The organism is Pseudoalteromonas sp. A757, assembly GCF_004103285.1.
GTDB lineage: Bacteria > Pseudomonadota > Gammaproteobacteria > Enterobacterales > Alteromonadaceae > Pseudoalteromonas > Pseudoalteromonas galatheae.
In genome coordinates, this window is the sequence record NZ_QNQN01000060.1 from 1 (window position 1) to 115,343 (window position 115,343).

Annotated in this window: 99 protein-coding genes and 1 pseudogene (1 of these 100 running past the window's edge); 47 read left to right on the forward strand and 53 right to left on the reverse strand. The window is 42.8% G+C overall.

The genetic code is table 11. From position 1 onward, the window contains the following. The 4 genes and pseudogenes from DRB05_RS05180 to DRB05_RS05195 all read right to left on the reverse strand — a co-directional run. A pseudogene (locus DRB05_RS05180) lies at positions 1–620 on the reverse strand (transposase); the annotation flags it as partial. 250 nt (positions 621–870) lie between these two features. Beyond that, positions 871–1,764 (reverse strand): ABC transporter ATP-binding protein, encoded by an 894-nt coding sequence (locus DRB05_RS05185; RefSeq protein ID WP_128725981.1) that lies wholly within the window; start codon positions 1,762–1,764, stop codon positions 871–873. Next, a complete protein-coding gene (locus DRB05_RS05190; RefSeq protein WP_128725982.1) occupies positions 1,761–2,567 on the reverse strand; it encodes an ABC transporter permease subunit in 807 nt (268 codons plus the stop codon). Before DRB05_RS05190 ends, DRB05_RS05185 begins: the two co-directional genes overlap by 4 nt. A gap of 174 nt (positions 2,568–2,741) precedes the next feature. After that, positions 2,742–4,562: a M2 family metallopeptidase gene (locus tag DRB05_RS05195; RefSeq protein WP_128725983.1), complete on the reverse strand. Its 1,821-nt coding sequence runs from the start codon at positions 4,560–4,562 to the stop codon at positions 2,742–2,744. A 350-nt stretch (positions 4,563–4,912) separates the two neighbouring features. Here DRB05_RS05195 and DRB05_RS05200 point away from each other — a divergent pair, with 350 nt between their 5' ends. After that, entirely contained in the window at positions 4,913–7,183 is a 2,271-nt protein-coding gene (locus DRB05_RS05200; protein ID WP_128725984.1) for an acyl-CoA dehydrogenase, read from the forward strand. Between the two features lie 75 nt (positions 7,184–7,258). On the opposite strand, the gene DRB05_RS05205 is transcribed toward DRB05_RS05200, so the two are convergent. After that, positions 7,259–7,708 carry a hypothetical protein gene (locus DRB05_RS05205; RefSeq protein ID WP_128725985.1) on the reverse strand — a complete coding sequence of 150 codons (450 nt, stop codon included), beginning with the start codon at positions 7,706–7,708 and terminating at the stop codon, positions 7,259–7,261. Between the two features lie 116 nt (positions 7,709–7,824). Between DRB05_RS05205 and DRB05_RS05210 the strand changes: the two genes are divergently transcribed. Next, a complete protein-coding gene (locus DRB05_RS05210) occupies positions 7,825–8,811 on the forward strand; it encodes a hypothetical protein (protein ID WP_128725986.1) in 987 nt (328 codons plus the stop codon). A 73-nt stretch (positions 8,812–8,884) separates the two neighbouring features. On the opposite strand, the gene astB is transcribed toward DRB05_RS05210, so the two are convergent. Next, a complete protein-coding gene (gene astB, locus DRB05_RS05215) occupies positions 8,885–10,225 on the reverse strand; it encodes an N-succinylarginine dihydrolase (protein WP_128725987.1) in 1,341 nt (446 codons plus the stop codon). A 357-nt stretch (positions 10,226–10,582) separates the two neighbouring features. Here astB and DRB05_RS05220 point away from each other — a divergent pair, with 357 nt between their 5' ends. Together DRB05_RS05220 and DRB05_RS05225 are read left to right on the forward strand one after the other, a co-directional pair. Further along, a complete protein-coding gene (locus tag DRB05_RS05220) occupies positions 10,583–12,478 on the forward strand; it encodes a DUF294 nucleotidyltransferase-like domain-containing protein (RefSeq protein WP_128725988.1) in 1,896 nt (631 codons plus the stop codon). Between the two features lie 9 nt (positions 12,479–12,487). After that, positions 12,488–13,189: a 3'-5' exonuclease gene (locus tag DRB05_RS05225; RefSeq protein ID WP_193554558.1), complete on the forward strand. Its 702-nt coding sequence runs from the start codon at positions 12,488–12,490 to the stop codon at positions 13,187–13,189. Between the two features lie 61 nt (positions 13,190–13,250). On the opposite strand, the gene DRB05_RS05230 is transcribed toward DRB05_RS05225, so the two are convergent. The 9 genes from DRB05_RS05230 to DRB05_RS05270 all read right to left on the reverse strand — a co-directional run bounded on the left by DRB05_RS05230 (position 13,251) and on the right by DRB05_RS05270 (position 23,809). Then, positions 13,251–14,825, reverse strand: coding sequence for a BCCT family transporter (locus DRB05_RS05230; RefSeq protein WP_128725990.1), 1,575 nt, complete (start codon positions 14,823–14,825; stop codon positions 13,251–13,253). Between the two features lie 721 nt (positions 14,826–15,546). Continuing rightward, a complete protein-coding gene (locus tag DRB05_RS05235; RefSeq protein WP_010378611.1) occupies positions 15,547–16,212 on the reverse strand; it encodes a CoA transferase subunit B in 666 nt (221 codons plus the stop codon). 9 nt (positions 16,213–16,221) lie between these two features. Further along, positions 16,222–16,920 carry a CoA transferase subunit A gene (locus DRB05_RS05240; protein ID WP_128725991.1) on the reverse strand — a complete coding sequence of 233 codons (699 nt, stop codon included), beginning with the start codon at positions 16,918–16,920 and terminating at the stop codon, positions 16,222–16,224. A 27-nt stretch (positions 16,921–16,947) separates the two neighbouring features. Continuing rightward, positions 16,948–17,856 (reverse strand): hydroxymethylglutaryl-CoA lyase, encoded by a 909-nt coding sequence (locus DRB05_RS05245; RefSeq protein ID WP_128725992.1) that lies wholly within the window; start codon positions 17,854–17,856, stop codon positions 16,948–16,950. After that, positions 17,856–19,799: an acetyl/propionyl/methylcrotonyl-CoA carboxylase subunit alpha gene (locus DRB05_RS05250; protein ID WP_128725993.1), complete on the reverse strand. Its 1,944-nt coding sequence runs from the start codon at positions 19,797–19,799 to the stop codon at positions 17,856–17,858. Before DRB05_RS05250 ends, DRB05_RS05245 begins: the two co-directional genes overlap by 1 nt. 8 nt (positions 19,800–19,807) lie before the next feature. Then, positions 19,808–20,590 (reverse strand): enoyl-CoA hydratase-related protein, encoded by a 783-nt coding sequence (locus DRB05_RS05255; RefSeq protein WP_128725994.1) that lies wholly within the window; start codon positions 20,588–20,590, stop codon positions 19,808–19,810. 9 nt (positions 20,591–20,599) lie between these two features. Further along, a complete protein-coding gene (locus tag DRB05_RS05260) occupies positions 20,600–22,207 on the reverse strand; it encodes a carboxyl transferase domain-containing protein (protein ID WP_128725995.1) in 1,608 nt (535 codons plus the stop codon). A 9-nt stretch (positions 22,208–22,216) separates the two neighbouring features. Further along, positions 22,217–23,392, reverse strand: a complete 1,176-nt coding sequence (locus tag DRB05_RS05265; protein ID WP_128725996.1) for an isovaleryl-CoA dehydrogenase — start codon at positions 23,390–23,392, stop codon at positions 22,217–22,219. Positions 23,393–23,416: 24 nt separating this feature from the next. Continuing rightward, on the reverse strand, positions 23,417–23,809 hold the full coding sequence (locus tag DRB05_RS05270; RefSeq protein WP_010378624.1) for a MerR family DNA-binding transcriptional regulator: 393 nt from the start codon (positions 23,807–23,809) through the stop codon (positions 23,417–23,419). Positions 23,810–24,123: 314 nt separating this feature from the next. Between DRB05_RS05270 and DRB05_RS05275 the strand changes: the two genes are divergently transcribed. The 14 genes from DRB05_RS05275 (at position 24,124) to DRB05_RS05340 (ending at position 37,644) form a co-directional block, all read left to right on the forward strand. Then, on the forward strand, positions 24,124–25,302 hold the full coding sequence (locus DRB05_RS05275; RefSeq protein WP_010378626.1) for an acetyl-CoA C-acyltransferase: 1,179 nt from the start codon (positions 24,124–24,126) through the stop codon (positions 25,300–25,302). A gap of 96 nt (positions 25,303–25,398) precedes the next feature. Continuing rightward, the gene (locus DRB05_RS05280) at positions 25,399–26,889 is read left to right on the forward strand and encodes a CoA-acylating methylmalonate-semialdehyde dehydrogenase (protein ID WP_128725997.1); all 1,491 of its coding nucleotides are present in this window, start codon (positions 25,399–25,401) and stop codon (positions 26,887–26,889) included. 107 nt (positions 26,890–26,996) lie between these two features. Then, positions 26,997–28,154: an acyl-CoA dehydrogenase family protein gene (locus DRB05_RS05285; RefSeq protein ID WP_128725998.1), complete on the forward strand. Its 1,158-nt coding sequence runs from the start codon at positions 26,997–26,999 to the stop codon at positions 28,152–28,154. Between the two features lie 10 nt (positions 28,155–28,164). Continuing rightward, a complete protein-coding gene (locus DRB05_RS05290; protein WP_128725999.1) occupies positions 28,165–28,941 on the forward strand; it encodes an enoyl-CoA hydratase in 777 nt (258 codons plus the stop codon). After that, positions 28,941–30,080, forward strand: coding sequence for an enoyl-CoA hydratase/isomerase family protein (locus DRB05_RS05295; RefSeq protein WP_128726000.1), 1,140 nt, complete (start codon positions 28,941–28,943; stop codon positions 30,078–30,080). The genes DRB05_RS05290 and DRB05_RS05295 overlap by 1 nt, the downstream gene beginning before the upstream one ends. A 12-nt stretch (positions 30,081–30,092) precedes the next feature. Beyond that, positions 30,093–30,980, forward strand: a complete 888-nt coding sequence (gene mmsB / locus DRB05_RS05300) for a 3-hydroxyisobutyrate dehydrogenase (RefSeq protein ID WP_128726001.1) — start codon at positions 30,093–30,095, stop codon at positions 30,978–30,980. Positions 30,981–30,986: 6 nt separating this feature from the next. Beyond that, positions 30,987–31,748, forward strand: a complete 762-nt coding sequence (locus DRB05_RS05305) for an SDR family oxidoreductase (protein ID WP_010604931.1) — start codon at positions 30,987–30,989, stop codon at positions 31,746–31,748. A gap of 118 nt (positions 31,749–31,866) precedes the next feature. Further along, a complete protein-coding gene (locus DRB05_RS05310; protein WP_039497668.1) occupies positions 31,867–32,256 on the forward strand; it encodes a VOC family protein in 390 nt (129 codons plus the stop codon). A gap of 29 nt (positions 32,257–32,285) precedes the next feature. Further along, complete coding sequence (locus tag DRB05_RS05315) at positions 32,286–32,582, forward strand: DUF1330 domain-containing protein (protein WP_128726002.1); 297 nt, start codon at positions 32,286–32,288, stop codon at positions 32,580–32,582. A 100-nt stretch (positions 32,583–32,682) separates the two neighbouring features. Next, complete coding sequence (locus DRB05_RS05320; RefSeq protein ID WP_128726003.1) at positions 32,683–34,089, forward strand: hypothetical protein; 1,407 nt, start codon at positions 32,683–32,685, stop codon at positions 34,087–34,089. 125 nt (positions 34,090–34,214) lie between these two features. Further along, positions 34,215–34,754, forward strand: a complete 540-nt coding sequence (locus DRB05_RS05325) for a heme NO-binding domain-containing protein (protein ID WP_128726004.1) — start codon at positions 34,215–34,217, stop codon at positions 34,752–34,754. Between the two features lie 3 nt (positions 34,755–34,757). Next, entirely contained in the window at positions 34,758–35,705 is a 948-nt protein-coding gene (locus DRB05_RS05330) for an ATP-binding protein (protein WP_128726005.1), read from the forward strand. 122 nt (positions 35,706–35,827) lie between these two features. Continuing rightward, positions 35,828–37,078: a biotin/lipoyl-containing protein gene (locus tag DRB05_RS05335; protein WP_128726006.1), complete on the forward strand. Its 1,251-nt coding sequence runs from the start codon at positions 35,828–35,830 to the stop codon at positions 37,076–37,078. Positions 37,079–37,128: 50 nt separating this feature from the next. After that, entirely contained in the window at positions 37,129–37,644 is a 516-nt protein-coding gene (locus tag DRB05_RS05340) for a hypothetical protein (RefSeq protein WP_128726007.1), read from the forward strand. A gap of 62 nt (positions 37,645–37,706) precedes the next feature. On the opposite strand, the gene DRB05_RS05345 is transcribed toward DRB05_RS05340, so the two are convergent. The 5 genes from DRB05_RS05345 to DRB05_RS05365 form a co-directional block, all read right to left on the reverse strand. Continuing rightward, positions 37,707–39,059 (reverse strand): ATP-binding protein, encoded by a 1,353-nt coding sequence (locus DRB05_RS05345; protein WP_128726008.1) that lies wholly within the window; start codon positions 39,057–39,059, stop codon positions 37,707–37,709. Beyond that, positions 39,056–39,721, reverse strand: a complete 666-nt coding sequence (locus DRB05_RS05350) for a response regulator transcription factor (RefSeq protein WP_045988096.1) — start codon at positions 39,719–39,721, stop codon at positions 39,056–39,058. The genes DRB05_RS05345 and DRB05_RS05350 overlap by 4 nt, the downstream gene beginning before the upstream one ends. Then, positions 39,718–42,783, reverse strand: coding sequence for an efflux RND transporter permease subunit (locus DRB05_RS05355; RefSeq protein WP_128726009.1), 3,066 nt, complete (start codon positions 42,781–42,783; stop codon positions 39,718–39,720). Before DRB05_RS05355 ends, DRB05_RS05350 begins: the two co-directional genes overlap by 4 nt. 104 nt (positions 42,784–42,887) lie before the next feature. Beyond that, positions 42,888–43,961 (reverse strand): efflux RND transporter periplasmic adaptor subunit, encoded by a 1,074-nt coding sequence (locus DRB05_RS05360; RefSeq protein ID WP_161568674.1) that lies wholly within the window; start codon positions 43,959–43,961, stop codon positions 42,888–42,890. Continuing rightward, on the reverse strand, positions 43,951–44,709 hold the full coding sequence (locus tag DRB05_RS05365; protein WP_128726011.1) for a MipA/OmpV family protein: 759 nt from the start codon (positions 44,707–44,709) through the stop codon (positions 43,951–43,953). The genes DRB05_RS05360 and DRB05_RS05365 overlap by 11 nt, the downstream gene beginning before the upstream one ends. A gap of 289 nt (positions 44,710–44,998) precedes the next feature. On the opposite strand from DRB05_RS05365, the gene DRB05_RS05370 reads away from it, so the two are divergent. After that, a complete protein-coding gene (locus tag DRB05_RS05370; protein WP_128726012.1) occupies positions 44,999–45,448 on the forward strand; it encodes a DUF4826 family protein in 450 nt (149 codons plus the stop codon). On the opposite strand, the gene DRB05_RS05375 is transcribed toward DRB05_RS05370, so the two are convergent. From DRB05_RS05375 to cspD, 8 genes are all read right to left on the reverse strand, one after another. Then, a complete protein-coding gene (locus tag DRB05_RS05375; RefSeq protein WP_128726013.1) occupies positions 45,432–45,890 on the reverse strand; it encodes a GNAT family N-acetyltransferase in 459 nt (152 codons plus the stop codon). The two genes, DRB05_RS05370 and DRB05_RS05375, sit on opposite strands and share 17 nt — an antisense overlap. A gap of 133 nt (positions 45,891–46,023) precedes the next feature. Next, the gene (locus DRB05_RS05380) at positions 46,024–47,211 is read right to left on the reverse strand and encodes a cupin domain-containing protein (RefSeq protein WP_128726014.1); all 1,188 of its coding nucleotides are present in this window, start codon (positions 47,209–47,211) and stop codon (positions 46,024–46,026) included. An 87-nt stretch (positions 47,212–47,298) separates the two neighbouring features. After that, positions 47,299–48,669: an adenylosuccinate lyase gene (gene purB, locus DRB05_RS05385; protein ID WP_128726015.1), complete on the reverse strand. Its 1,371-nt coding sequence runs from the start codon at positions 48,667–48,669 to the stop codon at positions 47,299–47,301. A gap of 273 nt (positions 48,670–48,942) precedes the next feature. Further along, on the reverse strand, positions 48,943–49,545 hold the full coding sequence (hflD, locus tag DRB05_RS05390) for a high frequency lysogenization protein HflD (protein WP_128726016.1): 603 nt from the start codon (positions 49,543–49,545) through the stop codon (positions 48,943–48,945). Then, the gene (gene mnmA / locus DRB05_RS05395) at positions 49,545–50,645 is read right to left on the reverse strand and encodes a tRNA 2-thiouridine(34) synthase MnmA (protein WP_128726017.1); all 1,101 of its coding nucleotides are present in this window, start codon (positions 50,643–50,645) and stop codon (positions 49,545–49,547) included. The genes hflD and mnmA overlap by 1 nt, the downstream gene beginning before the upstream one ends. Positions 50,646–50,759: 114 nt before the next feature. Then, complete coding sequence (locus tag DRB05_RS05400; RefSeq protein ID WP_128726018.1) at positions 50,760–51,428, reverse strand: pseudouridine synthase; 669 nt, start codon at positions 51,426–51,428, stop codon at positions 50,760–50,762. Positions 51,429–51,539: 111 nt separating this feature from the next. Continuing rightward, positions 51,540–53,759, reverse strand: a complete 2,220-nt coding sequence (locus DRB05_RS05405) for an NADP-dependent isocitrate dehydrogenase (RefSeq protein ID WP_128726019.1) — start codon at positions 53,757–53,759, stop codon at positions 51,540–51,542. A gap of 491 nt (positions 53,760–54,250) precedes the next feature. Further along, complete coding sequence (gene cspD, locus DRB05_RS05410) at positions 54,251–54,469, reverse strand: cold shock domain-containing protein CspD (RefSeq protein ID WP_010379294.1); 219 nt, start codon at positions 54,467–54,469, stop codon at positions 54,251–54,253. A 199-nt stretch (positions 54,470–54,668) separates the two neighbouring features. On the opposite strand from cspD, the gene clpS reads away from it, so the two are divergent. Both clpS and clpA read left to right on the forward strand, forming a co-directional pair. Further along, positions 54,669–54,986, forward strand: a complete 318-nt coding sequence (gene clpS / locus DRB05_RS05415; protein ID WP_010379297.1) for an ATP-dependent Clp protease adapter ClpS — start codon at positions 54,669–54,671, stop codon at positions 54,984–54,986. Positions 54,987–55,014: 28 nt separating this feature from the next. After that, a complete protein-coding gene (gene clpA / locus DRB05_RS05420; RefSeq protein WP_128726020.1) occupies positions 55,015–57,279 on the forward strand; it encodes an ATP-dependent Clp protease ATP-binding subunit ClpA in 2,265 nt (754 codons plus the stop codon). A 443-nt stretch (positions 57,280–57,722) separates the two neighbouring features. On the opposite strand, the gene infA is transcribed toward clpA, so the two are convergent. The 4 genes from infA to trxB all read right to left on the reverse strand — a co-directional run bounded on the left by infA (position 57,723) and on the right by trxB (position 60,731). Beyond that, on the reverse strand, positions 57,723–57,941 hold the full coding sequence (infA, locus tag DRB05_RS05425; protein ID WP_002962494.1) for a translation initiation factor IF-1: 219 nt from the start codon (positions 57,939–57,941) through the stop codon (positions 57,723–57,725). Between the two features lie 306 nt (positions 57,942–58,247). Then, complete coding sequence (locus DRB05_RS05430; RefSeq protein WP_128726021.1) at positions 58,248–58,979, reverse strand: arginyltransferase; 732 nt, start codon at positions 58,977–58,979, stop codon at positions 58,248–58,250. After that, positions 58,972–59,688 (reverse strand): leucyl/phenylalanyl-tRNA--protein transferase, encoded by a 717-nt coding sequence (aat, locus tag DRB05_RS05435; RefSeq protein WP_128726022.1) that lies wholly within the window; start codon positions 59,686–59,688, stop codon positions 58,972–58,974. Before aat ends, DRB05_RS05430 begins: the two co-directional genes overlap by 8 nt. Positions 59,689–59,777: 89 nt before the next feature. Next, positions 59,778–60,731, reverse strand: a complete 954-nt coding sequence (trxB, locus tag DRB05_RS05440) for a thioredoxin-disulfide reductase (protein WP_017217521.1) — start codon at positions 60,729–60,731, stop codon at positions 59,778–59,780. A 286-nt stretch (positions 60,732–61,017) separates the two neighbouring features. Between trxB and pssA the strand changes: the two genes are divergently transcribed. Continuing rightward, entirely contained in the window at positions 61,018–62,343 is a 1,326-nt protein-coding gene (gene pssA, locus DRB05_RS05445; protein ID WP_128726023.1) for a CDP-diacylglycerol--serine O-phosphatidyltransferase, read from the forward strand. Positions 62,344–62,394: 51 nt separating this feature from the next. Here the strand turns inward: pssA and asnB are convergent, their stop codons facing one another. The 8 genes from asnB to DRB05_RS05485 form a co-directional block, all read right to left on the reverse strand. Next, entirely contained in the window at positions 62,395–64,065 is a 1,671-nt protein-coding gene (gene asnB / locus DRB05_RS05450) for an asparagine synthase B (protein ID WP_128726024.1), read from the reverse strand. A 188-nt stretch (positions 64,066–64,253) separates the two neighbouring features. Then, positions 64,254–64,916, reverse strand: coding sequence for a pyroglutamyl-peptidase I (gene pcp, locus DRB05_RS05455; RefSeq protein WP_128726025.1), 663 nt, complete (start codon positions 64,914–64,916; stop codon positions 64,254–64,256). Further along, positions 64,916–65,926 (reverse strand): DUF979 domain-containing protein, encoded by a 1,011-nt coding sequence (locus DRB05_RS05460; protein WP_128726026.1) that lies wholly within the window; start codon positions 65,924–65,926, stop codon positions 64,916–64,918. The genes pcp and DRB05_RS05460 overlap by 1 nt, the downstream gene beginning before the upstream one ends. Then, entirely contained in the window at positions 65,923–66,681 is a 759-nt protein-coding gene (locus tag DRB05_RS05465) for a DUF969 domain-containing protein (protein ID WP_128726027.1), read from the reverse strand. The genes DRB05_RS05460 and DRB05_RS05465 overlap by 4 nt, the downstream gene beginning before the upstream one ends. Then, complete coding sequence (locus tag DRB05_RS05470; RefSeq protein ID WP_128726028.1) at positions 66,674–67,612, reverse strand: biotin-dependent carboxyltransferase family protein; 939 nt, start codon at positions 67,610–67,612, stop codon at positions 66,674–66,676. The genes DRB05_RS05465 and DRB05_RS05470 overlap by 8 nt, the downstream gene beginning before the upstream one ends. Continuing rightward, complete coding sequence (gene pxpB / locus DRB05_RS05475; protein WP_128726029.1) at positions 67,606–68,256, reverse strand: 5-oxoprolinase subunit PxpB; 651 nt, start codon at positions 68,254–68,256, stop codon at positions 67,606–67,608. Before pxpB ends, DRB05_RS05470 begins: the two co-directional genes overlap by 7 nt. Before the next feature lie 140 nt (positions 68,257–68,396). Further along, positions 68,397–69,911 (reverse strand): leucyl aminopeptidase, encoded by a 1,515-nt coding sequence (locus DRB05_RS05480; RefSeq protein WP_128726030.1) that lies wholly within the window; start codon positions 69,909–69,911, stop codon positions 68,397–68,399. A gap of 86 nt (positions 69,912–69,997) precedes the next feature. After that, positions 69,998–71,308 carry an MFS transporter gene (locus DRB05_RS05485; RefSeq protein ID WP_128726031.1) on the reverse strand — a complete coding sequence of 437 codons (1,311 nt, stop codon included), beginning with the start codon at positions 71,306–71,308 and terminating at the stop codon, positions 69,998–70,000. Between the two features lie 218 nt (positions 71,309–71,526). Here DRB05_RS05485 and msrA point away from each other — a divergent pair, with 218 nt between their 5' ends. Continuing rightward, a complete protein-coding gene (gene msrA, locus DRB05_RS05490) occupies positions 71,527–72,780 on the forward strand; it encodes a peptide-methionine (S)-S-oxide reductase MsrA (RefSeq protein ID WP_128726064.1) in 1,254 nt (417 codons plus the stop codon). A gap of 177 nt (positions 72,781–72,957) precedes the next feature. On the opposite strand, the gene DRB05_RS22915 is transcribed toward msrA, so the two are convergent. The 4 genes from DRB05_RS22915 to DRB05_RS05505 form a co-directional block, all read right to left on the reverse strand. Continuing rightward, positions 72,958–73,155, reverse strand: coding sequence for a transposase (locus tag DRB05_RS22915; RefSeq protein WP_345788999.1), 198 nt, complete (start codon positions 73,153–73,155; stop codon positions 72,958–72,960). Then, positions 73,122–73,391 (reverse strand): transposase, encoded by a 270-nt coding sequence (locus tag DRB05_RS22920; RefSeq protein ID WP_345789000.1) that lies wholly within the window; start codon positions 73,389–73,391, stop codon positions 73,122–73,124. Before DRB05_RS22920 ends, DRB05_RS22915 begins: the two co-directional genes overlap by 34 nt. A gap of 279 nt (positions 73,392–73,670) precedes the next feature. Then, positions 73,671–73,874 carry a helix-turn-helix transcriptional regulator gene (locus DRB05_RS05500; RefSeq protein ID WP_128726032.1) on the reverse strand — a complete coding sequence of 68 codons (204 nt, stop codon included), beginning with the start codon at positions 73,872–73,874 and terminating at the stop codon, positions 73,671–73,673. Between the two features lie 2 nt (positions 73,875–73,876). After that, positions 73,877–74,392 (reverse strand): hypothetical protein, encoded by a 516-nt coding sequence (locus DRB05_RS05505; RefSeq protein WP_128726033.1) that lies wholly within the window; start codon positions 74,390–74,392, stop codon positions 73,877–73,879. Positions 74,393–74,527: 135 nt separating this feature from the next. On the opposite strand from DRB05_RS05505, the gene DRB05_RS05510 reads away from it, so the two are divergent. From DRB05_RS05510 to DRB05_RS05520, 3 genes are all read left to right on the forward strand, one after another. Beyond that, entirely contained in the window at positions 74,528–76,588 is a 2,061-nt protein-coding gene (locus DRB05_RS05510; protein WP_128726034.1) for an alpha/beta fold hydrolase, read from the forward strand. Between the two features lie 334 nt (positions 76,589–76,922). Next, on the forward strand, positions 76,923–77,213 hold the full coding sequence (locus DRB05_RS05515; protein WP_128726035.1) for a hypothetical protein: 291 nt from the start codon (positions 76,923–76,925) through the stop codon (positions 77,211–77,213). A gap of 1,082 nt (positions 77,214–78,295) precedes the next feature. Beyond that, positions 78,296–80,536, forward strand: a complete 2,241-nt coding sequence (locus DRB05_RS05520; RefSeq protein ID WP_240036212.1) for a CocE/NonD family hydrolase — start codon at positions 78,296–78,298, stop codon at positions 80,534–80,536. Positions 80,537–80,582: 46 nt separating this feature from the next. On the opposite strand, the gene DRB05_RS05525 is transcribed toward DRB05_RS05520, so the two are convergent. After that, positions 80,583–81,194, reverse strand: coding sequence for a hypothetical protein (locus tag DRB05_RS05525; protein ID WP_128726036.1), 612 nt, complete (start codon positions 81,192–81,194; stop codon positions 80,583–80,585). 162 nt (positions 81,195–81,356) lie between these two features. Here DRB05_RS05525 and DRB05_RS05530 point away from each other — a divergent pair, with 162 nt between their 5' ends. Both DRB05_RS05530 and DRB05_RS05535 read left to right on the forward strand, forming a co-directional pair. Then, positions 81,357–82,661 carry a hemolysin family protein gene (locus DRB05_RS05530; protein ID WP_128726037.1) on the forward strand — a complete coding sequence of 435 codons (1,305 nt, stop codon included), beginning with the start codon at positions 81,357–81,359 and terminating at the stop codon, positions 82,659–82,661. A gap of 172 nt (positions 82,662–82,833) precedes the next feature. Continuing rightward, a complete protein-coding gene (locus DRB05_RS05535; protein WP_010604891.1) occupies positions 82,834–83,148 on the forward strand; it encodes a hypothetical protein in 315 nt (104 codons plus the stop codon). A gap of 35 nt (positions 83,149–83,183) precedes the next feature. Here DRB05_RS05535 and DRB05_RS22820 read toward each other — a convergent pair whose 3' ends face one another. After that, positions 83,184–83,336, reverse strand: coding sequence for a hypothetical protein (locus DRB05_RS22820; protein WP_205125720.1), 153 nt, complete (start codon positions 83,334–83,336; stop codon positions 83,184–83,186). 151 nt (positions 83,337–83,487) lie between these two features. Further along, the gene (locus tag DRB05_RS05540) at positions 83,488–84,405 is read right to left on the reverse strand and encodes a DMT family transporter (protein WP_128726038.1); all 918 of its coding nucleotides are present in this window, start codon (positions 84,403–84,405) and stop codon (positions 83,488–83,490) included. A 114-nt stretch (positions 84,406–84,519) separates the two neighbouring features. Between DRB05_RS05540 and DRB05_RS05545 the strand changes: the two genes are divergently transcribed. The 4 genes from DRB05_RS05545 to DRB05_RS05560 all read left to right on the forward strand — a co-directional run bounded on the left by DRB05_RS05545 (position 84,520) and on the right by DRB05_RS05560 (position 88,261). After that, positions 84,520–84,999, forward strand: a complete 480-nt coding sequence (locus DRB05_RS05545) for an Lrp/AsnC family transcriptional regulator (RefSeq protein WP_128726039.1) — start codon at positions 84,520–84,522, stop codon at positions 84,997–84,999. Positions 85,000–85,157: 158 nt separating this feature from the next. Then, the gene (locus DRB05_RS05550) at positions 85,158–86,357 is read left to right on the forward strand and encodes a lipoprotein-releasing ABC transporter permease subunit (protein ID WP_128726040.1); all 1,200 of its coding nucleotides are present in this window, start codon (positions 85,158–85,160) and stop codon (positions 86,355–86,357) included. After that, entirely contained in the window at positions 86,350–87,039 is a 690-nt protein-coding gene (gene lolD / locus DRB05_RS05555) for a lipoprotein-releasing ABC transporter ATP-binding protein LolD (protein ID WP_095728963.1), read from the forward strand. The genes DRB05_RS05550 and lolD overlap by 8 nt, the downstream gene beginning before the upstream one ends. Continuing rightward, positions 87,032–88,261, forward strand: a complete 1,230-nt coding sequence (locus DRB05_RS05560) for a lipoprotein-releasing ABC transporter permease subunit (RefSeq protein ID WP_128726041.1) — start codon at positions 87,032–87,034, stop codon at positions 88,259–88,261. Before lolD ends, DRB05_RS05560 begins: the two co-directional genes overlap by 8 nt. A 145-nt stretch (positions 88,262–88,406) precedes the next feature. On the opposite strand, the gene sbcB is transcribed toward DRB05_RS05560, so the two are convergent. Both sbcB and DRB05_RS05570 read right to left on the reverse strand, forming a co-directional pair. Then, positions 88,407–89,876: an exodeoxyribonuclease I gene (sbcB, locus tag DRB05_RS05565; RefSeq protein ID WP_128726042.1), complete on the reverse strand. Its 1,470-nt coding sequence runs from the start codon at positions 89,874–89,876 to the stop codon at positions 88,407–88,409. A gap of 316 nt (positions 89,877–90,192) precedes the next feature. Beyond that, positions 90,193–91,395, reverse strand: a complete 1,203-nt coding sequence (locus DRB05_RS05570) for an MFS transporter (protein ID WP_128726043.1) — start codon at positions 91,393–91,395, stop codon at positions 90,193–90,195. Positions 91,396–91,502: 107 nt separating this feature from the next. Between DRB05_RS05570 and DRB05_RS05575 the strand changes: the two genes are divergently transcribed. Further along, on the forward strand, positions 91,503–92,393 hold the full coding sequence (locus DRB05_RS05575) for a LysR family transcriptional regulator (protein WP_128726044.1): 891 nt from the start codon (positions 91,503–91,505) through the stop codon (positions 92,391–92,393). Between the two features lie 19 nt (positions 92,394–92,412). Here DRB05_RS05575 and DRB05_RS05580 read toward each other — a convergent pair whose 3' ends face one another. Then, positions 92,413–92,844 carry a MarR family transcriptional regulator gene (locus tag DRB05_RS05580; protein WP_128726045.1) on the reverse strand — a complete coding sequence of 144 codons (432 nt, stop codon included), beginning with the start codon at positions 92,842–92,844 and terminating at the stop codon, positions 92,413–92,415. A gap of 188 nt (positions 92,845–93,032) precedes the next feature. Between DRB05_RS05580 and DRB05_RS05585 the strand changes: the two genes are divergently transcribed. Beyond that, positions 93,033–93,461, forward strand: coding sequence for an organic hydroperoxide resistance protein (locus DRB05_RS05585; protein ID WP_010604667.1), 429 nt, complete (start codon positions 93,033–93,035; stop codon positions 93,459–93,461). 240 nt (positions 93,462–93,701) lie between these two features. Here DRB05_RS05585 and DRB05_RS05590 read toward each other — a convergent pair whose 3' ends face one another. The 3 genes from DRB05_RS05590 to DRB05_RS05600 form a co-directional block, all read right to left on the reverse strand. After that, on the reverse strand, positions 93,702–94,145 hold the full coding sequence (locus DRB05_RS05590; RefSeq protein WP_128726046.1) for a hypothetical protein: 444 nt from the start codon (positions 94,143–94,145) through the stop codon (positions 93,702–93,704). Between the two features lie 244 nt (positions 94,146–94,389). After that, a complete protein-coding gene (locus DRB05_RS05595; protein WP_128726047.1) occupies positions 94,390–96,540 on the reverse strand; it encodes an ATP-binding protein in 2,151 nt (716 codons plus the stop codon). After that, positions 96,515–97,702: an extracellular solute-binding protein gene (locus tag DRB05_RS05600; RefSeq protein WP_128726048.1), complete on the reverse strand. Its 1,188-nt coding sequence runs from the start codon at positions 97,700–97,702 to the stop codon at positions 96,515–96,517. The genes DRB05_RS05595 and DRB05_RS05600 overlap by 26 nt, the downstream gene beginning before the upstream one ends. A gap of 236 nt (positions 97,703–97,938) precedes the next feature. Between DRB05_RS05600 and tmk the strand changes: the two genes are divergently transcribed. The 13 genes from tmk to DRB05_RS05665 form a co-directional block, all read left to right on the forward strand. Continuing rightward, positions 97,939–98,592 carry a dTMP kinase gene (gene tmk, locus DRB05_RS05605; protein WP_128726049.1) on the forward strand — a complete coding sequence of 218 codons (654 nt, stop codon included), beginning with the start codon at positions 97,939–97,941 and terminating at the stop codon, positions 98,590–98,592. After that, the gene (holB, locus tag DRB05_RS05610; protein WP_128726050.1) at positions 98,585–99,493 is read left to right on the forward strand and encodes a DNA polymerase III subunit delta'; all 909 of its coding nucleotides are present in this window, start codon (positions 98,585–98,587) and stop codon (positions 99,491–99,493) included. The genes tmk and holB overlap by 8 nt, the downstream gene beginning before the upstream one ends. A gap of 11 nt (positions 99,494–99,504) precedes the next feature. Next, a complete protein-coding gene (locus DRB05_RS05615) occupies positions 99,505–99,828 on the forward strand; it encodes a PilZ domain-containing protein (RefSeq protein ID WP_128726051.1) in 324 nt (107 codons plus the stop codon). 7 nt (positions 99,829–99,835) lie between these two features. Next, entirely contained in the window at positions 99,836–100,630 is a 795-nt protein-coding gene (locus DRB05_RS05620) for a YchF/TatD family DNA exonuclease (RefSeq protein ID WP_010604674.1), read from the forward strand. Beyond that, positions 100,614–102,452, forward strand: coding sequence for an alkaline phosphatase D family protein (locus DRB05_RS05625; RefSeq protein WP_128726052.1), 1,839 nt, complete (start codon positions 100,614–100,616; stop codon positions 102,450–102,452). Before DRB05_RS05620 ends, DRB05_RS05625 begins: the two co-directional genes overlap by 17 nt. A 171-nt stretch (positions 102,453–102,623) precedes the next feature. Further along, entirely contained in the window at positions 102,624–106,316 is a 3,693-nt protein-coding gene (locus DRB05_RS05630; protein WP_240036209.1) for an ATP-binding protein, read from the forward strand. Positions 106,317–106,374: 58 nt separating this feature from the next. After that, on the forward strand, positions 106,375–106,884 hold the full coding sequence (locus DRB05_RS05635; RefSeq protein WP_128726053.1) for a YgjV family protein: 510 nt from the start codon (positions 106,375–106,377) through the stop codon (positions 106,882–106,884). Positions 106,885–107,212: 328 nt separating this feature from the next. After that, a complete protein-coding gene (locus DRB05_RS05640) occupies positions 107,213–110,197 on the forward strand; it encodes a TonB-dependent receptor (RefSeq protein WP_128726054.1) in 2,985 nt (994 codons plus the stop codon). Positions 110,198–110,292: 95 nt separating this feature from the next. Further along, positions 110,293–111,291: a proline racemase family protein gene (locus tag DRB05_RS05645; protein ID WP_128726067.1), complete on the forward strand. Its 999-nt coding sequence runs from the start codon at positions 110,293–110,295 to the stop codon at positions 111,289–111,291. Continuing rightward, positions 111,288–112,376: a Xaa-Pro peptidase family protein gene (locus DRB05_RS05650; protein WP_128726055.1), complete on the forward strand. Its 1,089-nt coding sequence runs from the start codon at positions 111,288–111,290 to the stop codon at positions 112,374–112,376. The genes DRB05_RS05645 and DRB05_RS05650 overlap by 4 nt, the downstream gene beginning before the upstream one ends. 9 nt (positions 112,377–112,385) lie before the next feature. After that, entirely contained in the window at positions 112,386–113,330 is a 945-nt protein-coding gene (locus DRB05_RS05655) for an ornithine cyclodeaminase family protein (RefSeq protein WP_128726068.1), read from the forward strand. Beyond that, entirely contained in the window at positions 113,311–113,568 is a 258-nt protein-coding gene (locus DRB05_RS05660) for a hypothetical protein (RefSeq protein WP_017217477.1), read from the forward strand. Before DRB05_RS05655 ends, DRB05_RS05660 begins: the two co-directional genes overlap by 20 nt. A gap of 737 nt (positions 113,569–114,305) precedes the next feature. Beyond that, positions 114,306–115,343: the 5' portion of a hypothetical protein gene (locus DRB05_RS05665; protein WP_128726056.1), read on the forward strand. The gene runs 165 nt beyond the window's last position; 1,038 of the gene's 1,203 nt are visible here — the first part of the coding sequence; it begins with the start codon at positions 114,306–114,308; its stop codon lies off the right edge, out of view.

The window sequence follows — 115,343 nt, forward strand, 5'->3', positions numbered from 1 at the left end:
TTTTTGATGCTGGTGTAGTCTGAGGTTTCAGGCGTTGCGGCAATGTTGGCTCTAATGGGGTTTAGGTCTACGTAAGCGAGGCAGGCAGCCAGTGCAGCTTCATCCAATAGTGCTTGGGATTTGAATCGCCCTTCCCAAAACCGGCCCGTACAATTATCTTCTTTATTTGCTCGGCGGGCGATGTCTTCGTTAAGTACCCGCATAAACCAACTAATATCAGCGAGTCTTTCTCTGTACTTATCAACCAGCTCATCTAGTATCAATTGCTCCGACTCACTCAGTGGCTCATCTTCAATAAACTTTTGGCTTATCCAATTGCCTTTAAATAACTTGTGCCATCGCATCACAATCGCTTTATCCGACAGGCGCTTAGCCTTTTTATCATCAACATATAAAACAATGTGGGTGTGATTACTCATCACGGCATAAGCACAGACATTAATACAAAACACGGAGCCCAGCATCAGGAGCTTTTCTTCAACCCAATCACGGCGGTGTTCGTATGATTTGCCAGTAAATTTATCTTCACCGCACAGAAAGGCCCGTCTTACGCAACGGGAGATACAGTGATAATATTTGGTGACGGTTAAACTGATTTGCTTTTTACGGGCAGTAGCCATAGTTTAGTTTCCTCAATCCTTTGAGTGTAGATTCAAAGCTTAGGCGGTATCTTAGGAAGGTGCAAATTAGTGGTGGGTGTCAGCGATTTGAGATGAGCGATTTGGCTCTAAACAATCCACCGATATCTATAATCAACGAAGGCTACACTCGGCCCAAAAATAAAAAACGCCCGATGAAATTCATCGAGCGCTTTAATCTCAAAAAGTGTCAACCCACATGCTAGGGCGGGTTAACTAAACTAACCGTGTGCTAGCCGAACAGTTCATCTTCTAGTGTTTTACCGTTAACTAACGACTTGTAACGCCAACCCTGTTCACGGCAAAGTCGGAGTACATCAATATCAACCTGTTGGCCGCTACGATACTCAATGAGTAGGGCGCCACTGGCATTTACTGTCACCTCTTCAACACCTTGTAAGGTTTTCAAAAGCGCTATATGACTACTGGTGCCAGACTCTTTAAGTTTTACAGTCAGCGTGGCAAGCTCTGCCTCTTGGATGCGGTCAACAGCGGTTAATTTACCATGCTGCAAATGTAATACCTGATCGCATAAATCATCGAGTTCTACTAAATCGTGTGAACTCAAAATAAAGGTCGTTTCAGATTGAAGCCTTTTTACGAGATTTCTGATCTCACGAGCATTCACGGGATCTAATCCAGCCGTGGCTTCGTCAAGCAGTACAATTTCAGGTTGTGAAAGTAGCGTTTGAGCAATACAGATACGTTTTCGCATGCCATGAGATAACTCATGAGGCTTGGCGTGATAGCAGTCTTTGAGGTCGACAAGCTCAAGCACTCTGTGTGTTTCACTTTCGGCCGCTTTCGCATCTAAACCTTGAAGCTGTCCATATAAACGTAGCTGATTACTGACAGAAAACCTTGGGTCGAGCTGAGCATCCTGTGGAAGTGCGGCAAGGCGACCAAAAAGTGCAGCGCTGCCAGGCTTGTGGCCTAAAATTTGAACACTGCCTACATCGGCATTTAGATACCCGCAAAGCGTGCTAAAAAGAGTGGTTTTACCCGCACCATTTGGGCCGACAAGCGCAATGGGTGAACCCGCGTTTAGGATAAAAGATACATTGTCTAGTGCGCGCTTTCGTCCATATTCTTTCACTAAATTATTAACTTCAATAATGCAACTCATAGCGCACGCCTTCTTAATAGTTCACAGCTAATTGCAATCAATACGAAGCTATGCAGCACCGGTGTGGCAAAGCGAGTGAGGTTGATATTCTGTGCGATGGTTTCTGAGCCTTGGAACCCAGGAAATAGATAAAAAAGGTACTCTGCGTAAGGGCTGTACTCAAGTGCAAAAGCGACCAAAGTGGCGAGCGTTAAGTAAGTCAAAATCGCGTAAATCATGCTCATTTTGCTTGAGTTAGCAAAGTGATTAGCTACAGACATCAGGGCAATAAAAGGTGCAGTAATAAGCGTTAGCTCTAAAACAATTAATGTCGCTCGGGTAAGTCCTGTGAGCCATAAGCTTGGGTCGCGCACCACCATCAATATCCAAGCGCCGAGAGCAGAAATGGCTATGAGCAACAATGTATTAAATACCTGCCCAACAAAGCGGCCAACAACAATTTCAGCCCGAGATGTGCGCAGGGTTAGAAATCTCAATGTACCGCGAGTTCTATCTTCTACGGTTTGATCTGCACTTGAAAAGATCACAAAAAGAGGAAACAAGAAGATTGACCAAACTAAGTACAGTGCAAGTTCCATTTCGGGCCACTGGGCAATACGATGCATACCAACGGCGCCGGAAAAACTCTGGATCATATTTTTGAAGTTGGGGTCGCTGACAATGGATACCGCTTCTGCAATGGCATAGCGCAAAATGGCATACCAAACCAAAACAAATGCGGCGATGGCTATCCATCCGCGCTTCGTTGCAAACAAGCGTTGCAATTCAAAGATGGCTATTAAGCCAATTCTTTTTATATTCATAAGGATCCTTGCAAGTGACAACACAGACTTTCACTACTAGAGCGGTAGGCTGACTTTGATTTGAGCGTATATGATTGGCGCTAAAAAAGGAAGTTACTGAACTGTAACAAAATTAAACCAATAAAAACGGGCACGATTAAGTGTGCCCGTTTCTTAGTCAGTATTTGCTAGCAATTACCAGCCGCAATTACGGCCTTTATTTTGCTCATCTAGGTATTTTTGCAATGGTGCAAAGTAGTCAAGTACTGCTGTTGCATCCATTTCATCTTTACCTGTTAGCGTTTTAAGTGCTTGTTGCCAAGGTTTGCTGCTACCCATTTCAAGCATCGCATTTAAACGCTCACCAGCCGCTTTCGAGTTGTAAACAGAACAGCGGTGAATGGCTTCTTTGCTGCCAGCAATTTCACAAAGTGATTTGTGGAACTGGAACTGTAAAATATGCGCTAAGAAGTAACGAGTGTAAGGTACATTACCTGGTACGTGGTATTTTGCACCTGGGTCAAAGTCACTTTCGGTACGTGAAACTGGTGCTTTAACACCTTGATACTTCTCTCTTAATTCCCACCACGCTTGGTTGTACTCTGCTGGGGAAATCTCGCCAGAGAATACTTTCCAGCGCCATTGGTCGACGAGTAGACCAAATGGAATGAATGCAACTTTATCGAGTGCCATCTTCATCAATAGCCCGATATCTTTTGACTCATCCGGTACGTTATCCAACAAGCCAATTTGCTTTAAGTAGCCAGGTGTTACAGATAGCGCGATAGTGTCGCCGATAGCTTCGTGGAAGCCATCGTTGGCGCTTTCTTGGTAATATACAGGCTGCTGATTGTAAGCGCGTTGATAGAAATTATGGCCTAGTTCGTGGTGAATAACAGAGAACTCTTCACCTGTACGTTGGATACACATTTTGATGCGTAGGTCGTCTTTGGCATCTAAGTTCCAAGCTGATGCATGACATTGTACGTCGCGGTCTTGTGGTTTAATAAATAAAGAACGTTCGTAGAAAGTCTCAGGTAATGGGGCAAAACCCATAGAGGTGAAGAACTTTTCTGCACCTTTTACCATTTTGATTTCGTCGTAATTGTGTTTAGCCAGTAGCGCCGTTACATCATAACCCGGATCTGCGTTTTCTGGCGCGACTAGGTCATAGATATTGCCCCAGCTTTGTGCCCACATATTGCCAAGCAAGTGTGCAGGAATTGGTTGGTCTTGAGGCACTTTATCTTCGCCGTATTTCTCGCCAAGCTTGGCTCTAACATGACAGTGCAGCGAATCATATAGCGGCTTTACTTGGTTCCAGGTACGGTCAAGTTCTTTTGCAAAGTCGTCCGCTGGCATGTCGTATTTACTGCGCCACATTGCGCCTGTGTCTGCGTAGCCAAGCTCATTCGCACCTTCGTTGGTAAGTACCACTTGCTTTTCATAGAGTGGACGCATCGGCTTCGACACTTCACGCCAACCTTGCCAGATGTCTAAAAGCTCTTCATAGTCGCGACTATTCGCCATCTTAGCAGTCATGTCGCCAAGGCTTAGGCAAGCGCCATCATCTTTACAGTATTTGCCTTTTCCGTACATACCATCAAGCTCTGCAGTGAGCTTTGCAAGTTCCGCTGTTTTGTCAGCATCTTTTGGTGCAGGTAGTGTTAGGTTTAGCTTCAATTTGTCAAGTTTGCGGCGGGTATCTTTGCTTAGCGCTAAGCCATCAAATTGTGCTGCTTGGTTTGCAAGTTCTACAAGCGCAGCGGTGTATTCCTCATTCACATCCGCAGCAAGTGAAGCGGTATCATGAGTAATAAAATTCGCGTAAATCCAAGCTGAGCGGCCCGAGCGGAAGTTAAGGTCAACCAGCTGTTCTGACGCCTTATCTAAAAATGCAACTGCATCGGCTTCTGATAACGCTTTATTTGTAGTTTCAGTGGATTTGCAGGCAGAGAGTGCAAAAGTACTGGCAACGATGAGTGCGCCAACACTTAACTTAAATCTTGGTTTCATAGGGTTCACTTGTTGTTTTAATTAATACACGAGCCGACTTAACACTAGACGGCATTTCAGTATCTATAGCCAGCTACACTAATTGGGTTAATTGTTAAAATTAATCCAATTAGTATTAGTCGTATGAACAACTAATTCGTAGTGGGCGCGGCTTTTACGCGCAGCAAAGCATCATTTTTTGCTGTGGTGGCAAGAATAATAGCAGGACGACTTAAAAACGACAATTTTGCGATGGACAAACAATGAGATGCGAGTACAGATAAAAGTTGAGTTAGTGTGATTATTAACCATAATTAAGGCAGTCAATTGTATCAAAAGGCCGCATTTGAAGCCTGCAAAAAGGAGTGCATATGACTTTAGTTTTATTGGTGATATTGGCCATAGTGGTAGTATTTTGTGTCCGTGATATCAGGGTTAAGTTGATCACTAAACCGCTCTTTAACTACTTCAAGACGTCATTACCTGAACTCTCCCAAACTGAGCGAGAAGCGATGGAAGCGGGGAGTATCTGGTGGGATGGTGCGTTGTTTTCGGGTAAGCCGAATTGGCGAAAGTGGTTGAGTAATGATAAGCCAAAGCTGAGCGATGAAGAACAGGCGTTTATAGATAACGAACTACATACGCTGTTAAAGATGCTTGATGAAGAAAAAATATCTGAGGCTCAAGACTTGCCTGCAGAAGTTTGGCAATTTTTGAAAGAAAAGGGCTTTTTTGCTTTTATTATTCCAAAGGCCTTTGGTGGCCGGGAGTTTAGTGCTCAGGCAAACTCCACCATTGTTGCAAAAATAGCCAGTCGTAGCTTGTCTACTGCAGTGACCGTGATGGTGCCGAATAGTTTAGGCCCTGCGGAATTACTGCTTCATTATGGCACCAATGAGCAGCAGAATACTTGGCTGCCAAAGCTGGCTTCGGGTGAGGCGCTACCTTGTTTTGCATTGACCTCTCCAGAGGCGGGATCGGATGCAGGCAGCATTCAAGACTTTGCTATTGTGTGTGAGCGTGAATTTGAGGGAGAAAAGCAAATTGGACTTGCGGTAACTTGGCAAAAACGATACATCACGCTGGCGCCTGTCGCTGATGTACTCGGACTTGCGTTTAAGGTTTACGACCCAGAACAATTGCTTTCAAACAAAGTAGAGCTTGGGATCACTTGTGCTCTTATTTCGACTGCACATGAAGGTGTAAAAACTGGAGACAGACATAACCCGTTGGGGCAAGCATTTATGAATGGCACAACCAGTGGCGAAGATGTTTTTATTCCAATGGCCTGGGTGATAGGCGAGGAGGCAGGTATTGGGAAAGGGTGGCGCATGCTGGTGTCGTGTTTAAGTGCTGGGCGGGGGATATCTTTGCCTGCGCTGAGCGCGGGAACTGCACAATTAAGTGCCAGAACGACTTCGGCTTACGCCGGTGTCCGTCGTCAATTTGGTGTACCTATCTCTGCCTTTGAGGGTGTGCAAAGCGCGTTAGCCAGAATTTACGGTTATAGCTATCTAATTGAAGCGGTGAGACAAACTACTGCATTGGCAATTGATTTAAAGCAAAGTCCTTCGGTAGTCACTGCAATTGCCAAGTATCACCTCACGGAACATGCAAGGGTGGCATTAAATGATGCGATGGATATTCATGGCGGTAAGGCTATTCAAATGGGGGAAATGAATTATCTTGCCCACAACTATATGGGAATGCCGATTTCTATTACCGTTGAGGGCGCCAATATTTTAACTCGAAGCTTGATGATTTTTGGTCAAGGTGCAACGCGTTGCCATCCTTTCATCATCAAAGAAATGAGTATCGTACAGCAAGACGATCAAGTAATCGCATTGAAAGAGTTTGATGAAGTGCTTTGCAAACACTTGCAGCATACCTCTGTGAATGGGCTTAAGGCATTTTTTAATGGCTTCACACTTGCACGTTTTGAACGTGCGCCAGTTAGTGGTGATGTGGCGCTTTATTACCGACGCCTAACGTGGTTGAGTCAAGCGCTCTCTGTGTATAGCGATATTGCCATGTTAAAGCTAGGTGGTTCACTAAAACGTAGAGAAATGCTCTCTGCAAAACTAGGGGATGTCTTGAGCTTTCTTTATATCGCCTCGTGTGTGTTAAAAAAATACGAAGATGATGGCCGTCAGCAAGGGGATTTACCGCTGGTAAAGTTTGCCTTAGATCACTGTCTTAACGAAGCTAGTAAGGCTATTTATGCATTTTGTGATAACTTTACTGTAGCGCCACTGGCATTTTTATTAAAACGTTTGGCGTTTCCTGTTGGTAAGTGGGTCAAAGCACCGAGCGATAAATTAGCGGTGCAGGTGTGTAGCAATGTTTCTGAACACAACTCGACCCGTGAGCGTATCTCACATCTATGTGCCGTGGTAAAACACTCGGCGGTAGATACGGTTGAACATGCTTATTTACTGGAAAAAGCGCATGCTCCATTAATGGCAAAATATCGTAAGTGGTGTAAGCAAAATAGTATGAAACTGGTGGGTAAGACATTGAATGAAAAGCTCAGTATCGCAATGGACGACAAGGTGATTGATGATAAGAGTTCTGAAACCATCTTTTGTATTGAAACGTTAGTTGCAAAAGCGATTGCTGTTGATGCAAAAATGCCCAGCTAGTTCGTTGTGGCAGAGGGATATCAGCTAATTTGTTAAAAAGCCCCGACAACGGGGCTTTTCTTTCTTATTCTTTAGTTAACGTGCAAAGGGATCGGCTAGTACCTTATCTACGTACCATTTGCCTTTTTTGCGCACCATACTGACACTGCGCATGTCATCTACTTGCTCACCGTGGAGTTGACCTGTAAAAATTAAATTAATTTTTGCGCTGTCGCCATACTGTTCGCGCAGACTTTGATTAGTCATGTCAACTTCTATAGTGACTTCATCGTACTGCATATTCACTAAATTTCTGGCGAATTGAGAGGCGGTACCGTAGGAGCGCATGATACGCGCGTGACGGGGCGTGGCGATTTTCATTGCAGCGTCTAAATCTTTTTGATTATAGAGTGCGTCAAAGTACATTGTTGCGGCATATCCGGGAGTGTCCTTGTCACCTCTGACATTATCCTCTGAGCCACATGCGGAAAGTAAAACCATCGCAGCTAAGACAACGAAAGTTTGCTTAAAAAGTGACTTCGTCATGCTAAAATACATCATATGCAGTTTAAAATTATTCACAATGAGTTAAGTTTGTCTGCTTACAGCCGATATGTAAAGCCAGTAAATGAAATAAATGTATTATGTGCTAAGGGTTTAAGATGTCTCGTTTAATATCACTAGCTTGGTTGGTTTTATTTTTGGTTGGGTGTGGATCGCAGCCTGAAATCAGTAAAGGGGTTACAAGCCAGCTAACACAAAACGGCATAATACTTGGGCATTTTTCTAAAGATGGAAAGTGGAGTGTAACATTAGACAGCAATGCTGAAATCCATATATATGACAATACCAATCAGTCAGTCATCTTCTCAGTACCTAAAGAAAAAATAAAAACGCCAGTCAAAGCAATTTTATTGTCTGATGATAAGGAGATGCTCATCGTGGCGGGTGAAAACCTTATCTCAATTTGGTCTGTTCCAAAGCAAAAGCTGATAACGAACGTACCCTTTGCTGGGGTGAGTCCACTAGCTTCGATTTCTGCTTTAGCACTTTCTCATAACAATCAGCGTTTGCTCGTTGCGATGGACGATGGCTCACTCAATATGGCGGACCTATTCACTAAGTTAAACAATCGCTTTATGCCTCATACCCGACCAATTGAGCATTTGGCGTTTGACGATAGTGGCGACTATTTTGTTACAGGCGCGCAAGATGGGCTGGTTGCCCTTTGGCAATTTGCATCACCAGAACCTTTGTATGAGCATCAATTTAGTCATCGAGTTACTAGTTTAACAGTAAGCCCTGATGGGCAGTATTTATTTGTCTCAGATGGGTTGAATGCGCAACATGTGCTGGATTTTGAGTCTGGAAAGCAGCTCAGTGAGCTAAAATATATGGCCCGCTTTAAGATGTTTAGAAAGGCCAAATTTATTTCTGGCTCGGGCTTACTTGCGACATCATCGTCAAAGTCTCACCTCTCCATCTGGCGCTATGAAAGCGGAGAAGAACTTGGTACTTGGTCTATTCATACAGCAAGAGAAGGGGCGACGGTAGTCGATATGTATGTCCCAAACCCAGACACTTTAGTAACGCTAAATAGCGATGGTATGCTTGAGACTTGGGCGGTTAATGTACTTGCTAAAAAGTAAGGGAGTGAAAGCACTCCCTTTGCTAGTTATCCAAATCTTGGATTAATTGCAGTTCGACAAGCAAAACTTGAAATTAGGCGCGTTGGAAGTCGTATACGCTACCAAGACTGAGCAATTGCGTGAGTTCATCCAGTGCAGCATAGGACTCTTGCAGTAGGCTCGGATCAGCTAAGTCTTGCTCTGTGACTTTATCGCGATAATGTTTATTGACCCACGCGCTTAGTTGAATAAATTTATCTTCACTCATCATCACTTCTGGATTTACCGCTTTTAGCTCTGCTTCATTGAGGGCTACACGTAATCGCAAACACGCAGGTCCACCACCATTTTGCATGCTTTGGCGTAAGTCAAAAAAGCGTACTTGCGAAATCGGATTTTTTGCACCGAGCATATATTCGATATACGCTGCAACGTTATCATTCTTCGCACATTCTTCCGGTGCTACCAACATCATCTCGCCTGATGGCAAGGTGACTAATTGAGAGTTAAATAAGTAACTTTTTACTGCGTCTTCAACACTCACAGCATGCGTCGGAACTTCGACAATATGCAAAGGCTTTTCACCGATATACGCTTGTCTAATTTTAGTTAGACTAGTGGTTTGATCAATAAAAGCTTGATCATGACAAAACAATACATTTTCATTGCCCACAGCAATGACATCATTATGGAACACGCCTTGATCAATCACATTTGGGTTTTGCTGGATAAAAATTGCTTGCTTATCATCCAATTGATGTAGCCTTGCAATCGCTTGACTTGCTTCTAATGTCTGCCGAGCAGGATATTTAGTAGGACCCTTTATATCGCTGTTAAAGCCACTTGAACCGTACACAAATAATTGTAGGCCTATACTGCCATGGCTATCGGCAAGGCGAGTGTGGTTCGCAGCACCTTCATCGCCAAAAAAAGGTTGCTCAGGCAAATGCTGGTGATGTGCAAAATATTGCGCATTGGCGAACATAGCACGGAGTAAGTTCGTGGTGGTTTCTGGTTCTATTGAACGGTGGAATTTGCAGTTTAAATTGGCACTTGTGAAATGAACTTTGCCATCGCTGGAATCAACTGAAGGCGATACCGTCGCCGCATTTGCCGTCCACATCGCAGAGGCTGAGTAACAAGCTCGAAGCAATATAGGATCGTATTTATAGGCTTTTTCCAGGACTTGTGCATCCGTGCCTGAAAAGCCAACGCGGCGCAGTGGGGCTAAACTCGGGCGAGCATGAGGTGCAAATACCCCTTGTTTTAGGCCGATATCATGCATTGCTTTCATCTTTTCAAGACCTTGCAATGCCGCTTCTTTTGGATTAGAAACACTGGTAGCGTTAGAAAGTGACGCGACATTACCATAAGATAATCCGGCATAATTATGTGTTGGCCCTACTAAGCCGTCGAAATTGACTTCATAAGTCATAAGTGCGGTTCCTGTTGCGAATAGTTATAGATAACTAGTATGAGGCGGTTTCGCTGGTTTTTAAAGTGGCATCAGTCAAATAAGACGTTTGTACTTATTTAGCATGCGGCCATCGTAAAATAAATTGATAGAAAATTTAAATTAGCCTATTTCAATGAAATTGCTCACTTTGTCTGAGACTCGACTACACGTGATAGAGTTGTCTGGGCGTGATGGTAGATAGTGGCAAAAGTAATGACGGCAGCCTTTATTTAGTTTTCGCCTTTATTCAGTGTTCTAGTTAAACCAGCTTTCATTGCAAATTTATCCCTTGTTGCCCACAATAGGGTTAAATTTCTTTTTATATCTAGGCAAACCATGGAAGTTGAACATCAGGAAATTGCCAATTTTTTAGTAGCTTACCCGCCATTTTCGGATTTGCCTCAAGAGGCACTATATAAACTCGCAAGCCAAGTTGAAGTAGGTTATTACCGAGCGGGCAGTGGCATTTTGGAATATGGGGAGCAGATCACTTACCTATATGTGATCCGCTCTGGTGCTGTTGAGCTCTATCGGCGCTCAGGTGAGTTATATAATCGTATTTCCACAGGGGGGATCTTTGGCCAGCGCGGTTTATTGATGAACCGTAAAGTTCGTTTTGGTGCTCAAAGCCTTGAAGATACGCTGGTGTATTGCATTCCTGTAGGCATCTTTGATGAGTATTGCGACGTTTATGAAGCGTTTGCTGATTATTTTGAAGCAGACGATAATGCCAGACTAAAAATCACAGTTTCTGAGCAAGCCGATAGCAATGATTTAACCACGGCCAAAGTGCGTAAACTATTGCTACGCGATGTGGTATATGTTGAACGTAATGCCACGGTACAGCAGGCAGCTCAAGTGATGGCAAAAGAGCATGTGTCATCACTACTTATTTATGATCCCGAGAAACCTGTTGTCGAAGATCCAGATGAAGATGATGGTCAGGTGGTTGGCCTTATCAGTGACAGAGATCTTCGCACAAAAGTAGTCGCAGAGGGGCTGAATTATCAAACGCCGGTCTCTGAGATTATGTCGACTGATCTTATTATTGTTGACTCCAATGCCTATGTCTTCGAAGCCATGATGCTGATGCTAAGAGACAACGTACATCACTTGCCTGTTGTACATAAGCGTAAGCCGATAGGGGTAGTCGCGCTATCCGACATTTTGCGCTATGAGTCTCAAAGCAGTCTATTGTTTGTTAGGGGGCTGATGGACCAGCAAAGTGTTGAAGACCTAAGTAGTTATGCCAAACAGCTTCCTGCAATTTTTACTCGTATGGTGAATGAAGACGCTAACTCACACATGATTGGGTCTGCGATGTCGATTATAGGTAAAACGTTTAAACATAAGTTACTCGAACTTGCGGAAGCAAAATTAGGCCCACCACCAATCCCTTATTGTTTTATTGCGCTCGGTTCAATGGCTCGGGACGAACAATTAATTGTGACCGATCAGGATAATGCACTGATCTTGGATGACAGTTATCAACCCGCAGAACATGGCACTTACTTCGAAAAGTTGGCTAAGTTTGTGTGTGATGGTCTAGCCAATTGCGGCTATAAATATTGTGATGGTGGGATCATGGCAAGCAACCCGACTTGGCGCTTAACTTACAGTCAGTGGTTAGCACAATTTGAAGACTGGATAGAAAATCCACGGCCTGAGGCATTGCTTAATAGCTCGATTTTCTTTGATTTAGAGGGCGTATGGGGTGAAACAAAATGGGCTGAGAAACTCACTGCTTTTATCAGTAAAAAGGCCAAAAACACCCCTAAATTTTTGGCCGCGATGGCGCATAATGCGCTAAGAAGAACACCGCCTTTGGGCTTTTTTAATGGATTTGTCCTTGAGCAAGATGGTGAACATAGGCGATCGATGAATATAAAGCGCCGTGGCACAGCGCCGCTTTCAGACTTGGTTCGAGTACATGCCCTTGGTGTTGGCTCTAAAAAACAAAACTCCTTTGAACGATTAGAAGATATTGATGAAGCAAATATACTGCCAAAGGGCAAGGTGCTAGATCTACAAGCTGCGCTTGAATACATCGCCATTATGCGTATTCGTCACCAAGCATGGCAAATTGAGCAGGGCGAAAAGCCTGATAACAGCTTGCCACCAGAAACACTCTCTGATTTTGAACAGCGTAACCTTAAAGAAGCTTTTGGCGTGTTAGACAAAGCACAGAGCTTTTTAAAGTTTCGCTATCAAAACAAATCCATGATGAAGTAGCGGTGTAACATGCAAGGCGAGATTATGTCATGGCCAAATCGCTTTCAGCATTTGGCAAAAGCGTCGCAAGACTCAAGAATTCAAGCATTTTATCAGCAAGGCGTGGTAGATCCTTACCAGCAATTGAGCCAGTGCGAGTTTGTTGCTCTTGATTTTGAAACGACAGGGCTCGACCCAAACATCGATGACATTGTGAGTGTTGGTGTGGTGCCATTTGATTTACGGCGGATCCGCTTGGCTCAAGCGAAGCATTGGCTTGTCAAGCCAACCAGTCCGCTGGCTGAGGAGTCTGTGGTACTGCACCGGATCACACACTCACAAGTCGAAAGCGCCCCAGATCTGCAAGATATTCTTGAGGAAGTGTTTGCTTCGCTGCATGGTAAAGTTATTGTGGTGCACTATCAGTTTGTTGAGAAGTCATTTTTTAATTCTGCGCTAAAAGCAAGATTGGGTGAGGGGATTGAGTTTCCAGTGATTGATACGATGGAAATTGAAAAGTCAGCGATAAACAACGCTAGAAGCTGGCTTGATAAGCTCAAACGAAAACCCATTCCTTCAGTACGCTTGGCTGATTGCAGAAAGCGTTATGGGCTTCCCTATTATCAGCCACATCACGCCTTGTCCGATGCGTTAGCAACGGCGGAGCTATTTCAAGCTCAAGCTCAATATTATTTAGACCCTTCAGACATGGTGAAACGCTGGTGGAGTTAAAGCCAAATAACAAAAAGGCGGAGCATACATCAAGCTCCGCCTGTAACGTGATTAACGACTGTTAGCTTTTAGGCTCTGTTCTCAGCCCAAGGATCAAACTTACACACATCAACAGTAATACAAAGGTAAACGGTAAACCTGTTGAAATGGCGCCCGCTTGCAGCGCTTCAATCGCTTCTTTCCCGCCGATCCACAGTAGCGCTGCCGCAATCGCACCCTCAATACTCGCCCAGAATATACGTTGTGGTACTGGGGCATCTATTTTACCACCAGCGGTAATACTATCGATAACCAAAGAACCAGAATCCGACGAAGTGATGAAGAAAACTAGTACAAGTAAAATCGCCGTGAACGAGAGCAAATCACTCATAGGTAGGTTTTCGAACATTTGGAACATTGCCAGTGGCACTTCAGTCAAGCCATCAGTTCCTAGAGCACCAATGCCATTTTTTACCTGATCGATAGCAAGGCCACCGTAGATTGACATCCAGATCACGGTTACCAATGTCGGGATTAATAATACTGCGGTGATAAATTCGCGTATGGTGCGACCCTCAGAGACGCGTGCGATAAACATACCGACAAACGGTGACCAAGAAATCCACCATGCCCAGTAAAATACGGTCCAACCTTGGAACCATGCTTCGTCGTCACGACCATGAGGATTACTCAGCGGAATAATGTTTTCAACGTAAGCCATTAAAGTTGTTGGAATATTACCCATGGCAATCGCAAAGCCTGCGATACCAACGAATAGTAATAATACAAATGCAATTAACATATTAACGTTACTGAGCAGCTTTACACCCCCATCAATACCGCGAACGACCGAAATAATCGCAAGAGCGGTAACTCCCGCTATTACGGCAATTTCTAGACCGAGGCCAGCTTCTATGCCAAACACATGTTGGATCCCAGCACCAGCTTGCTGTGCACCCAAACCAAGTGACGTCGCAAGACCAAACAAGGTAGCAAGAACGGCGAGAATATCGATGATATGGCCCGGCCAACCCCAAGCTCTGTCTCCCAAAATCGGATAAAAGATTGAGCGTATCGACAGTGGTAAGCCTTTATTGTACGCAAAGAAGGCTAGAGAAAGCGCAACAACGGCGTAAATAGCCCAAGGATGCAGCCCCCAATGATACATGGTGGCACCCATTGCAAGCTCTGCCGCTTCAGGCGTGTTTGCGGTAACATTCAATGGTGTTTCATACCAACCTGTGTAATATGCGACGGGCTCAGCTACGCCCCAAAACATCAGACCTATACCCATACCCGCTGCAAACAACATTGCCAGCCATGATGCCCGAGTGTAGCTTGGTTTGGCATTTTCACCACCTAGTCGAATTTTACCGTAAGGCGATAAAACGAGCACCAAACAAAATAGGACAAAGAAATTACCAGACCACATAAACAGAGCATCAAAGTTACCTATGATGTCCCACTTTATGCCGTCTAAGGTGGTCTTAGCTGTGTTTGCATCAACTAATAACACGGCGACTAAAAACGCCAGTATTAACCCCGCACTCACACCAAAAACCGGGTTATGTACGTCAAACCCCCACTTTTGAACATTGTCTTGTCCAACGGTGTAGTCTGTATTATCGATGCTGTACTTATCGTGGTGATTGCCCATGATATCCTCTTATTGTTCTCATCGTGATACGACACCAAGCTGATACACTGAATTTATCGCTAGGCAAGTGGTGATAACAATTCGACATAAACTAACTATGCAACAGTGAAAAATTTAATCTGGCTTTTAAAGCGAATCATTAGCTGTTTAGAATGGCTTCTTTATCAGCCATAAAATATGCTAGCAATTTGCTTTAAGTAGTTATCAGTAAGTCACAAAAACTACTTAGTCTAGTTTAGATTATTCAGCGTATTCATTCGACTTATGTGTTTTTATCACATCAGGAGAATGGCTACCTAAATATGATGATGGGTTTATGTTAGTTACAGCGACAGTATACTGCCTCAATACTTGTAATTAAGATAAACCAACCGAACCGTTATGCTACTCAGCTATGGTATCAATGTATTGTATCAACTTGATATTCAGTCGATGCTTCAAAGCAGCAACTTTTTATTTTAAGTCTTACTGACAAATGAAAATCCAATGCCAGCTAAACCTATCTGTAATAGTTTAGGGGGTGAGATTAAAAAGTAAATGGCTACTGAATTTTTTATTTAAAAATCATCACATTCATCAACTAGACATACAGAGTGATGTAAAGTAGAACGTTTTTCTTTGATGGCATGTGAAAAAAAACCCCTCTTGCGAGGGGTTTTGGGTAACTCAGCGCCTTTGGCACTGGGAATGAGGTCGGTACATTTGTAAGTTAGGGTGTGTCTTACGATGCCTCAAACTGCATTTCAGGGATCTCACCGTCGACGATAAGCTTGCCCGCAGTTTTGCTGATTATTTCATCAACACTAACACCCGGGGCGCGTTCTAGCAAATGGAATGCGCCGTCTTTTACTTCTAACACAGCTAAATCGGTTACGATTTTCTTTACACAATTTACGCCGGTTAGCGGCAATGTGCATGATTCAAGCAATTTAGAATCACCGTGTTTGCTAGCATGGGTCATGGTCACTATGATGTTGCGTGCACCAGCAACTAAGTCCATTGCACCACCCATGCCTTTGATTAATTTTTTCGGGATCATCCAAGACGCGATATTGCCTTGTTGATCAACTTCAAATGCACCTAGTACCGTCAAGTCTACATGACCACCACGGATCATGGCAAAGCTTTCCGCACTATTAAAAATTGCTGCACCTGTTGCTGCTGTCACGGTTTCTTTACCCGCGTTGATCATATCGGCGTCAACTTGGTCTTCGGTTGGGTAGGGACCCATACCTAACAAGCCGTTTTCCGATTGCAGCATCACTTCGATGCCTTTTGGCACGTAGTTAGCCACTAAGGTTGGAATACCTATGCCTAAATTAACGTAGTAACCGTCTTCAAGCTCTTGCGCCACGCGCATCGCAATTTGTTCACGATTTAAACCCATGATAGCCTCCTATTTGCGCGTTGTGACACGTTCAATACGTTTTTCAAAGTTACCCTTGATCACGCGATTGACATAAATACCTGGGGTGTGGATTTGACTCGGCTCAAGTTCACCCGGTTCTACGATTTCTTCAACTTCTGCTACGGTGATTTTTCCGGCAGTCGCTGCCATTGGGTTGAAGTTCATAGCTGTGTGGCGGAACACCAAGTTGCCATAGCGATCTGCTTTCCAAGCCTTAACAATGGCAAATTCACCAGTAATTGATTCTTCCAAAATATATGGTCGGCCATCAAATTCTTTTACTTCTTTACCTTCAGCAACGGGAGTACCGTACCCTGTTGCTGTGTAAAAAGCTGGGATCCCAGCACCACCAGCGCGCATCTTCTCTGCAAGCGTACCTTGTGGTGTTAATTCAACGTCAATAATGCCATCGAGAAGTTGTTGTTCAAACAGCGCATTTTCACCAACATAAGAGGCGATGATCTTCTTAACTTGACGATCTTTAAGCAAAATACCTAAACCAAAGTCGTCGACCCCACAGTTGTTTGAAACCACGGTAAGTTCTTTTGTTTGCAGGCGTTTAATTTCTGCAATTAAGCCTTCTGGAATACCACACAAACCAAAGCCACCTGCGATGATAGTATCGCCGTCTTTAAGACCCGCCATCGCTTTGCTGTAGCTCGATACGACTTTATCGAAACCGGCCATAAGCCCACTCCTAATAATGTTATTGTTTTAAGATTGACAAGTTTGTTTGAGTGCCAACGACACTTTACTACTTGGTGTCTTGCCTAGCGCATCACAAATTGCCCATCCTGCTTTTGCTAGCCTTTCTAAATCAATTCCACACTCAATGCCAAGCCCTTGCAGCAAGTAAACTACATCCTCAGTGGCAACATTTCCTGACGCGCCTTTGGCGTAAGGGCAACCACCGAGACCTGCAACGGCGCTATCAACAGTTGCGATCCCCATTTGTAGGGCTGTGTGAATATTCGTTAACGCTTGTCCGTAAGTATCATGGAAATGCACTGCAAGCTTGTCAGCAGGGATATGTTGCAGTAACAAGGTGAGCAGCTGCTGGACTTTTTTAGGTGTACCAACACCTATGGTGTCGCCTAGGCTGATTTCATAACAACCAAGTGACAACAATTGTTTACATACCGCTAAAACTTGTTCTGGTTGAACTTCACCTTGATATGGGCAGCCAACCACGCAGCTAACATAACCTCTTACTTTTATGTTGTTTTTTTGTGCAAGTTCAACAACGGGGCGAAAGCGTTCAATACTTTGTTCAATCGTGCAGTTGATGTTTTTTTGCGTAAATGCCTCACTGGCGGCAGTAAAAATGGCAAATTCGTCGACTTGATTTTCTAGTGCAAGATCGGCGCCTTTAAGGTTTGGCGTTAGGGCGCTTATTTCAACGCCTTCACTACGCTCAAAGCCTTGGATCACCGCTGCTGAGTCGGCCATTTGTGGCACCCATTTGGGTGACACAAATGCACCTGCTTCAATGTGCTTGAGGCCAGCATTTTTTAATGCATTAATCAGTGAGATTTTAGCTTCTGTGGCAACACTGACCTCATTTTGTAAGCCGTCCCGTGCGCCAACTTCTACAATTTTGACCTTAGCCGGATACTGAGACATTAGTCTTGCTCCTCAACAATCGCCAGCATATCGCCATGACTGACCAGCTCGCCTTCTGCAAAGCAGTATGAAGTGAGCGTGCCATCAAATGGTGCATTGAGCGTATATTCCATCTTCATGGCTTCGATTATCACAACGGCATCGCCTTTATTGACTTGGGTACCGACGGCTAACAAATGCTTAACCACGGTGCCGTTCAATGGCGCTGCCAGCGGTGCGGCTTCGTGCTCATGATCGCTAATGTAATGCTTTGACTTGAGTTCAACGGTATGTTGATACGGGCCATACATAATAGTGATCGCGGTTTCGGTCACAATGGCACTGGCCTGTAATCGTGCACCATCAATCACCACTGTTAACTGGTGTCCATTTAATTCACATTCAATTTGGTGGATTTGCTCGTTAAACGAAACCTTCCAAGCACCTTGAGATTGATAGGCACAGGCGACATGAACTGCAAATGGTAAATCCACTTTCGCGGTTTGGTTAAGCCTAAAGCCTAAGTTTCCCCATACCGTGTTTTTACATGGTTGTTGGTGGCTAAGATAGGCCGCACTTGCTAATAACACCATTTTATCCAGCGGCGTATTCGATTGAGTTAGTACCTCAGTTTGTGTGTCGATAAAGTGGGTATCAGGTGCACCTGCTGTAAAAGTAGGGTGGCCTGCTAAGTGATGCAAAAATGCAATATTGGATTTTAAACCACACAGGTGTACTTGCTCTAAACTCGATTTTAATTTGAGTAACGCTTGTTCACGATTTTTGCCATAAACAATAAGCTTTGCGATCATAGGGTCGTAAAATGGACTGATCTCATCGCCTTGCTGCACGCCAGTGTCAATTCTTACGCCATCTTTGGCTTCAGGAAAGCTAAGGTGTGAAAGTACACCAGAAAACGGCATAAAGTTCTCTTCAGGGTCTTCTGCGTAAATGCGCGCTTCAAAACTATGACCAGACAACGAAACCTGCTGTTGAGTAAGCGGTAGCGGTTCACCCGCTGCAACCATCAGTTGCCACTCGACTAAATCGAGGCCAGTCACCATTTCTGTCACTGGGTGCTCTACTTGCAGGCGAGTATTCATCTCCATAAAGAAGAACTCGTCGCCACATAATAAGAACTCCACGGTACCTGCGCCGCGATAATTAATCGCCTGCGCACAGCGTACTGCTGCTTCACCCATGGCTTTGCGCATAGCATCACTCAAACCAGGCGCGGGCGCTTCTTCAATCACTTTTTGGTGACGACGCTGTAGTGAACAGTCTCTATCGCCGAGGTAAACACAGTTACCGTGACTATCGGCAAAAACTTGTACTTCAACGTGACGAGGCTTATCAACAAAACGCTCAAGCAGTACTAAATCATTGCCAAAACTCGCTGCAGCTTCACGTTTAGCGCCATGTAGTGCCGATAAAAACTCGCTGCTTTCTCGTACTACCCGCATGCCTTTACCACCACCGCCGTAAGCGGCTTTGATAAGTACTGGAAAGCCGATTTTTTCCGCTTCGGCTTGCAAGAAGTCATCTTCTTGTTTGTCACCATAATACCCAGGAACTAGAGGCACATTAGCGTCATGCATGATTTCCTTGGCTCGGGTCTTAGAACCCATCGCTTCAATAGAGCTTGCCAGCGGACCAATAAACGCAATGTTTGACGCTTCACACGCTTTTGCGAATACTTCATTTTCAGATAAAAAACCATAACCTGGGTGGATGCAATCGACGCCCGCCGCTTTGGCGACTTCAAGAATTCTGTCCGCAACCAAATAAGACTCTTTACTTGGTGCCGGACCTATATGATAGGCTTCGTCAGCTGTTTTCACATGCATCGCATTGGCATCTGCATCAGAATAAACTGCCACTGTGGTTAGGCCCAATTTCTTTGCGGTGCGCATCACGCGGCAGGCAATTTCACCACGGTTCGCGACTAGAATTTTAGTTAGCATGTTGACTCCTATTCGCTTGCGGCGGTTTGCCAGCGTGGTGCTCGTTTATCGAAAAAGGCGCTAAGCCCTTCTTGGCCTTCGTCACTTACTCTAATTTCAGCGATACGCTTTGCGGTATGGGCGATCAACGCTTCATTTATCTCTTTACCTGCAACTTCGTTGATCAGTGCTTTGGCGCTTTTCACAGCAGCAGGACCATTGTTAAGCAAGGTATTGAGAAAATCCGCTTCGCTTTTTGCTAAATCATCGCTCAATTCGTGAATTAAACCCATTTCTAGCGCCTTTTCACCATTGAATACTTCGGCTGTTAAAAAATAGCGTCGCGCTTGGCGCTCCCCAATGGCTTTAATGACATAAGGACTAATCACAGCCGGAATAAGACCAAGCTTGACTTCACTTAAACAAAATTTAGAGTTGTGCTCTGCAATGGCGATATCACAACAGGCGATTAACCCAAGTGCACCACCAAAAGCGGCACCTTGCACCAAACACAGCGTAGGGTGAGGGCAAGTAGCCAGTACTTGCATTAATTTAGCAAGTTCTAAAGAATCAGCGACGTTTTCGTCATAGTCGTTGTCTGCCATGGATTTCATCCACGCCAGATCAGCCCCTGCTGAAAAGTGTTTACCTTCGGTTTTTAATACCAGCGCTCTGACATCAAGGCTGCTGGCATATTCGATATTCTTAATGAGTTCGGCAATCACCTCCGCATTGAAGGCATTATGTTTTTCTGGGCGACTTAGCTCTAAAATCGCCACTTTGCTTTTTGTGATATTTAAAGTGACAGGCATAAGTGCTCCTTACATTCTGAAGACGCCAAATTTAGACTCTTTTTGCGGCGCATTGCTCGCAGCCTCTAAGGCAAGACCAAGTACTGTGCGCGTATCCGCAGGGTCGATAACGCCATCGTCCCAAAGCCTTGCGCTGGCATAGTATGGATGTCCTTGCTTTTCGTACTGCTCGATAATTGGCTTTTTAAATTCGCTCACTTCGGCATCGCTCATGCTAAGGCCTTTACGCGCTAAACCATCTTGTTTAACCTGCGTTAATACGCCCGCAGCTTGCTCACCACCCATTACCGAGATCCGTGCATTTGGCCACATCCACATCATGGTTGGCTCGTAGGCTCTACCACACATGCCATAGTTACCAGCACCATATGAGCCGCCAATCAATACTGTAAACTTAGGCACATCAGCACAGGAAACGGCTGTTACCATTTTTGCACCGTGCTTAGCGATACCTTCCGCTTCGTATTTTTGGCCAACCATAAATCCAGTAATATTCTGCAAAAACAGCAGCGGAATATTACGCTGTGCACAGAGTTGAATAAAGTGTGCGCCTTTTTGCGCGGATTCAGAAAAGAGAATACCGTTGTTTGCTACGATCCCTACAGGGTGACCATAAATTTCAGCAAAACCAGTCACGAGTGTTTCGCCGAAGTAGCGTTTAAATTCATCAAACTGAGAATCGTCCACGATACGGGCAATGACTTCGCGCACATCAAATGGCTTTTTCAGATCCGTACCGACAATGCCATACACCTCACTGATGTCATACCGTGGTGGTTTGGCATCTTGAAGGAGTGGGCGAGTAGGGCGCTGATGGTTAAGGCGTGACACGCACTGTCTTGCGATAGAAAGCGCATGCTCGTCATTTTCTGCATAGTGATCGGCTACACCTGAGACTTTACAGTGAACATCTGCGCCGCCTAAGTCTTCTGCACTCACTTCTTCACCCGTGGCCGCTTTAACAAGCGGTGGCCCTGCCAAGAAAATGGTGCCTTGTTCTTTGACGATAATACTTTCATCAGCCATCGCTGGTACATATGCGCCACCGGCGGTGCATAATCCCATGACCACAGCTATTTGTGGGATCCCCTTTGCAGACATACGAGCTTGATTGTAGAAAATCCGACCAAAATGCAATTTATCTGGGAACACTTCATCTTGCTCTGGCAAGTTTGCACCGCCAGAATCCACCAAATAGATGCAAGGAAGATGGCAGCGCTCAGCGATTTCTTGCGCTCTTAGGTGTTTTTTTACAGTAATAGGGAAATAGGTTCCCCCTTTTACCGTCGCATCATTTGCCACAATCATGCATTCAACGCCTTTAACGCGTCCGATCCCGGCGACTACACCAGCACAAGGAATATCTTGCTCGTAAACCCCAAACGCGGCGAATTGGCCAATTTCTAAAAACGGCGAGCCCTCGTCAAGCAAGCTTTCAATTCGGTCACGTACAAATAATTTACCGCGACTTTGGTGACGAGCGATGAGCGCTTCACCACCACCTTGGCTTAGTGTGGCGACTTTATCTTTAAGATCAGCAACCAGCGATGCCATCGCATCGCTGTTTGCCTTAAACTGGGGATCATGCGGATTAACCGCAGAATTTAGTACCGTCATGTAGCACTCCTAGCGACTTTCGTTGAATAGCTCACGTCCGATAAGCATACGGCGGATCTCCGACGTACCAGCGCCAATTTCATACAGCTTGGCATCGCGAAGTAGTCGACCTGTAGGATATTCATTGATATAACCGTTTCCGCCTAGTAGCTGAATGGCATCAAGTGCAAGTTTGGTTGCAAGTTCTGCGGCATATAAAATCGCTCCAGCAGCATCTTTACGTGTGGTTTCGCCACGGTCACAGGCTTTCGCCACGGTATAAACGTATGAGCGTGCGGCGTTCATTTGCGTGTACATGTCAGCAACTTTGCCCTGCACCAGCTGGAATTCACCGATAGATTGGTTAAATTGTTTACGCTCGTGAATATAAGGTACTACCACATCCATACAAGCCTGCATAATACCAAGCGGACCGCCTGCCAATACCACACGCTCGTAGTCTAGGCCACTCATGAGTACCTTAACGCCTTCATTGTATTCGCCAAGAATGTTTTCTGCAGGTACTTCGCAGTTTTCGAATACCAGCTCACAGGTGTTTGAACCACGCATTCCAAGTTTGTCTAGCTTTTGTGCCGTTGAAAAACCAGGGAAACTTTTTTCGACGATAAAGGCGGTGATCCCGCGAGGGCCTGCATTGATATCGGTTTTTGCGTAAATCACAAAAACGTCGGCATCTGGACCGTTGGTGATCCACATTTTATTACCGTTTAGGATGAACTTGTCACCTTGCTTTTCAGCACGCAGTTTCATTGAAACCACGTCAGAGCCAGCATTGGGCTCACTCATCGCTAGCGCACCGATGTGTTCACCGCTGATAAGTTTTGGTAGATACTTTTCTTTTTGGGCTTGGTTGCCGTTACGGTTAATTTGGTTCACACATAGGTTTGAATGCGCGCCGTAGCTTAAGCCAATTGATGCACTCGCACGGCTTATCTCTTCCATTGCAATAACGTGTTCAAGATAACCCATGTTTGAGCCGCCAAATTCTTCAGCAACGGTGATCCCAAGTAGGCCCATTTCGCCAAACTTTGGCCACATTTCGTTTGGAAATGCATTTTCTTGATCTGTTTTTTCAGCCAGTGGGGCAATTTCACTGGTCGCAAAGCTATTCACATGATCACGGATCATGTCTGCTGTTTCGCCTAGTCCAAAGTTTAATTCTTTATATAAAGATACTGTGCTCATCGGTATTCATCCTGTTGTGAGAGTTTATTTTTCGAGCTCGTGTAGGGTGTCGCGACAACGGCGCTCAGCCGTCACTAGTTCCATTAAGACAACTTTAATGTCGTCCATTTGTTGGCTTAAATCGGCTTTTTTCTCTTCAATGAGTTGCAACATGGTTTTAAGTTGCTTTTCGCTTGATTTGTCGGCGTCGTAAAGCTCAAATAGTCGGCCAGTTTCAGCAAGTGTAAAACCAAGACGTTTTCCGCGAAGGATCAGTTTTAATCGAACTTTGTCACGTTTTGAGTAAATACGCGTTTGTCCTTGACGCCTAGGAGAAAGGAGTCCTTGGTCTTCGTAAAAACGAATACTGCGAGTAGTAATATCAAATTCTTTAGCTAACTCGCTGATTGAATAGGTAGGTTCATTAATTTCTTGCATTTTTATTTACACTTACAACGTCACTGATTAGACCAATATAAGTGAAGTTTACGTAAAGGTAAAGTAAGAATAGCAGATCCTTCTTTAGTCTTATAAAAGGAATATTCTGTCCGTTCGAATTGTCATCAAATCTTCATTACAGCTAGAGAAAATAAGCCTTGGAAACAAATTTGTGCAAGTTAGCTTTACACTTTCACTGATCTCGTTTGGCTTGATTTTAGATTTACGTTGGCGTAAACGTAAATATTATGTATGCTCGAATACAGAGTTAATTTTTAACAAGCCAAGATTGGCTTGTAAACAGGAGTTTTGCAATGAGTAACGAAGCTGTTGTCATCGTCGCTGCTAAGCGTACACCAATGGGTGGCTTTATGGGAAGCCTATCTGACGCAACCGCGACAGACTTAGGTGCGACTGCAATTAAAGCAGTAATGAATGAAACAGGTCTTAGTGACGCGAGTATAGATGAAGTTATCATGGGCTGTGTCTTACCTGCAGGCCTTGGTCAAGCGCCAGCGCGTCAAGCGATGCTACACGCGGGGCTTGCACGCTCGACGGGAGCGACGACAATTAACAAGGTGTGCGGCTCGGGTCTAAAAGCAGCGATGTTCGCGCATGATCTCATCCGCTCAGGTAGCATTAACTCTGCTATCGCTGGCGGCATGGAAAGCATGACTAACTCACCTTACTTTATTCCAAAAGCCCGTGGCGGAATGCGCATGGGTCATGGCGAAATCAAAGACCATATGATGGCTGATGGTTTAGAAGATGCTTATGACAACAAAGCGATGGGTTGCTTCGCACAGGCTACTGCCGATGAATATGGCATTACTCGCGAGCACATGGATGAATTTGCACTTGGCTCACTAAGTAAAGCAAACGCCGCAATCGAAAATGGCAGCTTTGGCAATGAAATTGCCCCTCATGTAATGAGTACGCGTAAGGGGGATGTTGAGGTTAATACTGACGAGCAACCTGGTAACGCGCGTCCAGACAAAATTCCATCACTTCGTCCAGCATTTAAAAAAGACGGTACTATCACAGCCGCCAACTCCTCGTCTATTTCTGACGGTGCAGCAGCGCTGATTTTAATGAGTGAATCAGAAGCGAAAAAGCATGGTTTGACACCACTTTGTAAGATTGTTGCCCATGCAACTCACTCACAAGCGCCTGCTGAGTTTACTGTGGCACCAGTCGGTGCGATGAATAAGCTGCTTGAAAAAGCAGGTTGGTCGACAGCAGATGTTGATCTTTGGGAAATCAACGAAGCGTTTGCGATGGTGACTATGTTGGCTATCAACGAAATGCAGTTAGATAGCAACAAAGTCAACGTCAACGGTGGTGCTTGTGCACTAGGTCACCCAATCGGTGCAAGCGGTGCTCGCATCCTAGTTACACTCATACATGCACTAAAAAACCGCGGCTTATCAAAAGGCGTTGCGTCACTATGTATCGGTGGTGGTGAAGCTGTAGCACTCGCGGTAGAAGTGTAAGTTACTGCAATTTATTTCGTTCAAGGGGCGCTGCGTTTTCCATAATTCTAATCATTCACGCAGCGCATAAACTCGTTTTATGGGGAGGAGTGCTTCATGCACCAAGTACCTTTATACATCAACGGTGAATTTTCACAGTCTCAGTCTGACAAATGGTTAGACGTTGTTAATCCGGCTAATCAAGAAGTGTTAGCAAAAGTACCTTGTGCTACTAACGAAGAAGTACAGGCTGCAATTCATTCAGCTCAAGAAGCATTTAAAACGTGGCGTAATGTTCCGGTAACTGAGCGTGCGCGAATTATGATGCGTTATGCAGCGCTTCTTAAAGAGCATCAAGAAGAAATCGCAACCATCATTTGCCATGAACTAGGTAAAACTTTTGAAGATGCGAAAGGTGATGTATGGCGTGGTATTGAAGTGGTTGAGCAAGCATGTAATGCCCCTTCAATGATGATGGGCGAGACGGTAGAAAACGTTGCCCGAAATATCGACACCTATTCATATACCCAACCGCTAGGCGTTTGTGCGGGTATTACGCCATTTAACTTCCCAGCGATGATCCCACTGTGGATGTTCCCAATGGCAATTGTATGCGGTAACACCTTTGTACTTAAGCCATCAGAGCAAGATCCACTAACGCCAATGCGCTTGGTTGAACTGTTTGAAGAAGCCGGTGCGCCAAAAGGCGTACTACAGGTAGTACACGGTAGTAAGGATCAGGTCGACCAAATCCTTGAAGCGCCGGAAATTCGCGCGATTTCTTTCGTGGGTTCTTGTGGTGTTGGTCAGTACATTTACAGCAAAGGTACGCAAAATCTCAAACGCGTTCAAGCGTGTGTTGGTGCAAAAAACCACATGGTTATCATGCCAGATGCGAAAAAAGAACAAGTGATAAATAACCTGGTTGGCTCTTCGGTCGGCGCGGGTGGTCAGCGCTGTATGGGGATCTCAGTTGCCGTGTTTGTTGGCCAATCACAACAGTGGGTCGATGAACTAAAAGACGCTATGGCGAAGGTTCGTCCTGGCGTGTGGGATGACCCAGAAGCTGCTTATGGTCCGCAAACGACGCCGCAAGCTAAAGCGCGCATTCTATCGCTGATTGACAGTGGTAAGCAGCAAGGCGCAACGTGTTTGCTAGATGGCTCTGAGTTTACCGTTGAGGGTTATGAAAATGGTAACTGGGTAGGTCCAACGCTGTTTTCAAACGTCACAACTGACATGGATATCTACAAAGAAGAAATCTTTGGCCCAGTCCTTTGTTGTGTATTTGTCGATAGTTTAGATGAAGCAATTACGCTTATTAATAACAACCCATACGGTAATGGCACCTCATTATTCACCGCAAGCGGTGGCGCAGCACGCAAGTTCCAGCGTGAAATTGAAGTGGGTCAGGTAGGGATTAATATTCCTATTCCAGTGCCATTGCCGTTCTTCTCATTTACCGGTTGGAAGAACTCATTCTACGGCGACCAACATACCTATGGTAAGCAAGGCGTGCGTTTCTATACAGAAACCAAAACAATTACCTCACGCTGGTTTGACGATGAGGCTGTCAGTGGTCCAAATATGAGTATCAACCTTAGATAACTCATATTGCATAGTGTGCTCTGCAGGGGGAGCACGCTATTTTTTACCAAAACGATAAGAATTACAGACACACATTCAGGGTGTCAGAACAGCAAGAGAGGTCTAGCGTGGACTTTAACCTAAACGAAGATCAACAAGCATTTGCCGATATGGCGCACCAATTTGCAATGAGCGAGCTTGCTCCACATGCTGCAAAATGGGATCAAGAGCACATTTTTCCAAAAGACGTAATTCAAAAAGCAGGTGAGCTTGGCTTTTGCGGTCTATATACGCCAGAAGAGGCCGGTGGTCTGGGTTTATCTCGCCTTGACTCAAGTATTATTTTTGAGCAACTTTCTATGGGTTGTACAGCAACAACCGCCATGTTGACTATTCATAACATGGCAACGTGGATGATAGCGAGCTTTGCAACGGAAGAAACCAAAGCAAAATATATGGATCAGTTGGTAACAGGTGAGCTACTGGCTTCTTACTGCTTAACTGAACCAGGTTCTGGCTCAGATGCCGCATCGCTGAAAACAAAAGCAATAAAAGAAGGCGACGAGTACGTTTTGTCTGGCTCTAAGATGTTTATCTCAGGGGCAGGTGAAACCGACGTATTGGTGGTAATGGCAAGAACCGGTGAAGACGGTCCAAAAGGTATTTCGGCATTTGTTGTACCTGCCGATGCTGACGGCGTTATTTATGGCAAAGCAGAAGAGAAAATGGGGTGGAACGCTCAACCTACGCGCCTTATCACGCTTGAAAATGTCCGTATCCCAGCCGCAAACCTGCTAGGCCAAGAAGGAGAAGGCTTCAAATTTGCGATGCAAGGCCTTGATGGTGGTCGTATTAATATTGCAACTTGCTCGATTGGTACAGCCCAGCAGGCGCTCAATACCGCCAAGCAGTATATGCAAGAGCGTTCTCAGTTTGGCAAACCTTTAGCGGCGTTCCAAGCACTTCAATTTAAAATTGCAGATATGAATACAGAACTTGTGGCTGCGCGCCAAATGGTTCGACTTGCGGCATTTAAACTGGATAGCAACGACCCAGAAAAGACCACTTATTGCGCTATGGCAAAGCGCTTTGCCACTGATGTAGGTACTAAGGTGTGTGATGATGCACTGCAAATTCATGGTGGTTACGGGTATATCAAAGAGTATCCACTGGAGCGCCACCTACGTGACGTACGTGTACATCAGATCCTTGAAGGTACAAACGAAATCATGCGTGTAATTATTGCACGTCGGATCTTAGCTGAAGGCGCGGCAAGCGTCCTATAAGGAGAGCATCATGACTGCACAATTAAAACTCGAAAAACAAGGCCATACTGCCGTTGTTACTATGTCAAATCCACCTGCGAATACGTGGACAAAAGGCACACTAACTGCACTTAAAAATCTAGTAATCGAATTGAACGCAGATAAAGAAATCTATTCTTTAGTGATCACTGGTGAAGGCGAAAAGTTCTTTTCAGCCGGTGCGGATCTAAACGTATTTGCCGACGGCGACAAAGGGGTCGCTGCGGATATGTCTCGAGTATTTGGCGAAGCATTTGAAACACTCAGCGACTTTAGAGGCGTATCAATTGCTGCTATCAATGGTTTTGCAATGGGTGGCGGCTTAGAAGTCGCACTAGCATGCGATATCCGTATTGCCGAAGCTCAAGCCCAAATGGCACTTCCTGAGGCGAAAGTCGGATTGTTACCTTGTGCTGGCGGCACACAAAATTTGTCTTGGCTTGTGGGCGAAGGCTGGGCAAAACGTATGATTTTATGCGGTGAACGCTTAAAAGCTGATAAAGCACAGCAAATTGGCTTAGTTGAAGAAGTGGTCGAGCAGGGTAAAGCACTGGAGGCTGCGCTTGAGCTTGCTAAGAAAGTGGAAGATCAAAGTCCAGTTGCGGTCACAGCTTGTAAGGCCCTCATTCAAAAAGGTCGCACTGGCACAATCAATAGCGCATTGCCGCTGGAACGCGAACTCTTCGTAACACTATTCGATACGCAAGATCAAAAAGAAGGCGTAAACGCGTTTCTAGAGAAGCGTAAAGCGAATTGGGTAAATGGCTAATGACTGAATTTGAGCTAATAAATCACGAGGAGGCGCCGGTTATATTCGAACAGGCAACGTGCCATAACGGGATGAAAATAGCGCTGGCGACATTAAATGCACCAAAAGCGTTAAATGCCTTAAACCTCGATATGATCCGTTTGCTCGCGCCACAACTTGACGCTTGGGCAAACGACCCGCAAATAGCAATGGTTATGCTAAAAGGTGCTGGAGAGAAGGCGTTTTGTGCCGGCGGCGATGTCGTGAGTTTATATCGCGAAATGTCGTCTGATACGAGTAATGCATTAATTGAAACCTTTTTTAGTGAAGAATATCGGTTAGATTATCAAATCCATAACTATGATAAACCAATCCTACTTTGGGGTAATGGCATCATCATGGGTGGTGGACTGGGCTTAACGGCTGGTGCAAGCCATAAAGTGATGACCGAAACGTCGCGCATTGCTATGCCGGAAATCACCATTGGCTTATACCCTGATGTGGGAGGGAGCTATTTCCTCAATAAGATGCCAAAAGGCGTTGGACTATTCTTGGGGCTCACCGCTGCAAACATTAACGCTGCGGATGCCAAGCTGGTTGGGCTCGCCGACCACTTTATGGACTCAGAAAAGCTGAGCTTACTATTACAAAACCTAGTTGAAGTGAACTGGGGCAAAACCAATGTATTAAATCATGAAAAGCTCACGCAGTTGTTGTTGTCACTAGATGAAGCCTCTCATGCGCCGCCAAAAAGCGAAATTAAACCGCTTATCAAGGTATTCGAAGCGCTTGATGAGAAAGATACTTTATCAGAGCAGGTTGAGTTTATTTTAGCGTTGGATAGCACTGACAACAAATGGCTAAGCAAGGCACAGGCTGCGTTAAAACATGGTTCACCATTGAGCGCAGCATTGGTTAAAGCGCAGCTTACTAGAAGTGAAGGTAAAACACTCAAAGACTGCTTTAAGCAGGAGTTAGGTATGTCGGTAACGGCTGGCGAGTTTGGTGAGTTTCAAGAAGGTGTTCGTGCGCTGCTTATCGATAAAGATGGCAAACCAAATTGGCGGTTTAAATCGGTTGCTGAGATTCCAAATGACGCAATAGAACGTTTTTTCACACCTCGATGGGATGAAAACGATCATCCTTTGCGTGACTTATAAGGAGTGACTTAAATGGCACAAGTAGGATTTATCGGCTTAGGTAACATGGGTGGTCCAATGGCGATTAACCTGTTAAAGGCTGGCCACCAAGTATGTGTATTCGATTTGAACCCAGAGGTTGTTGCGACGCTTGAAGCGAGTGGTGCAACGAAAGCGACGGTTGTGAGCGATGTATGTCGCGAAGCCGATTATGTGATCAGTATGCTGCCTGCAGGCAAGCATGTTCGAGCTGTGTATACAGGCGATGATGGGTTAATTAATTATTTGTCTAAAAACACACAAGTAATTGATTGCTCGACCATCGATGCTGAATCTGCTCAGTTTGTTGGCAACAAGTTGGCAGAGTCGGGTATTTCATTTGTCGATGCGCCTGTGTCTGGCGGTGTTGCAGGTGCAGCGGCCGGTACCTTAACTTTTATTGTCGGCGGTAATAAAGCAGACTTTGAACGTGCGCATGTGGTACTGACCAATATGGGTAAGAACATTTTTCATGCTGGAGATATTGGTGCAGGGCAAGTCGCTAAGATATGTAACAATATGCTGTTATCAATACTTATGGCGGGCACAAGTGAAGCGCTGCAAATGGGTGTAGATCATGGCTTAGATCCTAAAGTATTGAGCGAAATTATGCTAAACAGCTCTGGTCGTAACTGGACGCTAGAGCTATACAACCCATGTCCTGATGTACTAGAAAATGTGCCTTCTTCGAACGGTTATAAGCCGGGCTTTATGGTTGATTTAATGGCTAAAGATCTTGGCCTTGCGATGCAATCTGCGCAGCAAACAAATTCTGCGACGCCCATGGGGGCGCTTGCAAAGAATTTGTATAACTTGATGCAAAATCAAGGCAAAGGCAGTGAAGACTTTAGTGCGATTTTTAAGCTTTATTCAGAGAAATAGGACACTATGGATATTAACAATAAAACAGTTGTGATCACTGGTGGTGCGCAAGGCTTAGGTCTTGCCATGGCGACTGAAATGGCAAAGCATGGGGCAAAACTTGCCCTGATTGATATGCAAGAAGACGTTTTAGCAGAAGCGAAGCACGAACTTGCTCAATTCGGCACACAAGTTAACACGTATGTCGCTAATGTTAGTCAAGAATCAGACGTCGAAAATGTGTTTAATGCCATCGTAAATGACTTCGGCGATATTTCGGTATTGATAAATAATGCAGGTATTTTGCGTGACGGTTTGCTACTCAAAGCAAAAGATGGGCAAGTCATCGACAAAATGTCGCTATCGCAATTTCAATCCGTTATTGATGTCAACCTCACAGGTGTTTTCCTGTGTGGCCGCGAAGCTGCTGTCAAAATGGTAGAAGCAGGTAATGGTGGCGTGATCATTAATATGTCTAGCGTTGCACGCGCTGGTAATATGGGACAAACTAATTATTCAGCGGCAAAGTCAGGTGTCGTTGCGATGACTACCAGCTGGGCTAAAGAATTAGGTCGTTTTGGTATTCGCGTGGGCGCAATTGCACCGGGTGTTATCCGTACAAAAATGACCGATGCAATGAAGCCTGAAGCCAAAGAGCGCCTAGTGAAAATGAAGCCGGTAGGGCGTCTGGGTGAAGCGCAAGAAATTGCCCATACAGCAAAATATATCATTGAAAATGATTTCTTTACGGGACGTGTCGTTGAGATTGACGGCGGCATTCGCTTGTAATGAAAAAATAGGCTTGGTTTTACAACATGTAGTCCAAGTTCCTACTTGAGTGTGTGAAGCGGCAATGCAAATTGCCGCTTTTTTATTTAAAAGACCTTAAATTAGTGAGGAGAAGTGCTTGAAGTTATCTGGAATACATCATGTCGCTGTTATTTGTTCTGACTACCAAAGATCAAAAGTGTTTTATACCGAAGTACTTGGTTTGCATGTACTCCGTGAAAACTATCGAAAAGATAGAGCGTCCTATAAATTAGATCTTGCGCTGCCTGATGGGAGCCAGATTGAGTTGTTTTCGTTTCCAAATCCTCCAAAACGACCCTCACATCCAGAGGCGCAAGGACTGAGACATTTGGCATTTAGCGTATCGGATATTGATGCTTGTATTGCACACCTCGTGCAAAATCAAGTTGCTGTAGAGCCTGTTCGAATAGATGAATATACAGGCAAACGGTTTACCTTTTTCAGTGATCCTGATGGCCTGCCGCTAGAGCTTTATGAGCAATGTTGAGATAATAACTACTCTAAAAGGGCTAAATTATGTATGAAATGTTAGTGGCGATGGAAATTCATAACAGCGAGCGGTATGCCAAATATCGTGAAGCGATGAAGCCAATCTTAAGACAATATGGTGGTGGATTTAGTAACGATTTTCATATTGCAGCAACCCTGCAAACTGAGGGGCAGTGTCAAGCTAATAGACTTTTTACCATATATTTTCCTGATCAAGCTTCAATGGAGTCCTTCTTCAGTGATGCTGAATATGTAGAGGTAAAAGCGCGATACTTTGAAGATAGCGTTAGTGGATTTGATATTTTGGCGAGCTACACTAGATAAAGCTCAAGTAAGGAGCAAAATTGGGTAAAGTTTACTTTATGTGGGTCGATAACGTTTAATAACTCCGCAGTAAATTGAATTTGTAACAAGGATAGAGGTTATGAATATAAGGTCACAATATCAAATAAATAACGGTAGTTTTATAAATTCAACTTCGTCAGAAAAACTACATGAAAAAGTAACAGAGGTCGCAGCGAATAGGGGCGACGATGATCCTAATCAGTTACTTAGTTCAGACAATGAATTAACTATTGATTTTTCCTACACACAATCACCAGTCACATACAGTAAAGAATTTTTTCTCAACCTAGACCTCAGTATGATTGGGCTTAAGCGCTATGGGATTCATCGAGAGCATATGGGAACGGATGAAAATGGCCATATTTATAAAGATACCTATGGTGATTTTGAAGGAAGAGAGAAAATTGACGAATTTCTAGCTATTTTCGATCGCTTAGACGAAGAACAAAAAATAAAGTTTTCCCACTTTAAACCAACAGAAGCACTTCTTGACGTTGCTAACAGGTTAACTGATGAGGAGCTTGGTCAGCTCACCGACTTTATTGTCGAGTCGTTGTCTATCAACTTACTTGATCCAAAAAAGGATGATTATTCTACCAAGCTAATAAATAAGCTTAGCAATATGTCAGATGAGGTATTACAAGATACGGTGAAGACCATGTCTAAGCTGATGGAGCAAGCTAACAATAAAGTGTTCGCGGAACCAAATTTACCAGCTTATCTGCTTGATAAAGACGGCCATGCTGATTTCGATTTAAATGTAAGAGGTTTAGGCTTTTTTGAAGATGTAAATGCGTATGGTGACATGAACAACCAATTATTAAATGACTATGCAAAATTTGTCATTGATAACAAATTTTCAGACGGTGATCTTTTAGATCTGAACGCGCATTTAGCAAATTCTGATTTTGATACGAGTCGTGGCATGCTCGATATGGCAACCTTGGTTAAGGCAAATGACCGAACTACTTTTATAGAAATGTTAAACGAAGTGGATACGCGTGAGCCGGATAACCTGTTTGCAAGATTGAGTAAACTGAATTACGAAAATGAGAATACAGAGTACTTTAGAACTGACAATAGAGACTACGTTAAATTTAAGGGCGCACCAGCTGACGATAACGAAAAAAGTAGGTTATACAATCAGCTGATAAAAGCCTATGAAAATCAGGGGCTTGGTTGGATGAATGATGTCATGGAGCAATCCAAAGACGCGCCTGTTAGAACCCAGCTAACTATGTGGCTATCCATTTTAGAAGATGTTGAAGAAAATCCTGATACTTTTAAGCGCTCGGACTCAGTCGAGACCTGGATGGAGCGTAATTTAGCTGGAATTGTAAATGACTACTATCAAGGCATAAAAGAAAAGGTATTTGCGCATAATGAGGAGCTAGATAATTTTCTCGATATGAGCATGCTTGAATTGCTCGAGCTAGATGAAGTTGAAGAATCAGAGTCTGATGTTCAAGCTCCACACACTCAATAGAATGTCTATCACTTTGCAAAAATTGTTCTACACTTAGCTAATATCAGAACAAGTTAAGTATTTCAAAAGCTTGCTATAACTCGTAGTGAAATCACAGCGTCGCAGGCTAAAATTAGGAGCGTTTAATGCGTGGTGTGATATTTAGAGGCTTAGAAGAATTAGTCGTAGAAGCGATCGGCATGCAAGCTTGGGATGAGTTACTCGAAGCACATGCCCCTGAGGGGAGGGTTTATGTTTCTCCTACATCCTATCCTGATGCAGAGTTGTTTGCGTTAGCACAAGGTGTTGCTGATAAGTTGGAAAAACCATTAACAGATGTATTGGCCATTTTTGGACAGTCACTTTTTGGATTTTTGGCGGAAAAACATAAAGGTATCTCATCAAAATTTACATCATTTGAAGAACTAGTTTTATCTATCGATAGTGTGATACATATGGAGGTAAAAAAGCTTTATAACGAACCTAACTTACCTTCTATTTCCGCAATGGTAAAAGACGATAAAACCATAGTGCTAGAATATTGCTCAAGTCGTAAGTTATGTTTCTGTGCGGAAGGCCTACTTCATGGCGCTGCTCAGTTTTATAGCCGAAAGTTGAAAATTGAACATCCGCAGTGTATGCACAAGGGTTCAAGCCACTGCATACTTATTCTTCATTTGGATTAGTTGATGTCTGAAGATACCGATTATAAAAAGGCGTACTTAAGAGAGCGCCGTGCACGTGATGAAGTTGAGTCCTTACTGGAAGAGAAAACACGTGCCTTATATTTGGCTAACCAAACGCTTGAACGTCAACTAGAACAGCTTAAGAATCAACAAGCGGTATTAATAAACAATGAGCGAATGGCTACATTAGGGACATTGTCAGCAGGTGTAGCACACGAATTAAATAACCCATTGGCATATGTGGCGGGTAACCTAGAGTCACTTAATTTTTATATCTCGCCGATATTACAGTTGCTTGAGACTGTTAAATTACTTGAACAGAATGATTTGAGAGGTGGTGAATTAGAAACTCGCCTCGTCGATATATATTTGAAACAACGCCTTGACGAAATTGCAGATGATCTACCTGAGCTCATTCATGATACATTGCATGGCTGTGAACGAATTAAAGCCATAGTAAACGATTTAATGAATTTCTCCCGCTCAAATAATGACAGCTTTAGTAGTGCTTCGTTAAAAAAGATAATTGAAGACACGCTTCGTTTACTTCATGGCCAACTTAAGGGATACGAGCTAACCGTAGCGATTGAAGATGTCCCAAATATCTCTTGCAAAGAGGGGGCGTTAAAGCAAGCTATCATCAACCTGTTAGTGAATGCGAAGTATGCAGTGGACATGAGCCACAAGTCGCACAAATCAATCGAAGTGTTGCTAGCACTAGGTAAAGATCAAGATATTATCTTAAGCATTAGCGACAATGGAGTTGGTATTGACGCAGATGTGCTCCCTAGGCTTTTCGATCCGTTCTTTACGACTAAACCTGTAGGCGAGGGGACGGGCATGGGGCTTGCCGTTACTCAAGCAATTGTGAAAGAGCATAAAGGAAAAATCGAGGTCCATAGCCAAGAAGGCGTAGGTAGCCAGTTCACTATATCTTTTCCTCTAGAGTAGTGAGGATCTTGAATATGTTCCCATTTTATAATACGGTGATTTAATAGATTCGACGCGTTCTCAAACCTTTTCATCTGAGTGTTCGAAACTCATCTTTTATACTAAAACGTAATAGGGAAATTATGGCGATTGAACTGAAAGTACCCGTGTTGCCTGAGTTAATAGACACTGCAAAAATTACAAAACTCTACGTATCCGAAGGAAATCAAGTTGCGAAGGATCAGATCTTATGTGATATCGAAACTGCCAAGGTCCTGTTGGAGCTGCGCGCTCCCGATGCAAGTCATGTAAGCAAAATTGTGGTGAATGAGGGAGATATTTTGGAAGCTGATGCACTTATCATGTCAATCACTCCAGATGCAAAATTAAACCACTTGGTTGCACCTAAACTGAAGAGTACTCATCAGTTACTCAGTAATGAAGACATCACCGCCGAGCATGAGTTCAAAGGTAAAGGCAATATTGATGTGCAGATTGATGCATTACCTGACTTTGTAGATAGTGCGACAATTATTGAAATCTATGTCAAAGAAGGAGATGAGGTTGTTTGTGGCGATAAACTTTGTGATGTTTATACCGATAAGGCTGTTCTTGAAGTAAGTGCTCCCCACGATGGTGTAGTATGCGACTTTGTCAAAAAGCTTGAACAAACAGTTACACCTGACGAAACAATTGTCACTTTGTATCACCCCGAGTATGTCGCGTCTGAGCTCGAGCCTGAGCTACCAGAGGATAATATTGATGCTTTGATGGCTCAAGTGCTGTTAGACCCAGTTTTGGACAATGAACCCTCTACACTGGTTGAACTCAATGCATCCTCTCATCAGGCTACATGCGATAATTTAGAAGCTCAGGAAGACGTAGCGGAAGTCGAAGCAACCGATAGCACGGTTATTGATACGGACCTTAAAAATGAATCTCCCCCTCTTAGTACTCAAACTGGCGATAGCTATGTTGATTTAACAAATGACCGTGTTAGTCCAGCTTCAACGGTTTTACGATCAGAGCCTGCAGTGATTGACCATGTAAAAGAAGATTGTAGCAAAGACAGTCAAGAAGAAGATGCTAGCTCTGGCAAAGTATTTACGTTGGAAGACGTAGCGGAAGTCGAAGCAACCGATAGCGCGGTTATTGATACGGACCTTAAAAATGAATCTCCCTCTCTTGGAGCTCATACTGACAATAGTTATGTCGATTTATCAAATCGACATGATGGTGTTAGCTCGGTTTATCAATCAGAGTCTGCTATTACTGAGCCTATAGCAGAGAAGTACAACGAAAGTGAAGCTGTAAGCCTTAGTTTTGGAGGAGTGTTTGCGGTGGCTGCCGGCATAATATCTATTATGTTAGTTGGTTACTTTTTACTGGTTTAGTATTGCTGACGCAGTACCAAGAAGTCGTTCGACTAAAAAGGAGATTTTTAATGAGTTATAATGTCATTGCATATCAAGTTGATGCAGAAAAAGTAAAAGCGGTGTGGGGAAGTAAAGATCAGCAATTTTTGGATAGGTTTTTATCCAAATATCGAGATGAAATTGCAGAGCAAGAAGAAGAGCTGGATGTTAAGGGATATGCCGCTTGCATGGCGAATATTATAAATGGAACGAGTATAGATGAGGACGACGAAGACAACTTTATTTACGGTTATCTATACGAAATGCTGTGCCAAGAATTTGGTGAGATGGTTCGCCATGATGACTTTCTAGACATAATGGAAGATGTGGCGCCATCTAATCATAAAGCATTTATTCCTATCCCCAAAAATGATGATTGGCCTGAATTCTACAGTGTCCCTCTTGAAAAATTAGAGTCGGGTCGACAGGTTTTTCTTGTTAGTGACGAACCATATACGAAGGAAACTTCCTATATAGAAACGGTGAACTTCATTTTCGATACAGCAGTTCAAAACCACAAAGCTTTGGTTTTCTTTGGTTATTGATTTGAGGTCTCAATCTACCGACTAAAATTTTTGAAAATAAATACGGCGCTGTTTGGAGCTGGTCATTTAAATGTGACACAAAAGGTCGCACCACCCATATAATTTTGACAAGTAACATCTAATGTGGCGTGATGTAAATCGACCACCTCTTTTACAATAGCGAGACCAAGGCCACTGCCAGTCATTGATGACTGCTCTTTGCGCCAAAAACGCTCGAAGATTTTTTCATAATTTTGGATATCGATCCCAGGGCCGCTATCCATAACTTCGATATATTTTCCAGAGGCCTTTACTTTAATCTGAGCTTGCTCAGTACTGTGGCGTAGGGCATTTTCGATGAGATTCTTTATCATGATATGAATGGAGGACTGATCGCCTGTAATTACTTCTCCAGTATCATCAATTTCCAGTTCTAGCTGTTTATCCATGGTGACAGATAATGGCGCCAGCATCATACAGGCTTCTTTCGCTAACGGTACAATACTGAGCGAATGCTTTTCGTAAGCGTTAAGGCTCTGTGCACGAGACAGGTCTAACAATTGCTGTACAACACGTGTCATATAACTTACATCCGCCAAAATACCAGAGTGGGTGTGTTTATCTAACTGGGCGAGTTCAACACGGGTATTGAGAATTGCAAGCGGGGTTTTTAACTCATGGGCTGCGTTAGCAACAAATCGCTTTTGTTCATCAAAACCTGTTTCGACTCTTGCCATCGCTTGATTCAACGAATGCACAATGGGAACGATTTCAACAGGGAGACCTTGCTCACTTAGCCTAAAATTAAGCTGTTCAGGTCTAATCCGTTGGAGTTGTTCTGCAACGCTTTTCACGGGTCGGACAATAGAGCGAATAGACAGATATCCAACAACCATAAATACTAAAAATGCTGCGCTAATGATAAAAATAGAGACTTGACTCAGAGCGGGCATAACCGCTTCGTTGGCAAGCTCACCAATCAGATCATTTCTGCCCAAATCGATATTGACAGAAGTATTATCGATGTTAGCGTGAAGACGGTAACGGTCTATGCCACTAAGATGCGAATATCCGACAGGGATGTCTTCAGTAGCAATCAATGCTTGCAAAGCTGCAGAGCTACTCTCATTGGCTGTGGACTGCAGCAAGACGGCACCAGTTTGGGCGTGTGTGACTCTAAATACTAGGTTGTTGTATAAAGCATCGTAACCCCATTTCTCAGCTACAACATCAGATTGATATATTAATTTATTGTTCTTATCAAAGTAGAGTTGCTCTTGAATATCTTCACTCATACCAACCATACTTTCTTCAACAGCCATATTGGCAAAGTTGGTTGAAAAAAGGTACAAGGCAAACCCAATTAAGCTGAATACAGCAGATCCAATTATAAAAAAATGCAGAAATATCTTTTTCGCGAGAGAAAGTTGCTTCATGTCAAAATATATCCTATACCGCGCAGTGTATTGATAGTTGTTTGTGCATTGGACGATTCTAGTTTTTTGCGGATCCTGTGCACTGCAACTTGGATTGCATTATCCGTTACTTCGAAACCCATGGCATAGATAGCATCGTAAAGTGCATCTTTGCCCACGGTTAAACCTGCATTTCGGATCATATATTCTAAAATGGCAACTTCCGTTTTCCCCATCGCTAAATTTTCACAGCCAACGGTGACACGACGTGCCTTTGTATCAACAGCAAGATTGTTATGTGATAATAGGTTTCCGGTGTAGGTACTCGGGCGACGCAGCAATGCTCGAAGTCTTGCCTTAAGCTCGTCAATCGCGAAGGGTTTATTCAGGTAGTCATCTGCACCCAAATCAAGCCCTTTGATGCGATCATCGACACTGCCACGCGCGGTGAGGATCAAAATTGGTAATGCATTTTGTTGTTTTCGAATTGAGCGAATAACCTCTAAACCATCTTTATCTGGCAAGCCTAAATCTAGTATAAGGGCATCATACTGCCAGCTTTGCATTAACTGTTCATTTTGTGCAGCAGTTGCAGCAATATCAGCGGCGTGACCATCTTGAGTAATTGCTTGCTGTATAAATGTCGCAAGCTGCTGATTGTCTTCAGTGATTAGCACTCTCATTGAATCAATATTTCCTTATTTTCTGTTTCTAGTAGTGGTTTTTGAAAACGTTTACTTGATAGTAAAAACTTCAGTATAAGCGGCAATATCAGCATCATAAGCAAAGTTGAAGTCAGCAAACCTCCAATTACTGCAAAGGCGAATGGTGGCCACAAAGGGCTTGCACTGGAAGTTAGCGGCAACATGCCAACTATGGTTGTTAATGTAGTTACTATAACAGGACGAAGACGCGTTTGTACCGATAAACAAATTGCCTGCGATAGCTCTGTGCCTTGATTTAAATACTCTAGTGTATGCTCAATCAGCAAAATTGCGCTGTTCACCACAATACCCATAAGTGCTAGTACACCTAATATTGACATAAAGCCAAAGGGTACTCCGACGATAGATAACATAGCCGGCGCTCCTACAACACCGAGGGGAATAGTAAACATCACCAATATTGCTAAACGATATGAATTAAATTGCAACATTAATGCCCCAAATAACAATGCGACTCCAAAAGGAAGTGTTTGTAGTAAAGCGCCATTAGCCTGTTCTGATTCTTCCAATTCCCCACCAAACATTAACGTTACATGATGTTGCTGCGCGATTTTTAGCAAGGTCGGTTGTAACGCTTCGAGGATTTCTTCTTCGTCACTTCCCATAGCGACATCCGCTTTTATAGACATTACAAACTTGCCATCGCGCCTTTCAATAAATGGTGGTGTGCCAATAACCTCGGCATTCAACACTGCAAATAGGGGGATGCTTAGTTGGTTGGGTAGCATGATTTGAGTATTTAAAATATCAGTACTACTTTGATTAGAAGTAGTGTCAACAATCATCAAATCTATCGGTTCGAAATTATAATCAAGAGTTGTTACTTTTAATCCAGAGCTACGCCATGCGATATATTCGGCAATATCGCTGCGTGCTAAACCCAAGGCTGATAAGGTAAGTTGCTGAGCTTCTAAGTTAATGGTAGGAGCGCCCAAACTATAATTACGATATGGGGAGGTGATTTTAGGGTGCTGTCTGAGGTGCATAAGCATAGCTTCAGCGCTTGCGAATAGAGCATTGCGGTCATTGCCACTCAACCTCAACTCAATCGGGCTTTCAATAGGAGGTCCTTGCCCGAGCTCACGGGCGTTGATTAAGATTTCAGGAAATTGCTTGTTTAAATTACTATCGATGAAGCGCGAAAATTCAGGCGGGTTAACATCATCCTGCAGCGTTAATACAACTCGAGCAATATGGGATTCATTTGGTTTTTGCGCAAGGTTATAGTAGAACCTTGGACCTGAAAAGCCGCTAAATACCATCGCTTCGCTGACTTCAGGATACTGAAGGGCATACTCGGCGATTTGATTTGCTGTCTTGGTTGTAGCTTCTATGTGGCTAGCTAACGGCAATTGGACGTCAATATAAATCTGATTGCGGTTAGCATTTGGGAAGAACTTGCCGTTGGCATTGGGTAGCGAAAGTAAAGTGCATAGCATGGCAGTAGCGGCCACAATCGTGTATACGGGATGTTGTAATGTTTTATGAGCTAGCTGATAGCCAAATGTTGAAAGCTTCTGAGTAACGGTTTCCTGCCACATTTCTAGCCAAGGGATGGAAATAGGGAAATAAACAAACAGTACAGGAAGCAGTAGTAGTGCTGCAACATAACTCAATAAGATGCAGATGATAACGAGCACTGGAATAGTAGCAATGAAATCAGCGACACTGCCTTTTGCCAACAGCATGGGAACGAAGGCTGCGATAGTAGTCATTGTTGCCGCGGCAAGCGGTTTTTTCAATTCGTTCACAGAGTGCGCCAAGGAAGATCTCATCGTAAACCCTTTGCTGCGTAAATAGCTCAAGCGTTCAGCTACGATAATGCAATTATCAACCATCAAGCCTAATGAGAGTACCAAGCCGGCAATGGTCATTTGGTGAATAACGCCATCGAAAGTAATAAATAACGCAAGTGAAGAAAACACGATAGCGGGTACGGTTAAACTGATAACAATCGCACTTTGTACCGAAAGGAATAGTAATAAAACAACGCAAATAGCGATACAGCTTTGAATTAGAGAGTTTACTAATCCTTCACGGCGTTTTTGAGACCAGTCGGGCTGGAAAATCTCAATTTTAATGGGAGCATCTGTAAATCGTGCATTAATGTCGGCAATAGCTTGTTTGATAGTATCCCCTGCGTTAGCGATATTATGTTTGTTGGGCGGTAGAGATAATGCAATACCGATGACTCGTTGACCATTTTGCCAAAATTGCTCGCTTGAAGTTGGGGCAGTCCGGTAGCCAATATCAGCGATAGTGCTGAGTGGGATTTTTGACCCGTCAGGCGTTGTTATTTGTACGTCTTTTAATTGAGCGTCGTTACGCAGGTGATTGACAGGCAATAGCGATAGCGCACTTAGATTTTGCGACAATACGCCAAGGCTATCTTGCTGATTGGCATCCCGTAGCTGTTTTGCAATCTCTGCTGGCGAGAGGCCAAAAGCGAGCATTCGCTCTTGAGAATAGAAAATAGCCAATTCAAGCCCGGGGTCGCCTACTAGCGAGGCACTTCTCACAACGTCGAGATACTCAAGCTCATCACGTACTTCGAGGGCGAGCTTCCTATCTGCTGTTAATCCTTTTCCCGTGCGCACGGTTAAGACTATCCCTTGAGTATCTTGTGCTCGATCTACTACATAGAATTGGCTATCAGCTAAGCTTGCACCCAGTGGTGCTACTTCATCTTTGATGCGTTGCCAAACTAAAGCGGTATTATACACTTGCTCTTTAAGCTCGATATCGATAACGGCACTTCCTGTTTTTATCCGTGCGTGTATGGTATTAATCTCATCAATTTTTGCTAAACGTCGCTCAAGTGGCTTAACAACGACATCATTGAGTTGAGTGACACTAGCACTTGGATTTACAATTTGAATAAAGCCATTTCGATAGAGAAAGCTGGGGTCCTCCTGACTTTTTGCTTTAAACCAGCCTACAATACCTGTGAATACAAGCAGCAGAGTTAGCCCGAGTACTAGACGTGGAGTGAAATAATTAGATGGGAGAAGCTTATCCATAAACTTCCTCCTGTAACCTATTGATAGGTCTGCCAGTAATGCTTGTAAATAAGCGCTGCTGAAGTCGGTTAAATACAAAGTGCGAGAATAGGACTAATAAGCTTCTACTTTTGTTCATGAGACTCACCTTCCAATAGCGCCAAGTTAAAATTTAACTTGGCCTCCGATGTGATGAGCACGTTTTTACCCATCAGTTTTGGTGCTGTGACTATGACTTGGTTATCATCATTGTCAAAAATAGTCACATCGCGTCTTTGGACCTTGGGTTCAGTAACCAGCACATAGGCTTGCCCCAAGGCATCATAGTGGATTGCGTTGCTTGGCACTTTATAGAGTGGTGTATTGGTGATAGGGAGCTCAAGACGACTATGCAGGCCAACTAGTTCAGAGTCACTCACTTCCAAATCGACGATAAGTTTAAAAAGCTTACCAACGGCATTAGAGGGTAAACCTTTCTCTATAATTTTACCGCTTAGGCTTTTGCTTGGCGAAGGAATGGCTATGCGAACGGTTTGGTTAAGTTGTAAAGCAATAAATTCTTGTTCAGGGAGCTGAAATTCAGCCTTTAGCGTAGATAATGTCTGGAGTTGGAAAATTGGCTGTCCTGCAGAGACGACATCACCTGAACGAGCGTAAATATTGGTGACGATACCTTCCTTTCGAGCGAATATTTTGTTCTCATTCAGTGCATTTTTTGCCTCTTCAACCTGAGCTTGTGCTGCTTGGACTTGCTGGGTTGCAATATTAAACGCAAGCCTTGCGGACTCAAGCGCAGAATTTGCTATAAGCTTCTCCGTAAAGAGCTTTTTAGCTCGGTCGAAATCAATCTGCGTCTTTTGCTCAGTACGTTTAGAACTGGCTAGTAACGCTTGTTTTTCACGCAGCTGAGCGCTAAGTCTTGGAGAATAGAGGGACGCTAGCACGTCTCCTTTTTTAACTAATTGACCCGAATAGGCATATAAAGACTCAATTCTCCCTTGTGACAGTGAAGCAACATAGACAACATCACTACCTGTGATACGACTATAAAAATGCTTCGTCGGAATAGTTGTAGCTAACTCTACAGGTACTGAAATAAGCGTCGTTGAGCGTTTTTCTGCAGTAGTCTCTAGGTTTGAAGGATCACTGCAGCCCTGAAGCGTTAAGGTGATCGTTATTATTGCTAGTCTAAAAAACATACACATACCCAAGCAAAACTTGTACGTTACCAGAAGCATCAATAAGGGGAGAATCTTTTATTTCATCACCGTAACTGGTGTAACTAACATCAGCTTTAAGCATATGATGTTTACCAAAATACCAATCGCTTTGAATACCGACTTCGAGTGCAGTGCTGGATTCACCAAGGTAATAGGGTCGAGAACTTAATGCTTCGTTTACTCTGACACCATAGTAATAATCAACAAGGTCTTCACTTTGAAAGTTCGCAGCGATATACGGGTATACTCTGCCGTCAGCAAATCTAAATGGTACACCATAGCTTACGCTGGCTTCATAGCCTTTGTGTGTACTACTCACGTCATGCATGAAATCGAATCCAAATTCACCAAAGCTAGTATCATATTCTGCTTCAAATCCAGCATCGAAACTCATATCTCTGTCTTCCATGCCAGTATAGAACTTGCTATCAGCTGCCTCGAATCCATCTAACCGTAATTGAGCACCCACACTGATTTCAAATTGTTCGGCTTGATATAGTTTATAGGTTGCTCTTGGCCCTAGTAGGTTGAAGTCGCCATATTGTATGGCGATGGCCGGTACAAACTCTGTTTCATTTCCAATATCTATATAACCTTGGTCCTGAGTAATAATAGCGCCGCCGATCCCCCATTTTAGCGCTTCTGATTGGGGTTGCTGTTCAGCAAACGCTGACGAACAACAAAAGAATGAAAGAGAAGTAGTGATCGTTAATAGTAATCTAGCCATAGTCAGTATTCCTTGAGTTTAAGTAATCATGTTGATGTGGCTAGAATATAAAAAGAAACTTTCTCGAAACTTACAGCTCAGTAATTAATCATATAAACGCAAAGTTCCTTAGTTCTTATTGCCGTGATGACTGCAAAAGCTTAGTATCAGGTAACTTCGCAAGCGTTTGAGTGCTTGGTGTATAGGAATCAAAACCGATTTGCTGAATAATTTGCTATGTAACGCACCGCGTAAATAACGATAGAGTAAAATGCTTTTCGGTAATCTAAAAAGAAGAAAAGGGTGAACAATGAGTGAAGAACAAAACCGACCGCAGCAAGAGGCGTTAACACCAGAACAGCAACACCAAAGGTCAATACAATGGCAACGTAGCTGCGTGCAAGCTGCACAAAAACATCTCGCGGATAAAGGGGTGCTACCGCAAAGTATTCTTGAAAAAGAGTGTCGCTATATTGAGCCAATGGTTGCACTTTGGAAAATTAAAGGTCAAAACGGCAAGAAGTATTGGGTTATCACAGGTAACTTACCGACGGACCATATTGAGGCATCTGCCGCAGCGACACCGCGTGAAGCTTTGCGTTACTTTTCGTTCCACTGGCAAATGAAAGCGGAAGAGATCATTTCTGCAAAACCAGTAGACAAGACACAAGCCCAGTTTGCTAATCTCTTAGTAAATCGAGCTCACGGATTATACGAGCTTTTCTCTAAAGATGAGCTTTGGGCTAATGAAGCATCGTAAATGGGTCGGTTTTAAGTGATTGAATAGGGCATTTCAAGCGCTGTCTCGGAATGCCTGCTTCCATGAATACATGCCCATGTGCAGAAAACCCTGACTGTAAAAATTCAGGCACCTCATCCAAAATACATTGAATAAAGACGGTCTCAAAGCCTTTGTCTTTTGCGATATCGACAAGTCCCCCGATCAATGAAGCATAGGCAGCACGATTACGGTGAGATTTGAATATAGCAATGCGACTTAATAGTCCGTCTTCACAAAGCCTCCCTGTGCCCACGGGTCCATCCAAATCATCAATAATGATTAAGTGCTCGGCAGTAATATCTTGCTGATCAAACTCAACTTCTTTGGGAATATGAAGTTCATACACAAATACGCGCTCGCGTATTGCCTTAAGCTCCAATTTTTTGGTTTGCCAATTCACTCTTCTGATCTTGTAACTCATACTGCCCCCATCTACAGATTACACCTGCATTCCCTGTTTAGCGACAAGCTAGAGCTTGCGAAAGCCATGAATCACAAAGCTTTCGCGGCATATTGTTATTTTTGTGAACGCGACTATCTTGTTCTAACAGGCTCTACTCCCAGCCCTCATCGAAGTCAGCATCGGCTGGATCGCTGTCTTCAATGAAGTAGGTCCCATCATTTATCAGTTTAGTTAACGTTTGTTTAAATTCCAAACTATTTAATGCAGGAATTATTGCATTAAACTCAAACACAACTTGATCGGTTAGCTGCTTTACGGCATCTAAACAATGATGGTCTAATTCATAGTTTTCACCATTAACACTGAACAAAATATGATCGTCAACGATTTGGTAAATGGCACGTACCCCACCTGCGCGATAAATCAATGGGTTTTCTCTGGCAATTTCAAAAAGCGCTTGGGAGTCAATAGCGGGGTCTAATGGCGCTAGATCCATTTCATGTTTTGGTTCGCTGAGTGTTTTTCCAAGCCATTGGCTATATAGCGCCTTATCTTCAATTAAAGCGCTGAGAAGAGACTTAATTTGCTGTTGGTCGTCGCAGGTCACTTCGCCTATAGACGCTCTGAGTTGTAATTCTGGGTCGCTAAAACGGCGTTTTCCAGCTTCCACATCAATGATGTGGTCAGCAAAGCTAGAAAGCAAATCTTTTTGATCAGGCGCTCTAAAACCAACCGAATAGTTTAAAGCATCTTCAACCGCGTAACCTTCGTGAGGACAAGCTGGTGGAATATATAAGATATCACCGGGTTCAAGAACCGCATCAATAACTGCTTCGAATTGCTCTACTTGTAGTAAACTCTTATTGCGTGCAAATTGCTTTAGGCCATTATCGCGTTCACCAACTCTCCAGTGACGTTTACCTTGCCCTTGAATTATAAAGACATCATATTGATCTAGGTGTGGACCGACACCGCCACCAGGAGTCGAAAAGCTAATCATCAAATCGTCTATGCGCCAATTTGGTATGAATCTAAATGCTTCTATTAACTCCGCGGCTTGTGGGTGCCAGTGATCAACGGCTTGAACCAATAGCGTGCTGTTACTATCGGTGAGTAAATCAAATTGTTCAAAAGGGCCGTGATGGGCTTCCCAGTTATCATTATGATTAGTAACAATTCGAGATTCTATGCATTCTTCAGTTGCAAGGCCGGCAAGTTCTTCTGGCTCAATTGGGTCTTCAAAGTCTCGGAATCCTTGTTTGATGAGTAATGGCTTTTTTTGCCAATACTGGGCAAGAAATTGTTCGAAGGTAAGGTCATTAATTTGCAGTTGATACATAGGGAAATTCCAGTAATAAAAAAGCGAAAGAGTGCACTCTTTCGCTTATTCTATACCAAGTAGTAAAAAGCTGGTGTCGCTTTATACTTAGTTTAGTTCTTCAATGAACGCTTCAGCACGACCGATATAGTTTGCTGGCGTCATTTCTTTCATTTGTGCTTTTACTTCATTTGGCAAGTCTAAGTTATCGATGAACTCAGCCATGATTTCTTTGTTTACGCGTTTACCACGAGTAAGATCTTTTAGCTTTTCATATGGCTTTTCGATACCGTACTTACGCATTACCGTTTGGATTGGCTCTGCTAGTAGTTCCCAGTTATCATCTAGCTCAGCAAGTAAACGCTCAGCATTAACTTCTAACTTGCTGACACCTTTAAGCGTAGCTTGATACGCGATAAGCGCATAACCCATACCAACACCTAAATTACGTAAAACGGTTGAGTCAGTTAGGTCACGTTGCCAGCGTGAAACAGGTAGCTTTTGTGCAAGATGGGCAAAGATAGCGTTAGCAATGCCAAGGTTACCTTCAGAGTTTTCAAAGTCGATAGGGTTAACTTTGTGAGGCATTGTTGAAGAACCAATCTCACCAGCAATGGTTTTTTGCTTGAAGTGGTTTAGCGCGATATAACCCCAAACGTCACGGTCAAAATCAATTAAGATAGTATTGAAGCGTGCAATCGCATCAAATAGCTCAGCGATATAGTCATGCGGTTCGATTTGCGTTGTGAATGGGTTCCAAGTCAAACCTAGGCTTGATACAAAACGTTCACTGTGTGCATGCCAATCGTAATCTGGATAAGCGCTTAGGTGAGCATTATAGTTGCCAACGGCACCATTGATTTTACCAAGCATTTGTACGTTAGCGATTTGCTGACGTTGACGTTGCAGGCGAACATACACGTTTGCAAACTCTTTACCCATGGTTGATGGTGAAGCAGGTTGGCCGTGTGTACGAGTCATCATTGGAATTGACTTATACTCAATCGCTTTGTCTTTGATTGCGCTCAGTAGCTCGTCACAGTATGGCAGTAATACCGTGTCACGCGCTTCGGTGAGCATTAGGCCATGAGAAAGGTTATTGATGTCCTCAGAGGTACATGCAAAATGAATAAATTCATTGACTGCGTTTAGCTCGGCATTGTCAGCTACTTTTTCTTTAAGAAGGTATTCTACAGCTTTAACGTCGTGGTTAGTGGTGCGCTCAATCTCTTTTACGCGTGCTGCGTCTGCTTCGCTGAAGTTTTCAACAATGCTGTCAAGAAGTGCGTTGGCTTCATCGCTGAAAGCAGGTACTTCTGTAATGGCGTCACTGCTCGCTAGCGCTTGTAGCCAACGAACTTCTACGATGACGCGGTATTTGATCAAGCCAAATTCACTGAAGATGCTTCTCAGTTCTTTGGTCTTGCTACCATAGCGACCATCCACTGGAGAGATAGCGGTTAACGCTGAAAGCTCCATAATAACTCCTAACTATTTGTTTTTGAACGATACTTAGATAGTGGCATTAGAACCACTACGAATTTTATACCAACTTGATTAATTAAGTGATCTACTTTTAGGCGATAAAATCTAGTTGATAACACCGCTTCCGCATCCTGCTCACGCCAAAGTACCTGCATCCATGTAGGCAAGGCGAAAATTTTTTATTTAGTGTTCTAAATAAAAAGTTTTTAACGCTGTTAGCGTCAGATTTGCTCCTTCAAATTGAGCAAGTATTAAGACAAATTGGTATTACATATAACTTTTTGCAGCAGTAATGATTTTCTTTTTCGCAAAAAAGAATTGACGACGTTTACCGCCGAGCTGACGCCACAAAACTGCACTACGGATCCCGGCAAGTAATAGCGCCCGAATTTTTTGTTGTGTTGTTGTTTGTTTTAACAATTCAGGCTTACCGAATACTTGGATCTTAGGGCCAAGAGGGCTGATAACTTGACCGTAAATGTCGGCAAGTGCTGCAACAACTTGGCTTTCACAGATATCAAAGTGTAATAACTGGCGCTCAACTTGCTGAATTTTTTGCGCCAATAAATCAAGAGATTTACTATCGTTACTTAGCACCCGCTCTAATTGCATCATCGCGCCAACATATTTAACCATTTCAACGTCTTTTTCGCCGCCTGCCGAAAGTTGTTCGATCAGCGTTCGGCAGCCTGTTTTGATGGCAAATTTGTCTGGGTAAACGTCCTCAGGACGTTCAGGAGAAGTGTTAATAATGCTTTTTAAAAAGCCCTCAACTTCATTCTCGTTGAAGGTGCCGTAACGCGCACATTTTTGTACCAGTTTACTGATCTGACACATTGCCGCCAGAGGCATTACGTATTGGTTTTGCATTATTTAATCACCGACTCGATAATACCGCCGCCAAGGCACACATCATTTGCGTAGAATACCGCAGATTGTCCAGGAGTTACGGCTTTTTGTGGTTCATCGAATAGCACACGTGCCATACCATCTTGGCCAACTAATAACGTACAAGGGATGTCGGTTTGGCGATAACGTGTTTTTACCGTGCAGCGAGTTGTGCCTTGTGGGCCTACGCGGTCAACCCAATGTAGCTGATTTGCGTTTAGACCATTGCTGAATAGGCGAGGGTGGTTTTTACCTTGACCAACAACCAGTACATTACGTTCGATATCTTTATCTACCACATACCAAGGTTCACCGTTGCCTTCTTTAGAGCCACCAATTAAAAGGCCCTTACGTTGACCGAGCGTGTGGTACATCAAGCCTTCATGTTCACCAACATGATTACCTTCACAATCTTCAATCACACCAGGCTGTGCGGGTAAAAACTTGGCAAGGAAGTCTTTAAATTTGCGCTCACCGATAAAGCAGATCCCGGTTGAATCCTTCTTATCATGCGTGATTAAGCCTTGTTCCTCTGCGATTTTACGCACCTCTGGCTTTTCAATTTCACCTACAGGGAAGAGTGTTTGCGCAATATGTTCATGGCTTAATGTGTAAAGGAAGTAGCTTTGATCTTTGTTCTCGTCATCTCCACGAAGCATAACGAATTTACCGTCACGCTCTGCGCGACGAACATAGTGGCCTGTTGCGATATAGTCCGCACCCAACGCTTCTGCTGCAAACTGTAAAAAGGCTTTAAATTTGATTTCTTTGTTGCACATGATGTCAGGGTTTGGTGTACGGCCAGCCTTGTATTCTTCAAGGAAGTGTTCAAACACATTGTCCCAGTATTCAGCAGCAAAGTTTACGGTGTGTAGCTCAATACCTAGCTTATCACACACTGCCTGAGCATCTTTTAGATCTTCAGCTGCTGCACAATACTCATCATTGTCATCTTCTTCCCAGTTCTTCATAAACAAGCCTTCTACTTGGTAGCCTTGTTGTTTTAAAAGGTAGGCAGATACTGAAGAATCTACACCGCCGGACATTCCGACAATGACTTTAATGTGACTATTATCGCTCATAATTTCGCTATTAATCTTAATGCTCAGATAGAAAGCGCTTATTATACTCAAATCTCTTTAAATTGCACGCCCGTGAGGTGTTAGAGCGCAGGAGAAAAGTCCTAGTAGAAAATGCTAAAGCACTCGATATTCACCATTTTTAAGATCGCCCAGACTATATTTGCCTATTTGTGCGCGAATAAGTCTAAGCGTGGGGTGACCAATATGCGCCGTCATACGACGAACTTGTCTATTACGTCCTTCTTTGATGGAAATAGAAAGCCAGGTTGTTGGAATATTTTTGCGCTCTCTAATCGGCGGATTACGTGACCAGACATTGGGCTCAGTCATAACTTCTACTTTGGCAGGTAAAGTTGGACCATCTTTTAGTTTTACACCATTTCTAAGCGCATTTAGGCTTTCGCTACTTGGTTCTCCTTCGACTTGAACCCAGTAGGTTTTATATGTCGATTTTTTAGGAGAAGTCAGGGTGTTTTGTAATTTACCGCAGTTGGTCAGTAGTAATAGCCCTTCGCTATCTCTATCCAAGCGGCCTGCAGCATAGACATCTTTGATATCAATAAAATCAGCCAATGTTTGACGATTTTGGTCATCAGTAAACTGACACAGAACATCAAAAGGCTTATTAAATAGAACGACTTTTACTCGCTCTGGCGGTAGGGCGGGTTTTGATTGCCGATTAGTTATTGGCTTTTTCCGCGTTGTGGTGTGTCTAGAGAATGCGGGCTTGTTAGCATGTGATTTTCTTTTGTTATTTGTGTTGGCTCTACTACTTGTGCTCATCGCCACATTCCTAAGGTTCGCGAAAAACGATATTTTAGCGCAATTGATCTCGAGTGTCGCCTGAAAGCAAAAAAGCGACCCTTAGGCCGCTTTTTGACTGTTATCCGAAGATTACAGAGATGCTAGTACGTCGTTAAATACCACAGAAGGACGCATAGCTGCGAACGCTTTGTCGTCTTCTGGCTGGTAATAACCACCAACATCCATTGCTTGGCCTTGTGCTTCATTAAGTGCAGCGACAATATCAGCTTCTTTAGCTGTCAGTTCTGCAGCAACATTTTCAAACTTAGCTTTAAGCTCTGCATCTTTGTCTTGCGCAGCCAGCTCTTGAGCCCAGTACATTGCAAGGTAGAAATGGCTACCACGGTTATCAAGCTCTTTCACTTTACGTGAAGGCGACTTATTTTCATCTAAGAATTTAGCCGTTGCTGCATCTAGTGTATCTGCAAGTACTTGTGCCTTAGCATTACCTGTTGTTTGGCTTAAATGCTCAAAAGAAGCAGCAAGTGCAAGGAATTCGCCTAGCGAATCCCAACGCAAGTGGTTTTCTTTTTCGAACTGTTGTACGTGTTTAGGCGCAGAACCACCCGCACCAGTTTCAAATAAGCCACCGCCATTCATTAGTGGAACGATAGATAGCATTTTTGCACTCGTTCCAAGCTCTAAAATTGGGAATAGGTCAGTTAGGTAATCACGTAATACGTTACCCGTTACTGAAATAGTATCTTCGCCTTTTTTCATGCGCTCTAGTGAGTATAGCGTTGCATCTACTGGTGCTTTGATTAAAATTTCAAGGCCATCAGTATCATGCTCAGGCAGATAAGCGTTTACCTTTTTGATAAGTTCAGCGTCGTGAGCACGCGCTTCATTTAACCAAAAAACTGCTGGTGTATTTGTCGCACGAGCGCGGTTAACCGCCAATTTTACCCAGTCCTTGATTGGTGCATCTTTCACCTGACACATGCGCCAGATGTCGCCTTCTTCTACTGTGTGTTCAAGTAAGGTGTTACCTGCAATATCTACAACACGAATTGTGCCAGCTGATGGTGCTTCAAACGTTTTGTCGTGTGAACCGTACTCTTCCGCTTTTTGTGCCATCAGGCCGACGTTAGGGATGGTACCCATCGTACGTGGATCAAATGCGCCATTTTCCTTACAGAAATCAATCGTCGCACTGTACACACCTGAGTAACAACGATCAGGGATCACAAAAGCAGTATCTTGTTGTTTGCCTTCAGCGTTCCACATCTGGCCGCTTGAACGAATTGCCGCAGGCATTGATGCATCGATGATCACGTCACTAGGTACATGCAGGTTTGTAATACCACGGTCTGAGTCTACCATCGCGATATCAGGTGCTGTCTCGTAAACTGCTGCAAGGTCTGCTTCGATTTCTTTGCGCTTTGCATCGTCCAACGACTCAATTTTTGAGTACACGTCGCCAACACCATTGCTTGCATCAACACCGATTTCAGCAAATGTCGCAGCATGCTTTTCGAATACGTCTTTGTAGAATACTTTTACAGCATGACCAAAGATGATTGGATCTGATACCTTCATCATGGTTGCTTTCATGTGTAGTGAGAATAATACGCCTTTATCTTTTGCTTCTTGTACTTGTGCTGCTAAGAATTCACGTAGTGCTTGTACACTCATACGAGAAGCATCAATGATTTCGCCAGCAAGTAGTGGCGTGCTTTGTTTTAGTACGGTGATGTCACCATTGCTCGCTACGTGCTCAATTCGAACATCAGTCGCTTCAGCAACTGTTACCGACTGTTCAGAACCGAAGAAATCACCGTCAGTCATTGATGCAACATAAGACTGAGAGTCTTTAGACCAAGCGCCCATTGAATGCGGGTTTTTACGAGCGTAGCCTTTGACTGAAGTTGGAGCACGGCGGTCTGAGTTACCTTCACGAAGTACAGGGTTTACTGCACTACCTTTGATTTTGTCATAACGTGCTTTAACATCGGCTTCTTCGTCTGTTTTGGCTTCGGAAGGATACTCTGGCAGCGCGTAGCCTTTAGCTTGCAATTCTTTAATCGCTGCACGAAGTTGTGGAATTGACGCACTGATATTAGGTAACTTGATGATGTTAGCTTCAGGCGTTTTAGCAAGTGCACCTAGCTCAGCAAGTGCATCACCGATACGTTGTTCTTCTTTTAAGTACTCAGGAAAAGTCGCAATAATACGGCCTGCTAGTGAAATATCGCGAGTTTCAACTTCGATATTTGCAGGCTTAGTGAATGCTTGGATGATTGGCAATAGCGAGTAAGTTGCGAGAGCCGGGGCTTCATCTGTTTTGGTGTAGATAATTTTCGATGTCATCATCATTCCTAGATAGTTGTGGGCTTTTACGCCGTTCAACAATTGCTAATAGGACTAAGCAACGCAATTTTCACACTCAACAACGTGTCGTTGTTGCCGGTTTAAACTGGACCAGTTCACTAAGCGATTAGTGAAAGATGCAAAAAAACCTCGGCAATCCTCGTTAGAATCTATGCCTAGGTAGCGCAGCATTAGCAAGTTTGTTAGGTATTTATACTTTTGGCTTATCACAATAACTGGTATTCGTTCAGCATTGAAATGCATCAAAGTAGCAATATCTAACCAACCTGAAATTGACTTTGCAAGCGTGCTTTAGTCTAACAGTGTTTGCATATGGGGGCTAATTATTAAATTTAAAGTGCAAAAGTGAAAAGTTATAACAAATGTGATAAGAAAAGGCTGAAAATTTCTTTTAGATTTGGTGGAGTGATTTGAGGAGAGGAATAAGCGAGCACTCAAGTAACCCGCTTTAGCCAAAAGCTACTTAACACTTAAACAACATCTTCCGTGATTGGAGCGATGTTAGTCGCGTGTAGACCCTTGGGGCCTTGCTGTAGCTCGAATGATACATCCTGACCAGCTTTAAGCGTCTTGTATCCATCCATTACAATCGTTGAGTAATGAGCAAAGATATCTTCGTCACTGCCGTCTTCTACGATGAAACCAAACCCTTTGGCGTTATTGAACCATTTGACTTTTCCGCAAGCCATACTTCTACATCCTTCTATAAGTTGACTAAATTTAAGTTAATCTACTCTTTTAATTTTGCTAAACTGCCCATAGATTAGACAGTCATGTAAGACTGTAGTTTATATGAGCAAACAGTCAAGTTTTTTGCTCTTTTTTTTAACATTTTATTTATTTCTCAAATCTATTTGCTTGAGTATATAAGACAAGACTATATTTATTATGAGTGGGACAAAAGATTCGGGTGTATTGGACGCCGTTCGCGAAGAACAGAAGCAGCAGCTTCAACCGCCGCGAAAATATAAAGTGATTTTGAATAATGATGATTACACGCCCATGGATTTTGTTGTCGAGGTATTGACGACATTCTTCAATATGGATAGCGAGAGAGCAACTGAAGTGATGCTAGAAGTACATCACAAGGGAAAAGCGGTATGTGGAGTATACCCTGCTGATATAGCCCATACCAAGGCTGAGCAGGTAAACCGATATGCTCGTGACAACGAGCACCCACTGCTCTGTAGTTGTGAGCAGGAATGACCTATAAATTTCTTGTTGGGGGTTGCCAATGCTAAACAAAGACTTAGAACTTACTCTTAACGCCGCGTTTCGCGAGGCCCGTTCTCGCCGTCACGAGTTTATGACGGTTGAGCATTTATTACTTGCATTGATCGATAACCCCTCTGCTAGTGAGGCGCTTGATGCCTGTGGTGTCGATATGAACACCTTGAAGCGCGAGTTATCAGAGTTTATTGATGAAACTACGCCTGTTATTCCAGATTTAGAGGAAGACAGAGAAACACAACCAACACTTGGTTTTCAGCGCGTGTTGCAGCGTGCGGTATTCCATGTTCAATCGTCAGGCCGCTCAGAAGTAACTGGGGTAAACGTGCTAGTTGCGATTTTTTCTGAGCAAGAGAGCCAAGCGGTTTATTTACTTAAAAAAGCTGACGTTAGTCGCCTAGATATCGTTAACTTCATTAGTCATGGCATTTCAAAAATTGAAGATGAGCATGAGCAAGAAGATCATGAAGAAATGCAGGATGACAACAATGAGATACAACAGGAAGAGAAAACTAAGCTAGAAAACTTTACTTCCAACTTAAATGTGCAAGCCGAGTCTGGTCGCATAGACCCGCTGGTCGGTCGCGATGAGGAAGTCGAGCGTACGGTTCAGGTGCTGTGTCGTCGTAAGAAAAACAACCCATTGCTCGTTGGTGAAGCCGGTGTTGGTAAAACGGCAATCGCTGAAGGTTTAGCGTATAGGATCGTTAATAATCAGGTACCCGATGTAATTGCAGACGCGGTAGTGTACTCACTAGATATGGGAGCATTACTAGCTGGTACAAAATATCGCGGTGACTTTGAGAAACGTTTTAAAGCACTACTGAAAGAGCTTCAATCAAAACCTCATGCGATTTTATTTATTGATGAGATCCATACCATTATCGGCGCTGGGGCTGCCTCAGGTGGTGTGATGGATGCGTCTAACTTAATCAAGCCGCTGTTATCGAGTGGACAGCTTCGCTGTATGGGCTCGACAACATACTCTGAATTCAAAAATATTTTTGAGAAAGACAGGGCATTAGTGCGCCGTTTCCAAAAAATTGATGTGGTTGAACCTAGTGTCGAAGATACCACTAAAATTTTACATGGTTTGAAAGAGCGTTATGAAGAACATCACGGTATTCGTTATACGCAAAAAGCGTTGAAAGCGGCAGCTGAACTCAGTGCTAAATATATCAATGAACGTCATTTGCCAGACAAAGCTATCGACGTTATTGATGAAGCGGGCGCAAGTCAAAGACTGCAACCAACTTCGAGACGCAAGAAAACGATTAATGTGTCGGATATTGAAGCTATCGTCTCTAAAATGGCTCGTATTCCGCAACAAAGCGTGTCATCTAGTGATAAAGAAACGCTTAAAAACCTTGATCGCAACTTGAAGATGTTGGTGTTTGGTCAAGATGAGTCGATTGATGCGTTAACATCAGCAATTCGTCTATCGCGTTCTGGTCTTGCTAACGAGGACAAGCCTGTTGGTTCATTCTTGTTTGCTGGCCCCACAGGGGTTGGTAAAACTGAAGTGACTAAACAGCTTGCTAAATGTATGGGCATAGAGTTTATCCGCTTCGACATGTCTGAGTACTCTGAGCGCCACGCAGTTAGCCGCCTAATCGGCGCTCCTCCGGGATATGTTGGTTTTGAGCAGGGGGGACTGTTGACTGAAGCCGCAATCAAGCATCCTCACGCTGTAGTCTTGTTAGATGAAATTGAGAAGGCACATTCGGACATTTATAACATTCTACTGCAAGTTATGGATCATGGTACGCTGACAGATAATAATGGTCGCAAAGCTGACTTCAGAAATATTGTGTTAGTAATGACAACAAACGCAGGTGTTCAAGAGACTGTTCGTCAATCTATTGGATTCCAGCAGCAAGACTATTCTCACGATGCAATGGTAGAAATCAATAAGGTGTTTACGCCAGAGTTTAGAAACCGCCTGGATAACATCATTTGGTTCAACCACCTAGAGAAAGAAGTTATCTTGCAAGTTGTTGATAAATTCATTGTTGAATTGCAAGCACAGCTTGATAAGAAATCGGTCAACCTTGAGCTTACGGCGCAAGCACGAGATTGGCTTGCGGATCTTGGTTATGACAAAGCCATGGGAGCTCGTCCAATGGCGAGGGTTATTCAGGATAACCTGAAAAAGCCACTTGCCAACGAAATCTTATTTGGTCACTTGTCTGATGGTGGTACGGTCAAAGTCACGGTTAAAGACAACAAGTTGTCCTTTGATTACCAAACGGAAGCGGTATCAGCATAAAACTTTTGAAGTATTTGATAAAAGCCCAGCTTCGCTGGGCTTTTTATTATCACTAAATTAAATGCGGTCTTACCGTCGCTTAAATTCAGTGCTAGTCGTTCGTGTACACTAATTGCTTGAATGAACTTGGGTATCAACGAGTTTACGGCATCAACTTAGTATAAATCTACATACGCAGATTTACGGGCACGGAATACCATGGTGCTCCCTTTGAATGGTGGGGCTAGATACATAGCTTTAAACGACAAAAAGCCCAGCTTCACTGGGCTTTTTGTTATCACTGAATTAGATGCGGTATTACCATCGCTTAAATTCAGTGCTAGTCGTTCGTGTATACTAATTGCTGAATGAACTTGGTATACCTAAGTAACATCAGTATGCTGAGGTCGCTTGGGTATCAACGAGTTTACGGCATCAACTTAGTATAAATCTACACACGCAGATTAACGAGCACGGAAGACAATACGTCCCTTTGATAGGTCGTAAGGCGTCATTTCGACAGTAACTTTGTCACCAGTCAAAATACGGATGTAGTTTTTGCGCATTTTTCCAGAAATATGTGCAACAACCACGTGACCATTTTCTAGTTCAACACGGAACATTGTGTTTGGTAGCGTATCAAGGACCGTGCCTTGCATTTCAATTACGTCTTCTTTCGCCATGTGTAGCGTATCACCTCTTGGTTAAATTAAACGATGCAGATTTTGCCCAAAAGCGGGGAATAAGTAAAGTTACAAGCTGATTTTTTGTTAATTTGGTCGTTTATTAAGCCAGTTTTACCAAAGTTTTTTGCTTTCTATTCCTAACGCATTTCAAAATCTGGAGCCTTATGATAGGCGAGGGCGTCATTCTAGCATAGGAAAGCCTGCTAGTAACGCATGTTTTTTGTCCACGCTATGGGATTATTGTGGTGTTAAAAAGGGGGGGTATTCCTACATTTGAGCTAACGTATGCAGGAAAACTAGATACTAAGCACAAGGTTGTGGAGCATCCGGATCAATATTTTGCCAAATATCTTTAACTAGTTTTTGTGCTGGCACAAATTGGGTTTTGTAACGCATTTTCTTGCATTCGTCGATTTGATAACCCAAGTACAAGTATGGTTTATTCTGTTTCGCTGCCTGTTCTAGCTGAGCCATTATCATGATAGTACCGATACTTAGTGATTCATACTCAGGATCGAAAAAGGTATAAATAGCAGACAATGAATAAGGCATTGAATCAGTGACGGCTACTGCAATTAACTTATCTTTGTGCCATAGCTCGATAAAGACAATGTTCATCCAACGACAAAATAAGAAGCTTTCGTACTGGAGACGGTTAGGTGGGTACATAGAGCCATCGCTGTGGCGTAGACTGATATATTTTTCGTATAGCGGATAGTATTCAGGACGCTCCTGATGGCTAATAATTAGTTGATAATCTTGCTTTAATTTATTGCGTTTGCGTTTTTGAGACCTACTCGGTTTAAATTCTTGAGTTAATACTCTTACAGATTGACAAGCTGAGCATGCGGGACAGTGTGGACGATAAATCTGGTCTCCACTGCGGCGAAACCCTAATGCTAACAATTGTTCAAATCTATCTGGGCTGTAACAATTTGGGTCTAGAATAACCAGTAACTGTTCCTTCTGCTCAGGTAAATAACTACAACTAAATTGTTGGCTCAGTCCGATTTTAGAAGGAAAGTGTTCATTCATAGATAGCTTTCAACTCCTGAGGCTGCCACATTGATGATGGGATCTCAAATCGATCCGCCAATTTAAGTCTAGTCAAAAACTCGCGCCTTGGTACAACTTTTAACCCCAAACTTGTCAAATAAGGGTTTTCGAGTTGGCAATCAATAAAATGTGCCTGATGGGCTTTGAGCCAATTTACCAGTGCCCACATCGCCATTTTGGATGTATTAGGTAAAGTGTGGAACATAGATTCACCACAAAATACACCAGACTGCATGATGCCATAGAGCCCGCCAACGAGCTTGTCTCGCTCCCATATCTCCACACTATGTGCTAACCCCTGAGTGTGCGCTTGCTGATACGCAGCCAACATCGCATTTGTGATCCAAGTTCCTTCAGCCGCCATTCGTTGATTTCTACAAGCTTCAATCACTTGTGAAAAGGCAGTATTGATAGTGACGGTCGGATTAAGTTTACGTTGGGCTTTTCTTAGCGTTTTACCACAATGAAAATCTTTAAGCTCCAAAATGCCGCGCTCGCTTGGGCTCCACCACATAATTGGTTCACCCTCATTAAACCAAGGAAAGATCCCATTGGCATAAGCGTTTTTCAGACGTTCTACTTGTAAACAACCACCAATGGCAAGCAGTCCATCTGGTTCAGACAAGGCATAGTGATTTGGCGGAAAACGAAAGTCATCGTGGGCGAGGTGGAACAGTTGTTGGATCATTGAACAAACTACAGGATTGTTATTTATTTCAATATAGCAAATTAAAGCAAGGAGGGAAGAGGGCCAGCCTAGACCGACCCATTTATCTATTATTTTTGGCTGTCTAGGAAGCGCTCTGCATCTAGTGCTGCCATACAGCCTGTACCTGCAGAGGTAATTGCCTGACGGTAAATGTGGTCAGACACATCACCTGCTGCAAACACACCTTCAACACTAGTCTGTGTTGCGTTACCATTTAGACCAGACTGTACAACCAAATAACCATCTTTCATCTCTAGCTGGCCCTCAAACATATCTGTGTTTGGCTTGTGACCAATTGCGATGAAAACACCAGCAAGATCAAGCTGCTCTGTCGCTTCTGAATCAGTATCTTTGATACGAATACCAGTAACACCCATATCATCACCTAGCACTTCATCAAGTGTGCGGTTTAGGTGTAACACAACATTACCATTCGCTGCTTTATCCATTAGGCGATCAGCAAGAATTTTCTCACTGCGGAAAGAGTCGCGGCGGTGAATAACATGTACTTCTTCTGCGATGTTTGATAGATAAAGTGCTTCTTCAACCGCGGTATTACCACCACCAACAACCGCAACCTTTTGACCACGATAGAAGAATCCATCGCAAGTCGCACAAGCAGATACGCCGCGACCTTGGAACGCTGTTTCAGACTCAAGACCAAGGTATTTAGCTGATGCACCTGTTGCGATGATTAACGCATCACAAGTATAAGTACCTTGATCGCCAGTGAGCGTGAACGGGCGCTTCGTCACGTCAACTTTGTTGATGTGATCGAAAATGATCTCAGTTTCAAAGCGTTCTGCATGTTCTTTCATACGGTCCATAAGCGCTGGACCCGTTAAACCATGTGCATCACCAGGCCAGTTCTCGACTTCAGTGGTTGTAGTCAGCTGACCACCTTGCTGCATACCTGTGATTAATACTGGGTTTAAATTTGCTCGTGCTGCGTATACCGCGGCAGTGTAGCCCGCAGGACCCGAACCTAAAATCAACAGTTTGCAGTGTTTTGCATCGCTCATGTAATTTTCCTAACTCAATTCTAAAAAATGCTATTAAGCAAAAGTTTGTTCGATTCTATGTAATTCAATAGGGAAGTAAATAAAAAACCGTAATCTGATTTGGTGTAAATTGGCAAGTTGTCAAAAAATTTGTACTGTTTTGTTCTAAATCGACTACACATTAAGCAATCTTGTTCAGTACTGGCAAAAAACGGCAGTATTTCATGACCTCAGGTTTTTTTTTTGGTATGTTTTAGAGAATTTTGTTTTGCTATCAATAGTTGATAGCCTAATTGAAAAGGTACATATGGCATTTTGGCAGAATACCCCAGGCTTTGGGTTAAGTGCACAAGATTGTGAGGTGTTAACTGATGCTAAGCAATATCATCAGACGCTTTTACAACTTATTTCACAGGCAAAAACGCGTATTTACATCACCGCACTTTACTTACAAGATGATGAGGCGGGTCGCGAGATATTGCACGCATTGCACGAGGCTGCGCAGCAAAATCCAGACTTAACGGTAAAAGTGTTGGTGGATTTTCACCGTGCGCAACGGGGCCTCATTGGCGCTGAAAAGTCAGAAGGCAATGCCAAGCTATATTGTGATTTAAAAGAGCAGCTAGGTACTCAAGTTGAAGTGTACGGTGTACCGGTAAAAGCAAAAGAGCTTTTTGGCGTGTTGCATTTAAAAGGCTTTGTTATTGACGATATCCTGCTTTATAGCGGTGCTAGTTTAAATAATGTCTACTTGCATCATGATGAAAAATACCGCCTAGACCGCTATTTTGTGATTAAACAAGTGCAGCTTGCGGATAGCTTTTGCCACTTTACCGATCAAGTATTGATAGCGTCCGACGCAGTACCTAGACTCGACATTCGCCCATTACCTACTTTACTTGACATTCGCACTGCGCAAAAGCAGCTGATGAAACAGTTGAAAAAGGCCAGTTATGATATTTCAAAGGCGAACAGTCGGGATGGTTTAACAGTTCGTCCATATTTAGGGTTTGGACGTAGAACTAATAAGCTAAACCGCCTTATTAAGGCGCTTTTCGATACCACAGAACAAGAGTTAGTTCTTTACACACCTTACTTCAATTTTCCGGCTCCTCTACTTCGTTCGTTACGTCGATTACTGAAAACTGGTAAGAAGGTGACAATAGTGGTGGGGGATAAAACGGCGAATGATTTCTATATCAGTCCAGAACAGCCATTTAGCCGAATTGGTGCGCTTCCTTATTTGTACGAAACCATTTTGTATAAATTTATCAAATCGCAACGCCGCTTCATCACTGCCGGATTGTTGGATGTATATCTGTGGCAAGATGGCAACAACTCGTTCCACTTGAAAGGAGTGAGCAAAGATGGCGATACGCATTTAATGAGTGGTCATAACCTCAACCCAAGGGCGTGGGGGTTAGATATTGAAAATGGCATTCTAATCGAAGATCCTGACAAAGCATTGTTGCCTCAAATCGAGTTAGAAAAGCAAGAGATCTTAAAACATTGCCGTCGCATTGAAAGCCACGATGACCTCGAAACGTTGGGGGATTACCCAGCACCTGTGAAAAAACTCCTTGGTCAGGCTAAGCGTGTGAAAGTCGACTTTATTATTAAGCGTTTTATTTAACGCAAGCACTGATAATTTTAAAAAAGGGACGAACGTCCCTTTTTTACTTTCTTATTTTTGATTATACGCTTCGTTGTGTGAGCTTGCTGCGCGACCTGATGGATCGGCATTACGCTGGAACGACTCGTCCCAAGCAAGCGCTTCGGGTGTTGAACAGGCCACAGACTTGCCGTAAGGAACACACTTAGCTGCCGCTTCTCCCGGGAAATGCGACTCAAAAATGGTGCGATAATAATAGGCTTCTTTGCTATCTGGTGTATTGATTGGATAGCGGTAGTGGGCGTTTTCAAGATCTGAATCGCTCACTTGCTGACTGACATACTCTTTTAGTGAATCGATCCAGCTATAACCTACGCCATCAGAAAATTGCTCTTTTTGGCGCCACAATACGTCATCAGGTAAATAGCCATCAAACGCCTCACGGATAATGTGTTTTTCGATACGGCCATCTCTACACATTTTGTAGTCTGGGTTGGTACGCATGGCTATATCGACAAATTCTTTATCTAAGAAGGGAACACGTGCTTCAACCCCCCAAGCTGCCATCGACTTATTTGCACGTAAGCAATCAAACATATGGAGCTTCGAGACCTTTCGGTTTAGCTCGTTGTGAAACTCCTCAGCATTTGGTGCTTTGTGGAAATACAAATAGCCGCCAAATAGTTCATCAGCCCCTTCACCCGATAGCACCATTTTAATGCCCATTGCTTTAATGTAGCGTGCCATAAGGTACATAGGAGTAGAAGCGCGAATGGTTGTGACATCGTAGGTCTCTAGGTGATAGACCACTTCTTTAAGGGCATCGATCCCTTGTTGTACGGTAAAGTGAATAGGATGGTGAATTGTGCCGATTCTATCCGCTACTTTTTGTGCTGCAGCGAGATCGGGAGAGCCTTCCAAACCAATGGAAAAGGAGTGAAGTTTTGGCCACCAAGCATCGGAAGCATCATCATCTTCGATACGCTTTGCAGCAAACTTTTGTGTGATAGCGGAAATCACAGAAGAATCTAGACCACCAGACAGCAATACGCCATAGGGCACATCGCACATCAATTGGCGCTTTACTGCGGCTTCTAGCCCGTCTTTAACTGCTTCGGGATTTGCCTCATTGTCTTTTACAGCACTAAACGCTTGCCAGTCGCGTTGGTAATATTCTCTTGGGCCACCTTCTTTTGAATACCAATAATGGCCGGGAGGAAACTCTTCAATTTGCGTACAAATGGGCGTGAGCGCCTTCATTTCGCTTGCGACATAGAGGTTACCGCTTTGATCACGGCCAGTGTAAAGTGGAATAATACCGATGTGGTCTCGACCAATTAAAAAGGCATCTTCCGTTTCATCGTACAAACAAAATGCGAAAATTCCATTAAGATCATCTAAAAACTCAGGGCCTTTTTGCTTGTATAGTGCCAAGATCACTTCACAGTCTGACTCTGTTTGAAAGTCAAATGGAACGGTCAGTGCTTTTGCAAGCTCTTTATGATTATAAATTTCACCATTCACCGCCAAAATATGTGTTTTTTCAGGGTTAAATAATGGTTGTGCGCCGCTAGAAACGCCAACAATTGCCAAACGCTCATGAACTAAAATGGCTTTTTCACTTGAATATACCCCTGACCAGTCGGGGCCACGGTGTCTTAGTTTTTTTGACATTTCGATGGCTTGCTCGCGAAGTGCAAGGGGATCGGTCTTGATGTCAAGTACGCCGAAAATTGAACACATATTTCCTCATTCCTATTGATGTGTTGATAATATCAACAAATTATTATTGCTCACGGACGCATAGTTACCATGAGATAGTTTAAGTTCTACCAAAAATAATTTGATAAGTCACACAATGAAATAGAGAAAATGTGAATTTTTTGTGAGATGAAATGGTGCAGTTTTGCACCATTTTGGGGCGTCGCTTATTAGTGTGTCGTCCCAGCGACAAGCTTGATATCTTGCTTTTGTGTAATGGCGCTGGTTAATAGGATTTTTATTCCTTTAACTAGGGTGTCAATGTCCATACTGGGTGCACCAGGGTGGTGCGCTGCTTGGGAGGGTAAGTATGGGATATGCACAAAGCCACCACGGCACGCTAAGTCATGTGTACTAAGATAGTGCAGTAATCCATACATCACATGGTTGCATACGTAAGTGCCTGCCGTATTAGAAATGCTTGCAGGGATCCCCGCTTGAAGTGCACTACTTAGCATACTTTTTATTGGTAAAGAGGCAAAATATGCATCGGGACCATGTGTAACGACTGGTGTGTCTATCGGCTGGTTTCCTGCGTTGTCGGCTATTCTGGCATCGTTGACGTTGATAGCGACACGTTCGATAGAGATATCACAGCGTCCACCTGCCTGGCCCACACAGATCACGATGCTTGGGTGATACTTATCTATCGCTTGCGTTAAAGACTCAATACTTTTGTCAAATTCACAAGGTAACTCTTTCGTGTGGATCAGGTGGCCTTCAACGGTTTCCCCCTCTAACAACTGCGCTAATTGCCATGAGGGGTTGATGGACTCACCACCAAATGGGGTGAACCCAGTCACTAGGACACAAGGTTTACTGTAACTGGACATTAAAAAACGACTCCGTACATAAGAAAAATATTAATCACCAATAACGTTATAGCGGTTGGTATTTGCACTTTAATGACTTGGTACTTATCTTTTAAATCTAACAGTGCCGCTGGCACAATGTTGAAGTTAGCGGCCATCGGTGTCATTAGTGTTCCACAGTAACCTGAGTACATGCCAATCGCGACGAGCGGCGCAGGATCAGCGCCATGTCCTTGGATCAAAAATGGCAGTGCAATACCTGCCGTCATTACTGGAAATGCGGCAAAAGCGTTTCCCATAATCATGGTAAATAGTGCCATGCCAACACAATACAGCACAACGAGCATAAAGCGGTTATCTGGCGAAATAAACAATGTCACTAAGTCTTGGATAGCAGTGCCAGTGTTTGCGACGATAAATACACCGCCAAGCATTGCTAGCATCTGTGGCAATATTGCTGCCCAGCCTATTGAATCAACTAAGCGACGAGACTCAGAAAGTGCTTGTAATGGACTGCCTTTGGTTATTCTCCAGCTCACCAGCAATGCGATGGTGCAAGCGAGTGTCAGTGCTGAAAGCGTTACGTGCTCCTGATCGAATAGATAAAAATCGCCGAGCTGGATCTCACTTAAGATGATAGTACAGATAACAGTAACGATTGGAATAAGTACAGCAGGAACAAACAATTTATTACCAAACCGATTTGCATCTTCTGTTTTGGCTCGTTCGCACGGCATGTCATAATTTCCCATAGAAACCATATTCATACCCGCAAGCAGTGCGATGATCACCACGTTGATGCCGATCCATAAATAAGTATTTCGCTCACCAATCAATGCGATAGAAGCATCACCAAAGATAAAAACAGAGCCAAATAAGAACCAAAAAAGTGCCGTAGTGAGACGCTTAGGGTGTGCCTTATCCTGTAGCGTTTTTACCACCAGAAACATCACGATAAAACCAATCAATAAATAGATATTGTCAATTGAAAGTAGACTAGATTGCGCGTCAGAAGTGTTCATTAAGTTCATAATGACTCCTCCTTAAGCGCCGAATCTGTGTTGCTAGGTGTTTGCTCTTCTTCGCTTAGTTGCTGCTGACAGCGCGCAATTTCTGCTCGAATTTTTGCTTCAAATCGTGCTAAACGGAAGAGATGAACAATGAGCGCGGCAATTGCAGTTGGTATTGCCCAAAGTCCGATATGCAGCGGTTCAATTCCGGCAATGCCGTTTTCTTTTAAAAAAGCATCCATGAGTAGTACAGCACCAAAGGCGATAAAAATATCCTCGCCAAAGAACACGGCAATGTTATCGCAGGCTGCAGCATGTGCGCCTATCATATCTTTTACATCTTGTGGCAGGTCGCCGTATTGGTTTGCCGCAGCGCCTATCGCCATCGGAGCGAGCAGTGGTCTAACGGTTTGTGCTTGACCCGCTAAATTGATTAATCCCAACGCTGCGGAGCACTCACGGACTACAAAATACATACTTAAAATTCGAGAAGTGGTTGCCCCTTTTATGCCCGCAACCCAAGCTTTAGCGCGTTGCTGTAAGCCGTAACGTTCTAAAATTGCAATCACGGGTAAGATAAGTAAAAAGCTTGCAAGCTGGCGAGAGTTCATAAACTTTTCGCCAAAGGTGGCAATTAAGTCGACAAAGTCGATCCCAACGGCAAAACCAGTAACTAGGCCAGCGGAGGTGACAACCAATAAGGGATTAAACCTCAGAGCAAAGCCAATGACAATCACGGCAATGCCAGAAAGGGGAAGGAGATTTAGCTCAGTCATTTTGTTGTTCTTTATTTTTAAGCGCTAATTTTAGCTGATTGAGATGCGCCTGTACTCGGTGAGATTCCTTCGCCGCATCTGTAACGGATGTTGATTTTAAATGGATACAATCGCCCGCGCCCAATTGGCTCAAATGGCGCATATCGGCTCGAATAATAGAGCCAATTATTGGATAACCGCCTGTAGTTTGGCAGTCATTCAATAGGATAATGGGCTCGCCACTGGGGGGCAGCTGAATAACGCCAGGGTGGACGGCTTGGGTTGCAATATTATGTGCATGCACAAGGCTGCTATGGCCACTTAGGCGAATACCCATACGATTACTGCTTGGATTTACTTTCCAAATAGTGTCGTTTAATACACTCAGTGTCTGGTTGGAAATTATCTCGAGGTGTGGGCCTGGGATAAAATGAATGAGCTTTTCATAGCTGGGCTGCAGGCCACCCACGGAGCTTTTAGCTGTGCTCGGCGTGTAGCTCAGTTTGTCCCCTTGCTTAAGAGCTCGGCCGTTTATTCCCCCAAAGCCAGCCATGAGGTCGGTTGAATAACTCCCAAGCAGCTTGTCTATGTTGGTAAATCCACCTTCGACCACCAAATACGCGCGTAAACCGTCGCGATTTTGCTTAAATGTCAGCTTATCTCCGGCCTTAGCACTGTAGCGCCAGCAAGGGTATACTGCTTCGTCATTTAAAGCAGCATTGAGATCTGCCCCTGCGATAACAAAGTTAGTGGGGGCATGGAAGAGAAATTCGCATAAGCCAATGGTCACTTCAATAGCTGCAGTATCGTCGTTATTTGACAAGAGTGTATTTGCAAGTTTAAGCGCAACAGGGTCAATGACACCTGCTTGACTTACTCCTAAGTGGCGAAGTCCTTGGCGACCAATGTCTTGAATAGTTGAAAGTGGCCCAGATTTAATAACTTCTAGCATGATTTCTCCACAAAACGCACGATATCACCCGGTTGCAGCAAGCTTGCTGATGCAGAATTTGGGTCAAATAGGGTAGTGTTGGTTTGTCCAAGCAAATGCCAGCCACCAGGAGATTGACTCGGGTAAATTGCACTGTAGCTGTCTGCGATGGCAATACTGCCTTTGGGGACCTTGGTAATTGGTGTGGATTTTCTGGGTAGTTGAAGTGCGGTAGGTAACCCTGACAAGTAAGCAAAACCAGGTAAGAAGCCAATAAATTGCACTTGATAATCAACGCTTGAGTGCAGCTCTATAAGCTGTTTTGGCGTCAGTTGTAATTCGTCCGCTATGCGTTCAAAATCTTGTCCGAATTCTTTACCATAAAACACCTCAATATGATGGTGTGTTGGCTTTACCTCTGCTACTTCTAGGTCTTGCCAATGTGCTTGGATTTTGTTTTGCCAGGCATCGGCTTTGCGGGGGTCTTTTAAATAGGCAGTAACGGAAGATTTGGCAGGCACCACATCAACAAAATCACCGCTACTATCTAGCCATTTCTTGAGGGCGAACAATCGTTGATTAATTGGACTTTTGCTTTTAGGCAAACACGTTGCATTTACAACAATTGCTTGCTCACCTAATAAATAACAACTCACATCAGACATAGACAATAACAATTGGTTGCTTTGGTAAACGTTATGTTTCTTATAACACACCTCGCAATTGAAACGAAATTATTGCTACAAGTTGCCGTTTTGTTGCCGTTAAAAAAGCCGTGCCTAAACACGGCTTCAAATCTGAGGATTTATTTAGCAGTTAATAGCCATTGACTTAGAAGGCGAACGCCATAGCCTGTACCACCGGTTGGAACTTCGTCTTTAGCGGAGCTTGAAAGTGCGTTACCTGCAATATCGATATGAACCCAACGGGTGTCACCTGCAAATTGTTGTAGGAAAGTCGCAGCAGTTGTTGCACCAGGACCACCAGAACCTACGTTTTGGAAATCGGCGATGTCAGATTTTAGTTTGTCCTTATAGCCAAGTGGTAGACGCCATACGTTCTCGTTCACAACTTTACCGGCGTTGGTAAATTCTGTAATTAAGCTATCATCTTCAGAGAAAATTGCTGAATACTCGTTACCAACAGCACGAATTTTAGAGCCAGTTAATGTCGCGACGTCAATCATGATCTCAGGGCTGTAATGTTTACGTGCGTACCACATTGCATCAGACAGCACCAAACGACCTTCAGCATCTGTGTTTACAACCTCTACGCTAATACCTTCTGCAGTACGTAGCACATCACCCGGCGCAATTGCATACTGAGACACCATATTTGCCGCCATACCCATGACTGCTACCACGTTTACGTCTGCTTTGCTTAGCGCCATTGCTTTTACTGTACCAAGCACGGCAGCCGCACCTGCCATGTCAGATTTCATGCGTGCGATCGAAGCGCCGGTTTTGATGCTATAACCACCCGAATCAAAAGTAATACCTTTACCGATCAGGGCAATTGGTGTCTCGCTGTTACCTTTATAATGTGCAACAACTAAGCGAGAGCCGTGTTCACTACCACGGCCAACGCCCTCAAGCGCACCCATACCAAGTTCTTTGAGTTCAGCTGGTGCTAGTACTTTTACTTCAACGCCATATTGTTCAAGTTCTTTTGCCGCTTTTGCAAAGTCAACCGGGGTCATTTCTGTTGCGACTTCAGAGGTCAAGTCACGTGCTAAAAACACGCCAGCTTGAATGTGTTGCAGTGCTTTATACTGAGCCTGTGTTGCTTGTTTATCGGCAACGTCGAAGTGATAGCTTACGTTAAAAGTGTTTGGCTCTTTTTTGTATACTTCGAAGGTGTGGTCACGAAGGTTTGCACCGTGTGCAAATTGTGCTGCCAGTTCTGCATTTGAAAGCGCTCCTTCAACGCCTTCGAATGCAACTGCAACATTCTCCAGCTTTTTACCTTCGAATTTAGCGTGTAGGTTACCACCAAGTTTGGTCATTTTGCTGGCGTTGAGTTCGCCTGCGTCACCTAAACCAACAATGAAGATACGCTTATAATCAGAGTCTACAGGTGCTAATACTTCAACTGTTTTGCCATACGCGCCATTAAAGTCTTCAGCAGCAATTGCGCGCTCCAACTGTTTACGAGTGTCTTTATCTAGGAACTTTAGGTTACTTTGGTTTTCACCAGCTTGAAAAATTACTAGTGCATCAGCGTCTGCAAGCTTGGTATTGAACTCAAAGTCAGCGGCATTTGCAGAAGTCATACTGGCAACCGCCAGCGCTAAAGCAGAAAAACGCGTAGTCAATGACATAATTTTATCCTCAGATAACTAAAATTGTGGCGTTTTTACCTCATTTGGAGAAATTTAGACACAATTTGTCGGTGAAGTAACAGGTTTTACCGTTCAGTGACATTAGGTAAGCGACTTGTCAGCACGATGCCTAATATCGTGATCATAATGTAGAGTGTAAGTAACACATTAATTGAAAATACCGAGGCAACGACACCAAGAGCACTTGTTAATAAAAGTACAATGCCAATAATTGTGTTACTGAGCGTGACGTAACTGGTGCGCTTGTTTCCTTCTGCCATATCGACCACGTAGGTTTTTCGACCCACACGCACGCCTTGGTGGGCGATAGCAATGACAAAATAGCAAAGCGGAATAAACCACATCTTTTCGAGCAGCGAAGAATAAAATAAAGATGTTGTTAGTAGTACTGCAGTGATAGCAACGGTGATTGTTGCTCCATACATCATCACGTGTTTACTTGATTGATCGGCAAGGCGACCCCAAAAAGCGCCACTGACTAAACTGGCAAGTCCGGACACTGCTAATAAAACGGCCAACACCCATGCACCGTTGCCGATATTCTGTTGTGCTATTACCGTGAAATAAGGCGGAATAAGCGCAGAACTTAACAGCAAACCACGAGCTAGAATAAACTTTTTAAGTATCGGATCGGTTTTTAACAGCGCGAAATCTTGTTTTACTTTCTCTAATCCGTTTTCACCACCTTCGGTTGCGCCTTCATATTCTTTAATTTTTGAGAACGTTAACGCGCCAATCAGCCAAAAGATTGCAGCTAGTATTAGTGTGACCACAAAGTTGATGTTGTTTACTTGAGTGGCAGCGATAAAAAGTCCAACACCAAATGTAACGGTTATAAGTCCACTGACAGAGGCAGCTTGGCCGCTAAGCTGGCCGCGCTTTTGTTTGGGGATAGTTTTACCGATGACATCTTTTGATGACACCGAGCTTAAGCTGCGAGCGATGCTAAAAATTGCCAGTAATCCAAGTACTAACCAAGCGTAGAATTGATTTTCAGTTTGGTTCCATGCAAGTAATGCCATAAGTAGTACACAAGTAGCTTGAATAAGTGCGCCGAGAGACCATAGGAGTTTACGTTTCGCATGCTTGCGCACCCATTGGCCGATAAATAATTGTGGGATCAGTGAGCCTGATTCACGAATGGGAACGAGAGCCGATATCAAATAAGCGGGAGCACCGAGTGATTGCATCAGCCAAGGTAACGTGATTTTAGGATTGAGCAAAGCATCTCCCAATTTGCTAAAAAGCTGGCTCAATAAAATAAGCACGTAGTTACCAGGAACTTCTCTACATGCCTTATCATCAATTGCTCTACAGGCACGCGCCTCATCGTCATTGGTTAGCTTTTGATAGATATTCTCACTTATTTTACTCACATTTATTCCTTTACTTTTATTGTGTCGCGGACAATACGGTTTCACTATCATGAACGACTTTGTATGAAATGATAATTAACCTTCGACGGTCTCATTCAATACGCAATAAATCATATTAAGTCAACAAGTATAAAGTGGAATGCTTACTTGTTGCGACATACAGCATTGAGAGAGTAACGATGAAAACATTACAGGTAGCCGCGTCGATAGGGCTTATCATGATGTTAGGAGTAGGCTTGTCTGCGATCGCGGGTACAGATATGCCGAAGCCTAAAGTCGATGGCGCAAGTAATCATATTAAAACGTTAGTGTTGGGCTCAGGTTGTTTCTGGGGTCCTGAAAAGCGCTATGAAAAAATGACGGGCGTGATAGATGCTGAGTCGGGCTATGCGGACGGTAAAGGGTTTAAGCCAAGTTATAGAGAAATCATTAAACCGAGTCGACGTTTCGATGAAGATAACTATGCAGAGGTGGTTAAGGTAACTTACAATGCAAATCTTATCACCACCGATGCGCTGCTAAAATACTACTTTGAAAGTCATGATCCAACCCAAAAAAACCGTCAAGGTAACGATGTTGGAACGCAGTATCGCTCGATCATTCTCTATACTGACGATCAGCAAAGTGACAAAGCTCACTTATTAAAAGCGCAGTATCAACATTTATTATCTGAGCAAGGTTATGGCGATATTCAAACCACAATTAAGGCACTTAGAAAATTTTATCCAGCGGAAGAGTATCATCAAAACTATTTAGCCAAGAATCCTAATGGATATTGCCCAGATCACAGCACGGGAGTGACTTTTGATAAGGTGGTGAAAGATAAAACTGATAACACTGCGCTAGTCCAAGGTAAGCATATTGTTATTGTAGACGCTAAGAGCTATTGCCCTTACTGCGAAAAGTTAAAAAAAGAGGTGTTAAATGACTATCAAGGTGATATTCCACTTCATTTTCGCTATGCAGATCAACTCGAAGGACTAATGATAAAAACCGCGACTTGGGCAACGCCAACGATCTTATTTATTGAAGATGGTGTTGAGTCCCTTGGCTTTCAAGGCTTTATGGTGAGAGAAGAGTTTTACAAGGCACTCGGTGCTTTTAAGCTGGGCCGCTCGGAAGCCTTTGACATTGCCTTTCAAAAAGGCACAGAACGACCATTTTGCAAGCAATACGATATCTTTAAAAACACACCAGATGGTGTATTTATTGATAAATTGAGTGGTAAAGCTCTTTTCGATACCCGAGATAGGTTTAACTCAGGCACTGGGTGGCTGTCGTTTACCCACCCAGTAAAAGGCAGCGTGACCTATCACAAAGATTTAAGCCATGGAATGGTAAGAACCGAAATACGCTCAAAAAGCAGTGGTATTCATTTAGGTCATGTATTTAAAAATGAAGGGCCAAAAGGTCAAGACCGCTATTGTATCAATGCCCAAGTACTTGAGTTTAAAGCGAGAGAGGCGCTTTAGGTATTACGCCTAAAGCTGCCTTTATTTCAACACTGGGATTCAACAACAGTTAATTAACCCGAGATCGGTTTAAGCCATCTGTTCATCAACAGAAATTGATGGCTTTTTTTCTTTATGGCTGTATGCAATCAGCGCACCTAAGACTGTTAATATCATCCCATACAAGCTTCTATGTCTTTAATGCTCTAACTGACAAATATTCTTTAGCTGGCCATTCACGGTTTCAATAATAAAGCGCTTTGATAGCATCATAACCTTGCGCCACGCAGAAATAGCTCTGGTCTTCATATTACTGCGCACATTGATGACCAGTTTGAGTCCCCCTTCCGATAGTGACTGCTTTAACTTACTACTGGTATACCATTGTCTCCATATAAAGCGTCGGTTAGATTTTGAATAAGTTCTTCGACAGGCGCTATATCATGCTTATTTGCAGGTGTCACTTTGACGGCAATTATTTTACCTTTATGATTGATAACTATGTGTAGTTTGAATCCAAAATACCATCCCATCGTTCCTCGACTCCGCTCAGCCATACCTGCAAACGTTTTGTGTCTTGGTATTCTCGAATTATGACAAACTTTGATACTCGTTGAGTCAATGAAGCAAATATCATTATCTGTTGATTTTAGGGTTTTTAAAAAACTTGAAAGGGGAGTAACCGCACGAGGTAGCCTTTATAAAAGTTTTTAAAATCGCGCTGATTTGACATATAAAATAGAGTGATGATAGTCATTATTTCAGCAATACTCATCTGGTATGCACTTTCTCTTTTTATTTGACCTTGCTTTTAAATTCTTATCCCGAGCTGGAGTTATTTACTTATCCATTTAGCTAGATGCACTTAGTATGCTGGTATTCAAAACAGCGAATGCAAACACATAAACAGGTTAAGGTTTAAACTCCAGAATATCGCCCGGTTGGCAGTCCAAATAATTGCAAATTTGGGCTAGTGTTTCAAACCTAACGCCTTTGACTTTACCGCGCTTTAACAGCGATAAGTTCGCTTCTGTGATGCCGATTTCTTTTGCCAGCTCTTTGGATGAGACCTTTCTCATGGCCATGACTACATCTAAGTTCACAACAATTTCCATCGCTAAATAAACTCCTTGTTTTCATCACTGATCTCTTGCGCTGCGCGCAGCAGATAAGCAACGGTCGCTAAGATACTAAGCGTAACCAACTCACCAAATTGTAATGACAGGACAAGGGTTGTGTGCTCAAAGTAAGCATCATGCCAGTATGCAAAGATAACGCTCAGTGCACTGACGAAAAATATCGACAACACTTCAGTAATGATGAAATAGATAAAGCAAGACAAACACTCTCGAGTAAAAAAGTGTCCTTGCTCAAAATACTTTAGCAATCGAGTAATGAAATGGACCCCCGCCAATGCAAGGAACAATATTGGAGTCGTAGCTAGAAACAGACCAACATTATTAACCTTATCAGACTGCCATAACTCATCAAACAGAGCATTGTCATAGTAACCGACACGATGATTGAATACCAACTCGTAGGCCAGAAATATCAGTACTATCGCTGTAGTAGATAGTACTCCCACGCGGATAAATTTACTTCTTCTTTGAATCATATCCAAAGTGATAGACATGTCAGCTCCTCATTTCTCATGCACAGGGTGTACTATACCACACAGAAAAAAAACATCAAAAAACAACAATGAATTATCGTTTTACAATAATTAAAAATCATGTAATGATAATTACAGAAAAATGGAGTAGCTAATATGAAATACAATTTAATAAAAGTAAAAACGACAATTATCAGCTCACTTGTCCTTGCTGGGCTATCCCTAAGTGGTTGCCAAGTTGGTTCATTTACACAAAAAACCACACATACCGTTGCTCAAACGCAAACTCAGTTAATCGCGCTAAAAGATCTATTTAGTGAGCAAACAATGGAAAGTGTATCGCTATCACCTGATGGTGAATGGATTGCATTTCTTCAACCGCACAATGGTGCGAATAATATTCATCTAGTACGCAAAGGGGGGAATCTCTCTGATGCTAAACCAATCACCTACCTAACAGATTCTGTTGATAATTTCGTATGGTCTTATCACACGAATGAGATCATATTCAGCAAAGATCACGAGGGCAATGAAAACAAACAAATCTTCACGCTTCAGTTCAATCCTAATAATCTTAAAAATAGTATAAGAATTAAAAACCTAACGAACAAAGAAGATGTAAATTACATTCTTGCAAAGCAGCTCCACGATAATTCAAACAAGCTGGCTGTATTTGCAAACCTGCTACAAAGTGATACATACAGCCTGTACCAGCTAGACACAAAAACCCAAACTATGACACTGATCGATCCCAATGAGCTGAAATTTAGCAAGGCGATACTGAATCGCGCTGGAGAAATTATGGTGGGTGTCGTTTTAAACAATGATAGCTCTATGACTTTATACAAAAAAGAAGAGCAATCATGGCAACAGGTTTTGCGCACACAACCTGGTGAACAAGTTGAAGTTATTGGCTATAACGAGTCAAAGCACACCGCAGTACTGTCAGGCAGCATTCAAGGGCGAGATAAGCAAGAACTTATTGAGCTTGATCTCGGTACAAATATATTACACACGCTACATAGTGATCCGCTCAATAACTCAGACTTATATCATGTTATTTTACAAGATGATGGACAACCTCTTATCGCGGCATATTATGATTCGAGGCTAAGAAACTACCCGCTCACTGAAAGTGCAGCATCTATACTATCTCGTATTACTTCACATTTCGGAACAGACGCAGACATACATGTTGAACAAATAGAAGGTAAAACTGGACATTGGCATATCACCACAAAGTATGCCAATAAGCCAGACGAACAATTTGTATTTAACCCAAATACTGATCAGCTTATTGGCCTGCTAAATTCAGAACCTTCGTTTGACCCTGAGCTGCTAGGCACAAGACAGTCAATCAACTATACAGCAACAGATGGTACAAAAATCCAAGCATATTTAACATTGCCTAAATATGCTAACACCACACTTCCCACAATTGTATTGCCACATGGCGGCCCTTGGGTAAGAGATAAGTGGGAATTTAGCAGTGGTTACTTTGTTCCTATTGCACATTACTTTGCCAACAGAGGTTATGCCGTTCTACAACCTAATTTCAGAGGCTCAACAGGGTTTGGTAAACATTTTACTAGCGCAGGTAACAAACAATGGGGCATAGGTTCAATGCAGCAAGATATTACTGATGGCGTGCATTATCTTATTGCTCAAGGCATCACAGATAAAAATCGTGTTGGTATTATGGGAGCGTCGTATGGTGGTTTTGCTGCATTAGCGGGAGCGACGTTTACACCAGATTTATATAAAGCCGTTATTTCATATGTAGGGCCTTCTGATCTTAATGTATTTATGGCGTCATTCCCTGAGGCATATAGACCATATTTAGGTAACTTCTACGCTGCAATTGGTGATCCGGCAATTGAGGCTGATAGAAAGGACATGGCCGCACGCTCTCCCATCAACTTTATCGACAACATTAAAGCGCCAATTATGTTAATTCAAGGAGCAAATGATCCAAGAGTGCCACAGGAACAGTCTGAATTAATAGCCAAAGCATTATTCAATGCTCAACTTCCTGTTGAATACATCTTAGCGAAAAATGAAGGGCATGGTTTTATTCAACACAATAATAAACTAGCTTCCATCATCGCCATGGAACGCTTTTTCGCAATACATTTAGGTGGAACAAAGTCTGACAGCGATGATCCTGATTTAGCCAATCATCTAGCCACATTGACGGTAGATGTTAGCACCCTTTAAATACCGTGAACTCGGGATAATAACTTGTTTTCTTGTAGCTTTTATCCCTTACTACTGCGTCAAATTTGTTTGCAATAGGCCAGCTATTGACGCACAAATTTGTCTGGTATTAAAAAATAACTTTTGGCTAGCGTGATATTACATCTGTTGAGCTTAGGTATTTTAGTTGATTAACTCATATCTTACCCTGAGTTCAAGCTAGTTAGTAAAAATTATTGAATTTGTTAATTTACTTCGCTTATGAAAGTACACATTTTTACTTTCGTTTAATTGTGAAGTACTTTAGGCTCAGCCTAATATGTACATATTAGTCGACCTAAATTCAAAGGATTTTATGAAATACAGAAACGTGCTTGTTTGCTTGATATTGTTGGGTTCTGCTTTATTAAACGGCTGTACTTTACTCGGCATGAGTTTAGCGCTTTTTACTCCTGCGTCAGGAACAGTAAAAAGTCCTTCACTTATTGCAAATGGGGCCGAATATGATGCTGAGATTATTAAACGTATTAAGGGAGTCCAAAGTACAGCTCGGTGTGCTGATTTGTACGGCGAAGAGAAAGCGATGTGCAAACGCCGAGCCGCAGCAATTGCTCGGAGTATCGAAAAACACCAATCAAAAAACTAAATGCGTTGGCTTCTGCCCTCCAACTTTAGTCACTGTTGATGTCGTAATAATTAATATTTTGATTTTTATAGATATTTAATTGGTGTTCGTCAACGCTTATAGTCAAAATATGCAAGGGGAATTTCCACGCGCTGTACATATCCTACGTTTAATTTGCTTGTGATTGCTGTTAAATCATCCGTTTCTTTATTGGGAACGGAGAGGAATGTTATGCTATGGTATAACTTTCATACACGACGAAGGATTTAGTCGTGATGACCTTGGTGCTATTCACTGCAATTTGTGAAGAAACAGTGAAGTGAATGCGTCTTGCAGAATGCCGGTACCGTTGAGTCATTTATTAGAAGAGCAAAGAGCGTCAATCCATTTGCATCTCATGGAGCCGGCTAATGACATTATCGGTTATTTTAAATTTGATATTGCATACTTGAACACATATCCGGTTTGTCCAAAAAACGGTTTGAACTTAAGGACATTTGTAATAGATAGGCATTGACAAGGTCTGGAGGATATTAGCTGTAAGCACATTAGTCCCGTTTACAGTGGGCTGGTTTTCCTAGATTTGAGTCAATGTATTTAACCGTAACTAGGGCTTGTTGATCTTTCAAGTTTGTTTTTGCAGCAGTTTGATTAGTATTCATACAAGGCAGAGCCTACGTAGCATAGTTATTCTATGTAAGTTAGGCGATAAAGACTTTGTGCTCCTGCAAAGTCACCTTACCCCACATCCTTGTGGGGCAACACAGTAGAAATGCCAATCAAGCGCTGCCCTTTGGGTTCCCATGAGTGCGCTTTGTTCATTGTTGCTCAACTTTTGCTTAGATTACTAGGCGGCAAGTCGAGCGTCGCGATCAAAACACACTCAGGAGAACAAAAATCAAACAGCAAAGGTCAACAGGCCCTAGTAGAAGCCCTTCAGTAATTGCTCGTTACCTAACAGGTGGATTTGAAGACAAAAATGAAAAATACTTCGATGGTCCAGTTGGCCTTCAACATATTAAGAGGGCCAGTTTAATCTAGAGCTGGGCCAACAGAAAACTGGTAATAAAATTAACAAATAAAAGGAAAGTGAAGTTTTGAGAGTGATTATTAGCGTTTTGCTGAGTATGTTGCTGAGTGTATCGGCCTACTCAAAAAATCTTGTATTACCCAGCGAGATAAGAGATGAAGGAGAGATCCAACGAGTTGCAATAACAGAACTCGCGAAATCGAGCTTAGCTGCATATGTTGCGTCTACACCGAAAGTCAATTTAAATACTTTACTCAATTTGCAGTTAGCTGCACAGCAATACGAAGACGCAAGTAGCATACTTAAGCAGATTAAAAAGAAAAATATCGATGATAGTCAAATAGAAGAACTTCCTCTTAGGATTGTTGCACAGGCAAAGCTCCTTAGTCATCAATCTAACCTTACCGAGGAGCAGGCCTTTTCTGCTTCATTTAGAGATATTTTTGCTGAACTAGACAATGTCGACGCTAGTAAAGTTATCAATTATTTTCATAATGACAGGTTTACACCACATGAAGCGCTAAGAAGTGTATTAAATACACACGCAGGGCAGAGCAGCATTTCACTCTCGGATGCGATCATCTTGATCAAGCACTATCAAGAATCCAAAGGCGCTGAACTTTGGCAACCTATCATCTCTAGCTTAATTTCTGAAGATGATAGCAAACGCTATATTATTGACGACAAGGTTTTAATAAAGACACCTGACGGGGCGCATATTTCCGCAATCTTAGTTCGCTCTAAAACGGCTAAAAAAGCATTGCCAGCTTTGCTGAACTTCACTATTTACGTAAATAAAAATAAAGACCTTGGTAGAGCGAGAGCGTCAGCAGCGCACGGATACGTTGGCATGGTTGCTTACACCAGAGGTAAAGCCTACAGTCCACAAACTCCTGTACCTTATGAATACGACGGACAAGATGCTAACACCGTTATCGATTGGCTGAGTAAGCAGACTTGGGTTGATGGACGAGTAGGTATGTTTGGCGGCAGTTATGATGGCTTCACTCAATGGGCCGCTGCCAAATATACCCACCCTGCATTAAAAACCATTGTCCCTTATGTTGCTAACAATCCGGGGAATGGCTTACCTGTTGAAAACAACATATTTTTGCTGGTTAATTACGCTTGGGCTTTTTACACAACAAATAACAAAACACTAGATAAAGAGATTTATGCTGATCGTGAGCGTTGGGGATCTCTCAACGATAAGTGGTTTAAAAGTGGCAAAGCATATCGCCAAGTAGATAGCATCGATGGTTTGCCAAATAAGTGGTATCAAAAATGGTTGATGCATCCAAGTTATGATGAATATTGGCGAAACATGCTACCTTACAAAGGCGAGTTTTCTAAGATTAACATACCTGTTTTAACTATCACCGGATATTATGATGATGGGCAAAAATCAGCTATCAACTTCCTTAGAGATCACTATAAGTATAAACCTAATGCAGAGCACTATTTGTTAATTGGTCCTTATGATCACTTTGGTGCTCAGGCATCAAAAAAATCTGAGTCACTACGGGGATACAAAATAGATCCTGTGGCACAATTTGATACTGCTGAAGTGACCTATCAGTGGATGGATCATGTTTTTTATGGCGCTGACAAACCTGACTTAGTTAAAGATAAAATAAATTATCAAGTTATGGGCGCCAATAAGTGGAAACATGCACCATCTCTCTCGGCTCTAAGCACGGAAACTTTAACTTTATATCTTAGTAATCAGAAAGTTAACGATAAATATGAACTGGTCTCGGAAAAACCAGATGATAAAGTATTCTTAACTCAAGAAGTAAACTTTGCAGATAGAACGACAACCAATAATGATTACTATCCTTATCCAATTATCGGTAAAAAGCCTGATATTGCGAGTGGATATACTTTTATTAGTAAACCATTCAAAGAAAGTGTGGAGGTCTCTGGTAATTTTAGTGGCGAAATTAAAGCAAGTATCAATAAAAGGGATATGGATGTTGGCGTTGTGCTCTATGAGGTGATGCCTGATGGTCAGCTATTTCATTTATCCTATTATCTTGGTAGGGCTAGTTTTGCGAAAGATATTACCAACAGAGTCTTGCTAACTCCTGGGAAAGTTGAGTCTATTGCGTTTAACAGAACTCGGTTTATAAGTAAAAAGTTGCGCAAGGGCAGTCGGTTAATGGTCACGTTAAACGTGAATAAAAACCCTTATGCACAAATTAACTATGGGACAGGAAAGGATGTGAGTGATGAAAATATTAGTGACGCTAAAACACCATTAGAGGTGAAATGGTATATAAACAGCTTTATAAATGTACCTATTGTTCGTTGATATAAGCAGAGTAGTGCAACATTGAGTTGCACTACTTCTTTATCATCTAGTGCTTGAAGCACCTTTCTTCACCGAGACATATGATTGCGATGACAGGAACTGCGAGTAAGATGTAGACACCTTCTGCTGCGGCTTTAAGAGGTGTGGTTAACGCTTTGGAGGCTTTCTCAGAAAAACTCTTTTCAACATCAAAATTAATTGCGAGCGGATAACTAAATTTTTCGAAGTGCGTAAAGTCGAGTTCGCCATTGTCATACCTGTCACCAACCAGCTTTACAGAAACACGGCCAGATTTAAAACCATAAATTTTCGATTTAGCTCTTATTTCGCTTGGTGCTCTTGGACTTAATTTTATATCAACAGTGCCCTCCACGCCTCGCAATGAACTAATGTGAAAGTTACTTTTTTCAAGAGAGATGTATGCCTGAAACGGACCACCAAGTAATTTGGCCAATGTGGGATCTGTGCGCAGTATATAGTGATGATCTCTGCCTACAAAGATAATGTGTTTGCCATCTTCCGTTTTTAGAAAGGTTGAAATCTTATCTGTATAGTGGCTAGTTTTAGTAACTTCATGGTAGGTTGAACAACCACCTGAAAAGAATATCAATATAGCTGAGACGAGTGCTAATTTGAGTATGTTTATGCGTTTTGTCATTTTTCTTCCTTGACGTACTTTTTTATGATTGCCTTACCTTACCATCAATCAAGTAGTAGCAAACAATAAAAATTCAAAATTATAAAGCGAATAACATTGCTAAAGTCATAAAATAGGCGTATACATCGCGTCGAATTCTCGCTTTCTTTTTTAGGTGTATTTGTGGACTTTTTTTGGGTGTTGTTACTCATTAGCTTGAGTGCAGTTTTCGCGCTGTGTGAAATATCATTGGCAGCGGCACGCAAAGTTAAATTACAAACCTTATTTGATCTTGGTGACATAAGAGCCAAGAAAGTATTGTACTTGCAGGCCAATGCGCATCAATTTTTTGCGGCAGTGCAGGTGGTACTCAATGCCTTGGCTATTGTAGCGGGTATGATAGGTGAGTCGGTTTTTACCCCTTATATTTTGCAACTACTAAATTGGATTGCAAGCTTTATGGATGCAGAAGTTACAGCTTATGCCTCGATATTATTGCAAATATCCACAGTGGTGTCATTTTTACTGATCACATCGTTATTTGTATTGTTTGCTGATTTATTGCCAAAACGAATAGCCATGGTCATCCCTGAAACCATCGCGATGCGATTTATTCATCTTATGCTTGCCAGTGTTTGGGTTTTTAAACCGATTATCTGGCTTTTTAACGTGTTTGCCGATTGGATAATAAAGCTATTCAATTTACCAAATGAACGTGATGAACAGGTAACGCGTGATGATATTTATGCGGTGGTTGATCAAAGTGCTGAGCAGGGTGAACTATGCGAGCACGAATACAATATCATTGGCAATGTGCTTGATCTTAACCAGACTAATATTACCCAAGCGATGATCAACCGCGATGCAATCGTATGGTTAGACGTTCAAGAATCAGAAGAAAACCTGAGTGCGTTAATTCAAGTGCACAGTTTTCAACAATATTTACTGTGTGATGGCTCACTAGACAAAGTGATCGCTGCGCCTGAAGCCAAGCAGCTGCTTAGCAATATTTTGGCTAAAAAGCCGTTGCTGGATGGTCAACATCAAGAATTCCATAAGCCGGTAATTTTGCTTGATACCCTAAGCCTCTCCGATGCGTTGGATGGACTTAAGAGTCATGAAAGCAATTGCGCGGTGGTGATCAATGAGTTTTCGACTGTGGTTGGGATGGTAACGTTATCCAGCATCTTGAATTTAATTGCACTGAAAGACGACCAGGCAATAGAGGCCCAATTTCGGCAAAAGGATAACACCCGATGGTTAGTGCAGGGCGATATGTCGATTAAGGACTTTCAAACTTCGGTGGTTGAGTACGAGTTTGAACCGATTGAAGCCATAGAAACTTTAGCTGGCTTTGTGATCCACAGATTAAAGCATTTTCCTGCTGAAGGCGAGTCGTTAGAAGTTGACGGTTTTAAGTTTAAAGTAATGGAAATTCAAGGTTTGGCCATTAAACAAATTGAAGTTACCAAAGAGCCAACCTTGTGATGATTCTAATTGATTGTTTCATATATGGAAATTATAGTGGATGAAATTTAATCGTTAATGAAACTTTAATTATTATATTCTTGACCTATAGCTTTTTCAGAATAGAATAGCGGCGAACGTAAGGCCTTAGGTTAGGCTTTGCGGCTTCACTTAATACTTAAGGATGAATAAAATGAAAAAGCTAATCACCGCACTTGTTGCATTCACCGCATTGTCTGTATCTGCTCAAGAAGTAGAAGAGGCGAAAGCACTCGTTACTCAACAAAACATTAAAATTGTTGCTATTGGCCAAAGCGGCTGGGATCCAATTTGGAGAGAGCCTACCTGTAGCATCCAAAAAACGGATGAGGATGCTGTTGGTAATGCTTACATGATCAGTCATTACGACATGTGTTTATGCCAAAACAGTAAAAAAGCGAGCTATCTGATTGAAGATACACAAAGCAACCCTAAGCAAGCAGCGGTTATTTGTTACCTAGAGCAGTAAGCTAGTCAACAGCAGCAGAGCAAAGTACCTGCACTTTACTCTGCTTTTATCACAGGTGCTTCCTTGAAGTTCAAATTAGCTAAATTAACTGACTTTTTGCTTTGGCGTGCTAAATAACCTGAGCTGCGGATAATTAATGCCTTTCTAGCAGCCAGTTTTAGCGCTAACTGCGTTGAATTCACTTCCAATAGCCAGCTATTGGTGCGTAAATTCGCCTTGCCTACAGGATGTAGGTACCTTAGCGAGAGCAGGACGCGGAAGCGGTGTTTTCCCTAAAACTCTCTGGCTAGACAAGGAAAAACTAAGTTGTGCTTTAGCAACAATGAGTTGGAACACTCCTTATCCAAACCTCAGGTTAAATAACTTACCTAACTTCCAATCGAACTTTACAGCGCTGACGGCCGTTAAGATTAAAACAATCCCAAGCGTTTGTAGCATCGAAATCGTGTGCTCGAATGCAATAAAATCTACAAACAGCGCCACGACCGGATAGATAAAAGAAAGAATAGCAATTAATGTGGTGCTTAAGCGTTGAAACGCATCATACATGATCACATACATAAACCCTGTGTTGACGACGCCTAAGAATAAGATATTGCCCCAGCTCGATGAAGTCTCTGGGAAGTGTGCAAAGTCGACCCAAGGCAACAAAAATAAACCGCCAAAAAAGATTTGGACCACAGCAACTACACCGGATGGCACTTGACTCACCTTTTTCGTCATCAGCGTTGTGATGGTATATAGAAATGCAGCTCCGAGTGCCAGTAGCAGACCAAAAACGGCTTGATTGCTCTCTTGTGCAAAAATCACCGCGACTATTTCTTGATACGGGATCCCCACAACCAACCATAACCCCACCACGGCGATGGCCAACCATAAAAGGATTGCTTTACTTGGGTACTGACGATAAAGCACCGCGCTTAATAATACCAACATCAAAGGTTGTAGATGATATGCGATGATTGAAATTGAAAAAGGAATATAGTCAAACGAGGCGAATAACAGCACCCAGTTTCCGACCAGCGCAATACCGCCGAGCAAGATGGTCATAAACACGGGACCTTTAAACACCTCTTTTGTTAGTTGCTTTGTTACGAGCACGTATCCAAGAAGGCACAACGCGCCAATAACACAACGTAAAAATACCACATTCCAATAGGATTGTTGTGCACTGACGACAAAGTATCCTATGGTGCCAGATAGCACCATAGCTATTATCATCTCTATTGAACCTTTCTCTTTATCTGAGCCAAACATTGTTCACACCTTGTCATATTCAATTCTATACTTGCATATTACTTAGGGTTTGCCGTATTACTAATATGCAATAAAAGGCTAATTTTTCTAATTTCCTAAAAATGAAAGGCAAAAATGCGAAAATTAATTAATAACGAAAAATGGTCGCTTGATGCGATAGATAGCAAGCTTATAGCGCTGTTAGAAAACAACAGCCGAGTGTCTGTTGCTGAAATGGCTCGTGCTGTGAATATGTCTTCACCGAGTGTGAATGAGCGCATGAAACGTATGGAAGAGTATGGGGTAATTAGTAAATACAGTATTGAATTAGACCCAGAAAGCTTTGATTACCCGCTGGCTGCCATTGTGCGTATTCGTCAGCATCCCGGTAAACTAAAACAACTCGAAGCGATGATCCAAAACATTCCTGAAGTGATTGAATGTGACAAAGTGACGGGAGAGGATTGTTTTTACGTGAGGCTGTGTTTTGAGAGTATGCCTAAGCTAGACGAAATTTTGGATAAGGTCTCCACGCTGGGTGATACCCACACATCGGTGGTGAAATCAACAATAGTCAAACGTAGAAACGTGCCATATCAGATCCGCAAAAGGTAATCGCTAAGTATGGCGAACAGTAAAGTTTTGACGGGATCAGCAATACGCACCTAAACGTCAACAAATTTATAGTTTGTCACACTTTTTATAGCAATCCTGCCATCAATCTGGTTTTGAGTATGTTAATATCCGTGCAGCAGTTTTTTACGAGATAGATTATGTTTCAACCAGTTAGCCTCTTTGTTGGGTTAAGATATAGCCGTGCTGCGAAAGGCAATGCATTTATATCGTTTATCTCATTTTTCTCAATTGCGGGTATCGCCCTTGGCTTAATGAGTTTGATCACCGTCAGCTCAGTGATGAATGGCTTTGAGCAAACCTTAAAAGCCGCCATGCTTGATTTGATCCCGCATGTGCAAATTAAGGAAAATGAGCAACTTGATCAAAATAAATTACAAGCCATTGAAAATCATCCATTGGTTAAGCAAGTTTCGCCATATGTTGCAAGTGACGTAATTCTACAAACCAACCAAGATTTGGTGGGCGTGCAACTTCAAGGGCTATTTCAAGGGTATGAAACGGCGTTAGATGATGCCGTACGTGCTGGTAGCTTAACTCGATTGTATGAGCAAAAATACCAAGTGGCGCTGAGTCGCTATTTAGCCAACAAACTTGGCGTAAGCGTTGGTCAACATCTCCGCGTGATCATGCCTGAATTCACCACCTACACACCGCTTGGCCGTACGCCGACGCAGCGCTTATTCACCGTAGCTGCGATATATGATGGCCAAAGCGAAGCTGACACTTATTTGGCATTTGCCGATGGGAAAAGCTTGCAGCGGTTAATGCGCAAGAAGCCAGAGCAATACGACCTTAACATTCATTTATATGATGCTTTTAGCCTACCAGATTTTTATCAGCAAGCGGACAGCTTGTTGCAGGGGCTAGAGACACAGGATTGGCAAACTCAGCAAGGCACATTGTTTGCGGCGGTCGCTATGGAAAAGCGTATTATGTCGCTATTACTTGGCCTTATTGTGATAGTGGCTGTATTTAATATCATTTCAGCGCTATCTATGATGGTGAGTGAGAAGCAAGGGGAAGTAGCTATTTTGCAAACGCTTGGTTTTACACCCCAAATGATAGCAAAAGTGTTTATGGCGCAAGGGATGTATAACGGCGTTTTTGGCACACTCATTGGTGTTGTTGGTGGATTATTGCTTTCGAACAATATTAATGAGGTACTACACCTCGCAGGCCTTCAGTTGCTTGGTGGCGCTGAACTTCCGGTCAAAATAGAACTAACAGATTTAACGATTATGGCAGTGGGCAGCATATTGCTAAGCTTTTTAGCAACCTTGTATCCAGCTAAACGCGCGTCGAGTGTGCTGCCAGCAGAGGTATTAAGATATGAGTGATTTAGTCATTGACTGCCAAGATTTGGTCAAAAGCTACCAAGATGGTAAAGCCGAGGTAACGGTATTAAAAGGCGTTGATTTATCTGTAACCCAAGGGGAGATGCTTGCGATTGTGGGTAGCTCAGGCTCAGGTAAAAGTACTTTACTGCATATTCTAGGCACCTTGGATAAAGCGTCCACCGGCAGTGTAAAAATCAAAGGTGTGGAAGTTGGCAAGCTGTCACGTAAAAAGCAGGCGGAATTTAGAAATAAGCATTTGGGTTTTATCTATCAGTTTCATCATTTGTTGATGGAGTTTAGTGCGGTTGAAAACGTGGCGATGCCATTATTAATTGCCGGTAATAAAGCAAAGCAAGCCCGCGAAAAAGCATTACACATGCTCGATAAAGTGGGCTTGAGTCACCGTGCTGATCATAAGCCTTCAGAGCTTTCTGGGGGGGAGAGACAGCGTGTTGCGATAGCGAGAGCGTTAGTAACAGAACCTGATTTGGTGCTAGCTGATGAACCAACCGGCAATCTTGATAAGCATAATGCGCTAAGGATCTATGACCTCCTAGCTGAACTCAATCAGCAACTAAAAACCAGCTTTGTTGTTGTAACACACGACTTAGAGTTGGCAGATAAGCTTGGTCGTGCGGTGCAACTGGACGATGGCAAAGTAGGTGTGTATCAGCATGCTTAGTTATTTTTTAAGCAAACGCTTTAGAGAGTCTAAACGTCAGCTTGGTTTTATTGGTTTTTTAACCCGTGCTTCTACGCTTGGTGTAATGCTGGGTATGGCAGTATTGATAGTCGCACTTTCTGTGATTAATGGTTTTGAAGAACAATTAGAGCAGCGGCTGTTGTCGGTGGTGCCGCAAGTGAGTTATCAAGCACCTTACGACCCTATTCAAGCGTGGCAGCAAAAAGTAGAGATCTTGGAGAGTCAGCGTGGCGTCGTAAGTGCGACGGCCGAAATTAACTTAACAGCCATGCTGCAATACAAAGGCACCTTAAAAGCGGCGCAGTTAAAAGGGATTGCACCAAATAGGCATCGTACGGTGTCGAGCATAGGTGATTTTATAAAAGGCGCAGAATTAAAAGCACTAAAACCGGGTGAAGTGATCATCGGCAAAGGAATAGCTGACAAGCTTGGTGTCGTGGCTGGCGATAATATCCAACTCTTGATTGCTAACAAACATTCGGATAATCCACTCGCTGCGCCAAAGCGATTAACGGCGACGGTGGTGGGGCTTATCGATATGGGCGGGCCACTTGACCAAACATTAGCCTTAGTGCCACTTAACGCACTGCAAGAGGCGATGGATTTTAGAGAAGATCAAGTAACGGATTTGCGTGCCAAGGTGAGTGATGTGTTTCAGGCACAACAAATCGCGACATCAGCGGGTAGGGCATTACCTGATTTAGTGTACGTATCGTCTTGGTTTCGCACGCAAGGCGGACTGTATCAAGATATTCAGATGGTGCGCACTATCGTCTATCTCGTGGTATTTCTGATCATCGCTGTAGCGAGCTTTAATATCGTCTCTTCTATGGTGATGGAAGTAAAAGAAAAGCGGGCGGATATCGCTATTTTGAAAACCATGGGCGCACAGGACAGTACGATTTTTTCGACTTTTGCGCTACAAGGTGTGACGTATGCAGGGATTGGTGCATTGCTAGGCACTGGGATCGGCATTTTTATTGCTATTAATATTCCCGATATTTTTAAAGCTTGGATCAATATGAGTGATAGCAATCCGCTTGAAGGCGTCTACTTTATTGAATACTTACCGAGCAAAATAATTTGGACAGACATTTATATCAGTTTAGTCACGACTTTTGTTATGGCAGTCGTCGCAAGCTTATATCCCGCTTGGCAAGCCACCAAAACGGATCCTGCCAAGGTCCTGGGAAATGGGTAACACCTAAAACCGTAGGTCGGCCTTTAGGCCGACACCTATGGGCCGATACGCCCATTCATCATTGCATGGTCTTATCTCATTTTCCATGACACACGCACCGTAGGTCGGCCTTTAGGTCGACACTCTAAGACCGAAAACCCGCTAATTACAAACTTTGAGCGTAATGATAAAGGGCTTTTAAGATCTGCATATTGCGCTCATTACCTTCATTTTCTGCGACTAAATTTTCAAGCTCCAGCATAAAATCTTCGGCTGAAATTGAAGGGTTATCTTCATTATGCATCAACTTGTTTTGGCAATATTTACGCCATTTATCAAGCTCTGCAGGTGAGAGCGACTGCGGCCAATTTCTTGCCCGATAGCGAAACAGCAACGTGTTAAATTTACTGTCTTCAAAATCCAGTTCAATGGTTGCCAACTCTTCGGGCGATGCATTGCGAATGATTGCAAATTTGGCTTTATCGGCTTTGCTAGTGAAACCATCGTAGAGTTGATAATCCGGATTACTTGGTTTCTCGAATCCCTTTTCATCGCTAAAGACTTCTGCAACCTTATCTCTTAGCTCTGGATGTGCTTTAAGGTACTTTAAGTTTTCCAGGCATTGCTCGCGGTCAATTCCAAGCCTTGCTGCGTTTTCGGGCAAGAGGGTCTTAGCTGGCGCAACCAACGGGCATTTATTGATATGTACTAGTTTTAATCCAACTGGTAGCTCATCTTCACCCAATTCACTGCGTTTTGTATAAAGCCTTTGTTTGAGCGACTCAACGTCAAGGTCATTCAATACCTCCGGCGACTGTGTTAAATCAAAGCAGATCACAGCATTACTATTGATTGGGTGAAAGCTCATCGGTGCGATCCAAGTGGTGCAACCTTGTTGTGCTGGAAACATAGAAGAAACGTGTACTAAAGGCTGCATATTGAAAACGTCGATTAGGCTCGACACCGCTTTTTTATGTCTGTGATTAAAGTAGAACTCATACAGTTTTGGCTGTTTGGTTTTAATCAGTTTAGCCAGCGCAATCGTTGCGGTAACGTCACTCAAGGCATCGTGGGCTGCACCGTGCTCAATGCCATTGGCGACAGTTAAGTGTTCGAGTTTAAAACTCGGATTGCCATCTTCTCTGGTTGGCCATTCAATGCCTTCGGGGCGAAGCGCATAACAGGCTCTTACCAGATCTATGATGTCCCAGCGGCTATTACCATTTTGCCATTCACGCTCATAGGGGTCATAAAAGTTACGATAAAGGCTATAACGGGTTAGCTCATCATCAAATCGAATACTGTTATATCCAGCAACGCAGGTTTGTGGTTTGGCAAATTCCGCGTGGATCTTTGCCATAAACTCGGCCTCGGTCAGGCCTTTTTTTAGTGCTAACTGTGGTGTGATCCCTGTAACCAAACACGCCTGAGGATGCGGGAGATAGTCAGGCGCTGGTTGACAATACTCAATCAGTGGCTCACCAATAATATTGAGATCCAGATCCGTTCTGATCCCAGCAAACTGGCTTGGCCTGTCTTTTTGCGGCGTCGCACCCCAGCTCTCGTAGTCGTGCCAGAAAATAGTTGGGATGTTCTGGGCATTATTTGGTGTATCTGATTGGTTTGCATTTGTCATAAAATCAAAAAGTTATTCTACTGTTTTTGTTTGTTTTGGTTAATCATATTTGTCGTGATGGTATGACTACTGTGTAAGTTAATGTGTATATCAGTTCACACAAGTGTGTATACCGTGATAACTAAGCTGTTTGCCGCGATGCGGATACATATGATTAACGATAGACAGGCATTATCGCATAGAGGCGCGCTTAGAGTAAGGCATAACCATAGTGGATTGCCTTATTAAAACGGATCAGAGCGGTAATTGGGAAAGCTGCGTCACTTATTGACAATCAAACTGCCCAATTATCTGTTGCTCAATTACTAAATCGCGATTAAAAGCGCTTTCTTTGAAAGTTTTTCCACATAACAACCGTTATGACTACCAATAGGGTTGAGACAACAATCAAAACATTAAAATTAAGTGTGTGGTTTTCGCGGGGCGTGACTAGCAAACTTGCAATAGTGCCGCCAGAGGCTATCGCAAAGTGCTGTATCGCATTTTGCAGACTGATAAAGGTACTGCGCTCTTCTGCGTGAAGTGAGGTTATAAGTTCTGTCACTAAGATCATAGAGCGGGTAGCGCTTGCAATCACAAACAGGGTAAAAAGTCCGGCTGCAAAAATAACTGAGCTTATCGTAAAGCCAAACAAGGTCGCCAATATCATCAAGCCACTAAGAAAGTAAATTAAGTATGAGGTTGTGTGATTGTTTAGCTTTTGTCGAGCGTATAGCTGAACTGCAACAAACGAACAGACACCACTTAACAAATAGCATGCACTTAGCATCGAGCTTGAGATGCTTAAGTTGGTAATTAGCATCACCGGAAATTGAGTTGAAATTGCAAATGTACTTAACACCACAAAAAATGCGATGAACAGAGCGTATTTAAGGGTTTTGGTCGGGTTAAATGTGTTGCTTGGCATTGGGTTGCTAGCGCTGCTTTTCGAAGCTTGCTTTATGTTTGAGAGGAATATAAATGTAAATAATAGCGCTGTAATGGCTAAGCCACTTCCTAGTATCATAAACCCCAACTGCCAGCCTTGATTTGCAGTGATAAATAATAGAGCAGGGATCCCAATTGACAAGGCGAGTGGAAAAGCACTCAGCAGTATCGCGGTGTCTTTTTTCTTGTCGTTTTCATGGCTTAGCTGGATCACCAAGTTGAGATTGAGTACTACCAATGCGCCGCCACAGATGCCAGTCAATGCACGTACGAAAAGCAAGATATAAAAACTCTCGAGTGCTGAAGTAAGCAAGGTTAACAATGTGGTTGCCGACAGAAAAATGAAGACCTTGTATTTCTCCTTTGAAAGGTTGCCGGTACCACGCACCCATAAACAAGTGAAAGCAGCGGCAATTGCATAAGCTGAAACGAGTAGTCCTGAATTTGATGGGTTGGTACCTGAACTTAGCGCCATTTCTGCACTAAAGGGCACGATGATTAATGCATCTAATGCGATTAAAAAGTGGATGACAAAACATAACCCAAATTTAGCTTTTGGGCTTGCTAAGGTGGTTATTGAAGCTGAAAACATAGACATCCTTAATTGATATAAACAAAGAAGTCTTGATTGTATTAGCCTTAATTAGGTAATAAAGTGTCAGTTATTGAATTGATAAACCCATATTCTGGGCTAACGAAATGATTGATCAGATTGACCCTCGGTGGCTTAACAGTTTCCACTGTGTTTATGAATGCTTAAGCTTCAAACAAGCGGCGGAGTTTTTGGATATCCCGACCTCCAACGTAAGTCGTCATATTGCACTACTTGAAGAAAAGCTTGATGCAAGATTGTTGGAACGAACGACAAGGCGGATCTCAGTAACAGAGGCGGGTGAACAGCTTTATGTGAGTACCAAGCCGTTAATCGATTCGCTATTGGATGCGTTGCAAGAGGTCAATAAACATGCCTCTACGCCAATGGGTCATTTGCGTATCTTAATGCCAGACATCCCCATACTTGGTCAAGCAGTGGTAACCTTTTGCGCTGCGCATCCATTAATATCAATAAGTTGTGATACCAGTCTGAGTCCAAGAGAAAACCTCTTAGATGGCTTTGATGTCGTGCTCTACTTTCATCGTGGCAAGCTTGAGGATAGCAATTGGGTGGTTAAAGAGCTGGCTCGATTACCAAGTGTCGTGGTGGCATCTCCCAGCTTGCTAGAAAAGCATACTTCGCCGTATAGATTAGCAGATTTACAATCTCTCCCTTGTATTTCAACCCTTACCGCCGTAAACGGTACTCCTTGGATATTTACCACTAAGGAAGGAAGATTGACGACAGTGAATGTTAAATCGAACTTCAGGGTAAACAGTGGGTTTATGGCCAAGTCTGCCGCCCTATCTGGAGTTGGATTTGCCATCTTACCACTGAACTCCTGTAAAGCAGAAATCAAGTCAGGCGAGTTAGTACCACTTAAGCTAGAGCAGCAACCAGAAGACCTTGTGCTTTATGCGTTTTATGCTGGCCGTAAGCATCTGGCTAAAAAAATATCAGCGTTTTTGGCACATTTAGAACATGCGCTACAATGACTATCGTTTAATTTCTACTTTAAGCCAAATCACCATTGATCGAATCTAGTAACCCAATAAGTGCATGTGCTTTTTGCTCGTCGATACTTGGAAACTTACAGCGGATCTGCTCGGGAATAGTGGCAGCTTGATGTTGCAGATCATGACCCTTACTTTGTAGTTTTACCACTCGTTTGCGCTTATCTTTTTCGTCTTTAACGATACAAAGCAGGGCTTTGTCAGTCATTTTCTTTAAGATTTGCGTCATAGCACCGCCATCGATGGCAGTTTTCTCTAGTAATTCTGCAATGCTGATTTCATCTTTCTCCCAAAGTGCCATCATGACCACATATTGAGGATAGGTTAGGTCGAGTTTTTGTAAAGATGCTCGGTAAGCACGGGCAATACCATTGGAAGCCATGTAGAGGCGGTGGCAGATTTGAGCGTCTAGTTTTAGTTGTGGGTAGTTCATCACATATTCCTACAAAGTAGCTAAGCTATATTTTAATTTGCATGCAAAGTATTTGCAATTCTAAAAAATTGACTCTATTATTTTGTGTGCAAAATAAATGTTGAATTGATTTTACTTCATCTAGAGTAAAGCCTCGCTGCGTTAGGGTGTAGGTGAATACTCTACAAGCATCAACTTAGGAGAACGAAATGAAAGAACTACAAAGTATTGCATATACGGCGAAAGCGACTGCCACAGGTGGTCGAGAAGGTGTGGCAAAATCTGACGATGGTCGTCTTGATGTTGCGCTTTCGACACCAAAAGGCTTAGGTGGTGATGATGGGCAAGGGACTAATCCAGAGCAATTGTTTGCAGCAGGTTATGCGGCGTGTTTTATTGGCGCATTAAAATTGGTGGCAGGCAAAGCAAAGGTGAAGCTGCCAGAAGACACACATATTAACTCTGAAGTGTCTATTGGGCCAATTGAAGGTGGCTTCGGGATAGCGGTGAAATTGGCGGTATCGGTTGGCGACTTAGACAAAGACACGGCGCAGTCACTCGTTGAAAAAGCTCACGAAGTTTGCCCATATTCAAATGCTACTCGTGGCAATATTGCGGTTGAGCTTTCAGTTATTTAACTAGCCTGAGGTTTGGATAAGGAATGAACTAACTAACTGTTTTTTAATCACCTTAAACTATCTTCTTACCTAGCCAGAGAGTTTTGAGGATAACAAGGCGAATTTACGTACCAATAGCTGGCTATTGGAAGTGAATTCAACGCAGTTAGCGTTAAAACTGGCTGCTAGAAAGGCATTAATTATCCGAAGCTCAGGTTAACTCACTTAAGTGGGTTAGAGCCAGTGTATTTTGACGCTGGCTTATGTGTTTTCTAAAGGGTCGGTGACTTTAAAGCAGTGAATATCACCACCCGTTCTAAAATCAACACGTTTAACTTGTTCAACGATTTCCACTGTATTATAGCCGTTGAGTAAACCAAACATCGCTGCTTGCTGGCCCGAGCCGATGGCATAAGATTGCGCTAAGGGTTCGGATTTATAGGTGCCCCTTTTTACACAACCATACCAAACGCCTTTTTTGGGGTGATATTTAATGAATTCCAGACTCTCAATCGTATCAAACTGATTATTTGAAAAGTTGTGCTGCAAATTGTATATATCGCATGTTTGCCCGGTGCAAAACACTCTCCAGCCGTGATAATCAAACCACTTTTGAGCGTTATCGGTAACGATGATCTTGTCGGTAGTGGTTCTACTATCACAGGCTATTTCTGCTGTTTTCGCGTTATAGACAATGGTTGTCATTCCTTTTGACTCCTATGAAATTACATTCGATGAAACTAGTGCACGTAAAAATGCAGATGGTATAAAGACTTGAATGCTAATTGAATGTTGCACTAGAAGAAGTTTACCTGAGGTGAATGTCTGCGCTTTTTAGTTTCAGACAAGGATTATAAGAATTTTACGATGTTATTCAATTGTAACTAAGTGAGCTTTCTTCAATTTAGCTTATTACATCTAGCCAACTAAAATGGGGCGAAATTGACCGTTAACTCACAATCGTATTTATCACTTCATAAAGTTTTTTCATATCTATCGGTTTTGCGACGCAATTATCAAATCCAAGTTGCTGATAATTTTCTAAATCTCCCGACATTACATTGGCTGTGACGGCAATAAGCGGAGTTGTTTTATCTTGTTCTCTGACTTCTGAGCATACTTTTAGGCCATCTTTTTTTGGCATCTGAATATCGACAAAAAAGATATCAGGTTTCAATTCGTGATAAAGCTCTATCGCTTCTTCACCATCCTGAGCTATGACAAGATTCGCTTCAGTTGGTTTAATCATGGCACTAAATATTTTTTGATTTAGGGGATTATCTTCAGCGAGTAGCAGGTTTTTATCTTTCAAGGCGGGTATAGCATGCAAGTCTTGCATGATAGATTGTTCAGGTGCTTCGCAAATCTCGAGTACGAGCTCAACTTTAAACTCACTGCCAACGCCTTCTTTACTCGTAACCGTAACACGACCATCCATTAGCTCGGCGAGTTGTTTAACAATTGCAAGTCCAAGCCCAGTACCACCATATTTTCTGGTGGTCGATGAATCCGCTTGCTGAAAGCGAGTAAATAACTTCTTGAGCGCAATTTCAGAAATACCTGCGCCGGTATCGATTACACGTATGGAGAGGTGTTTACCGCCATCTTGAAGTATAACGGTTACCGCGCCGTCACTGGTAAATTTAACGGCATTGGATATTAAATTTCGTAGTATTTGCTTTAGTCGCAGTGAATCTCCAAATCGGTAAGGGTTTGCTAGGTCCTCAGTCTGAATAATCAGGTCAATTTGCTTGGTGCTTGCAGCATGGGCAAACTCTTGCTTTACTTCAGTGACAATATTTCTAATATCCACCGTTGCTGACTCCATTTTTAGTTCACCAGCTTCAATTTTAGAGAAATCAAGTAAGTCGTTGAGTAGGCTAAGTAATGTTTCTGTGGACGTCATGCCTTGTGCAATTAGTTCCTTGGAATCTGCTGCACTTTTATGGTGCTTCATTAACTGAAATACCCCATAGATGCCGTTAAGTGGGGTTCTTAATTCGTGGCTCATGTTCGCCAAAAAGTGACTTTTTGCCCGCTCTGAACTTTGTGCTTTTACTTTTTCACTTTCAAGCGAGCTGATCTGCTCTTTGATTTGCTTCGCAAGTTGGTTAAGGGTCATTTGAAGTGTTCTTAATTCTCTAAATTCAAAATCGCTTTTCGCAGAAACGTAATGCCCTCGTTTCAGTCGTTCACAATGACGTTCAAGTGCTTGCATCGGATTGGTCAACCGTTTTGCTAATCGGCGTAAATACCAGGTAAGTAATACCACTAGCATCAACCCGATAAACACGATGTATAACACCGCGCGTAAAATATCGTTACTATATACTTCGGCTTCTCGTTGTAGCTGTAAATCAAGTTCAACAAAATCGTCTTTTAGTGAATAAACAGCACTGCGGTATACACCTTCAGTGGCATCTGATGAATGTGTACCCTCAAGTACAAGGTCTTGACTGGTGAACCAGATAGAGCCTTTTTCCTGATTGGAATCTAAAAATGGTCCGAGATCGACTTCAAGGAAAAGCACACCTGTATATTTATAAGGACGCATTAACGACGATAATTTTTGTCTAAGGGGAATGGCGAGAAATAGCTTGGCCTGATCCGACGGTTTCTTTTCAAGGCTTTCAACAGGGACAACCAGTTTGTCGATTTTCAATGTGCGTCGCTGCTGCGAGAGAACCTTGTTTGTATGCTCGCTAAATACGGAATTGTTCCAACGTAGGGTATCAAAAGGATATCCCTCGACGGTAAACACTGAGCCGTCGTTGATAAACGCAGACTTCACCATGTCGGTATTGTCGACTAAGTTAGTTAGCGCCTTAACTGCGTGTTGAGTAAACAGTAGATCGTTCGGTAAGGTAGATAAAATATGGTCTTCACTTAACGGTGCAACTTGATAGATCAGCTCATTGACTTGTGCTTTAAAGTCGTTGATAAGACTTGCGCCAGTGCGTTTCACGTCTTCTTGTTCTAAGGTTGCCTTTTGTTGCATCAGGGAAAAACCAACCATCGCAACCAGTACAATGAGGAAGAGAGAGAATAATGCCGTAATTTTTCTTTTTATTTCATCAACGATGCTGCGATTTGCTTTCATTCTGTCCCGACTTTGTGACAATAAATTGCATATATTGCGTCGTTTCTTCGACACTATACACACCACCTAAATAGCGTGTTAGTCCCTTTAACATGGCTTCCCAAATATAGGCCATAATTGGTTCATTGGGTTGTGGATAGGTTTGTTGTAAAGAAGCGATCAGTTGAGAAAGTGCCTTGTCGCCGCGTTTTGTAAGTTCAGCCAAACTTTCACCGTTTGCTGGCAGCGCATTGAGTTCATCCCACAGTTTATCTTGTATCTTTTGGCTTTGCATAAAGTCAACAAGCTGCTTTAGATACGGACCTTTTCTAGAGTCTATGCCATTGGCAGGAAAAGCCAGTACATGAGACGATGCGAGAGATATTAGTTGATGATTTCCCCATCTTGGTAAAGGCGCGATGGCTAAATCGTCTTTCAGCTTATCTTTAAGTTGACGATATGCCCAAATTCCATTCACAAAATAATCGAGCTTGCCAGTTTTAAACCGACTCATTAAGCATTGGTAAGCACAGTCAGCGTCTATGACGTCACTGTTGAGAAGTGATTGATAATTGGAAATTGCGAGGCGCATCGCTTTGGTGTCAAGCTGTGGTACGCCTGCCTGGATGAGGTTAGGCTGAAGTGCATTCGCAAAGGTCACAAACCAATACATTTCATAAAAATTCCAGCCGAGCGTAGGTTTGTCTGCAACAGTTTGTTGGGTGTAGCTTTGTAAGTCGGTAATTGGATGTGGCGCAAGTGCGCGGTTGTAATAGAGTATTAGGTGGTTACCGTACATAATTGGTACACCCTTAAGCTCGCCATTGACCTTGCTGTTTTCAATGACTTTCTGTGTGAGCTTATTGCTTAACCAAGACTTTGGTACCTGAGAAAATTGCAGTTCCGTCAATCCCATATAATCGCTGGGAATAATAACAGCATCTGGTAACTGTAAGGCATCTGCATACAACAATAACTCACTTTTCAACTGATTGTTGTTAAAGGCAAGAATGTTAACTTTAATACCCGTTTTTTCACTGAACTCTTCAAATAATGGCTGAAAATCAAAGTTCTCAAGTCCAACCGCAACATCTATCTCTGGCCGTTCATTTGCACGGGCGTTTACTGGGTTATAAACCAAAAGAAGTAACATGAACACCAAGCAAAGCATTTTACCTAGCATATCAATACGCTTCCTTTTCGGGCCTGAAAGACATTTTAATGTTGCTCGGCATTAGGCGTATCTTACATAAACTAATCGGATGTGCTTGTTATTGTAGACCAAATTTCTCTGATTTAAATTCTTTTCAGAATGACAAATTCCATTTATTGGGCCATTCAACTCTATTTCAGTCGTGAATAATTCACTAAAACACGATAAAATAACAGCCAAATAAGAACGATGAGTACATCCTTGCTATGAAAAAAGGGTTTATGCTGGTCTGCGATGGCAGCAATGGCGCTGGAAAAACGACGGTTATAGCCGGATTGGAAGCGCATTTAAAACAACGCGGTATTGAAGTTGTGATGACTCGTGAACCCGGTGGAACAGAGATCTCAGAGAAGATCAGAGAAATCATTCTAGATCCCTCAACCCCCGAAATGACAGACATGACGGAGCTTATGTTGTTTGGGGCCGCGCGTGCTCAACATGTTCGTGAAAAAATTATTCCAGCACTCGAGCAAGGCAAAGTCGTTATTTCTGATCGATTTGACGCTGCAACTTTTAGTTTTCAACACTATGCAAGAGGGCTAGATCTTGCCACCATCACAACCATTAATCAGCTTGCGCTCGGCGGCTTTCGTCCAGACATGAATTTGATTTTGGACTTGGATCCCGAAGAGGGCTTAAAGCGAGTCAAATCAAGAGGTGAGGGGCTAGATAGGCTTGAGGATGAAAAGCAACAATTTTTGCAGCGCGCACGTGAGGGCTATCTCGTTCAAGCGAAAAGTGACCCTGAACGATTCACTGTAATTGATGCCAGTCAAAGTAAAGCACAGGTACTTGAGCAAAGTATTGAACTGCTTGATAGCTTGATAGCCAAACACTTTACAGTGGATGGCAATGAATAATTTGCTTCCAAGTTGGCACAGCAGCGCTTTGAGTTATCTTGCTCGGGCACAGCAAAATGGTCGTTTGCACCATGCTCAGTTGCTATCGGGTAAAAAAGGAGTGGGAAAGTCTCTGCTTGCGGCGCACTTGGCAGATGCACTTTTGTGCTTACATCCGCAAAATCTTACTGCCTGTGGGCAATGTAAGTCGTGTAACTTGAACTTAGCTGGTAATCACCCAGATAGACTGAGTGTCGTGCCTGAGGGAAAATCAATCGGGGTAGATGAAATTCGAGAAATTACGCATTTTTTGAACCATTCTGCGCAGCAAGGCGGTAATAAAGTCGCGTTGATTGAACAAGCGCATCTGATGACCCGTTCAGCCGCTAATGCGCTGTTAAAAACACTTGAAGAGCCAAATGCTAATCGTTATTTGGTTGTTACCAGTGATGACGACAGTAAGTTACCTGCCACCATTTTGAGCCGTTGTAATAAAGTGGCAATTCACTCTCCCAATCAAGCAGAGGCTGCACAGTGGCTGGCTGCTAAAAATGTCGCTTGTGATTTTCCTTGGTTTGATGAATTTTCTCTTCAGCCCTTTATTATCGAAGCGTGGCAACAAGAAGGTGTGCTTGAGGATGTGACTGCGCTTTATCACGCGGCGAATCAATTAACAGCAGAAAGTGCGCAAATGGTTGAAAAGATTTTATTAAAGCAAAGCGCAATGAGCGATGTATTTGCCCGTTTTTTGCTTAATCGCCTTAAAGGGGCGATGACACAAGGAAATGGCTTGAGTTTTACCCAGTATCAAGACTTAGTGAGCTTGATACATCGGTTTATGTACGAACAGAAAAATGTGTTAGGGTTAAATCAAAACCTTAGTATTTCTAATTTACTTTTTGCCTTACAAAAACAGCTATAAAGAGGTGGCGCATGCAAGAGTTACTTGCGGATTTTGAAGATTTAGATGAGCTATATCGTTGTTATATGCCATTTCTGAAATCCGGTGGCATATTTATCAAGTCCAATGCCCATTTTGATATGGGGCAAGAATTAAAGCTCAGAGTCACCTTGCCTGACGCTCTAGAAGCGGACGAAGTCAACGTAGTGGTTGCTTGGTTAACACCGCAAGGTGCACAAAATTCTAATCCTTCGGGTGTTGGTGTTGCGTTTGTAGACGCGCCAGCTCTGAACGATAAAATAAATAAGCTTTTGGGTGCGACTTTGCATTCAGATAAACCAACTTACACCATGTAGAGCCAGTATGATTGTAGACTCTCACTGTCATTTAGATAGACTTGATTTTGAAAAGTTAGGCCTAAGCCTTGAAGAAGTACTCAGTAACGCGAGACAAAAACAAGTAGAACACTTTTTATGCGTTAGCGTGACACTAGACCAATTTCCATCGATGTTAGAAAAAATAGCCCATTTTGATGATGTTTCTGCATCTTGTGGGGTACATCCATTGGATCAAAAAGATAAACTGGATGTTGAAAGGCTAGTGCAACTAGCAAGTAATGATAAGGTCGTTGCTATTGGTGAAACTGGATTAGATTATTATTATTCAAAAGATACGCACCAGGTACAGCAAGAAAGCTTTGCTGGACATATCGATGTGGCTAACCAGTTGCAAAAACCACTGATCATTCATACTCGTGATGCAAAAGCAGACACGATAGACATCATGCGTGCCCACAATGCGCAAAATTGCGGTGGTGTGCTGCACTGTTTTACCGAAGATTGGCCGATGGCAAAGCAGGCATTAGACCTTGGTTTTTACATTTCAATCTCTGGTATTGTGACGTTTAAAAATGCGACGGCGCTTCAGGAAGTTGTTAAGCAAATCCCTATGGACCGATTGCTTATTGAAACCGACTCACCTTACCTTGCACCTGTACCACATCGTGGTAAAACTAACCAACCTGCTTATGTACAAGACGTTGCATATTATATTGCTGACTTAAAAGGGGTGAGCTACAAAGCGCTTGCAGAGCAAACCACGAATAACTTTTACTCTTTATTTAATTTGGTGAAACGCCAAGATGGTAGCACAACTTAATCAGCTACCTCAGGTGTTGATGGGCCCGCTGGTTCGCCGAGCTGAGCAGAATAAAATTTGTATTCAGGTAGTTACTTGTGAAGCCGTGGATATCTCGGCTTCGTTATTGGCCCATCAAAGTCGATGTGAGGTTGAGACATTTCAGCTCGGTGCAGCCTGCTTTTTGCATTTTTTGCTGATATGCAGCGAGAAGGCTCTGCCAACAGCGCAGCTGCTCGAGTATCAAGTGCTTATTAACGGTGCCGCGTATAAGCCAGATTATCTGCGTTACGGAGAAGAGCTCAGCTTTGCGATACCTGCTGTGCTCAACCAAATACTACATGGTTCATGCCGTAACCCGCATCATCACGCTAAAGACAGTTTACATACTGCGGATCAGTGGCAGGAGCAGCAGCGCGAGCTTGGTGAGGTAGGTGCTGATTTGTGTATTTTTTCTGGTGATCAGATCTACGCAGATGATGTTGCCGGCGCCATGTTGTTGGCTATTCACCAACTTATAGCAAGGTTAGGTTTGTTCAGAGAAACCAACTTGCCAATGCACCTACCTGCTGATCAGCAAGCTCAACTTTACCATCGTCACTTATATCTACCGAAGACGCCATGGCAGGAGCGCTCAAAGTTTTCACCGGGCTATTGGTTTCGAAAGGATGAACCGCACTTTTCTAGTGTTAAGGCCTTTAATCACCTCATTTTCTTCGAAGAGTTTGTCGCCTGTTACCTGTTAAACTTCTCTCATCTTGCTTGGCAGTTGGTTAACTTTGACGCCCTTCATTATGACGGTGGCAACGACAAGGTTAGGCGAATATTTGAGTCCGAACTTGACGCGCTAAAAGGCTTTGTTGAAACGTTGCCTAGTGCTGAGCGGCTGTGCGCGAACGTGCCCATTTTAATGATGTTTGACGACCATGATGTAACCGATGATTGGAATTTAACGGCTAAATGGGAGCAGGCAATTGCAAACCATAAAGTGAGTCGCCGCATAATCAGTAATGGCATCATTAGCTACTGGCTGTTTCAAGGTATTGGTAATGATGCGTTTGAGTATAGCGGGGCGCTGACATCAGGCTTTAATTCAAGCCTGATTGACAATGAATGGCACTTTTCGGCGTTTGACAAACAAGTTCGTCGATTCACACACTGGCACTATTGTTTAGATACGTTTCCAAAAGTGGTGGTGCTAGATACCCGTACACATCGCTGGCGCAATGAACAGGATTTCAATGAGCCGAGTGGCTTACTTGACTGGGAAATGTTGATGGAGTTGCAAGATACGCTTATCGACCATAGTGCGGTATTGATGGTAAGCCCAGCGCCAGTATTTGGGGTAAAGGCAATCGAAACCATACAAGCTGTATTTAATGCGTGTGGTGAGCCGTTAATGGTAGATGTGGAAAATTGGATGGCGCATGAAGGGGCCGCGAAAAAACTCATTGAAATTTTTAAGCGTCCAGATACACCCAAAGAAACCATTATACTCTCCGGCGATGTGCATTATTCGTTTTGCTTTTCGGTTCAGGCTCGTTTTGGTCGTCATGATAACCGCATTTGGCAGTTAACAGCATCAGGGATAAAAAATGAATTTCCAAAGCCGCTTATCAATATTTTAGATAAGATGGACACGATTTTGTATGCCAAATATAGTCCTTTGAATCTCTTTACAAAACGTTGGCAGCTATCTGTAAGTAAGCATCCTTCATCGCTAAAAAAACATGGTTACTTGGTGTCTGATTCTGCGATTAGCTTAGTAACGCTTGAAAACGGCTTGCTAGAGAAGTATGAACTACTGCACGGTACTGGGATCCACAGTCATTTTGAGTTGTAAGATTTGAGGGTTGAATGAATCGTTTTCTGCGATTTATAGCTAAGCGTAGCTAGTTGAAGCTTTGCTTTCCTGAACCTAGCGGCTAGCGTTAAGTACCAAATCCACCAAAAAATCATTGTTCTTTTTCACTTTTGCTATAGTTAATATAATGCGGGCTAACATCTCGACTATATGACACCACTCAAGCACATGTACCTGTTCGTTGTACCATGCAGCACACTGAAATGGTTTTGTGTGTTGTTGTTATTGTTGTCACCGAGCTTTCCTTGTGTCGCCAATTTTCCCGAGTTTAGTGATACGGCGCAGATTATGCGACGCTATGACTATAATTCTGGTCTCAGTCAAGTCACCATCACTGCCATTACGCAAGATCAACTCGGGTATATTTGGGTTGGTACTCAGTCCGGCCTAAATCGTTTTGATGGTCACGACTTTGTTCAATTTGAAGTAAAACAGAACTCCAAACATCATCTCTCCGGTGGTTTTATTACCTCACTATGCCACAGTGGCAAATATATCTGGATTGGAACAAGCACAGGACTTAGCATTTACGATACTGAAGCGGGGACCTTTCGCTCTATTTTAGCTGCACAAAATGAGGCAGTTAGTTCTGATAGGGTCAAGAAAGTGGCCTGTTATGGTGAATCAGTCACTGTGTCAACAGAGGAAGGCGATGCTTACCGAGTTAACTACCAAACCTTGAAGCCTGAAAAGCTTTATTTAATTGGAGCATTTGTTCGTGAGGTTCAAGAAACGAGGGAGGCGTTTATTTACCTCAATGCGGATGGCTTAGTCAGTCAGCCAAAAGACAAGGTCGGTGCGAATGTATTGCTGGAGGGAGAGTTTAAAACACTGGCGCTGTCTCACGGACGAGTATTCGTTGTTGATGCGGATGATAAAATCATTAGTTTTGACACTCAGTTTAATAAAGTGCAATGGCAAAAGTCGGTCAGCGCGAAAGTAAATCTTAGCATTCATCAAATTAAAGTAAGGGCGAATGAAATACTCGTCGCAGCTAATACAGGCGTATTTATTCTAGACTTGCAAGGCAATATTAAACGTCATTGGTATCGTCGTGCAGAGCAATATGACGGACTGCAAGACAATAACGTGCTAAGTGTTCAACGAGATAGAAATGGCGATTTGTGGATTGGTACAGAATCTCAAGGGTTACACTTTTTTAGCCAACTGAGCGAGTCGTTTGGCCATGTTGGAGAACAAAACTTTCCACATGCCCCTTTGGGGCATCCTGATGTCAGAAATTTCGCGTTAGATAGTAGTGAGCGCTTTTGGATAGGCACGTCATCTGGCTTGTATATTTATCAAAATTCAAGCTTTATTGAAGCGCATCGGATTTTTCCAAGTTTGTCCGCCATTAAAGGAAGTTTTATCACTCAGGTAAAAATTTACGATCATACTTTGTGGGTGACAACGAGAGGAGACGGTGTTGTCAGGTATGCCCTAACTGAAGGGGAATATAGTCATTTAATGCCAGACTCCGATAATGGACCAGAACTTAGTTTTAATGATGTCATCGAGTATCAATCTCAGATTTTAGTAAGTTCAAGGACGCTAGGTCTAATGAGGTACGACGAAGAGTCGAAAGTGTTAGTGCAGTTTTTTGAAAACCGTCCAAATGCGCCTTCGCATGTGTCTTCGTTTAAAGTGGTCGGGCAGGACTTATGGTTCGGATCGATAGGTGAGGGCCTATTTAAGTTTAGTAAAGGTCAGCTTCATAACCTCACCACGCAAGATGGCTTAAAGTCGAACTTGGTTTTTATGATAGATGAAGATCCGTGGCAACGTATCTGGGTTGCGAGTGAAGCGGGGATTAGTTTAGTTGATAAACAAATGAAAGTTATTCGAACTATTGGTGAACAAGAGGGACTAGGAAACCAAGCCGTATGGGGGCTGGTTTACGATGACTACGAGTACATGTGGCTTGGCACCAGTGGTGGGCTGTCGCGCGTAAATGTAATGGATTTTACCATTGACAACTTCCTACCTATTGACGGTGTGCAAGCGCATGAATTTAACTATAATGCTGCTTGGAAAGCCCCTGATGGCAGAATCTTTATGGGAGGTGCTAAAGGGTTTAATCAGTTTTTTCCTCAGAATGTATCAATTTCAAACACCGCACGGCCTATTTTGGTCTCTACAATCGAATTATTGGGTGAACCATTGAAGCCAAGTCTCGATGGGATCCTTACTGTTGCGCCAGAGCTGGCGGGGTCATTGCGACTGCGCTATGACCAAAATATCATATCGTTACAATACTCTAGTTTAGACTTTGGCTCTGAAAAGCTGAATTTTTATTATCGTGTTAAAGGGCTAAGCGATAAATGGTTAAAACTTGCAAATGGAACAAGGCAAATAAATTTACTCCAGCTTGAGCCAGGCACCTATCGAGTAGAAACCTATACCGTTAACCGTTTTAATATGCAGTCTCCAGTTCATGAGTTTAGTATTCATATCGATGCTCCAATTTGGTGGAATACGTACTCAAAGGCTCTCTATACATTCATCATTGTGCTTATTATCGCTGCATTTGTTAGAGCGAGACAACAACGCTACCAGCAAGTGCTGCGGGATAATCAGAAAATGTCCGCGCTCCAAGAGCGGTTAGAGTTGTCGTTGTGGGCAAGTGGTGATGAACTTTGGGATTGGCATGTTGAGTCCGGTAAAATTTATCGTTACAGCGTGAATCCAAGGATCGACTTTAATGAACTCCAAGATAAACTTATTCTCAATGAGCTTGACCAGTTTGTACATCCTAAGGATTGTGTGTTACTTGAGGAGTGCCTCCAGTCCTGTGTCGACGGTAGTGAAGACGTGTATGAATTGTCTATTCGCGTCAAAGATCAACAAGGAAAGTGGATCTGGGTATTAGATAGAGGAAAGGTGGTGGCACGAGACGATAACGGCAGAGCAATACGGATAGCGGGGGCATTGAAAGATATTGCTGATCTGAAAGCACATCAACAAGCTTTGCAGTCGCTAAATGAGCAACTTGAGATAAAAGTCGCGATGCGTACCGATGAGCTTTATAAAAAGAACCAGAAACTCGAGAAAGCAATGTTTGAGTTAAAGCAAGCACAAGAAGACTTGATTGAAAGTGAAAAAATGGCCTCGTTGGGTGTTGTGGTTGCAGGGGTTGCACATGAAATCAACACACCGTTAGGTATTGCTATCACAGCACTTTCGCACAATGAAGATTGTTTATCTCAGCTGGTAGAAAAACTTGAGAATAAGACACTTAAGCAAAAAGACTTAGTCACTTCCATCGATGCACAGCAGGAAGGGTACCTACTAATCAGTCGCAATTTACAAAGAGCAGAAAGTCTTATCAGTAATTTTAAGCAAGTCGCGGTGGATCAATCAAGCGAGACCGAACGCGATATTAACCTACTCGAATATATCAATGATGTATTTGAGTCGTTAAAACCATTGGCTAAAAATAAAGAAGTATATTTGTCTATCGAGGGTAATGCTAAAGTCAATCTCTCTACCTATCCGGGGGCAGTTTATCAAATAATGGCAAACCTATTTAACAATTCTATTATCCATGGGTTTGAGGGAAGTGCATCTGGCACTGTTAACGTGTTAGTCGAGGCTACAGATAGCTACTGGTCTATCGTATACCGCGACAATGGTGTCGGTATGGACGAAGCAATGCAAAAAACGTTATTTGAACCATTTGTTACGACAAAGCGTAATCAAGGCGGATGTGGATTAGGTATGCATATTGTTTATAATTTAGTAACGCAACTTCTAAAGGGCGAGATCCGCTGTAAAACGGCGAAATTGCAAGGTGTCGAAATTACGATAAAAGTACCGTTAAAGAAATTAACGACTGAAAATTAACTTAGGTGAATTACTGCTAGCGAATTGCTTGTGACAATGCTTCTTTTAGGAGTTTGTCATGTTCTTATTATCTCAGTTTTTGGTTGCCCTTGCTGTTTTACTCGATCTCGCGTCATTTCAATTTATGAAGCGACAGCAGGTGTTATTGGCACTAAGCGTGTCGACTGCACTTACTGCAATTCATTTCTATCTACTCGATGCTATTGCTGGCGCATTGCTTATGGCGGTTGCGAGCCTTAGATATCTAGTGTTTATCAAGTCGCAGTCAAAGCGCTTACTTATCGGTTTTCTACTACTCAATACCGTGCCACCTTTAGTACACTTAAATGCGAATTACGAACTTTATGCTGTTTTTGGTAGTATTTTATTGACATTTGGTGCATTTATTCGCGAGCAGGTGGCATTTCGGTGTGTGATGATGTTAGGTACTGTGTGCTGGTTGATACATAATTGTTATGTCGGTTCACCCATGGCGATTGTGTTAGAAAGTACTTTTTTGGTGAGTAACTTGATTGGGCTAGGGCGAATTTATATGAAGTATAAAACGAGTAAGTTGAAGGCTGAGTAAAGCGCTCTGACTAGCAGCCGAGTTAAAGTGGATCTAATTTTACTGGTATGGACACTAATCAAACTAGATTAAGTTTTAAATATATAAATTAATTCAATGGGTTAAATGAGAAGCTCTCAACTTTTAAAGTCATTACTCGTTGAGTAAAAAGCAGTATCGCTAAAGAGTAGCAATAAAAAATTAATAAATAATCTCTATCTAAATCATAATGTTACCATCATTGCGTGTAATTACTGCATAATTAATATTGTATACAATATATCTATTGTGTATTGTTTGTTCGTTACCAAAAAACCACTCAAATCAATGGGAACAAAAGGACAACAATATGCGTAATAACAAAAAAACAGCGCAAACACTGTGTAAATCACTCACAGCATCAGCACTTGCTTTAGCGCTGGGGACTGCTACAGCATTTGCAGCAGATGGCAATAGCACTGTGAAAGGGAGCATCGTCAATGGTCAAGGTATTGAGTTATCGCAGGCTCAATTGACCTTTACACACAAAACTAAGGGGCTGAAGTTTGCTGTGCAAACTAATGGCAAGGGCGAATACATTTTACGTAATCTGCCTGTTGGTCGTTACAGCGTGTCAATTAATAAAGCAGGATTTGAAACCGTTATTGAAGAGGACGTTGAGCTTAATATTGGACAGGCGCTGATCTTAGACGCTCAACTATTACAACAAGGGCAGGATATAGAGCGGATAGCGGTAACAGGTACGGCTATCCGACGTGTTGATATGGCCTCGTCAACGGCTGGCGTAACCTTTACAGACGCAGAGCTCAAAGTCATGCCGGTCAACACTGGCTTTGAAAGTATTGCGTTACTCGCACCAGGCACCGCTGAACCTGGTGGAGATTCATTTAAGGGGGCATCAAGCTTTGGTGGATCTTCGTCAGCAGAAAATGGTTATTACTTTAATGGCTTAAATGTCACGAGTATCCAAACTGGTTTAGGCTCAATTCGCTTGCCTTGGGAAGCCATTTCACAAACTCAAATCAAAACGGGGGGAATTAGCCCTGAATTTGGTGGCGCGCTTGGCGGTATTGTTAACGCAATTTCTAAATCTGGTGATAATGAATTTAACTTAGGGGCGGAGGTGAGGATAGACCCTTCTTCTAGTCATAGTTATCATGATTCTAATTATTTGGATAACGGGACAATTAACTTAAATACAGAGCAAGATTACGACTCCTTTAGAGAATTACAAGTCTGGGCGAGTGGTGCAATCATTGAGGACAGTTTGTTTTATTATGGTCTATATGCGCCTCGACGGGAGGTTAATCGCTGGGCTGGGCAAACGACCTTCAATGACAGAAGCCGAGATGAAGACCGTTGGTTTGCAAAACTTGATTGGTTCATCAACGAAGACCACTCAATCGGATTTTCAGCCATGAATAACAAAAGAGAATGGACGAGGCAGACCTATGCTTATGATTGGGAAAGCGATACGATTGGTGATAAACAAGGTGTAGCTGCTCCCGGTGAAGATGGCGGCAAGGTTTACAGTATCAATTACAGCGGTTACTTTTCAGACTTTTTCTCGGTATCGGCTGTGGTTGGTCGAGTCACTGAAAATGTAGAAAACATCGTTGCTTCAACTGTGCCAGGTGTTTGGGATGAAAGAGAAAGTTTTGTCACATTATCGAGCCACACAGCTAGCAGTATTTCTGAGCAAGAGTTTGTTCGTGACCAAGCGAGAGTAGATTTCAATATCGATCTAGACTATCACTCCATTTTGTTTGGTGTTGATTACACTAAAGTTACGGTAGATCACTTTGAAGGTCAAAATGGCCTTGGAGACGCAGAAGGCTGGTGGACAATCAAAACCGCTGGTGAAGGGAGCATTTCTGGTGCTGCGCTAGGTCAGGATTATATTGAACGCCGAGTGAGGACTAGGACGGTTGACTCTGAGGTTAACTCGCTTGCTTTCTACGTCAATGATTCTTGGCAAGTCACCGACCAACTCGTGTTAAACCTGGGACTGCGTTATAGCCAGTTTGAAAATACCGTCACTGATGGCAGAGCATTTGTTGATATGGATAACCAACTCGCGCCAAGGTTTCAGGCTATTTACGACTTAAATGGTGATGGTGAATCCAAAGTTTTCTTCACTTACGGGCGATACTTTCAACCTGTGTCTGCCAACATGAACATCACTCAAGGTTCGGCTTCAGTAGAGTGGTTTGAGTATTTCGATCTAGATCAAGTAGACAGTGATGGCTATCCCATTTTATTAAATGATGGCTCGCCAAGTCGAGGGGAGATGCTTCGAGATAGACGCTGGCGTCAACGCGGAATTACAGAGCCCGGTCTGATTGCTTCTTCAACACTTAAGCCGATGTATTCTGACGAACTGACCTTAGGGTACCAGACCACTATTTTTGACGATATGGCATTTGGGGTTAGAGCTATTTATCGAGATCTTGGACGTAGTGTTGAAGATACGGATGTTGGCCCCGTACTTGCGAAGAAATTGGCCGAACTCGGTATCCAAGACAATGTTGGTCAAGGGTCTTACTATGTGCTGAATAACCCTGGTGAAGCGATCACCATGAGTTATGACTTCGATGGCGATGGCCAAGTCGATGAAGTGACACTTAGTGCAGAAGAGCTTGCCCTGCAACAAGCTGTACGTAAATATCTGGCACTTGAATTTACCTTAGAGGGAAATATTACTGATAAGTTGCGGATTAATTCTTCTTATACTTGGTCACACAGCTATGGTAATACAGAAGGTTTAGTGAAAACCGACAACGATCAGGCTGATCCTGGTTGGACAACTTCTTATGATTACGCGGATCTGATGGATCACGGCTATGGTAATTTGCCTAACGACCATCGCCATTCAATAAAAGTATCAGGCTCTTACGATATCACAAATGAGCTAACTCTGGGGCTGGTTGCAAGAACGTCATCAGGCCGCCCGACTAACTATTTTTCTAAGCACCCAGTCGGTGTAGATAGCTGTGCCGCAGGAAGCCCTTGGGACGCGTGCGTAAGTAAAGATTACGGTCATGTTTCACATTATGACGAAAACGGCAATCCAGCTCCTCGCGGTAGCATTGATAATCTGCCTTGGGCAACCACGGTAGACCTATCGCTCAGTTATTCTACAGATATTATGGGGCATGACCTATTGCTTAAAGGAACTGTTTATAACCTACTAAACAGTGATAAAGCGCTTGGGATCAATGAACAACGTTCTTTAGACGGTGAAAATGGTTTAATCGTTAACCCTGACTACGGCATCACGACGTTACGACAAACTGAACGTTACGCGTCGTTGGTTGCAAGGTTTACGTTTTAATTTCCCTGGAGAGAGCCAAGGATAGGTGTCATGTACCTAACTCTTGGTTTAAGCCAAACAAAACGTTTGGCTTATTTCATGTCACGGAGAGTATGATGACGTTAACAATAGATTTTGAACAGATACTGAGCCACGCGAAAGTAATAGAGACGGTTGATATGCATACCGCCGGCGAACCGTTGCGGGTGATTGTCGATGGATTCCCTGAACCTCAAGGCAGCACTATTTTAGATAAACGGCAATACTGTGTAGAAAATCTTGATCACTATCGCACCGCGCTGATGTATGAGCCTAGGGGTCATACTGATATGTATGGTGCACTTATCGTTGAAAAGCAGTTACCAGAAAGCGATTTTGGCGTGTTATTTCTTCATAATGAAGGGTACTCAACAATGTGTGGTCATGCGATTATTGCTTTAACCACACTATTTTTACAGCACAATCCTGTAAAGAAGCAGTTATTGATAGATACACCGGCAGGGTTAATTACTGCATGGCTAAGAGACGGCCAAGCTGAATTTGCCAATGTACCAGCAGAGGTAGTGACACTCGATAAGCAAGTCAAGACATCTGAATTTGGTTTAATCTCAGTGGATATCGCATTTGGTGGTGCGTTTTATGCCTATATTGACGCTGATACAATCGATTTAGCTCTTACGTCAGAAAATGCAGCTTACATTCAGCAGTTAGGTTTAACGCTTAAACAAGAAATTGCAACACAGATTAGCTTAGTGCATGACGATGCGCGCCTTGCGTTTTTATATGGTGTGATTTTTTATTCCAATTCTCAAAAATCAGACTCTGCCCACAGTAAGCATGTGTGCATTTTTGCCGATGGCGAATTAGATCGCAGTCCAACAGGGACTGGGGTCAGTGGTAGGGCTGTAATTCTTGCCGCTAGAGATGAGCTTGCCGCAAACCAACGTATCTTTATTGAAGGTATATTAGGCTTAGGCTTAGATGTTTGTTATCAACTTAGTGATGACAGTAAATCGTTAATCCCAATAGTTTCGGGCACGGCCTATATTACAGGCCGACACCAATTTATTTTAGACGACCACGATCCATTAGTAAGAGGATTTTTACTACGATGAATGTAGATTACGCAGCCAGACAGCAACGCTTAGTCAATAAATTACAACAACACCAAAGTGACGCTATCATTATTTATGGCTACGAGAATATTGTATATTTAACTGGCTTTACCGGCCATGCTGCAACATTGTTGATGTCTTCAAATGGGCAACACAGACTCATTACCGATTATCGTTACTTTGAGCGTGCTAGCAATGAAGCGGTGGGAGTCGAAGTCATTTTAAGAAATCGTGATAAAGAAACATTACCTGATTGTATTTTTAGATTATTGGATGGGCCGCGACAGCTTGCATTTGAAGCGCATCAAATCAGTCATGCAGATTATGTCTCATTAAATATCAGCGGAAAAAATACCACGCTTGTTGCCGCGCCGCTGTGGGTGGAATCACTAAGACAAGTTAAAGATAGCTATGAAATTAACTGTATTAAACGCGCCGCCGAGATAGCTGACTCGGCGCTTGCCCATACACTACCTTTGTTAAAGGTAGGGATCACTGAGCGAGAAGCGGCAATTGAGCTTGAGTATCAGATGCAAAAGCTAGGCTCCGAAGGACTCTCTTTTGACACAATCCTATTATTTGGTGCACGTTCTTCCTTACCGCACGGAAACCCAGGACAGACAAAGCTCAACCAAGGGGACTTGGTACTTATCGACTTTGGTGCGGTGATAAGCGGCTATCGCTCTGATATGACGCGAAGTTACGTGTTAGGGGAGCCGACGAAGCAACAACAATCCATTTATGACACGGTCCAACATGCGCAGCGAGCTGCGTTGGCGCTAATAAAAGCGGGCGTTAACTGCATAGATTTAAATAACGCATCACACGATGTGTTAAGTCATAGTGACTTTTCACAATACGCAGGTGAGGGACTTGGTCACGGTGTGGGGCTATTTCTACACGAGCAGCCGTTTATTAAACCTGGGGTCGATCACCAATTAGAAGCAGGCAATATCATAACCATAGAGCCGGGTATTTACATTCCAAATTATGGTGGTGTGCGCTTGGAAGAAGATATATTGGTGACTGAAAATGGTTTTGAATGCTTAACCCACGCGCCACAAGTATTTCAGCTTACGAACTAAGGAATGATGATGCAAATTATTACTCGCCAAGAGGTTGCGGATAGCCTCAACTACCCAAGCTTAATTCAGGCGCTTAAACAGGGTTTTGCGCAACCAGCAGGTACACCAACACGGCAAGTTTTTGAGCTAGATAACAGTCATTGCAATCATGACGCTTTTGCTGTTTTACCTGCTTGGAATGCAGATGTGATTGGCGTGAAGGCGTTTACCTATTTCCCAGATAACAACCAGCACGATAAAGCCTCCCTTTACTCGAAAATCATGCTGTTTTCCAGACAGTTCGGCGAGCCGCTCGCGCTTGTGGACGGCACCGAAGTAACGTTGTGGAGAACCTCTGCTGTGTCAGCATTAGCCGCGGAGTATTTAGCGCCTAAGCATGCCAAACATTTGGTTTTCTTTGGCTCAGGCAATTTAGCTAGTTACATGATTAATGCGCATTTAAGTGTTAGAAATTATAGTAAAATTTCAATAATTGCACGCAACTCTGAAAAAGGACGTTTGTTGCTGGATCTATTGTCCTCGCAGCATCCGGAGGTTGAATTTGCACTGTATCAGGAGGCAACCACGTCTGTTATTGCTTCAGCAGATGTGATCAGCTGTGCAACAGGCAGTCATACGCCTTTGTTCAACGGAGAGTGGTTGAGCGATGGTACGCATATAGATTGCATTGGCAATCATCATAAAGATTGTCGAGAAATTGATACCACAACGGTAACTAAGAGTCGCGTTTTTGTAGATAGTCGCGCCAATGTATTGAACGAGGCGGGCGAATTGTTGTTACCGATCAGTGAAGGTAAATTTAGCCCCGATAAGGTGGTTGCAGAGCTTAGCGAAATGACTAAAAATAACCTATGTCGAAGTAACGAGAATGAAATTACTTTGTTTAAGTCTGTAGGAACGGCATTAAGTGATTTAATTGGAGCGAAATTAGTGTATGACTTGGTTCAAAAATAAAGAGCACGGTAAAGTGTATGAAGTAACCGCAGTAGTCAAAGCTGCTGATAAGCGCTTGGTGAATCCGCTTATTTGTCACGAATGTCACATGTTAGTCAGTTATCAAGGAGTTGGTGGCGAAACGAAAAGTGAAAAGCTGCTTTATGATGAGGTGTTTTACAAAGCGTTTCAAAACCACGATAGCTGTTACGTCATGGTGGATGACAATGGTATTCGCCATTATCATCCGAGTGAGTAAAGTGACTTATTCAATTAAGTGAACACAATTAGGTGAACACAATTAGGTGAACACAATTAGGTGAACACAATTAGGTGAACACAATTAAGTGAATAAGCGCTAATTTTTGACCTGACAGAGTACAAATATAGAACGCTATAAATTCTAACATTTCAGCTATTGGTCAGGTGCGGACTGCGGGACTAACATGTTTCTGCCACAAAGCTTGTTGGCCCTAGAATGAAGGTTTAGCATTTTTGGTATCAACTTGGGAATAGCTTTAGTCGCACTCGGCAACATCTTATTTGTTACGTATGTTTGAAGGCCAAACCTTCAATGGGGCTTAATTAATTGCTTGCAGCAAGTACCTCTCTGCTCCACACCGTAGGCCCGACGATGGCATCTGATGTGAAGGGATTCACAAGTGCCACGATAACATGGATGTCAATAATCGGCCATATCATCAACCTCAGCAGAGGCTCTTGCACAGGTTTATTCGTCTCTTCAATTTAGCTTTATTTGATATAGCATGATACAAGTTGTTATTTTTAATTAAAATTTTTCTATTAAGTATGATGGCGTATATTGAATTAATGTTCCAAAATAGATTAAAGTATCACCAACCAAGGGCAGAGCTAGGCCAACTCGACTCAAGCATCGACCACGCCATTAAGGGAATGAAAAAACCAACCACCTCCCTCAAAAGTTAACTCTGACTCTATTTATTTAGTTGAACAAATACATTTGTTGAGGCTTTGATGTCAGACGATTTTTTTGAAGAGGTAGCTGCCGATAAAAGCCAGTTGGGTTTCGACTACCAAGATCTTGTGTGCCTTGAATATCTTATTGATATGAAACAAGGAGAAAGTGTTGGTCTTGAAGTTTTAGATGATGTTCATCATGAGAGAATTCACGGCGGAAAAGCCTTAATTCAAGTTAAGCACTCTGTTAATGAAGCTGAAGCAGTAACAAATAGAGACTTAGACCTTTGGAAAACTCTTTACAACTGGAGCAAGGCTCTTGAATGTATTTCAGATGATGATATTCAACTTATTTTTTTCACCAATAAGAAAAAAACGACAAGAAAAGGTCTTGTTGAACTGTTAGATCAAACTTCCAGTAAATTAACTGATATCGAAGAAACAATCTCTTCTATCAAGGCTGATATAGATCAAAAAGAATCGGTTAAGGAAAAAGGTGCAGCAGAAAATCCTGTTAAAAAATATGTTGATTATGTTGATAGTTTGACTTCAGAACAAAAAAACAGACTATTTAGCAAGATCGTCTTTATTTTTTCTGTGACAGATATTTTCGACAGACTGAGAAGTAAGATTGAATACTTCTCAGTTGACAACAATAAGTCATTAGATGTCGTCTATCAGTTGATTGGTGTCTATAGAAAAAAGAAATATGAATTAATTAAAGGTGGCAATAAACTGGATATTGACTTTGATACGTTTAGAAAAGAGTTTCAGTTTGACCGAGTTATTACACTATTCCAAGATAGGGAAGTTGATTTTTCGAGTTATCATGGCTTTAAAAACATAAATAATATCAACCCTAAAGATGGCGTATTTGCTAAACAGTTAGATGATATAAATATAGATAGTGATGATATCGTTGAATATGCAATGGAATATGCGGCTACATCTATGTTTATTCAGAAAATGATTTCTGAAGGTGAATTTAGTACGACAGAAGATGAGGCTGTAAATGAAGAGTTGTATTCATCTTGGCGAACTCTACATAAACAGAATTATAACGGACAAGATATTAGTAATGAGAAAAATCATATG

Excerpts from the sequence above, each read along its gene's own strand:
- DRB05_RS05185 (WP_128725981.1), bottom strand. The coding sequence starts at position 1,764 with ATGAGTTGCATTATTGAAGTTAATAATTTAGTGAAAGAATATGGACGA.
- DRB05_RS05190 (WP_128725982.1), bottom strand. The coding sequence starts at position 2,567 with ATGAATATAAAAAGAATTGGCTTAATAGCCATCTTTGAATTGCAACGC.
- DRB05_RS05195 (WP_128725983.1), bottom strand. The coding sequence starts at position 4,562 with ATGAAACCAAGATTTAAGTTAAGTGTTGGCGCACTCATCGTTGCCAGT.
- DRB05_RS05200 (WP_128725984.1), top strand. The coding sequence starts at position 4,913 with ATGACTTTAGTTTTATTGGTGATATTGGCCATAGTGGTAGTATTTTGT.
- DRB05_RS05205 (WP_128725985.1), bottom strand. The coding sequence starts at position 7,708 with ATGACGAAGTCACTTTTTAAGCAAACTTTCGTTGTCTTAGCTGCGATG.
- DRB05_RS05210 (WP_128725986.1), top strand. The coding sequence starts at position 7,825 with ATGTCTCGTTTAATATCACTAGCTTGGTTGGTTTTATTTTTGGTTGGG.
- astB (WP_128725987.1), bottom strand. The coding sequence starts at position 10,225 with ATGACTTATGAAGTCAATTTCGACGGCTTAGTAGGGCCAACACATAAT.
- DRB05_RS05220 (WP_128725988.1), top strand. The coding sequence starts at position 10,583 with ATGGAAGTTGAACATCAGGAAATTGCCAATTTTTTAGTAGCTTACCCG.
- DRB05_RS05225 (WP_193554558.1), top strand. The coding sequence starts at position 12,488 with ATGCAAGGCGAGATTATGTCATGGCCAAATCGCTTTCAGCATTTGGCA.
- DRB05_RS05230 (WP_128725990.1), bottom strand. The coding sequence starts at position 14,825 with ATGGGCAATCACCACGATAAGTACAGCATCGATAATACAGACTACACC.
- DRB05_RS05235 (WP_010378611.1), bottom strand. The coding sequence starts at position 16,212 with ATGGGTTTAAATCGTGAACAAATTGCGATGCGCGTGGCGCAAGAGCTT.
- DRB05_RS05240 (WP_128725991.1), bottom strand. The coding sequence starts at position 16,920 with ATGGCCGGTTTCGATAAAGTCGTATCGAGCTACAGCAAAGCGATGGCG.
- DRB05_RS05245 (WP_128725992.1), bottom strand. The coding sequence starts at position 17,856 with ATGTCTCAGTATCCGGCTAAGGTCAAAATTGTAGAAGTTGGCGCACGG.
- DRB05_RS05250 (WP_128725993.1), bottom strand. The coding sequence starts at position 19,799 with ATGCTAACTAAAATTCTAGTCGCGAACCGTGGTGAAATTGCCTGCCGC.
- DRB05_RS05255 (WP_128725994.1), bottom strand. The coding sequence starts at position 20,590 with ATGCCTGTCACTTTAAATATCACAAAAAGCAAAGTGGCGATTTTAGAG.
- DRB05_RS05260 (WP_128725995.1), bottom strand. The coding sequence starts at position 22,207 with ATGACGGTACTAAATTCTGCGGTTAATCCGCATGATCCCCAGTTTAAG.
- DRB05_RS05265 (WP_128725996.1), bottom strand. The coding sequence starts at position 23,392 with ATGAGCACAGTATCTTTATATAAAGAATTAAACTTTGGACTAGGCGAA.
- DRB05_RS05270 (WP_010378624.1), bottom strand. The coding sequence starts at position 23,809 with ATGCAAGAAATTAATGAACCTACCTATTCAATCAGCGAGTTAGCTAAA.
- DRB05_RS05275 (WP_010378626.1), top strand. The coding sequence starts at position 24,124 with ATGAGTAACGAAGCTGTTGTCATCGTCGCTGCTAAGCGTACACCAATG.
- DRB05_RS05280 (WP_128725997.1), top strand. The coding sequence starts at position 25,399 with ATGCACCAAGTACCTTTATACATCAACGGTGAATTTTCACAGTCTCAG.
- DRB05_RS05290 (WP_128725999.1), top strand. The coding sequence starts at position 28,165 with ATGACTGCACAATTAAAACTCGAAAAACAAGGCCATACTGCCGTTGTT.
- DRB05_RS05295 (WP_128726000.1), top strand. The coding sequence starts at position 28,941 with ATGACTGAATTTGAGCTAATAAATCACGAGGAGGCGCCGGTTATATTC.
- mmsB (WP_128726001.1), top strand. The coding sequence starts at position 30,093 with ATGGCACAAGTAGGATTTATCGGCTTAGGTAACATGGGTGGTCCAATG.
- DRB05_RS05305 (WP_010604931.1), top strand. The coding sequence starts at position 30,987 with ATGGATATTAACAATAAAACAGTTGTGATCACTGGTGGTGCGCAAGGC.
- DRB05_RS05315 (WP_128726002.1), top strand. The coding sequence starts at position 32,286 with ATGTATGAAATGTTAGTGGCGATGGAAATTCATAACAGCGAGCGGTAT.
- DRB05_RS05320 (WP_128726003.1), top strand. The coding sequence starts at position 32,683 with ATGAATATAAGGTCACAATATCAAATAAATAACGGTAGTTTTATAAAT.
- DRB05_RS05325 (WP_128726004.1), top strand. The coding sequence starts at position 34,215 with ATGCGTGGTGTGATATTTAGAGGCTTAGAAGAATTAGTCGTAGAAGCG.
- DRB05_RS05330 (WP_128726005.1), top strand. The coding sequence starts at position 34,758 with ATGTCTGAAGATACCGATTATAAAAAGGCGTACTTAAGAGAGCGCCGT.
- DRB05_RS05335 (WP_128726006.1), top strand. The coding sequence starts at position 35,828 with ATGGCGATTGAACTGAAAGTACCCGTGTTGCCTGAGTTAATAGACACT.
- DRB05_RS05340 (WP_128726007.1), top strand. The coding sequence starts at position 37,129 with ATGAGTTATAATGTCATTGCATATCAAGTTGATGCAGAAAAAGTAAAA.
- DRB05_RS05345 (WP_128726008.1), bottom strand. The coding sequence starts at position 39,059 with ATGAAGCAACTTTCTCTCGCGAAAAAGATATTTCTGCATTTTTTTATA.
- DRB05_RS05350 (WP_045988096.1), bottom strand. The coding sequence starts at position 39,721 with ATGAGAGTGCTAATCACTGAAGACAATCAGCAGCTTGCGACATTTATA.
- DRB05_RS05355 (WP_128726009.1), bottom strand. The coding sequence starts at position 42,783 with ATGGATAAGCTTCTCCCATCTAATTATTTCACTCCACGTCTAGTACTC.
- DRB05_RS05360 (WP_161568674.1), bottom strand. The coding sequence starts at position 43,961 with ATGTTTTTTAGACTAGCAATAATAACGATCACCTTAACGCTTCAGGGC.
- DRB05_RS05365 (WP_128726011.1), bottom strand. The coding sequence starts at position 44,709 with ATGGCTAGATTACTATTAACGATCACTACTTCTCTTTCATTCTTTTGT.
- DRB05_RS05370 (WP_128726012.1), top strand. The coding sequence starts at position 44,999 with ATGAGTGAAGAACAAAACCGACCGCAGCAAGAGGCGTTAACACCAGAA.
- DRB05_RS05375 (WP_128726013.1), bottom strand. The coding sequence starts at position 45,890 with ATGAGTTACAAGATCAGAAGAGTGAATTGGCAAACCAAAAAATTGGAG.
- DRB05_RS05380 (WP_128726014.1), bottom strand. The coding sequence starts at position 47,211 with ATGTATCAACTGCAAATTAATGACCTTACCTTCGAACAATTTCTTGCC.
- purB (WP_128726015.1), bottom strand. The coding sequence starts at position 48,669 with ATGGAGCTTTCAGCGTTAACCGCTATCTCTCCAGTGGATGGTCGCTAT.
- hflD (WP_128726016.1), bottom strand. The coding sequence starts at position 49,545 with ATGCAAAACCAATACGTAATGCCTCTGGCGGCAATGTGTCAGATCAGT.
- mnmA (WP_128726017.1), bottom strand. The coding sequence starts at position 50,645 with ATGAGCGATAATAGTCACATTAAAGTCATTGTCGGAATGTCCGGCGGT.
- DRB05_RS05400 (WP_128726018.1), bottom strand. The coding sequence starts at position 51,428 with ATGAGCACAAGTAGTAGAGCCAACACAAATAACAAAAGAAAATCACAT.
- DRB05_RS05405 (WP_128726019.1), bottom strand. The coding sequence starts at position 53,759 with ATGACATCGAAAATTATCTACACCAAAACAGATGAAGCCCCGGCTCTC.
- cspD (WP_010379294.1), bottom strand. The coding sequence starts at position 54,469 with ATGGCTTGCGGAAAAGTCAAATGGTTCAATAACGCCAAAGGGTTTGGT.
- clpS (WP_010379297.1), top strand. The coding sequence starts at position 54,669 with ATGAGTGGGACAAAAGATTCGGGTGTATTGGACGCCGTTCGCGAAGAA.
- clpA (WP_128726020.1), top strand. The coding sequence starts at position 55,015 with ATGCTAAACAAAGACTTAGAACTTACTCTTAACGCCGCGTTTCGCGAG.
- infA (WP_002962494.1), bottom strand. The coding sequence starts at position 57,941 with ATGGCGAAAGAAGACGTAATTGAAATGCAAGGCACGGTCCTTGATACG.
- DRB05_RS05430 (WP_128726021.1), bottom strand. The coding sequence starts at position 58,979 with ATGAATGAACACTTTCCTTCTAAAATCGGACTGAGCCAACAATTTAGT.
- aat (WP_128726022.1), bottom strand. The coding sequence starts at position 59,688 with ATGATCCAACAACTGTTCCACCTCGCCCACGATGACTTTCGTTTTCCG.
- trxB (WP_017217521.1), bottom strand. The coding sequence starts at position 60,731 with ATGAGCGATGCAAAACACTGCAAACTGTTGATTTTAGGTTCGGGTCCT.
- pssA (WP_128726023.1), top strand. The coding sequence starts at position 61,018 with ATGGCATTTTGGCAGAATACCCCAGGCTTTGGGTTAAGTGCACAAGAT.
- asnB (WP_128726024.1), bottom strand. The coding sequence starts at position 64,065 with ATGTGTTCAATTTTCGGCGTACTTGACATCAAGACCGATCCCCTTGCA.
- pcp (WP_128726025.1), bottom strand. The coding sequence starts at position 64,916 with ATGTCCAGTTACAGTAAACCTTGTGTCCTAGTGACTGGGTTCACCCCA.
- DRB05_RS05460 (WP_128726026.1), bottom strand. The coding sequence starts at position 65,926 with ATGAACTTAATGAACACTTCTGACGCGCAATCTAGTCTACTTTCAATT.
- DRB05_RS05465 (WP_128726027.1), bottom strand. The coding sequence starts at position 66,681 with ATGACTGAGCTAAATCTCCTTCCCCTTTCTGGCATTGCCGTGATTGTC.
- DRB05_RS05470 (WP_128726028.1), bottom strand. The coding sequence starts at position 67,612 with ATGCTAGAAGTTATTAAATCTGGGCCACTTTCAACTATTCAAGACATT.
- pxpB (WP_128726029.1), bottom strand. The coding sequence starts at position 68,256 with ATGTCTGATGTGAGTTGTTATTTATTAGGTGAGCAAGCAATTGTTGTA.
- DRB05_RS05480 (WP_128726030.1), bottom strand. The coding sequence starts at position 69,911 with ATGTCATTGACTACGCGTTTTTCTGCTTTAGCGCTGGCGGTTGCCAGT.
- msrA (WP_128726064.1), top strand. The coding sequence starts at position 71,527 with ATGATGTTAGGAGTAGGCTTGTCTGCGATCGCGGGTACAGATATGCCG.
- DRB05_RS05500 (WP_128726032.1), bottom strand. The coding sequence starts at position 73,874 with ATGGAAATTGTTGTGAACTTAGATGTAGTCATGGCCATGAGAAAGGTC.
- DRB05_RS05505 (WP_128726033.1), bottom strand. The coding sequence starts at position 74,392 with ATGTCTATCACTTTGGATATGATTCAAAGAAGAAGTAAATTTATCCGC.
- DRB05_RS05510 (WP_128726034.1), top strand. The coding sequence starts at position 74,528 with ATGAAATACAATTTAATAAAAGTAAAAACGACAATTATCAGCTCACTT.
- DRB05_RS05515 (WP_128726035.1), top strand. The coding sequence starts at position 76,923 with ATGAAATACAGAAACGTGCTTGTTTGCTTGATATTGTTGGGTTCTGCT.
- DRB05_RS05525 (WP_128726036.1), bottom strand. The coding sequence starts at position 81,194 with ATGACAAAACGCATAAACATACTCAAATTAGCACTCGTCTCAGCTATA.
- DRB05_RS05535 (WP_010604891.1), top strand. The coding sequence starts at position 82,834 with ATGAAAAAGCTAATCACCGCACTTGTTGCATTCACCGCATTGTCTGTA.
- DRB05_RS05540 (WP_128726038.1), bottom strand. The coding sequence starts at position 84,405 with ATGTTTGGCTCAGATAAAGAGAAAGGTTCAATAGAGATGATAATAGCT.
- DRB05_RS05545 (WP_128726039.1), top strand. The coding sequence starts at position 84,520 with ATGCGAAAATTAATTAATAACGAAAAATGGTCGCTTGATGCGATAGAT.
- DRB05_RS05550 (WP_128726040.1), top strand. The coding sequence starts at position 85,158 with ATGTTTCAACCAGTTAGCCTCTTTGTTGGGTTAAGATATAGCCGTGCT.
- lolD (WP_095728963.1), top strand. The coding sequence starts at position 86,350 with ATGAGTGATTTAGTCATTGACTGCCAAGATTTGGTCAAAAGCTACCAA.
- DRB05_RS05560 (WP_128726041.1), top strand. The coding sequence starts at position 87,032 with ATGCTTAGTTATTTTTTAAGCAAACGCTTTAGAGAGTCTAAACGTCAG.
- sbcB (WP_128726042.1), bottom strand. The coding sequence starts at position 89,876 with ATGACAAATGCAAACCAATCAGATACACCAAATAATGCCCAGAACATC.
- DRB05_RS05570 (WP_128726043.1), bottom strand. The coding sequence starts at position 91,395 with ATGTTTTCAGCTTCAATAACCACCTTAGCAAGCCCAAAAGCTAAATTT.
- DRB05_RS05575 (WP_128726044.1), top strand. The coding sequence starts at position 91,503 with ATGATTGATCAGATTGACCCTCGGTGGCTTAACAGTTTCCACTGTGTT.
- DRB05_RS05580 (WP_128726045.1), bottom strand. The coding sequence starts at position 92,844 with ATGAACTACCCACAACTAAAACTAGACGCTCAAATCTGCCACCGCCTC.
- DRB05_RS05585 (WP_010604667.1), top strand. The coding sequence starts at position 93,033 with ATGAAAGAACTACAAAGTATTGCATATACGGCGAAAGCGACTGCCACA.
- DRB05_RS05590 (WP_128726046.1), bottom strand. The coding sequence starts at position 94,145 with ATGACAACCATTGTCTATAACGCGAAAACAGCAGAAATAGCCTGTGAT.
- DRB05_RS05595 (WP_128726047.1), bottom strand. The coding sequence starts at position 96,540 with ATGAAAGCAAATCGCAGCATCGTTGATGAAATAAAAAGAAAAATTACG.
- DRB05_RS05600 (WP_128726048.1), bottom strand. The coding sequence starts at position 97,702 with ATGCTAGGTAAAATGCTTTGCTTGGTGTTCATGTTACTTCTTTTGGTT.
- tmk (WP_128726049.1), top strand. The coding sequence starts at position 97,939 with ATGAAAAAAGGGTTTATGCTGGTCTGCGATGGCAGCAATGGCGCTGGA.
- holB (WP_128726050.1), top strand. The coding sequence starts at position 98,585 with ATGAATAATTTGCTTCCAAGTTGGCACAGCAGCGCTTTGAGTTATCTT.
- DRB05_RS05615 (WP_128726051.1), top strand. The coding sequence starts at position 99,505 with ATGCAAGAGTTACTTGCGGATTTTGAAGATTTAGATGAGCTATATCGT.
- DRB05_RS05620 (WP_010604674.1), top strand. The coding sequence starts at position 99,836 with ATGATTGTAGACTCTCACTGTCATTTAGATAGACTTGATTTTGAAAAG.
- DRB05_RS05625 (WP_128726052.1), top strand. The coding sequence starts at position 100,614 with ATGGTAGCACAACTTAATCAGCTACCTCAGGTGTTGATGGGCCCGCTG.
- DRB05_RS05630 (WP_240036209.1), top strand. The coding sequence starts at position 102,624 with ATGACACCACTCAAGCACATGTACCTGTTCGTTGTACCATGCAGCACA.
- DRB05_RS05635 (WP_128726053.1), top strand. The coding sequence starts at position 106,375 with ATGTTCTTATTATCTCAGTTTTTGGTTGCCCTTGCTGTTTTACTCGAT.
- DRB05_RS05640 (WP_128726054.1), top strand. The coding sequence starts at position 107,213 with ATGCGTAATAACAAAAAAACAGCGCAAACACTGTGTAAATCACTCACA.
- DRB05_RS05645 (WP_128726067.1), top strand. The coding sequence starts at position 110,293 with ATGACGTTAACAATAGATTTTGAACAGATACTGAGCCACGCGAAAGTA.
- DRB05_RS05650 (WP_128726055.1), top strand. The coding sequence starts at position 111,288 with ATGAATGTAGATTACGCAGCCAGACAGCAACGCTTAGTCAATAAATTA.
- DRB05_RS05655 (WP_128726068.1), top strand. The coding sequence starts at position 112,386 with ATGCAAATTATTACTCGCCAAGAGGTTGCGGATAGCCTCAACTACCCA.
- DRB05_RS05660 (WP_017217477.1), top strand. The coding sequence starts at position 113,311 with ATGACTTGGTTCAAAAATAAAGAGCACGGTAAAGTGTATGAAGTAACC.